Raw genomic sequence first — 115,343 nt, forward strand, 5'->3', positions numbered from 1 at the left:
ACACGCGGGCCGAATCCACCAACAAGAGGAATGTATTTTTCACGCTTAACTTAGCGGCATTGCACCACATCGAACTGTGGGTACCGGATCTCGCGCGCGCTGAGGAGAGCTGGGGCTGGCTGCTCGGCGAACTCGGCTGGCGGGAGTTCCAGCGCTGGCCCGCCGGGGTCAGCTGGAAGCACGGCACGACGTATCTGGTCGTCGAGTGCTCTCCCGCGCTCAGCGGCGAAAAGCACGAGCGGACCAACCCGGGCCTGAACCACCTCGCGCTGCACGTCGAGTCCCCCGATCGGGTGGACGAACTCGCCGCGAAGGCCGTCGAACACGGCTGGTCGCCGATGTTCGCGGAGAAGTATCCGTATGCGGGCGGTGATCACCACTACGCCGCGTACCTCGAAAACACCGATGGCTTCGAGGTCGAGTTGGTCGCACAACAGGGGAGCGACGTCACCCGGCCGGGTTAAGTCTCGCTACACTCGGCCATCATGCGCCTTTTTCGTGGGGGTCGGCGACCCGCCCGTGTCGTGGTGGCCGTCCTCGCGGCCGGCGCGATTCTCGTGGCGTGCAGTGACGGCCACACCCAGTCCCAGGCCGACGGCAAGGGCGGCGGGATCGGCGGGGCCCAGCAGACGCCGGGGGAGAAGCCCCGGCCGATGGACGTCGAACTCGCCACGGCCGATCCGCGCCAGAGCGGCGCCGTGGTCGCCGCGGGCGACCAGGACGCGGTCTACAACTACGGCCCGACCGTGATGCGGGACGGCGGCAAGCTCCGGATGTGGTGGTGCAGCCAGTACGGCAGCGCCCAGCCCGCCGGTGACGACATCCTCTACGCGCAGTCGCCGTCGCTCGACGGCCCGTTCACCGGCCCGTCCGGTGGCGGTCCGGCCGCGGTGTTCTCCGGCGCTCCCGGCGGCTTCGACGGCATGCACACCTGCGATCCGTCGGTGATCAAGGTCGGCTCGACCTACTACATGTATTACACGGGCGCGGCGGGCGATCACGCCCTCGGCAACTCGATCGGCCTCGCCACCAGCGCCGACGGCCTCACCTGGACCCGGGCCGCCGGCGGGCGGCCGATCATCGGGCCGTCGCACGACGTGCACCGCGCCAACGTCTACGGCGCGGGCCAGCCCTCGGCGGTGTACCTCGACGGCTGGTTCTACGTGCTCTTCACCGACACCACGGCCAAGGCCGCCGGCTGGAACGGTGCAGGGCAGTTCCTGTTGCGCGCCAAGGACGCGGCCTTCACCCAGGGCGTGGAGACGCTGGGGGAGCAGGGCTTCGTGGCGAAGCCCAGCACGATCTCGCCGCGCACCCGCTCCCTGGTCGACGGCTTCAGCACCGACCTGATGTGGGTCGGCGCACTCGACGCCTTCGTGATCGCGCACGAGACCGACACCGGCACCACGCTGACCTTCTGGACCAGGGACTTCACCGCGCAGCCGTACCGGCCGGTGATCATCCCCGGCGCCTGGAAGGAGGGCCCCGGCCTGGTCCGGCGGCCCGACGGGCACGCGCCGCTCTCCTCGGGCGACGTCTGCGACCGGGTCCCGTTCGACGTCGTCCGCGCCACGATCGTCGGCGGCGCGGGGGCGCCGACCGACCTCAGGCATTTCGGCCTGGACGTCCGCGGTTCGCGGGCCTGCGACGGCGACGCCCGGATCCGGACCGCGTTCGAAGGGGTCGCGATGCCTTCGCCGCAGCGGACGATCGACCTGGTGGCCGACGGGCGGCTGGTGCGGGTCGACCGGCGCTCGGTGGCGGCCGCGCTCGCGGGCGAGGTGGTGGACCAGCGGCTCAAGGCGGTCGAGAAGTTCCCGCAGGCGGCGCGCCTGAGCGCCGGGGCGAAGATGGTGCGCGCGCCCGGCCGGGGGGTCGCGGTGGTGCTCGACGGCAAGCTGTTCGCCGTGCCCGACGCCGGGGCGGCGGCGCTGAACGATTCGACCGTCGAGGAGATCAGCGATCAGGCCTGGGACGGCTTCCCGGCCGGTTTCTCGCTCGCGGGCTGAGCTTCGGCCTCGTCGTCTTCCTCTTCTTCCGCGGCGGGTTTGCCGATCCGGCCGCCGACGAACAGGCCGAGCCCGGCCGGGATGAGCACCAGCAGGGCCGAGAAGGCGGCGCCGCCGGTGAGCGCGCCGCCGAGTTCGGAGGCGCCGGTCTGGTCGACGAACACCGCGCGGCCGATCACGTACAGCACACCCGAGACCGGGCCGGCGATCAGCGCCGCGATGAACCAGTTCCTGCCGCGTTCGGGTTTGCCCTGCCAGGCGTCCACGGCGCTCCAGCCCGCCGCGGCGCCGACGAGGACGGCGAGGGCGAGCGAGGTGACGAGGGTCTTGTCGGTGGGGTTGAAGACCTCGTACTTGGCCAGCACGGTGACGGCCACGCCGTGCAGCAGCGCCATCACGAGTCCACGAGTCAGCCACGGTGCCATTGGGAGAGTTTAACTCGCCAGTAGCGACCCGCCCGCCCCCACGCATTCAGTCCTCTGAATGCACTGGACCCCTGTCCTCTGCGCGTGAAGCCCCTTCCCTCGGCTCAGCCGCGTGAAGGGGGCCTTCACGCGGCTGCACGCGGGTGGTGATTCCCCGCCCGACCGCGCCGGAAGTCCACCCGGCGCGGAGACGAAACAGGGTGCTGTCGATGAAGGATCTGGGACGTTCAACGTCCCAGATCCTTCATCAACGAGGAGAGAAGTGGAGGGTTCGAGACGTTCACCGTCCCGAACCCTCCGCTCCCGGCCACACCAGTAGGTCAGCGAACACGAGCGCCTAAGAGGCCTTCACGGACCGCCCCGTCCGGCAGCGGGCCGCCAGTACCGCGCCCACCCCCTAAACTCCATCACGTGCGTGAATACTTCTCTCGCCGCCGCGCGGCGCTGCGTTCCCTGCTGGCCGACTCCGGGGTGGACGCGCTGCTGGTCACCGACCTGCTCAACATCAGGTACCTGACCGGCTTCACCGGGTCCAACGCCGCTCTCCTCGTCCACGAGGGCGGCGACGACAAGACGATCTTCTGCACCGACGGCCGCTACACGGTCCAGGCGGCGACAGAGGTTCCTGACCTCGAACGGGTCCTCGACCGGGCGAGCGCGGCGAAGCTCGCCGATCTGGCGGCCGAAAAACACTTCGGCAAGGCCGGGTTCGAGAGCCAGCACGTCAGCGTCGAGCAGCACGAAGACCTCAAGGTGCGCTTCGACCGCGTCGAGCTGGTCAGGACGCCGAGGCTCGTCGAGCAGCTGCGGCTGGTCAAGGACGAGCAGGAGATCGAGGCGCTGCGCCAGGCGTGCGCGGCGGCCGACCGGGCGCTGGAGGACCTGGTCTCCGCCGGCGGGCTGCGGCCGGGCCGCACCGAGCTGGACGTCGCCCGCGACCTGGAGAACCGCATGCTCGGCCACGGGTCGACCGGGCCGTCGTTCGACACGATCGTCGCGGCGGGCGCCAACTCCGCGATCCCGCACCACCGGCCGACCTCGGCCGTGCTCGCGACCGGCGACTTCGTCAAGATCGACTTCGGCGCGACGGTCGACGGCTACCACTCCGACATGACCCGTACCTTCGTGCTCGGCAAGCCCGCGGCGTGGCAGGAGGAGGTCTACGAGCTGGTCCAGCGCGCGCAGGCGGCGGGCTGCGAAGCCGTCCTCCCCGGTGCCAAGGTGTCCGAAGTGGACAAAGCGGCCCGCGGTGTCATCGTCGACGCGGGACGCGGCGACGAGTTCGGTCACGGCCTCGGCCACGGCGTCGGACTGCAGGTGCACGAGGCGCCCAGTCTCGCTACCACGGGCGTCGGTACACTGACCGCCGGTATGGCGGTCACCGTCGAGCCTGGTGTGTATCTGCCCGGCCGCGGTGGCGTGCGCATCGAGGACACGCTGGTCGTGCGGGAAGGTACGCCCGAACTCCTCACACTGAGCACCAAGGAACTCGTGGTCGTCTGACGGCGGCCCGGAAGATCGACACAGGAGACTGCACACTCGTGGCCACCACCAACGACCTGAAGAACGGGCTCGTCCTCAACCTCGACGGCCAGCTGTGGACCGTCACCGCGTTCCAGCACGTCAAGCCGGGCAAGGGCGGCGCGTTCGTCCGCACGACGCTCAAGCACGTGCTGACCGGGAAGGTCGTCGACAAGACCTTCAACGCGGGCACGAAGGTCGATACGGCCACCGTCGACCGCCGGAACATGACCTACCTGTACAAGGAAGGTCAGGACTTCGTGTTCATGGACTCGGAGACCTACGACCAGATCACCGTGCTGGCCGAGACCGTCGGCGACAACGCGAACTACCTGCTCGAGAACACCGAGGTCCAGGTCGCGGTGCACGAGGGCGTGCCGCTGTACATCGAGCTGCCGACCTCGGTCGAGCTGCTCGTCCAGCACACCGACCCCGGCTTGCAGGGCGACCGCTCCACCGGTGGCACCAAGCCCGCCACCCTGGAGACCGGCGCCGAGATCCAGGTGCCGCTGTTCCTCACCACCGGCGAGAAGATCAAGGTCGACACCCGTGACGGCCGCTACCTGGGCCGCGTCTCCAGCTGATGGCCGACTCAGGTAAATCCGGCAAGTCCCCGAACCGCGGCGGGCCGATCAGCCGCCGTCAGGCCCGCAAGCGTGCCGTCGAGATGATGTACGAGGCCGCCCAGCGCGGCGCCGACGCGGTGACGCTGCTGGCGGACCGCGTCGGTTCGGTCGAGGTCGACCCGATCGGGGACTACACGATCTCGCTGGTCGAGGGGGTCACCGGGCGCAAGGCGCAGATCGACGAGCTGCTGTCCGAGCACGCCCAGGGCTGGACGCTGGACCGGATGCCGCCGGTGGATCTCGCGGTGCTGCGGGTCGGCGTCTACGAGCTGCTGTGGGCCGAGGACGTGCCGGACCCGGTCGCCATCGACGAGGCCGTCGGGCTGGCGAAGGAGCTGTCGACCGACGACTCGCCGCGGTTCGTGAACGGCGTGCTCGGCCGGATCGGCACGATCGCCGACAGGCTCAGGGCCGTTCTCTAGAAAGACGTACTACAACGGGCCGTGTCCTCTGCCGAGGGCACGGCCCGTTCTCGTGCTCGGTGGTGCCGTCTGGCGTTTCCGGTCCCCCCGGACCGAAAACGTCGCCATTTTCAGTCCTCTTTGGACGGTCGAGCTTCCGGCGGCAGCACACCCCAGTCGATCAGCTGCTCGGTGAGCTCGCCGGGGGTCATGTCGTAGATGATCGCGAGGGAGCGCAGGTCCTCGGTGCGGATGGAGAGCACCTTGCCGTTGTAGTCGCCTCGCTGGCTCTGGATGGTGGCCGCGTAGCGGGCGAGTGGCCCGACCTTCTCGGCGGGGAGCTGCTGGAGCCGCTCCAGGTTGATGACGATCTTCGTGGCGGGCTCGGCGCCCGACGGCACCCGTCCCTCCGGCAGCAGCTCGACCACCGGCACACCGTAGAAATCGGCGAGTTCGGCGAGCTTCTGCACGGTGACGGCGCGGTCGCCGCGCTCGTACGAACCGACGACGACGGCCTTCCACCGGCCTCCGGACTTCTGCTCGACCCCGTGCAGGGACAGGCCCTGCTGCTGGCGGATCCCGCGGAGCTTGGCCCCGAGCGCCTTGGCGTAATCGCCCATCTGGTGGTTCTCCGTTTCCTCACCCCCAACCGGTCGGGATGACCGGTCCAGGGGACTCCTAGAGTCGAATACTCAGAGTAATGGTTACGCATAGTTGTCACCAGGTCAAGCGGGTGCTTTCGCGAGGTCTTCGTCACCTGGGGCGCGCCACCCGTAAGAATGAGCGCCCGCTCCTGCTAGTGTCGACTCGATTTCCTCGCCACGCAGGAAGTCGACGTCCTTTAAGGACCCGTCCAGAGAGGCGGGGAAGGAGGTCCGCCTTGTCGTCACGTCCACGTGGCGCGGCGGAACCGGCGGGAGAGCGTGAGCTGCTCTCGTCCGGCGATGTCGCGCGCACGATCGCCCGAATGGCCCATCAGGTCATCGAGAAGACCGCTCTCGGTGCCGGGGGCTCGACTCCACCCGTGTTGCTGGGCATCCCCACCCGGGGTACCCCGCTCGCCCTGCGGCTCGCGGACAAGATCGCCGAGTTCTCCGGCATCCGTCCGCCGACAGGCGCGCTGGACATCACGCTCTACCGCGATGATCTCCGCCGCCGCCCGCCCCGCGCGCTCGAGCATTCGCAGCTGCCGCCGACCGGGATCGACGACGCGGTGGTGATCCTGGTCGACGACGTGCTGTTCTCCGGCCGCACCATCCGCGCCGCCCTCGACGCCCTGCGCGATCACGGCCGCCCGCGCGCGGTCCAGCTGGCCGTGCTGGTCGACCGCGGTCACCGCGAACTGCCGATCCGCGCCGACTACGTGGGCAAGAACGTGCCCACCTCGCGCGCCGAAGGGATCGAGGTCCTGTTGTCCGAAGTGGACGGACGGGACACGGTTCTGCTGCGGTCGTTGAACGAGAGCGCTTCACCAGAAGGAGATCGATCGTGAAGCACCTGCTCGCCACCGACGGGCTCGACCCGGCGCTCGCGACAGCCGTGCTGGACACCGCCGAAGAGCTCAAGCACACCCTGCTGGGCCGCGAGGTCCGCAAGCTCCCGACGTTGCGGGGCCGCACCGTCATCACGCTGTTCTACGAGAACTCGACCCGCACCCGCGTCTCGTTCGAGATCGCCGGGAAGTGGATGAGCGCCGACGTGATCAACGTCTCCGCGTCCAGTTCCTCGGTCAACAAGGGCGAATCGCTGCGGGACACCGCGTTGACGCTCGCCGCGGCCGGCGCCGACTGCGTGATCATCCGGCACCCCGCCTCCGGGGCGGCGCAGCGGCTTTCGGGCTGGCTCGCCGAGGCGGGGACGGCGGTCGTCAACGCCGGCGACGGTACGCACGAGCATCCGACCCAGGCGCTGCTCGACGCGGCGACGCTGCGGGAGCGGCTGGGCTCGCTGGAGGGCCGCCGCATCGGGATCGTCGGCGACGTCCTGCACAGCCGGGTCGCGCGGTCGAACATCCACCTGCTGTCGGCGCTGGGCGCCGAGGTGGTGCTCGTCGCGCCGCCGACGCTGCTGCCCGCGGGCGTGGAAAGCCTGCCGGTCACCGTGTCGCACGAACTCGACGCCGAGCTGCCCGCCCTCGACGCGGTCATGATGCTGCGGGTCCAGGCGGAGCGCATGCACGGGGGCTTCTTCCCGAGCGCACGCGAGTACTCGATCGCCTACGGCCTCAACGAACGGCGGATGAAGCTGCTGCCGGAGCACGCCGTCGTCCTGCACCCCGGCCCGATGCTGCGCGGGATGGAGATCGCCTCGGCGGTCGCCGACTCCCCGGCCTCGGCCATCACCGAACAGGTCCGCAACGGCGTCCACGTGCGCATGGCGGTCCTCTACCACCTGCTCGCCAGCGAAGGAGCCACCGCGTGACCACCGTCCTGATCAAGGGCGCCCGACCCTACGGCGAGGGCGATCCGGTCGACGTGCTCGTCGAGGACGGCGTCATCACCGACATCGGTGCCCTCGACGTCCCCGGCGACGACACAGCCGTCGAAGTCATCGACGCGGGCGGCCAGGTGCTCCTCCCCGGGTTCGTCGACCTGCACACCCACCTGCGCGAACCCGGCCGCGAGGACACCGAGACGATCGCCACCGGTTCGGCCGCGGCCGCGCTCGGCGGCTACACCGCGGTGTTCGCCATGGCCAACACCGATCCGGTGGCCGACAACGCGGTGATCGTCGACCACGTGTGGCGGCGCGGCCAGGAGGCCGGGCTCGTCGACGTGCACCCGGTCGGCGCGGTCACCGTGGGGCTCAAGGGCGAGAAGCTCGCCGAACTGGGCACCATGGCGAAATCCGAGGCCCGGGTGAAGGTCTTCTCCGACGACGGCCTCTGCGTCGCGGACCCGCTGCTGATGCGCCGCGCGCTGGAGTACTCGACCTCGCTCGGCGTCGTCATCGCGCAGCACGCCGAGGAGCCCAGGCTGACCGTCGGCGCCCAGGCGCACGAAGGCGAACGCGCCGCGCGCCTCGGCTACACCGGCTGGCCCGCGTCGGCGGAGGAGTCGATCGTCGCCCGTGACTGCCTGCTCGCCGAGCACGCGAACGCGCGGTTGCACGTCTGCCACGTTTCGACCTCGGGCACCGCGGACATCCTGAAGTGGGCCAAGGAGCGCGGCACCCGGGTCTCGGCCGAGGTCACCCCGCACCATCTGCTGCTGACCGACGAGCGGCTGTCGACCTACGACCCGGTCAACAAGGTCAACCCGCCGCTGCGCACCGAGTCCGACGCCGAGAAGCTGCGCGCCGCGCTGGCCGAGGGCGTCATCGACTGCGTCGCCACCGACCACGCGCCGCACGCGGTCCAGGACAAGGACTGCGAGTGGAGTTCCGCCCGGCCCGGGATGCTCGGGCTCCAGACCGCGCTGTCGATCGTGGTCGAGACCATGGTCCGCACCGGCCTGCTGGACTGGCGGGGCGTCGCGCGGGTGATGAGCGAGCGGCCCGCCGAGATCGGGAACCTGTCCGACCACGGCCGTCCGATCGAGGTCGGTGAACCGGCGAACCTGACGCTGGTGGACCCGGACACCGAATGGACCGTGCGCGGAGCCGAGTTCGCGAGCATCGCGGCGAACACCCCGTACGAAGGAATGCGGCTCCCCGGCGTGGTGACGGCGACGTTGCTGCGCGGGCGGATCACCGCACGGGAAGGGAAGATCGCACAATGAGCGACCGGATCCTGCTGACCCTGGCGGTCTTCGCCTTCTTCCTGCTCTGCGTCTTCCTGATGTGGCGCGGCTGGCGGCGCAAGTCGCGGACCCAGAGCGTCCAGGTGCCGCCGTTCGCCGAGATCCCCGCCGACCCCGGTGCGGCGTTGCTCGAATCGACCGGTCTCTACGTCAGCACGACCACCGCCGGGCACTGGCAGGACCGCGTGGTCACGCGCGGCGCGGGGCTGCGCACCGGAGCGGTGTGGCGGTTGCACGAAGACGGTATCGCCATCGAACGCGGCGGCGCCCCGGACTTCTGGATCCCGCGCGCCTCGGTCACCGGCGTCCGCAAGGACAAGGGGATGGCCGGGAAGGTGATGGGCATCGACGCGCTGCTCGTCATCACCTGGCTGGCCGGGGACGTCGAACTGGACACCGGATTCCGCGGCGACGACGTCGACGACTATCCACAGTGGATCGAAGCTTTGCAAGACACCCGCAACGACATCAAGGGAGGTGCCTGATGAGCACCGTGAACGGCACCCGTGCGCCTGCCGCGCTGGTACTCGAAGACGGCCGGATCTTCCGCGGCTCCGCGTACGGCGCCCGTGGCCGCAGCTTGGGCGAGGCGGTGTTCTGCACCGGCATGACCGGCTACCAGGAGACGCTGACCGACCCCTCCTACCACCGCCAGATCGTGGTCCAGACCGCGCCGCAGATCGGCAACACCGGCTGGAACGACGAGGACGACGAGTCCTCGCGCATCTGGGTCTCGGGCTACGTCGTCCGCGACCCGGCGCGCACGCCGTCCAACTGGCGCTCCAAGCGCACGCTGGACGAGGAACTGGAGCGCCAGGGCGTCGTCGGGATCTCCGAAGTGGACACTCGCACGCTGACCCGGCACCTGCGCGAGCAGGGCGCCATGCGGTCCGGCGTCTTCTCGGGTGACGCGCTCGGCACCGACGAGGAGATGCTCGCCGAGGTGAAGGCCAGCCCGCAGATGAAGGGCGCCGACCTCGCCGGCGAGGTCACCACGAAGCAGGCGTACGTGGTCAAGGCGCAGGGGGAGACCCGCTTCCGCGTCGCCGCGCTGGACCTGGGCATCAAGTCCAACACCCCGCGCATGATGGCCGCGCGCGGCATCGAGGTGCACGTGCTGCCCTCGCCGTCCACTGTGGACGAACTGCTCGCTGTCGAGGCCGACGGTGTCTTTCTCTCCAACGGTCCCGGCGACCCGGCGACCACCGCGCACGCGACGGAGCTGACGAAAGCCGTGCTGCAGCGGGAAATCCCGCTGTTCGGCATCTGCTTCGGCAACCAGATCCTCGGCCGCGCGCTGGGCCTGGGCACCTACAAGATGCGCTACGGCCACCGCGGGATCAACATCCCGGTGATCGACGTGGCGACGAAACGGGTCGCGATCACCGCGCAGAACCACGGCTTCGCCCTCGAAGGCGAACCGGGTCAGCGGTTCGAGACGCCGTTCGGCGCCGCGCAGATCTCGCACTACTGCCCGAACGACGACACCGTCGAAGGTGTCCGCGCGTTCGACGTCCCCGCGTTCTCGGTGCAGTACCACCCCGAGGCCGCCGCCGGCCCGCACGACGCGGCCCCCCTGTTCGATGAGTTCGTGAGCTTGATGGAGAAGGCCAAGTAATGCCGAAGAGGACAGACATCCAGCACGTGCTGGTCATCGGCTCCGGGCCGATCGTGATCGGGCAGGCCGCCGAGTTCGACTACTCCGGCACCCAGGCCTGCCGCGTGCTCCGCGAAGAGGGCCTGCGGGTCTCGCTGGTGAACTCGAACCCGGCGACGATCATGACCGACCCCGAGTTCGCCGACGCCACCTACATCGAGCCGGTCACCCCGGAATTCGTCGAGAAGGTCATCGCCGAGGAGCGCCCCGACGCGATCCTCGCGACCCTCGGCGGGCAGACGGCGCTGAACTGCGCCGTCGCCCTGCACGAGCGCGGTGTGCTGGAGAAGTACGGCGTCGAGCTGATCGGCGCCGACGTCGAAGCCATCCAGCGCGGCGAGGACCGGCAGAAGTTCAAGGACATCGTCCGCACGATCGGCGCCGAGGTGCCGCGTTCGCGGGTCTGCCACGACATGGACGAGGTCCGCGCGACCGTCGCCGAGGTCGGTCTCCCGGTGGTCATCCGGCCGTCGTTCACCATGGGCGGGCTCGGCTCGGGCATGGCGCACACCGACGCGGAACTGGAGCGCCTCGCCTCCACCGGGCTCACCGAGTCGCCGGTCACCGAGGTGCTCATCGAGGAGAGCGTCCTCGGCTGGAAGGAGTTCGAACTCGAGCTCATGCGCGACCGGCACGACAACGTGGTGGTCGTCTGCTCGATCGAGAACATCGACGCGATGGGCGTGCACACCGGCGACTCGGTCACCGTCGCGCCCGCGATGACCCTGACCGACCGCGAGTACCAGCACATGCGCGACGTCGGCATCGCGGTGCTGCGTGAGGTCGGCGTCGACACCGGCGGCTGCAACATCCAGTTCGCGATCAACCCGGCCGACGGCCGCATGGTCGTCATCGAGATGAACCCGCGCGTCTCCCGCTCCAGCGCGCTGGCGTCGAAGGCGACCGGGTTCCCGATCGCCAAGATCGCCGCGAAACTCGCCATCGGCTACACGCTCGACGAGATCCGCAACGACATCACCGGCGAGACCCCGGCGGCCTTCGAGCCGACGCTGGACTACGTCGTGGTGAAGGTGCCGCGGTTCGCCTTCGAGAAGTTCCCCGGCGCGGACCCGACGCTGACCACGACGATGAAGAGCGTCGGCGAGGCGATGTCGTTCGGCCGCAGCTTCCCCGAGGCACTCGGCAAGGCACTGCGGTCCATCGACACCAAGGCCACCGGCTTCTGGACCCGCCCCGATCCCGAAGGCGCGACCAAGGAGTCCATTTTGGACGCTTTGCGCACGCCGCACGACGGGCGGATCTACGAGGTCGAGCGGGCGCTGCGGTTCGGCGCCACGGTCGAGGAGATCCACGAAGCCTCGGGCATCGACCCGTGGTTCATCGACCAGATCGCCCTCATCGGCGAGGTCGGCGCCGAGGTCCGCGACGCGCAGGTGCTCGACGAGCCGCTGCTGCGCCGCGCCAAGCGCACCGGGCTCTCCGACCGCCAGATCGCCGCGCTGCGGCCGGAACTGGCCGGGGAGGACGGCGTCCGCGCGCTGCGCCGCCGTCTCGGCGTGCGGCCGGTGTACAAGACCGTCGACACCTGCGCGGCCGAGTTCGCGGCCAAGACGCCGTACCACTACTCGGCCTACGAGACCGACCCCGCCGCGCAGTCGGAGATCACCGCGCAGTCCGACAAGCCGAAGGTGCTCATCCTCGGCTCCGGGCCGAACCGCATCGGGCAGGGCATCGAGTTCGACTACTCGTGCGTGCACGCCGCGATCGCGCTGCGCGAGGCCGGTTTCGAGGCCGTCATGGTCAACTGCAACCCCGAGACCGTCTCCACCGACTACGACACCTCGGACAGGCTCTACTTCGAGCCGCTCTCGTTCGAGGACGTCCTGGAAGTGGTCAACGCCGAGCAGGAGTCGGGCACCGTCGCCGGGGTCATCGTGCAGCTGGGCGGCCAGACCCCGCTCTCGCTCGCGAAGCGCCTCGCCGACGCCGGTGTCCCGGTGATCGGCACCTCCCCGGACGCGATCCACCTCGCCGAGGACCGCGGCGCGTTCGGCGAGGTCCTCACCGACGCCGGGCTGCCCGCGCCGAAGTACGGCACGGCGACCTCGTTCGAGGGCGCGAAGCGGATCGCCGACAAGATCGGCTACCCGGTCCTGGTGCGGCCGTCCTACGTGCTCGGCGGACGCGGCATGGAGATCGTCTACGACGAGGAGTCCCTCGCCGGCTACATCCACCGCGCCACCGAGGTCACCCCCGAGCATCCGGTGCTGGTGGACCGCTTCCTCGACGACGCCATCGAGATCGACGTCGACGCGCTCTTCGACGGCGACGAGCTGTACCTGGGCGGCGTCATGGAGCACATCGAGGAGGCCGGGATCCACTCCGGTGACTCCTCGTGCGCGCTGCCGCCGATCACGCTGGGCCGGACCGACATCGAGACGGTGCGCCGCTCGACCGAGGCCATCGCGCGCGGCGTCGGCGTCCGCGGGCTGCTGAACGTCCAGTACGCGCTCAAGGACGACGTCCTCTACGTCCTGGAGGCCAACCCGCGTGCCTCGCGGACGGTGCCGTTCGTGTCCAAGGCCACCGCGGTGCCGCTGGCGAAGGCCGCGGCGCTGATCATGACCGGCTCGTCGATCAAGGACCTCCGCGAGAGCGGCCTGCTGCCCGCCGAAGGCGACGGGGGCCACATGCCCGCCGATTCGCCGGTCGCGGTCAAGGAGGCGGTCCTGCCGTTCCACCGCTTCCGCACCCCCGAGGGCCACGGAGTCGACTCGCTGCTCGGCCCGGAGATGAAGTCCACCGGCGAGGTCATGGGCGTCGACGTGTCCTTCGGCAAGGCGTTCGCCAAGTCGCAGGCCGGGGCCTACGGTTCGCTGCCGACGTCGGGCAAGGTGTTCGTCTCCGTCGCCAACCGCGACAAGCGTTCGCTGGTGTTCCCGGTGAAGCGGCTGGCGGATCTCGGCTTCGAGATCCTCGCCACCTCCGGTACGGCGGAAGTGTTGCGGCGCAACGGGATCGCCTGCACCGTCGTGCGCAAGCACTACGAAGGTTCGGCCGAAGGGGAGCAGAACGTCGTGGACGTCATCCTCAGCGGCGAGGTGCAGATGGTGATCAACACCCCGTACGGCAACAGCGGTCCGCGCATCGACGGCTACGAGATCCGCACCGCCGCGGTGTCGCGGGACATCCCGTGCATCACCACGGTGCAGGGCGCCGCGGCGGCCGTGCACGGGATAGAGGCCGTCATCAAGGGCGACATCGGCGTGCGGTCGCTGCAGAGCCTGCAGGCGGCGCTGAAGGCCAAGGCATGACCGAACGGTTCGGGGCGAGGCTGGCGCGGGCGGTCGCGGAGAAGGGACCGCTCTGCGCCGGGATCGACCCCCATCCGGGGTTGCTCCGGGCGTGGGGTCTCCCGGCGGACGCGGCGGGCCTGGAGAAGTTCGCTCTCACGGCCGCTGAGGCGATCGCGCCCGAGGTCGCGGTGATCAAGCCCCAGTCGGCCTTTTTCGAGGCCTACGGGCCTCCTGGGGTCGCTGTTCTGGCCAAGACGATGAAGGTGTGCCGGGAAGCGGGCGCGCTCGTCCTGCTGGACGTCAAACGCGGCGACATCGGTTCGACGATGGCGGCGTACACGGCGGCGTTCCTGCCCGCGGGCGCGGAACTCGAGGCGGACGCCATCACGGTGTCGCCGTACCTCGGGTTCGGTTCGCTGGCGCCCGCGATCGACGTCGCGCAGGCACAGGGCAAGGGGTTGATCGTGCTCGCGCGCACCTCGAACCCGGAGGCGCAGGGACTGCAGAACGCCTTGCTGCCCAACGGAAAGACCGTCGCACAGGACATCGTCGACACGGCGGCCGCGTACAACGCGGGCGTCGGTCCGCTGGGTGACATCGGTGTCGTCGTCGGCGCCACCATCGCGCCGGGGGAGCTCGATCTGAGCAACCTGAACGGTCCGATCCTGGCGCCCGGTTTCGGGGCCCAGGGAGCCACCGTGGCCGATCTCCGGGGCCTTTTCGGCCCAGGACTCCCGGGTGTGCTCCCGGCGTCGTCTCGCGACGTCCTCAAGCACGGACCGGACCCCGAGGCGTTGCGTGCGGCCGTTCGGCGGACACGGGATTCCCTCGGTCCCCTGGAAAACGGCCAATAGCAGGCCCGGGAATCGGTCATGACCAGCCACCCCCGCATTGTGGGCCGAGGTAACGGGTGGGTACCGTCGCCACACCCACCCAGATTTGAGAACTACCGGAGGAAAACGTGGCACTTCCCCAGCTGACAGAGGAACAGCGCGCTGCGGCGCTGGAGAAGGCCGCCGCCGCCCGCCGCATCCGTGCTGAGCTGAAGGAGCGGCTGAAGCGGGGCGGTACCACTCTGGTCGACGTGTTGAAGCAGGCCGAGGAGAACGAAGTCCTCGGCAAGATGAAGGTCTCGGCTCTGCTCGAGGCTCTTCCGGGCGTCGGCAAGGTCCGTGCCCAGCAGACCATGGAACGACTGGAGATCGCACCCAGCCGTCGTCTTCGCGGCCTCGGCGACCGGCAGCGCAAGGCGCTGCTGGCCGAATTCAGCGGCGAGTGAGCGGCGACGGTCAGGACCACCCGGTGAACCCGGGCGCTGACCGCGGCGGTGAGCCGGTGGCGGGAGTTTTTTCCCGGCACCGGCTCACGGTCGTATCGGGGCCTTCGGGAGTCGGGAAGTCGAGCGTGGTGGGGGAGCTGCGCAAGCTGGATCCGGAGATCTATTTCAGCGTCTCGGTCACCACCCGGAAGCCGAGGCCGGGTGAGGTCGACGGCGAGCATTACCACTTCATCGACCGAGCCGAGTTCGACCGCATGGTCGCCGACGGCAGGCTGCTGGAGCACGCCGAGTTCACCGGCAACTGCTACGGCACGCCCCGGGAGCCCGTCGAGCGGGCTCTGGCGGGCGGGCGCAACGCGGTTCTGGAGATCGAACTCCAGGGCGCGCGGCAGGTCCGCAAGGCGATGCCGGAGGCCCGGCTGGTGATGCTGATGCCGCCGTCGTGGGACGAACTGGTCGGCAGGCTGACCGGCCGCGGCACCGAGAACCAGGCGGCCGTGCAGGCCAGGCTGGCCGAGGCCGAACGCGAACTGGCCGCCGCCGGCGAGTTCGACGAGCGCGTCGTCAACGCCGACGTGCGGGACGCCGCCGAGCAGTTGCTAAACTTGATAACCGGCGACCAGAACTTTGAAGATTCGGAGCACCACGAGTGACCCAGGCCATCCTGAACGAAGAACTCGAAGGCATCACCAACCCGCCCATCGACGACCTGCTCGAAAAGGTCAGCTCGAAGTACGCGTTGGCGATCTACGCGGCCAAGCGCGCTCGTCAGATCAACGACTACTACGCCCAGCTGGGCGAGGGCCTGCTCGAGTACGTCGGCCCGCTGGTCGAGCCGGGTCCGCGCGAGAAGCCGCTGTCCATCGCCCTGCGCGAGATCCACGGTGGCCTGCTCGAGCACACCGAGGGTGAATAAGCCCCGCGTCGTACTGGGCGTAGGCGGCGGGATCGCCGCTTACAAGGCCTGTGAGGTCCTGCGCGGACTGACCGAATCCGGTCACGACGTCCGCGTGGTCCCCACCGAAGCCGCGCTGAACTTCGTCGGCGCGGCCACCTTCGAGGCATTGTCGGGGAACCCGGTGCACACCGGCGTGTTCACCGAGGTGCCCGAAGTCCAGCACGTCCGCGTCGGCAAGGAAGCCGATCTGGTGATCGTCGTGCCCGCCACGGCGAACCTGCTCGCCAAGGCCGCGCACGGCATCGCGGACGACCTGCTGACGAACACCCTGCTCACCGCCCGGTGCCCGGTCGCCTTCTTCCCGGCGATGCATACCGAGATGTGGGAGCACCCGGCCACCCGTGACAACGTGGCGCTGCTGCGCTCGCGGGGCCTGGTCGTCGCCGAACCCGCCGCGGGCAGGCTCACCGGGGCCGACACCGGCAAGGGGCGCCTGGCCGACCCGGCCGAGATCGTCGACCTCGCCCGGCTCCTGCTCGCCGTGCCGAAGGCCCTCCCGCGCGACCTCGAAGGCGTGCGCGTGGCGATTTCGGCCGGTGGCACCCGTGAACCGCTGGACCCGGTCCGGTACCTGGGGAACCGCTCGTCGGGCAAACAGGGCTACGCGCTGGCCAGGGTCGCCGCCCAGCGCGGTGCCGAGGTCACGCTGGTCGCCGCGCACACCATCGCGCTCCCGGAACCGGCGGGCGCGAAGGTCGTCCACGTGTCCACCGCCGAGGAGATGCGCCGGGCGATGCACGCCGAGGCCGCCTCCGCCGACGTCGTCGTGATGGCCGCCGCCGTCGCCGACTTCCGGCCGTCGAACCGGGCCGAGCACAAGATCAAGAAGTCCGATGACACGCCGGACCCCGTCGTCGAACTGGCGCGCAACGCCGACATCCTGGCCGAACTGGTGCGAAACCGGGCAGAAGGTCAGCTGGTAGTGGGCTTCGCCGCGGAAACAGGAGACGACAAGGGTGGCGTACTCGATCACGCCAGGGTCAAATTGAAGCGCAAGGGTGCTGACTTGCTGGTGGTGAACGCCGTCGGTGAGGGAAAGGCGTTCGGGACCGAGGACAACTCGGGCTGGCTGCTCGGCGCGGACGGGACCGAGATCCCGATCCCGCTCGGCGCGAAGGCCGAACTGGCGTCCACATTGTGGGACGCTGTTGTGACCTTGATGAAGCGTTGACCGCCGCTCGAACGATAGTCAGTACGCTTGAGTTCAAGCTAAGGGGTGCCTAACTTTCTGGGCATCAGACGTCTAGGTGAGGAAGTGACGGCCACCGTGACCGCGTCCACCAGCAGACTGTTCACATCGGAATCGGTGACTGAGGGTCATCCCGACAAGATTTGCGACGCCATCAGCGACTCCATCCTGGACGGCCTGCTGGCCAAGGACCCCCGGAGCCGGGTGGCGGTCGAAACGCTCATCACGACCGGCCAGGTCCACGTCGCGGGTGAAGTGACCACCGAGGCCTACGCGGACATCCCGACCATCGTCCGCGATGTGATCCTGAAGATCGGTTACGACTCTTCGGCCAAGGGCTTCGACGGCAACTCCTGCGGCGTCAACGTCGCGATCGGCTCCCAGTCGCCCGACATCGCGCAGGGTGTCGACACCGCTTACGAGTCCCGCGTCGAGTCCGACGAGGACGAGATCAACCGCCAGGGTGCCGGCGACCAGGGCCTGATGTTCGGCTACGCCTGCTCGGACACCCCCGAGCTGATGCCGCTGCCGATCGCGCTGGCGCACCGGCTCTCGCAGCGGCTGACCCGGGTCCGCAAGGACGGCGTGCTGCCGTACCTGCGCCCGGACGGCAAGACCCAGGTCACCATCGAGTACGCCGGCGACCAGCCGGTGCGGCTCGACACGGTGGTCGTGTCCACCCAGCACGCCGACGGGATCGACCTGGAGCAGATGCTCGGCGTCGATGTCCGCGAGCAGGTCGTCGCCCCGGAGATCGCCGAGCTGGGTCTCGACACCTCCAACGTGCGGCTGCTGGTCAACCCGACCGGCCGCTTCGTCATCGGCGGCCCGATGGGTGACGCGGGCCTGACCGGCCGCAAGATCATCGTCGACACCTACGGCGGCATGGCCCGCCACGGTGGCGGAGCGTTCTCCGGCAAGGACCCGTCCAAGGTCGACCGCTCGGCCGCGTACGCGATGCGCTGGGTGGCGAAGAACGTCATCGCCGCCGGTCTCGCCTCGCGCGCCGAGGTCCAGGTCGCCTACGCGATCGGCAAGGCGGCCCCGGTGGGCCTCTTCGTCGAGACCTTCGGCACCGAGACGGTCGACCCGTCGAAGATCCAGGCCGCCATCACGGAGGTCTTCGACCTGCGTCCGGCCGCGATCATCCGCGACCTCGACCTGCTTCGCCCGATCTACGCGCCGACGGCCGCGTACGGCCACTTCGGCCGTCCTGAGCTGAATCTCCCGTGGGAGAGCACGGCGCGCGCGGCGGATCTGAAGTCGGCCGCGGGCGCCTGATCGCTACCGCCCCGGACCGGACCAAAGGGGGCAAGTAGTCGACTACTTGCGACGTCCCGCACTTCTCATCCTGGTTGGGGCTCGGGGGCTGAAGGGCGCTTTCCCCGCATCGCATGCGGGGAAAGCGCCCTTCGCCGCGTGAGATGAGGGGAAAGGGCCCTTCAGCCTCGGAACCCCAGGATGAAAAAGGCGCCATGAAAGTCCCGTTCGTGTCACGCCGGTGACAGCCCATGGTGAGCGAGTCTGGTAGAGATCACCGGGTGAGCAGCAGTTCCGAACCGACCCCGCTGTGGGAGCTTCCGGAGCCTCCGAAGGCCGAGCCGGCGCGGAAGGCCAAACCGTCACGCGCCAAGACCGCCAGCCGCCGGGGAGCGCAGAACCCGGCGCCCGAGAACCCGGTCGCGCGCATCGTCGTGGACATCCCGCTCACGCATCTCGATCGCACCTTCGACTACCGGATCCCGGAGAAGCTGCACGAGGCCGCCGTCCCCGGCTGCCGGGTGCGCGTCCGGTTCGCGGGCCAGCTCGTCGACGGGTATCTCGTCGAACGTGCCGAAACCACGGAGTTCGCGGGGAAGCTCGCGTATATCGACAGGGTGACGTCCAGCGAGCCGGTGCTGCCCCCGGCGCTGCACGCGCTCTGCCGGTCGGTCGCGGACCGGTACGGCGGCACGCTCAGTGACGTCCTGCGGCTGGCGATCCCGTCCCGGCACGCGAAGGTCGAGGCCGAACCGCCCGCCGAACCCGCGCCGACGCCGGAGCCGCCCGAAACCACGGCCTGGGAGAAGTACCAGAGCGGTCCGGCGTTCCTCGAAGCCGTCGCGGAACGGCGTCCGGCCAACGCCGTCTGGCAAGCCCTGCCGGGTGAGGACTGGCCGCGCCGCCTCGCCGAAGCCGCCGCGGTGGCCGCGGCCGCCGGACGCGGCGTGGTGATGGTCGTCCCCGACCACCGTGATCTCACGCGTCTGCACGACGCGTGCGTTTCCTTGCTGGGGGAGGGCGCGGTGGTCGCGTTGATCGCCGGGCTGGGCCCGGCCGAGCGCTACCGCCGCTGGCTCGCGGTGCTGCGCGGCGCGGTGCGCGTCGTCGTCGGCACGCGCGCGGCGATGTTCGCGCCGGTCGCCGACCCCGGCCTGTTCGTGGTGTGGGACGACGGCGACGATGTCCACCTCGACCAGCACGCGCCGTATCCCCACGTCCGCGACGTGCTGATGGACCGCGCGCACGCCGCGAAGGGGTCGATGCTCGTCGCCGGGTTCGCGCGGACCGCCGAGGCGCAGTTCCTGGTCGAGTCGGGCTGGGCGCAGCCTCTCGTCGCCGCCCGGCCCGAACTGCGGGCCGCCGCGCCGCGCGTCACGCCCGTCGGCGAGGACTTCGACGTCGCGCGGGACGAAGCGGCGAAGGCGGCACGGCTTCCTTCGGTCGCTTTCGAGGCGGCGCGGCAGTCGCTGGCCGGAGGATTCCCCGTCCTGGTCCAGGTTCCGCGTCGCGGATACGTTCCCGGGCTCGCCTGCGGCAACTGCCGGACGTCGGCGCACTGCCGTCGCTGCGCGGGTCCGCTTTCCTTGCCCGGCGGCCTGATCGACGGCGCGCCGAGGCCGCCCGCCTGCCGGTGGTGCGGCGTCCCCGAGACGAACTTCCATTGCGCCGCTTGCGGTTCCGTGCGGCTGCGGGCGGTCGTCGTCGGCTCCAAGCGGACCGCGGAGGAGCTGGGCCGCGCGTTCTCCGGATTCCCGGTGCGGACCTCGGGCGCGTCGGAGGTGTTGGCATCGGTGCCCGGAAAACCGGCGCTGGTGGTGTGCACGCCCGGAGCCGAGCCGATCGCGGAAGGCGGTTACGGCGCCGCCCTGCTGCTGGACGGCTGGGCGCTGCTGGGGCGGCAGGACCTGCGCGCGGGGGAGGAGACCCTGCGCCGCTGGATGGCGGCCGCGGCCCTGGTGCGGCCGGGGACCGAGGGCGGACGCGTGTTCGTCGGCGCGGAAGCGGGCCTTTCGGTCGTCCAGGCCCTGGTGCGGTGGGATCCGGGCTGGCACGCGAGCCAGGAACTCGCCGAACGACGGGAACTCGGCTTCCCGCCCGCGATGCGGATGGCGAGTATCGAGGGCACCCCGGACGCCGTCGCCGGGCTGCTGGACGACCTCGCCCTCCCGGACACCGGCGAGGTACTGGGCCCGGTGCCGCTCGGCGAGGTCGACGAGGACGGCAACGCCGAACGCGAGCGCGCCCTGGTGCGCGTCGCCCGTCCGCAGGGGAAGGCGCTCGCCGCCGCCGTCCACGCGGCCGCGGCCCGGCGGGACGCCCGGAAGGCTTCCGAGCCCATCCGGATCCAGCTCGACCCCCTGGAACTCATCTAGCTCCCCGCCCACTGCCGCATTTCGTCCTCTGAATGCGGTGCTTGCGTGTGCAAGTACCGCATCCAGAGGACGAAATACAGGGGATCAGAGGGTTGTGCCGGGGACCGCGAGGACGTCGGCGCGGGGCGAAGCGCCCGGAGTGGGTGTAGTGGGAGTGGCGGGCGGAGCGGGGGTAGGTGCGGTGCCGCCCAGGGCGGCGGTGAGCAGCGTGACGATCTGCGCCGAGATCGCCGCCCGCCGCGCCTCGAAATCGGCGTCGGTCAGGGCCGCCGGGTCGGCGGGCGTGCCGAGCACCGGCGTGTGCAGGTGCCCGCCCGCGACACCGTCGAGGCCGAGCCCGGTCCGGAGCCGGTTGCTGCGGTACATCGACTCGTTGGACAGGTAGTTACCGCCGCCTCCGGACGCCGCGATCTCACCGGGCTTCGGTGCGTCGGTCCGGCAGACCGCGGTCCCGGTCCCCGGTTTCGTGCTGTCCGGCCAGACACAGAACGCCTGGTTGTACAGCACCTGGTACGCCCCGGCGGGCGCGGCGAGCATCTTTTCGTACGGCAGCGTGGTTTCGATGAACTGGACGGCGGGCTGCGGCCAGCCGCTCGCGGGCGGGACCTGGCCGACGACCGAGGCGTCGAGGTTGTCCGGGAAACCACCCCGCCACGCGCCTGCCCACCGCTCGATGTCGAACCGGCCGGGACGGCCCTGGCTGATCGTCATGATCAGTTCCGGGCGGCGGAAACGGTTCTTCAGCGCCTCGCCGTAGGCCGCCTCGACGATGCCCGCGTCGAAGTAACTCCACACCACCGGGAACGACACGGCCTGCACCAGCGCCGGCCCGGCCGGGGTCTGGATCACCTTGCCGTCGAGGTGCAGCGCGGCCGCGCCGGACGGGTTCGCGATGCGGACGCCCGCGCCGTTGAGCGTGAACGGGTCGAATCCGCTCACCAGCACGCGGCGCAGCGACGGGCCGAGCGGGAAACGGGCGTCGTCGAGGCCGCGGGCGCCGAGGTCGAAGGTCTTCAGCAGGTTCGCCCGGGCGGGCGCCGTCAGCGGGAAGCGCGGTGTCCACTGCCGGAGCGCCTTGCTCATCTGCAAGCGCGCCCAGTACAGCGGGCGGTCGTCGGCCTTGTCGATGCCGCCGAGATCGGGACGACGGCCCTGCGCGCGGTCGACGGCGGTCCGCCAGAGCCCGTCACCGGCGGTCTCAGCGAGCTTCTCGGCGCGCGAAGCGGTCTTCGTGGCGCAGAGACGCGTCGTGAAGTCGGAGACGAGCTTGTCGAATCCGGCGAGCCGGACGAGTTCCGGGCCGACCGCGGGACCGCCCGACGGAAGCGTCGCGGTGAGGCGGTTCTCCTCGACGGTGATCGCGGCCGAGCCGTCGAAGCAGTCGCGGGCGGTCTCGGCTTGCGCGACGCCGGGGACCGCGAGCACGGGAAGGGCGATGAGCAGCGGGAGGAGCGCGCTCCAGCGCCTGCCGGGAGTCTTCATGGCACCGCATTCTTCTCATCCCGGCGGGGCCGCACTACCGACGAACGCAGGTGTGGACGGGTCTTGTCCGGGGTGGACAGGCGGGGCAGACTCGCGCCATGGCCGCGCACAGAAGCATTTTGGGACGCATCACCGCAGTCACCGCCATCGCCGCGCTGGTCGGCGCCGCCGTACCGGGGACCGCTTCGGCCGCTCCACCGACGCCGAAGTCCCCGGTCGCCGTCGGCTATCTGGGCGCCGTGTCGAGCATCGACGCGGACGCGACCGCGATCGGCACGAAGATCCTGCGCGAGGGCGGCAACGCCGTCGACGCGGCCGTCGCGACCGCCGCCGCGCTCGGCGTCACCGATCCGTTCTCCGCCGGATTCGGCGGGGGCGGCTTCTTCGTCTACTACGACGCGCGCACCGGCAAGGTGCACACCCTCGACGGCCGCGAGACCGCGCCGTCGAGCGCGAACGAGAACCTCTTCGTCGAGAACGGCAAGGCGATCCCGTTCGCCGAAGCCGTCACCAGCGGGCTCGGCGTCGGTGTGCCGGGCACGCCCGCCACCTGGCAGGAAGCCCTGCGCAAATGGGGGACCAAGTCGCTGGCGAAGGCGATCAAGCCCGCTGAGGACCTCGCGCGCAACGGCTTCACCGTCGACCAGACCTTCACCACCCAGATCTCCAACAACGCCGCCCGCTTCTCGGCGTTCCCCTCGACCCGGTCGCTGTACCTGCCCGGCGGCGCGCCGCCCGCGGTCGGCACGACGTTCAAGAATCCGGACCTCGCGGGCACGTACGCGCAACTCGCCGCGAAGGGCACCGACGTCCTCTACCGCGGGCCGATCGGCGCGGACGTCGTCAACACGGTGAGGAAGCCGCCGGTCGACCCCGCGTCGGCGCTGAAGGTCCGTCCCGGTGACCTGACCGCGGCGGACCTCGCGAAATACCGTGTCGTCGAGCGGAAGCCGACCAAGACCCGGTACCGGGGCCTCGACGTCTACGGCATGCCCGCGCCGTCGTCCGGTGGGCTGACCGTCGGCGAGGCGCTGAACATCCTCGAGAACACGAAGCTCTCCAAGCTGGAGAAGGCCGACTACCTGCACTACTTCCTGGAGTCGACCAGGCTCGCCTTCGCCGACCGCAACCGGTGGATCGGCGACCCGGCGTTCGTCGACGTCCCGGCGAAGGAACTGATCAGCCAGAAGTTCGCCGACAGCCGCGCGTGCCTGATCGACCCGGCGAAAGCAGGCGTGAGCCCGGTCGCGCCCGCCGACCCGCGGAACCCGGTGCCGTGCGCGGCGGGGACGAACTCCGCGCCGACGCCGTACGAGGGCGAGAACACCACGCACCTCACGGTCGCCGACAAATGGGGCAACGTCGTCGCCTACACGCTGACCATCGAGCAGGAGGGCGGCAGCGGCATCGTCGTCCCGGGCCGGGGGTTCCTGCTCAACAACGAACTGACCGACTTCTCCTTCACCCCGGTGACGCCGGGCGTGCCCGACCCGAACCTGCCCGGCCCGGCCAAGCGGCCGCGTTCGTCGATGGCACCGACCATCGTGCTCGACCACGGCAAGCCGCTGCTCGCCGTCGGTTCGCCCGGTGGCGCGTCGATCATCACCACGGTGCTGCAGATCCTCACCGGCCGTCTCGACCGCGGCCTCCAGCTGGTCGACGCGATCGCGGAACCGCGCGCATCACAGCGGAACTCGGCGGCCGCGCAGGTCGAGCAGGCGTTCCTCGACCAGACCGAGGTGCTCGCGGCACTGAAGGCCAAGGGACAGGGGTTCTCGACGGCGCCCGCGGAGATCGGCGCCGCGACCGGTGTCGAACGGCTGCGGGACGGCCGGTGGCTCGCCGCCGCCGAACCGACCCGGCGGGGTGGCGGCTCGGCGGCCGTCGTGCTGCCCTGGCCGCCTCGCTAGAACGCAATTAGTCGGCTAAATGCGGGGCTCCGACCAGGTCGCGAGGTGCTTAGGTACCCAGTGGACTCTCGCTGCGCACGACAAGACGGACTCCGGGACCATCACCGGCCACGGCGACCGCGCGTGAAGGGTGAGAGACACCGCGACCCGACCTCGCTTCGCAATCAGTCGACTGATTGCGCCGGTCTTCACGAGCCCGGACCCCGCCTGACCTCTCGAAACCGAGGGTCGAAGCACCAGGTCGGGCCGATGCGGAGAGCGAGCGCGCCGGGGGCGTGGGGCCCTTCTAGACTGAGCGGCGATGTTCGCCCAGTCAGAGGTACCCGTCCCCCCGGCGGAGGTGCGTTGATGCGCCTCGTCTTCGCCGGCACCCCCGAACCCGCCGTCCCGTCGTTGCGCGCGCTCCTCGCGTCCGAACGGCATGAGGTCGTCGCCGTCGTGACCCGTCCGGACGCGCAGGCAGGCCGAGGCCGCCGGGTCGTCCGGTCCCCGATCGGCGCGCTGGCCGACGAGCACGGGATCGAGGTGCTGACCCCGCCGAAGGCGAGTGACCCCGCGTTCCTCGCCCGGCTCGCGGAGATCGCCCCCGACGCGTGCCCCGTCGTCGCGTACGGGGCGTTGCTGCCCCAGGCCGCGCTGGACATCCCGAAGCACGGCTGGGTCAACCTGCACTTCTCGCTGCTGCCCGCGTGGCGCGGCGCCGCGCCGGTCCAGGCCGCGATCCGCGCCGGGGACGAGATCACCGGCGCCTCGACGTTCCGGATCGTCAAGGAGCTCGACGCGGGCCCGGTCTACGGCGTGATCACCGAGCAGATCGCGGTCACCGACACCGCCGGGCAACTGCTCGGCAGGCTGGCGGAGTCCGGGGCGAAGCTGCTCGTGTCCACGATGGACGGTATCGCCGACGGCACGCTGCGCGCGGTCGGGCAGACCGGCGACGGCGTGAGCTACGCGCCCAAGGTGACCGTCGAGGACGCGCGGGTGTCGTTCGCCGACCCGGCCACCGCGGTCGACAGGCAGATCCGCGCGGTCAGCCCGGAACCGGGCGCGTGGGCGGAGTTCCGGGGCGAGCGGCTGAAGCTCGGCCCGGTGACGGTCGTCGACGAGCCGGGGCCCCCGCCGGGCGAGCTGGTCGTGGAACGCAAGCGGGTCCTGGTCGGCACGGCGTCGAAACCGGTGCGGCTGGGCGAAGTGCAGGCGCAGGGCAAGAAGCGGATGGCGGCCACCGACTGGGCGCGCGGTACGAGGATCGAACAAGGAGAGCGCCTGCAGTGAACGAGCGTAGGGAACGCCGGCCGTCGAGGCCGGAGCGTGGCCGTCCCGGCCCGCGTAAAGAGGGGCCCAGCCGCCCGCCGCAGGTCGATCCGGCCCGGCAGGTCGCGTTCGACGTCCTGCGCGCGGTACGGGAAAAGGACGCGTACGCGAACTTGGTGCTGCCGGAGCTGCTGCGCAACCGCCGGATCACCGGCCGGGACGCGGCGCTGGCCACCGAACTGACCTACGGGACCTCCCGGGCGATCGGCATGCTGGACGCCGTCATCGGGGCCTGCCTGGTGGACCGGTCGCTGGACAAGGTGGACGCGCTGGTGCTGGACGGGCTGCGGCTCGGCGCGTACCAGCTGCTGCGCACCCGTATCCCCGAGCACGCCGCCGTCGGGTCCACTGTGGACCTCGTCCGCGCGGAAGTCGGTTCCTGGATCGCGGGTTTCGTCAACGCCGTGCTGCGTTCGGTGTCCGAAAAGGACGAACAGACCTGGCTCGACGAACTCGCGCCGGACGAGGCCGTCGACCCGATCGGCGCGTACGCGCTGCGGACGGCGCATCCGCGCTGGGTCGCGCGGTCCTTCGCGGAGGCGCTGGGGGACAAGGGAGCCGAACTGAAGGCGGCCCTGGAGGCCGACGACAAGCGGCCGGACGTGCACCTGGTCGCCCGCCCCGGCGAGATCAGCGCCGACGAGCTGGCCGCCATCACCGGCGGCGACGTCGCCCCGTACTCGCCGTACGGCGTCCGGATGCCCGCGGGCTCCGGCGATCCCGGCGACGTCGAGCCGGTCAAGGAGAAGCTGGCCGCGGTCCAGGACGAGGGCAGCCAGCTGTGCGCGGTCGCCGTCACGAAGGTGCCGCTCACCGGCTCCGACGAACGCTGGCTGGACCTGTGCGCCGGACCGGGCGGCAAAGCCGCGCTGCTGGGCGCGCTCGCGTCGATCAGCGGCGCGACCGTCGACGCCGTCGAGAAGGCACCGCACCGCGCGAAGCTGATCGAGAACGCCGTCCGCGGGCTTCCGGTGACCATCCACGTCGCCGACGGCCGCGAGACCGGCCTCGAACCGGGCTACGACCGCGTCCTGGTCGACGCGCCGTGCAGTGGCCTCGGTTCGCTGCGGCGCCGTCCCGAGTCGCGCTGGCGCCGTCAGCCCAGCGACATCTCGGATCTGACGAAACTGCAGGGCCAGCTGATCACCGCGGCGCTGGACCTGGTCCGGCCCGGCGGCATCGTCACCTACGTCGTCTGCTCGCCGCATCTGGCCGAGACCGAAGGCGTCGTGGGGGAGACGGCGCGCCGCGCCGGCGTCGAGGTCGTCGACGCGCGGGAGTTCTTCCCCGGCGTCCCGCAGCTCGGCGACGGTCCGTACGTGCAGCTGTGGCCGCACCGGCACGGCACCGACGCGATGTTCTGCGCCGTCCTGCGGAAGCCGGATTCCGCAGGGTGAGCAGGGTTCTCGGCCTGGTCGCGAGCTCGTGCGGCGGACTGGACACCCGGTTCGCCGCGCAGCTCGCGCGACCGGCCGCGGACCGCGGCTGGGAGCTCGCGATCACGCTCACCCCGACCGCGGCCCGCTGGCTGGAGGCGACCGGCGGGATCGACGACCTGGAGAAGGTCACCGATCTGCCGGTCCGCAGCACCGGCAGGCTGCCGGGCGAGCCCCGGCCGCATCCGGATCCCACGGTGTTCCTGTTCGCCCCCGCGAGCGCGAACTCCGTGGCGAAACTGGCGCTGGGCATCGCCGACAACCAGGCGCTGACCCTGCTCGGCGACGTCCTCGGCACACCCGGCGTGACGATCGTGCTGGGCTACCAGATCCAGGACACCCGGGTGCACCACCCGGCCTGGCGACGGCATCTCGACACGCTCGCCTCCGCCGGGGTCACCACCGCCCGGCTCACCCCCGAGGCACCGTGGACGTCCGTGCTGGACCTGCTCCCGGCGGTCTAGCGGGCGCAGAACCCCGTGTCCAGTGCCTTGGCGAGATCGTCCGATGCCTTGTCCGGCAACGGGTCCTGGTTGACCACGACGTTCACCCGCCTGCCGTGCGGGACGGCGCCCGACAGGTTCGCGAAACCGACGATGTTCCCGCCGTGTCCCCAGAACCTGCCCCCGCACGACAGCGGGACGGACGCGATGCCGAGCCCGTACTCCGCGCCGGGGATGCCGACGGGCGCCGGGATGGTCCGCTGCATCTCCGCCAGTTGCGCCCGTTTCAGGACCCGGCCGTCGACGAGCGCGCCGAAGAAGCGGTTCAGGTCTTCCCCGGTCGAGACGAGCCCGCCGGAGGCCCCGGCGGCCGACGGGTCGAATTCGGTGAAGTCGGCGAGACCCGTCCCTCGCGGCGTGTACCCCCTGGCGTGCGGGAACGGCAGGCGTTCGTCACCGCGCGAAGGCAGAGCGGTGCCGCGCAAGCCCAGCGGCCGGACGATCCTGCCGTCGATCTCGTCGGCGACGGAGCGGCCGGTGAGCTTCTCGATGAGCATTCCGGCGATGACGTAGTTCGTGTTGGAGTACGACCAGCTCGTACCGGGCGCGAACAGCGGCGGATGCGCGAGACCGATCGCCACCAGCTCTCCGGGCTCCGCACCGCGATGCCGCCATTCGTCGATATCGAGATCGCGCACGTAGTTGTAGAGCCCGCTGGTGTGCTGGAGCAGCTGCCGCACGGTGATCTTCGTGCCGTCATTGCCGTTCCCGCGCACGAGACCGGGCAGATACGACTCGATCGGCGTGTCCAGCCGCACCTTCCCCTCGGCGACCAGCTGCAGCACCACGACGGCGACGAAGGTCTTGGTGACACTGGCCGCCCGGAACTTCGAGCCGTGCGGGAACGGCGTCCCGGTCTCGATGTTCCCGGCGCCTTCGCGCTCCGACCACGTCCGCCCGGAGGCGCTCGTCACGGTCGCCTGCGCGCCGGGGACACCGTCCCGCACCAGCGTTTTCAGCGCCTTGTCGACTTCGTCCCGCGGCTTGGTCACGGCGAGAGCCGGGGTGGCGGTCGTCGCGGCGAGCAGCGCGACCAATGCGCTGACGGCGATGATCTTCTTGCCTGGCAAGGATTTTCGCATGGTCACCAAATTAGGGACGCCGAAGCCGGGTGACCATGGGGCAGCCCCCAACGCCGTACCGGGGGCCTGCCCCACCTTCCCGGCGCCGCCTCAGCGCAGGCTGTGCCCCGGCGAGACGATGCCGGTCTCGTAGGCGAACACCACCGCCTGGCTGCGGTTGGCCGCGCCCAGTTTCCCGAAGATGTTGCCCACATGGGTTTTGACGGTCTCGAGACTGATGACCAGCTCGGCCGCGATGTCCACATTGGACATCCCGGTGGCGATGAGCCGCAGCACCTCGGTCTCCCGTTTCGTCAGCGACGACGGCCGGGGCGCGAGGCCCGATGCCGCCGGGCGCGCGGTGACCATCCGCCGGATCGCGTCGGGGAACAGCAGGGTCTCCCCGGCCGCGATGGTCCGGATGGCGTGCGCGAACTCCTCCTTGCGGGCCCGTTTCAGCAGGAACCCGCTCGCCCCGGCGAGCAGCGCGTCGTAGACGTAGTCGTCGTTGTCGAACGTCGTGATCACGAGGATCTTCGGTGGTTCGGGCACTTCGGCCAGCACCCGCCGGGTCGCCTCGATCCCGTCCACGCCGGGCATGCGGACGTCCATCAGAACCACGTCGGGACGCGTCCGCCGCACCAGGTCCACCACCTCACCGCCGTCGCCCGCCTCGCCGACGACGGTCAGGTCGGGCTGGTTGTCCAGCAGCGAACGGAGACCGGCGCGCAGCAGGGGTTCGTCGTCGACGATCAGTACCCGCAAGGTCATGAGCGTGACCGTAGCGGGATGGTGGTCACCAGCCGCCACAGCGGCTCACCGTCGACGGCCGGGCCCGCGACGAGCTCGCCGCGCAGCGCCTCGACCCGTTCGGTGAGACCGGGCAGCCCGTTGCCACCGCGGCCGGACGCGGCCACGGTCTCCTTGAGCGGGTTCACGATCTCGATCCGCAGCGCGTCGGCGAGCACCGCGACGCGGACGGTCACCGGGCCGGGATGGGCGTGCCGCAACGCGTTCGTCAGTCCTTCTTGGACGATCCGGTACGCCTCCCGGGACAGCGTCGCGGGCAGTTCGGCGGCGGGGCCGGTCAGTTCGTAGTCGATCACCGCGCCGCCGGAACGCGCCCGTTCGGCCAGTGTCGCGGCCTCGACGAGCCGTCGTTCGGGTTCGCGGGACGAGTTGTCTTCGCGCAGCAGGCCGAGGACGTGGTCGAGGTCCTCCAGCGCCATCCTCGACGACTCCTCGATGGTGCCCAGTGCCCGCCGCACGAGCTGCGGTTCGGAATCGACCAGCTCGGCGGCCGCGGCGGCCTGGATGGTCGACGTCGTCAGCGTGTGCCCGATGGAGTCGTGCAGTTCGCGGGCCAGGCGGTTGCGCTGGGCGAAATGGTTCGCCCGGACCTCGGCGGCGGCGACGCGTTCGGCGGCCGACGGCCCCAGCAGCGCGACCGCGCTGTACTGGAAGAGCTTGGTGAAGCCGGCGAGGACATACGCGATCGCGACCAGCGTCAGCAGCGCGATCGGCAGCGTCCACAGCCCGGCCGTCCCGGGTTCGACCGTCACCCGCTCACCGAAGAACTCGATGGGGCTGCCACCGCCTCCCGCCCAGACCAGGGCGAACACGAAGCCGATCATCAGGAAGCCGCCGATGCCGAACAGCACCCAGCTGAGCCCGGTGTGCACGACCAGCCAGGCCGCCGAACGCCGCCGCTCCGCCCAGGCGACCTTCGCGTGCGGCGGAGGCTGGGCGATCCGGGTGCCCAGCATCTGGTTGGCGAACCACACGCCGACCTTCCGCATCGGGCCGGGAAGTCCGGCGAGAGCGACCAGCAGGCCCATCGCGAGGACCCCGTAGAGCAGTCTCAGTGTCACGTCGCCCGGGATGAGGACGGCGGGGATGAGCGCGAACGGGAACGGCAGCGCCGTCATCGCCATACCGAGGAGGCCGAACGGCACGCTGCGGTAACTTCCGATCCGCACCAGGGGCTTGAAAGGGTTGACCATGACCGGAACGCTATTCGGCGGCGGGTGCGCGCACCTCCCACTCCGGGGCCATTTCACGTCATCCTCAAGGCCACCCACACCGGTCACAGCCGGTTAGCGGCCGTTAGCGGCGGCCTCCTACACTCGGGCGCGTGGCTCACCGACCTTTGATCGCACCCAGCATCCTCTCCGCGGACTTCGCCCGGCTCGGCGAAGAGATCCGCGCCGTCGCGGGCGAGGGGGACACCCGCGCGGACTGGGTCCACGTCGACGTCATGGACGCGCACTTCGTGCCGAACCTGACCCTCGGCCTGCCCGTGGTGAAGTCACTGCTCAAGGCCACCGACGTGCCGATCGACTGCCACCTGATGATCGAGAACCCCGACAAATGGGCCATCGGGTACGCCGAGGCCGGTGCCTACAACGTCACCGTGCACGTCGAGGCGGCGCATGACCCTGTCGCGCTGGCGAAGAACCTCCGCGCCGCCGGGGCGAAGGCCGGCCTGTCGATCAAGCCGAACACCCCGCTCGAAGACCACCTCGAGACCCTCAAGCACTACGACACGCTGCTGGTGATGTCGGTCGAGCCCGGCTTCGGCGGCCAGTCGTTCATCGCCGACGTCCTGGAGAAGGTGCGCACCGCGCGGCGCCTGGTCGACACCGGTCACCTCAAGCTCGTCGTCGAGATCGACGGCGGGATCAACGCCGACACGATCGAGCAGGCCGCCGAGGCCGGGGTGGACTGCTTCGTCGCCGGTTCCGCCGTCTACGGCGCCGAAGACCCTGGTAAGGCGGTCGCGGCGCTGCGTGAGCAGGCCGCCCGCGTCCGCGGCTGATTCCCGGGTCCCGGCCCGTGCTCGGGTCAGGAGAAGGAATCGGCACCGGTGGGTGTTGGATGAAGGGAGCATCGTTTCCAGCGACGGTGCGACCAGGAGGAGGGCAGCAGGAGTGTTCACCGGCATTGTCGAGGAACTCGGCGAGGTCACCGCGGTCGAGCAGGTACCGAACGCCGCGCGGCTGACCGTGCGAGGGCCGCTGGTGACCAGCGACGCCGGGCACGGCGACTCCATCGCGGTGAGTGGCGTGTGCCTCACCGTGGTCGCGGTGGCGGGCGGTGAGTTTACCGTCGACGTCGTGCACGAAACCCTGCAGCGCTCCAGCCTCGCGAAGGTGAACGTCGGCGACGTCGTGAACCTGGAACGCGCGACGCCGGCGGGCGGCAGGCTCGGCGGGCACATCATGCAGGGCCACGTGGACGGCACCGGCGTCTACCTCAAGCGGGACGAGCAAGGGCTCACCACCTTCGCCCTCCCGGGGAAACTGTCACGGTACGTGGTCGAAAAGGGGTCGATCGCGGTCGACGGCGTCTCCCTCACGGTCGCCTCGGTGACCGACGAGGAGTTCTCCGTCGCCCTGATCCCGACCACGCTCGAACTGACCACCCTCGGCCGTAATCAGCCGGGTGACCTGGTCAACCTCGAGGTCGACGTGGTCGCCAAGTACGTCGAGAAGCTGGCCATGCCGCACCTGCGCACGCAGGGGGACAATGGTGGCGCGGAGGAGCGGGCGTGACCGAAACGAGTGCGATTCCGGGGTCGGCGGATCTGACCCCCTGTGGAGGCGGGGTGGCTGTGAACGCCGAAGCCATCGAGGCGGCGATCGCCGATATCAAGGCGGGCCGTCCGGTCGTCGTGGTGGACGACGAAGACCGCGAGAACGAGGGCGACCTGATCTTCGCGGCGGAGAAGGCCACGCCGGAACTGATGGCCTTCATGGTGCGCTACACCTCGGGTTACGTCTGCGTGGCGCTGACCGAGGCCGAGGCGGACAGGCTCGATCTGCCCCCGATGTACCACACGAACCAGGACCAGCGCGGCACCGCGTACAGCGTCACGGTCGACGCCGCCGAGGGCATCACCACCGGCATCTCCGCGGCCGACCGGTCGCACACCATCCGGCTGCTCGCCGACCCGGCGTCCAAGGCGTCGGACTTCCGGCGCCCCGGCCACGTGGTCCCGCTGCGCGCGAAGCAGGGCGGCGTCCTGCGGCGGCCAGGGCACACCGAAGCCGCCGTCGACCTGGCCCGGCTCGCCGGGCTCTCGCCGTCCGGCGTGCTCTGCGAGATCGTGTCGCAAAAGGACGAAGGCGACATGGCCCGCCGCGACGAGCTCGAGGTCTTCGCCGCGGACCACGACCTGAAGATGATCACCATCGCCGATCTGATCGCCTACCGGCGCCGGACGGAGAAGCAGGTCGAACGGGTCGCCGAGGCGCGTATCCCGCTGGCGGCCGGCACCTTCCGCGCGGTCGGCTACGACAGCCTGCTCGACGGCATCGAGCACATCGCCTTCGTCTACGGCGAGATCGGCGACGGCGAGGACATCCTGGTCCGCGTGCACTCCGAATGCCTCACCGGCGACGTCTTCGGCTCGCTGCGCTGCGACTGCGGCCCGCAGCTGGAGGCGGCCCTGGAGGCGGTGGCCAAGGAAGGCCGCGGAGTCGTGCTCTACATCCGCGGCCACGAGGGCCGGGGGATCGGGCTGCTGCACAAGCTGCAGGCCTACCAGCTCCAGGACGCCGGTGCGGACACCGTCGACGCGAACCTGCAGCTCGGCGTCCCCGCCGACGCGCGGGACTACGGCACCGGCGCGCAGATCCTGTGCGATCTGGGTGTCAGCTCGATGCGGCTGCTGACGAACAACCCGGCCAAACGCGTCGGGCTGGAGGGCTACGGCCTGCGGGTCAGCGGCCGGGTGTCGCTGCCGATCTCGCCGAACCCGGAGAACCTGCGCTACCTCAAGACCAAGCGGGACCGGATGGGGCACGACCTGTCCCAGCTGGAGCATTTCGACCAGGTCGGCGCCGAGGTCGACCAGGGCAACGGAGGTGGCACGCGGTGAGCGGCGAGGGCCGTCCGGACGTCGAACTCGACCTGTCCGACTGTAAGAACATCCGCCTCGGGATCGTGGCCACGCGCTGGCACACGAAGATCACGAGCGCCCTGCTGGAACGCGCGCTGGAGGCGGCCAAGGCCGCCGACCTGGAGGAAGAGCCGACCGTGGTCCGCGTCGCGGGCGCCGTCGAACTCCCCGTCGCCGCGCAGGCGCTGGCCCGTACGCATGACGCCGTCGTCGCGCTGGGCGTGGTCATCCGGGGTGGGACACCGCATTTCGAATACGTCTGCGACGCGGTCACCGCGGGCCTGACCAGGGTGGCGCTCGACGAGAGCACCCCGGTCGGCAACGGCGTGCTCACCTGCGACACCGAACAGCAGGCCCTCGACCGCTCCGGCCTGCCGGGCTCCGTCGAAGACAAGGGCTACGAAGCGACCGTCGCCGCTCTGGACGCCGCGCACGCGCTGCGCAACCTGCGCCAGCCGTGGACCGAGCGGGGCTTCGTGTGAGCGTCGAGGCGGATGTGATGACAGAGTCCGAGGTCGTGGTGGTGCGGCCCCGTCGTGCCCTGGTGATGTGCTCGGTGCTGGCGGTGATCCTGCTGGCGACGTTCGTGGTCGTCGCGGTGCTGCTGCGCGGCTCGGACACCGGCGTGATCTTCCAGCCGTCCGACCAGGCGGCGATGATCGGCATCGGCATCCTGCTCGCGGCCGGGACGATGCTGTTCGCGACCGCGCGCGTGAAGGCCGACGCCGACGGCATCGAGGTCCGGAACGTGCTGATGACCAAGCGGTTCGCGTGGAGCGAGGTGCTTTCGGTGAGTTTCCCCGACGGCGCCTCGTGGGCGCGGCTGGAACTGCCGGACGACGAGTACTACTCGGTCATGGCCGTGCAGGCCGTCGACCGGGAACGGGCGGTGACCGCGGTGCGGGCGCTGCGGCGGCTGCACAAGGCGGCCTGGAACGGCTGACGGCCTTCCGGTCTCGTGAGTGGTAATGACGGTTCTAACCGTCATTACCACTCACGAGAACGCACGCCTCAAAGCTCCAGGTCCACCACGATCGGCGCGTGGTCCGACGGACCCTTCCCCTTCCGCGCCTCACGGTCCACATAGGAATCGGTCACCGCGGCCGCCACCGTGGCGTCGGCGTACACGAGGTCGATCCGCATTCCCTTGTTGTTCGGGAAGTTCCCGGCCCGGTAGTCCCAGTAGGTGAACGGGTGGTCGTACTTCAGCGGCCGGGGGAACACGTCGGACAGCCCGAGGTCCCGCAGCGCCGCGAGCGCCTTCCGTTCCGGCTCGGTCACGTGCGTCGAACCGGCGAACACGCCGATGTCCCAGACGTCCGCGTCGGTCGGCGCGATGTTGAAGTCGCCGAGGACGGCGAACGGCAGCCCGCGCGCCTGCTCCTCGCGCACCGTGGCCTCCAGCGCCGAGAGCCAGGTCAGTTTGTACTCGTAGTGCGGGTTTTCCAGCTCCCGCCCGTTCGGCACGTACACCGACCACAGGCGCAGCCCGCCGCAGGTGGCGCCGATGGCCCGTGCGTCGGTCTTGTCCTCGAAGGTGGGCTCGCCGGTCAGCCCGCGCGTGACGTCTTCCAGTCCGACGCGGGACAGGATGGCCACGCCGTTCCAGCGCCCGATGCCGTACGCGGCCGTCTCGTAGCCCAGTTCCCGCACGGCGTCGACCGGGAACGCGTCGGTGCCGGATTTGAGTTCCTGCAGGCACAGTACGTCCGGCCGTACCGAGCCGAGCCAGTCCAGCACCCTCGGCAGCCGGGGCCCGATCGAGTTCACGTTCCACGTCGCGATCCGCATGCCCGCGAGCGTCCCACACCGCACCGACACGCTCACGCGAAAGGGCCCCTCCGAGACGGGTCGCGTCTCGGAGGGGCCCCACCGGGGTTGAGGTCAGACCCCGGTGGTCGTGCGGATCCAGGAGCGGGCCGAAGCGACGCTGCCGTAGTTGTTGGTGCCGCGGATGTTCGAGCCGCTCTGGTTCTGGACCGTCGAGGCGACGCCGACCTGGACACCGTTGGAGACCTGGGGGCCGCCCGAGTCGCCCTTCCATGCCGAACCGTCGATGCCGACGCTCTGGATGGCCGGGCCGCCGTAGGCGTCGGTCGAGCTGCCGGTGACGCGGACGTTGGCCACCTTCAGCGCCGAGGCGGGCGGGCCGGTCGGGGTCTCACGGCCCCAGCCGTAGAGCTGGTTCGTGCTGCCGACCGACGGGTTCGAGCTGGCCAGCGCGATCGGCGTGACACCGGCGTCGGCGGCCAGGTGCAGCAGCGAGATGTCGGAGCCGGCGGGCGAGGACACCTTGCGGTCCACGGCGATCTCGCGGCCGCCCTGCAGCTGGTTGCTGCCGACGCGGACCCGCATGCCGGTGCCGTCGGAGTCGAGGCAGTGCTTGGCGGTCAGCACCCAGCGCTGGGCGATGACGCTGCCGGAGCAGTTGAAGCCGTCCCACTGACGGCCCGGGGTGTTGACGTAGACCTGGGCGCCCCAGCTCACGGTGGGGGCGGTGCCGCCGCCCACGATGTTGGGCTGGACCCCGGTCGGGGTGCCCGCGGAGGCGACCGCGCCGGCGGTCATGGTGAGGGCTGCGGCGGCGAGGGTGGCGGCGCCCAGTGTGCGAAGACGGCTCACGGTGCAGGAGTCCTTTCGAGCGTCATGAGGACGAAGAACCGAGTGAAGTGGAACTGGGACGGAAAGTAATCAACTGATTCACCCGCTAGGAACCAACGAAGGTCGGTTACGGCAGAAGACCCGACTTAGGTCGGTATACGTAGTGAAAGACGGACCGGATGGTGGGAATGGCCACTCGAAGGGTTGACTGGACCGCGCGTAAGGACGGGGCCTCGTAAGACTGTCGGTGGTGCCCCATAGGCTTGGCGACGTGGCTGACCCGACCACCTACCGTCCCTCGCCGGGGAGCATCCCGGACGCCCCCGGCGTGTACAAATTCCGTGACGCCACGAAGAGGGTCATCTATGTCGGCAAGGCGAAAAGCCTCCGCAGCAGGCTGAACTCCTACTTCGCCGACATCACCGGCCTGCACCCGCGCACGCGCCAGATGGTGACGACGGCGGCGAGCGTCGAGTGGACCGTGGTGAGCACCGAGGTCGAGGCGCTCCAGCTGGAGTACAACTGGATCAAGGAGTTCGACCCGCGGTTCAACGTCCGCTACCGCGACGACAAGAGCTATCCGGTCCTCGCCGTCACGATGAACGAGGAGTTCCCGCGCCTGCACGTCTACCGCGGCGCGCGCAAGAAGGGCGTCCGGTACTTCGGGCCGTACGCGCACGCTTGGGCGATCCGCGAGACCCTCGATCTGCTGCTCCGGGTCTTCCCGGCGCGCACCTGCTCGGCCGGGGTCTTCAAACGGCACGGCCAGATCGGCAGGCCCTGTCTGCTCGGCTACATCGGCAAATGCTCCGCGCCGTGCGTCGGGAAGGTGTCCGCTGACGAACACCGGGAGATTGTCAGCGACTTCTGTGATTTTCTTGCCGGCCGCACCGACGCGATGATCCGCCGCCTGGAACAGGAAATGGCGGCCGCGTCCGAAGAGCTGGAGTTCGAGCGCGCGGCCCGGCTGCGTGACGACCTCGGCGCGCTGCGGCGGGCGATGGAGAAGCAGGCCGTCGTGCTCGGCGACGGCACGGACGCCGACGTCGTCGCCTTCGCCCACGACGAACTCGAGGCCGCGGTCCAGGTCTTCCACGTGCGCGGCGGCCGTGTCCGCGGCCAGCGTGGCTGGGTGATCGACAAGGCCGAGGAGATGGACGTCAAGGACCTCGTCGACCACTTCCTCACGCAGTTCTACGGCGAACAGGCCGAACGCGCCGACGATCCCGACGGAGGCCCGCCGGTGCCGCGCGAGGTGCTCGTCCCCGAACTCCCCGCCGACGCCGAAGCGCTCGGCGAATGGCTTTCCGGGCTGCGTGGTTCGCGGGTGAGCCTGCGGGTGCCGCAGCGCGGCGACAAACGCGCGCTGGCGGAGACGGTGACCCGCAACGCGGGCGAGGCGTTCACCCAGCACAAACTGCGCCGGGCCGGTGACCTCACCGCGCGGTCGGCCGCGCTCGCGGAACTGCAGGACTACCTGGCGCTGGAGACGGCGCCGCTGCGCATCGAATGCGTCGACATCAGCCATATCCAGGGCAGTGACGTGGTCGCGTCGCTCGTGGTGTTCGAGGACGGCATCCCGCGTAAGTCCGAGTACCGGCGGTTCGCCCTGCGCGAGGCCGCGGAGGAAGGCGACGTCGCGTCGATCGCCGAGGTCGTCCGCCGCCGCTTTTACCGCTACCTCAAGGAGAACGCCGAAGGTGCGGTCGATCCGGACCGGCCGGGCATCGATCCGGAGACCGGCAAACCGCGCAAGTTCGCCTACGCGCCGAACCTGCTCGTCGTCGACGGCGCGGGGCCGCAGGCCACCGCGGCCGCGGACGTCCTTTCCGAACTGGGCGTCACCGACATCGCCGTGATCGGCCTGGCGAAGCGGCTGGAAGAGGTGTGGCTGCCCGGCGACCCCGATCCGGTGATCCTGCCGCGTACCTCCGACGCGCTGTACCTGCTGCAGCGGCTGCGCGACGAGGCACACCGCTTCGCCATCCGGTACCACCGGGAGAAGCGGTCCAAGCGGATGCAGGTGTCCGCATTGGACGGTGTGCCGGGACTGGGGCAGGCTCGTCGTACCGCGCTGATCAAGCATTTCGGCTCGGTGAAGAAACTCCGCGAAGCAAGGATCGAGGAGATCGAGGCGGTGCCCGGCTTCGGCAGGCGCACCGCGGAAGCGGTCGTCGCGGCGCTCGCAGGGGAGCCCGTGACGACGGGGGAGTCCGGTACGACGTGATCGGGGAAAGGACCATCGTGAGTGCGCAAGAAGAAGGCCGCGGTTCCGGCATGGAGGTCGCGGTCGTTTCCGGGCTGTCCGGGGCGGGCCGCAGTACCGCGGCGAAATGCCTGGAGGACCTGGGCTGGTTCGTGGTGGACAACCTGCCGCCCGAGCTGATCGCCACCATGGTCGAACTCGGCGCGCAGGCGCGGGGCGCGATCACCAAGGTGGCCGTCGTGATGGACGTGCGGTCCCGCGCGTTCACCGATGACCTGGCGTCGGTCATCAAGGACCTCGACGCCCGCGGCTACAAGCCCCGCGTGCTGTTCCTGGAGGCCACCGACGCGGTGCTGGTGCGCCGGTTCGAGGCCGTCCGCCGCGGGCACCCGATGCAGGGCGACGGCAGGCTCGCCGACGGCATCACCGCCGAGCGCACGCTGCTGGAGCCGCTGCGGGAAGAGGCCGACCTCGTCCTCGACACGTCGTCGCTTTCGGTGCACGACCTGCGCGCCAAGATCGAGGACGCGTTCGGCTCCGAGGCCAGTACGCAGACCCGCGTCACCGTGCTGTCCTTCGGCTACAAGTACGGCCTGCCGATGGACGCGGACCTGGTGATGGACGTCCGGTTCCTGCCGAACCCCTTCTGGATCCCCGAACTGCGCGACCACACCGGCCTCGAGGGCGAGGTCCGCAACTACGTGCTCAGCCAGGAAGGCGCGGACGAGTTCCTGGACCGCTACCACCAGCTGCTGCGCCTGATCGGCGCGGGCTACAAGCGCGAGGGCAAGCGGTACCTGACGCTGGCCGTCGGCTGCACGGGCGGAAAGCACCGCAGCGTGGCCATTTCCGAGGAACTCGCCCAGCGTCTGTCCAATGAGGACGGTATGGCCGTGAAGGTGGTGCACCGCGACCTTGGCCGCGAGTAGCGCACCGCGCGCGGTGGCACTGGGTGGCGGGCACGGCCTGCACGCCACCCTCACCGCGTTGCGCCGGGTGACCTCGCAGGTCACCGCCGTGGTCACCGTCGCCGACGACGGGGGCTCGTCCGGCAGGCTGCGCCGGGAACTCGGCCTGCTGCCGCCGGGTGACCTGCGGCAGGCCTTCGCCGCGTTCGCCGCCGAAGACGGCGGGACCTTGTGGGCGGAGGTGTTCCAGCACCGCTTCGGTGGTGACGGCGCGCTCGCCGGGCACGCGGTCGGGAACCTGTTGCTGGCCGGGCTGTTCGAGGTGCTCGGCGATCCGGTCGCCGCCCTCGACGAGGCGAGCAGGCTCATGGGCATCTCCGGCCGCGTCCTCCCGATGTCACCCGAACCGCTGGAAATCCAAGGTGAGGTTTCGGGTCTGGACGCGGAGAACCCCGAGGCGCTCAGGCGGATCCGCGGTCAGGTGGCGGTGGCGACCACCCCCGGACAGGTGCACCGGATCAGCCTGCATCCGACCGCGCAGGCCGACCGGCCGCCGCGAGGCTGCACGGAAGCGATCGAAGCGGTGCTCGGCGCGGACGTGGTGTTCCTCGGCCCCGGGTCGTGGTTCACCAGTGTGCTCCCGCATCTGCTGGTGCCGGACCTGCACGACGCGCTGGTCCGGACGAAGGCCACGAAGGTCGTCATCCTCAATCTGATCCCCCAACCGGGGGAGACGGCGGGTTTCTCCCCGGAGAAGCATCTGGACGTACTCTTCGAGCACGCCCCGGAATTGCGGGTGGACGCCGTCATCGCGGACCGGGACTCGGTGCCCTCACCAGCCCGCTTGCGGGACGCGGCCGGAAGACTCGGCGCGCGGGCGTTGCTGGGGGCGGTGGCTGACCCGGTCGTGACGGGGCGGCATGATCCTGATGCGCTCGCGGGCTGTATGCGAGACGCTCTGGAGTCTCACCGGGGGAGGAGCTGAAGGTATGGAGGGGCAGCGATGGCGATGACCGCCGCCGTGAAGGACGAGCTGAGCCGGCTGGAGATCACCAAGATCGGCCCGCGCCGCGCGGAGGTCGCGTCGATGCTGCGATTCGCGGGCGGGCTGCACATCGTGGCCGGCCGCGTCGTGGTGGAGGCCGAACTGGACACCGGTTCGGTGGCGAGGCGGCTGCGCAAGGAGATCCACGAACTGTACGGACACCAGTCCGACGTCCACGTCATCTCCTCCAGCGGGTTGCGCAAGGGGACGCGGTACGTCGTGCGGGTGGTCAAGGACGGCGAGGGCCTCGCCCGGCAGACCGGCCTGATCGATCAGCGTGGCCGCCCGGTGCGCGGGCTGCCCGCCGCCGTCGTGTCCGGTGGCGTCGCCGACGCGGAGGCCGCCTGGCGTGGGGCCTTCCTGGCGCACGGTTCGCTCACCGAACCCGGACGCTCGTCGTCACTCGAAGTCACCTGCCCCGGGCCCGAGGCCGCGCTGGCGCTCGTCGGCGCCGCCCGGCGGATGGGCATCCAGGCCAAATCGCGTGAAGTCCGTGGCGCGGACAGGGTCGTGGTGCGCGACGGCGACGCCATCGGTGCCCTGCTGACCCGGCTCGGCGCGCATACGAGCGTGCTCGCGTGGGAAGAGCGGCGGATGCGCCGCGAGGTGCGCGCCACCGCGAACCGGCTCGCGAACTTCGACGACGCCAACCTGCGGCGTTCGGCCCGCGCGGCTGTCGCGGCGGCGGCCAGGGTCGAGCGGGCACTGGACATCCTGGGCGAGTCCGCCCCGGAGCACCTGCTCGCCGCGGGCAAACTGCGGCTGTCGAACCGGCAGGCCTCCCTTGAGGAACTGGGCCAGCTGTCCGACCCGCAGATGACCAAGGACGCCGTCGCCGGCCGGATCCGCCGCCTGCTGGCGATGGCCGACAAGAAGGCGAAAGAACAGGGCATCCCGGACACCGAATCCGCCGTCACCCCGGACATGCTGGAAGAGGACGAGGCCTGACACCCCGCATTTAGTCCTCTGGATGCTTGTGCCTGCCGCATCCAGAGGACTAAATGCGGTGCGTGCCCCTCACTCTCGGGCGTTCCAGAACGCGATGTCGTCGCGGACGCTCACAACGTCTTCGTCGCCTTCGCCCAGCGTGGCGGTGACAACAGGCAGCAGCTCCTCGAACCGCCTGAGGGCCACGGCGACGTCTCCCGCCTTGGCGGTCCAGGTCGCGTGCCTCGCCTTGCAGCGCAAGGTGATCCGGTGGGTCTCACCGAGCTGCCGGGCTGCCCGGTAGGCCCAGGCCGCCCAGCGTTCCCGGTTCTCGACGGGAAGAGGAGAGGCCCGGCGCTCCAGGGCGTGCAAAGCGTCTTCGTGCAGACCGGCGAGCCAGAAGTACTCCGCTTCGTTTGCCGCGGCGTAACTTTGTTCGAGCGTCGGCTCGTCGTCCCCGGTCACCGGTGCCACCTCCGAGGCCGCCTCCGCCAGCCGCATGCGCAGGCGGGTGGCCACGTCGGGGAAGGTGAGGGACTCCTGGCCCGTCCACAGGACGGTTTCCTCGGCGAGCCCTGCCCGCGCCCGGCTCACGGAGGCGCCGAGTTCGGCGAGGACGTCGCGGACGTGCACCCGCCTGTCCGGGCCCCCGCTCGCCGCGCTCGCCTTGGTGAGGATCGAGATCGGGATGGGGCCGCGTACGGCGGCCAGCTGAAGCAGATCCAGCAGGATCGCCCTGGCGGGCAGCGGTGAAGCCGCCGCGCCGGTGGATTCGTCGGCCTCCGGCCACCGCTCTTCCTGGGTGACGCTGATGAGGGTGACCGTCGAATCGCCGAGCCGGACGACGTCGCGATGGGTCAGGACGGCGTTCAGCACGCGGCGCCCGTTGAGGAAGGTGCCGTTGGCGGAGTCGAGGTCGGTCAGCCACGCTGTGTCGCCGTCCCAGCGGATCTCGCAGTGGAGCCGGGAAACCCGCGAGTCGGTGAGGCGGAGCGCGGCCTTCCGGCTGCGGCCGAGGGTGACGAGCCCGTAGGACAGTTCGTGCTTGACCGGCGGCTGCCCGGGGACGTCGATGATCAGGGTGCCGGGCGTGAGCTTCGGTGACGTGGGCGAACCGTCGCGCGGTTGCCAGTGTTCCCCCCTAGGTTGCGGCTGGGCGAGCACCACCTTGGTCGGATACGGATTTGAACGATCACCCGAAACCCAGGTCTGCCCCGTGGCGTACATGTCGACGGTGACGGCGGCGGCCCTGAGGATGCTCCGTTCACGTGTCGCCAGCACCGTCTTGACCCACTCCAGCGCCGGATCGGCCGACAGGGTCCGGAGAAAGTCGCTCAGCCGGGCGCCGACGTCCGGGTCGAGGTCGTCGAGCCCGTCGACCGCGATCCGCACGTGGCCGTCCGTCCATTGTGGAGCGAGGGTGCGCAGGGGGCCGAGGAGGGCCAGATCGAAAGCGCTTGCGCGGCTGCGCGCGTCGTCGTCGAGCCCGCTCGAAAACCGCTCGCCCGCCTCGCCGAAACCGGGCACGGTGCGCCGCAACTGGCGGGCCAGTTCCCGCGCGAGCTGCTCCGCGGACTGGCCGCGGGTGGCGAACAGTACGGCGTGCAGGAACTCCGGTGGCACGTACGCACCGGCCACCGACGGCCGCGCCAGCGCGGCGAGCATGGTCGACTTCCCGGATCTCTCCGCGCCGGTGATCGCGACCAGGCGGGCCCCGGTGAGCAGGTGCCCGACGGTCTTCCCGAGCCGGGGGTCCGGCTCGTAGTCCTTGGTGAGCCGCTCGATCAGCGGGGCGGCGGGGTTGCCGGCCAGCGGCGAGCGGCGCCACGCGGGCGAGGAATTGAGCGCGATCCAGAGTCCCTGATCGGCCTCGGTCACCTCGCGGGTGCCGTCGAAACCCAGGTGTACCGCGGTCTGCAGGGGGCACAGCCCGGCGATGACCCGTTTGAGATCCGCGCAGCGGACGCGCTCGCCGAGGCTCTCGTGCCCCGACCGCAGCACGGTGACCAGCGAGCGGCTGAAGCAGCCGTTGGCCGCGACGCGGTCGTCGGACGCGGTGAGCAGATCGAACCGTTTCCCCGCCTCGCCGACGATCCGCAGCCAGCGCCTGCCCGCCTGCACCGCCCCGATGCCGGCGTGGCAGGTGTCGAGCAGGATCACCAGCCCGTCCAGCATCGAGTAGCGGCCGAGGAGTTCCTTGATCCGCTGCGCGAAAAGGAACGACTTCCGGCTGTCCACCGGCAGGCTGGTGTCCTTGGTGAGGAAGTAGAAATCGTCGTCGGCGTATTCGCCGTGCCCGACGAGTGAGAGGAAAAGCGTCGCTTCGTCCTCCGAAGCGCGCTCGAACGCCTCGGTCAGCGCGTCGTCGAGTTCGGCCATGGTGGGGTCGACGAGCAGTCCGCGGCCGTCCGCGAGAGCGGGGACGCAGCCGCCGATCCCGGGATCGAGCAAAGCCGAAGAGAGCTGCCTGCCCGCGTCCGGGAGGAAGGACAGCAGATTGAGCGCCTCACACTGCGACGCGACGACCAGCGACCTTCGCTCTCCCACGGAGATCACTTTGTCCCATCGGAGGGTCACCGGCAAGGGCATCCGCGATACTGTGCGCCATGGCCCGGATCGTTCTGGTGCACGGCATCGCCCAGGAACAGAAGTCCGCGGACACCCTCGAGGCGGAATGGCTGCCGAGCCTGGCGGGCGGGGTCCGCCTCGCCGGTGACGCCGCGCTGGCCGACACCCTGTGGCGCGACGCCAGGCCCGGCTCCGCGCGGATGGCCTTCTACGGTGACCTTTTCCTGAAGGACGGCCAGCAGGGCGGTGCGGACGAACTCACCGAAGACGAATGGGCGCTCGCCGGGGCACTGGCCGCGGAATGGCTCCGGAACGCGGCGATTTCGGCGTCCCGCGAGACGGACCGGAACCGGGCCCGGACCGAACTGGCTCTGCTCACCGGGGCACAGGGGGAAGAACAGGGCGTGCGGGCCGCCGTCCGTCCGGTGCTGAACGCGCTCGTGCGGCTGAAGCCCTTCGCGAGGCTCGGCGTGGCGTTCGCCGAACGCGTGGTGGTCAAGGCCCTCAAACAAGTGACGTTGTACCTCACCGACGAGACGATCCGGAACCGCGTCCAGGACCGCGTCGCCGAACACCTCGGCTCGGAAACCGAAGTCATCATCGGGCATTCGCTCGGTTCCGTCGTCGCCTATGAAGCCGCGCATCTGCACGGCCGCCCGTTGCCGCTGCTGCTCACCCTCGGTTCGCCGCTCGGCCTGCGCACGGTGGTCTACGAGCGGACCCGCCCGCAGCCGCCGTCCGTCCCGCCCGGCGTCGCGCGCTGGGTGAACCTCGCCGACCGCGACGACCTCGTCGCCGCACGCCCGGATCTCACGCCGTTGTTCCCGGGCGCGGACGGCGTGCTCGACAGCGGTTACACGGTCGACAACGGGGCGAAACCGCACGAGGCGGAGTTCTATCTCGCCAAGCGCCGCACCGGCGAGGTCGTCTCGGCCGCGCTGTCCGGCCGTTAACCTGCGGCGGGCAGGCGTAACGCGGCGGTTTCCGCGGCGACGACGGAAGGAAACAGCGTCCCTCGAAGCTCACTCCCGAGGTGATCTTCGAGCGAAGGGGACGGACATGCGGGTATCGGCGGAGGTCGGCACATGGCTCACCCGGCGCAGCAGCCGGGCGGGCGACTGGTGGCCGGCGGAACTGGTCGCCGCCAAACGCGGGACACGGGTTTCGGTGGTGATCCCGGCCCGCGACGAGGAGGAGACCGTCGGCGCGATCGTCGGCACCATCCGGCGAGAACTCGTCGAGCGGTTTCCCCTGGTGGACGAGATCCTGGTGGTGGACAGCCAGTCCACCGACGCCACCGCCGAGGTCGCGCGGGCGTCCGGGGCGGACGTCGTCGCGCAGGACGCGGTGTTCCCGGAGCTGGGAAGCCTGACAGGCAAAGGGGAAGCGCTCTGGAAGGGCGTCGCCGAAACCACCGGCGACCTCATCGTCTTCGTCGACGGCGATCTCCGCGACTTCAGCGCCGACTACGTGACCGGCCTGCTGGGGCCGCTGCTGACCGACCCGGCGATCGCCTACGTCAAGGGTTTCTACCACCGCCCGCTCGTCGGGCAGACGGGCACCGAACCCGACGGCGGTGGCCGGGTCACCGAACTCGTCGCCCGCCCGCTGCTCAACATGTACTGGCCGGAACTCGCCGGTTTCGTCCAGCCGCTCGCCGGTGAGTACGCCGGGCGGCGGGAGGTGCTCGAAGGCATCCCGTTCGTCACCCACTACGGCGTCGAAGTCGGCCATCTGATCGACCTGCTCGAACTGCACGGGCTCGACGCGCTCGCCCAGGTGGACCTCGGCCACCGGACCCACCGTCATCAGGGCACGCAGGCACTCGGCCGGATGGCCGCGCAGATCATGCTGACGCTGATGGACCGGCTGGAACGCGGTGGCCGGGTGATCTCCGCGGCGCCGCCGTCCACGTCGCTCGCGCAGTTCAGGCGCGGGGCCGGGGCTGGGATCGATCGGGAGCTGGTGCTCACCGACGTGGCGTTCACGCAGCGGCCGCCGCTGGAGAGCCTCTCGCCGGAGATCCGGCCGGAGAACTCATCCGCGCTGCGCAGGACCGCTTAGGCTCATCTCCTTCGCGGGCCGCCAGCCCGGCGGGCCGAACACGTATCCGAGCCTGTCCCGCCACGAAGCGGCCGCGCGGACGTCGCGCAGGATCGAGCCGTACTCGTGGAAGCCGACCTTGAGCAGGTTGTAGGACCCGACGTTCTTGGTCAGCCCGTAGGTCGGCCGTTTGCCCTCGGGCACGAAGCTGCCGAACATCCGGTCCCAGATGATCAGGATGCCGCCGTAGTTCGCGTCCAGGTACTCCTGGTCGCTGCCGTGGTGCACCCGATGGTGTGAAGGTGTGTTGAACACGTACTCGAACCAGCGTGGCAGCTTCCGGATCTTCTCGGTGTGCACGAAGAACTGGTAGACGAGGTCGATCGACAGGCCGGTGAGGATCATCCACGGCGGGATACCGGCGAAGGCCAGGATCGACCAGAACGGCAGCTGGAAATAGGGGGTCCATTTCTGCCGCAGCGCGGTGGAGAAGTTGTAGTGCTCACTCGAATGGTGCACCTGGTGACCCGCCCACATGAGCCGGACGCGATGACTGGCCCGGTGGTAGGCGTAGAAGACGAGTTCCTGGCCGAGCAGCATCAGCACCCAGGTCCACCAGTCGGCCGGGCTGAACTTCACCGGCGCCAGTTCGTAGAGCGCGGCGAACACGAACAGCATGGCGATGCGGAAGACGCCGTTGATCACGACCGCCACCGCGCCCATCGCCATGCTGGTCCGGGTGTCCTTGACGCTGTAGCCGATGACGTTGTCGTCGTGCCCCAGTACGTGCAGCGCGAGGATCTCGATCGCGACGAACAGCAAGAACACCGGGGTCGCCATCAGCACCGGGTCACTCAGATGGGCAAGGAAATCCGCCACCGCACCGCTCCCTTGTCTCGCCGTCGAGATCTGACCTTAAGGTAACTTACCCTAGGGTCATTTACCTCAGGGTAAGATAACCGCCGTGACAGAAGCAAGGGCCGTCGGCACGAAGGGCGTGCCCCGTGAAGAGCGGGAAACCCAGATCGTGCGCGCCGGTACGGAGGAGTTCGGCAGGAACGGGTACGCCGGGGCGTCGATGGTGGAGATCGCCCGCCGGGTCGGTGTCACGAAACCCTTGCTGTACCAGTACTTCGGCTCGAAGGACGGGCTCTACCTCGCGTGCCTGCACCGAGCGGGGGACAGGCTGACCGAAGGCGTCGCCGAGACGATGGCGCAGGAGAGCGAACCGCCGGAGCGGATGCCGCTGGCGGTGCTTTCGGCCATTTTCGAGACTTTCGACCACGATCGCTACGCGTGGAAGCTGCTCCGCGATCCGACAGTGCCCTCGACCGGCGAGATCGCCGGCGTCGCCGTCGACTACCGCTTCCGGCTCGACGGCTTCGCGCTGATCGGCGCCGCCCAGCTGATGCGCTCACGCGGCCTCGACGACGAACGTGACATCGAGGCGATCGCCCAGGTGTGGACCGGCGTGGTCGATTCGCTGATCAGCTGGTGGATCGACCAGCCCGATCAGGACGCCGCGGCGATGACCGAACGGTGCGCGCGGATCATGCGGAACCTGTTCGGTTGGTGAGTGCGGCCGCCGCGGCCTCGCCGTCGACGAAGGCGAGCGGCGGACGCTCGTCCAGCGGGAACCAGGCGTACTCGGAGTTCTCTTCCGACAGCACGATTTCCGCGTCCGGCGGGAGCGCGCAGGTGAAGGCGAACGCGATCGTCGTCAGGCCGGTGTCGCCGTAGACCGAGGAGTACGACCCGGTGAACCGGAGGTCCCGGAGTTCGCAACCGATCTCTTCGAGACCCTCGCGGACGAGGTTCTCTTCGGCGGTCTCGGCGCCGGAGAGGAAGCCGCCGACGGTGTCCCAGCAGCCCTTCCTGGGCTCATGCGCCCGGCGCAGCAACAGGATCCGGTCACCGTCGAGGACGAGACCGACCGTGGTCGGCAGCGGGTTGTCGTATTTGGTGAAGTCGCAGGCCGGGCATTCGACATGGGTGTCTTCGCCGTGCCCGGCGAGTCGTGTCCGGTCGCCGCAGCGAGGGCAGAACGTCCAGTCCTTCACCGGCCGAAGCCTAGCGGCCGGGCGCTGAACCCTCGTGAGTGGTAATGACGGTTCTAACCCTCATTACCACTCACGACCCCAGGATCACGCCGCTGTGAAGGCAGGGCGAGTCCCATGACTGTCCGCAAGGGATGGTTACCAACGGCTCTTTGTCCGATTGATGCCTACCTGTACGGTCCTGAAGGGGGTCGTGAGTGGTAAAGAGCGTTATTGAGGGGTAAGGCAAAGCTGTCGTGCCCCGGCGAGCGTCCGGACTGGCTGGCGGAAGCCGGGCCGCGGGCTCCGAGAGACACTCTTCTGAAGACAAGTGTCCGGCTTGGGTCGTTTGTGCGGTTTCGCGGGGTGGTCGTGAGTGGCAAGGAGCGTTAGAACGCTCTTTGCCACTCACGACCCCGTTCAGGAACGTGCCTTTAGGCATCAAACGGACGCCGAGTCGCCGAAAACTGTCCTTTGTGGACAGGACCCCGGTCTCGTGAGGGAGACCCACGCAGGTCGCCAAGTAGTGAAGGCCTCCTTTGCTACCTTGAGGGTAGGCAAGGGGACCTTCACGGCATCGAGTCGATCACGCCCCGTTTGCCTTACCTCTCAATAACCCTCATTGCCACTCACGACCCCAGGACCACGCCGCTGTGAAAGCAGGGCGTCCTGGAGGGGTCGTGAGTGGTAAAGAGCGTTATCGGCGAGTAAGGCAACCTTGGCGTGTTGCGTGCGCTATCTGCTCGTGCCGCGGTCTGATGTCTCCAATGTGGCATTGGGGGCGCTCAGCGTCTCCAATGCCACATTGGAGACATGTCCGGCTCCCGGAGTCTTCACCGAGGTGATCGGCAACAGCGGCTTCGGGAGAACGCGGAGTCGGGGGTGTCGGTCACGACAACTTTGCCTTACCCCTCAATAGAACGCTACTTATCACTCACGACGCCTTACCACGCCGCGAAGCACCCCCGCGCCGAAGCGCCAGGACCACGAAAACGCCACCCTGCCGGGAAAACCCGGACAGGGTGGCGTCCGTCCAGTTCACACTGGAAACGGCTGGGGTGCCCGGCGCCGCTCCGGACACCCCAACCGTGCTCAGGTCGCGGCTTTGGAGTTGCCGCGCAGTTTGACGTTGCCGGTCGAGGCGTTCTTGATCGCCGTCTCGATCTGCGCCATCGTCGAGGACGACGTCAGGCCCGGCACCGTCGCGGTGTTCAGCGCGTAGAGCGTGAACGTGTACGGATGGGTGGATCCGCCGGGGCAGGGGCCGAAGTACTTCTGCGCGTTCGCCCCGCTGCCCATGGCCTTCTGCTTGGCGCCGTTCTGGTTCGGCACGGTGTACCCCGCGCCCAGTCCTTCCGGCAGTGACGTCGCGGACGCCGGGATGTCCCAGATCGCCCAGTGCAGTTTGTTGCCGCTGTTGGCCACGTCGGCGAAGACGATCGCGTACCCCTTGGCGGCCGTGGTCCCGGCGCCCCAGGTCAGCGGCGGGGAGGTGTCCTGGCCCGCGGTGCCGTCACCGGCGCAGGTGTACTTGTCCGGAATGGACGCGTTGTCGGCGAACGCGGAGCTGGTCAGCTTGAACGCCCCCGGCTGGCTGCCGCCCGGGAACTTCAGGCGCACCACCACGTTGTCGATCGTGGTCGGCGTCCCACCGTTCTTGTCCGCGTTGGTCGAGGTGACCCACAGGCCGCCGTCCGGGGTCTTGGTGACCGAGCGGAGCCTGCCCCAGCGACCGGAGAACAGCGACTGCACCGAGCCGACGCCGGTCCCCGCCGCGTTGATCTGCGTGGCGAACAGCTGCTGGCTGGTGACGGCCGCGACGTAGATCCAGTCGTTGACGATCTCGATCCCGCTCGGCCCGCCGGAGCTGGTCGACCAGGTCTTCTTCGGTGCGATCGTGCCGCCGCAGCTGCCCGTGGTGCCTTCGCACTGGGGCCAGCCGAAGTTGCCGCCCTTCTGGATCAGGTTGAGCTCGTCCTGGGTGCCGTCACCGAATTCCGACGCCCACAGCTGGCCGCGGGAGTCCCACGCGAGACCCTGCGGATTGCGGTGTCCGTAGCTCCAGACGTACCGGGCGTTCCCGCCGGTGGAGAAGAACGGGTTGTCGCCGGGTGCCGACCCGTCGGCGTTGAGCCGCAGGATCTTCCCGTTGAGGGAACCCTTGTTCTGCGGGGTCTCCTTGTTCTGCCCGTCGCCGACGGTGGCGTACAGCTTGCCGTCCGGACCGAAACGCAGCCTTCCGCCGTTGTGGTAACGGTTCTTGGCGATCCCGGTGAGGACCGGCGTCGACGTCGAGGACAGCGTTCCGTTGTCGTAGGTCATCTTCACGATCCGGTTGTCGCCGGACGCCGTGTGGTACAGGTAGATCGCGTGATCGGTGGCGTAGTTCGGCGAGATCGCGATACCGAGCAGGCCGCCTTCGCCCGAGGTGCCGACCGCGCCGGGAACCTTGCCCACCGTGGTCTTCTGGCCCGACGGGGTGATCCGCAGGATCTCGAAGCGGTCGCGTTCGGTCGCCAGCGCCGTGCCGTCCGGCAGGAAGTCGACGGACCAGGCGAGGTCGACCTTGGCGATGTCCTTGTCGTACTCGGGGATCCCGCCGCCCGCGGCGCCGCTCGTCTTGGCGGTGAGCGCGTTGCTCGCCGCGGAGGTGTTCCCGTCCAGGTCCCGTGCCTTCACCGTGAACGTGTACGACGTGTTCGCCGTCAGCCCGGTGATGGTGGCTTCGAGCGAAGGCGTCGTCGCGACCTTCGTGGTGCCCTGATAGACGTCGTAGCCCGCGACGGTGCCGCTGTCATCGGTGGAAGCGTTCCACGCCAAGGAGACGCTGTTCGCGGTCACCGACGTCGAGCGCAGGTTCCCCGGCACGGTCGGTGGCGTGGTGTCCCCGCTGGGCGGCGTCGTGAACTGGACGACATTGCTTTGCTGCGAAGGGTTCCCGGCCGCGTCGAAGGCGCCGACCGAGATGTCGTAGGCGGTGTTCGGCGTCAGGTTGTCGACGGTCGCTGTGAGTGTGGTCCCGTCGACGGTCTTCAGGATGTTGCCGCCGCGCATGACCTCGTACCGGACCACGCCGACGTTGTCGGTCGCGGCTTCCCAGGTGAAGGTGGCGGAACGGGCCTTGACGTCCTTGACGGCCAGGTTCTTCGGCGGCGTCGGCGCTTCGGCGTCGGTCGTTCCACTCGCGGTGAGCTTGTCCGCGTTGGGGCCGCCGTTCGCGGTCGTCGCGGTGGTGCGGATCTTGTTGGCCCCCGCGGCCAGCGCGACGTCCTTCGTCACGGTCTTCCACGTCGTCCACGCGCCGGTGCCGGGGAAGGACAGCGTCCCGGCGGCGGTGCCGTTGACACTCAGCGAGACCGGCCTGTCGGTCGTGGTTCCGTTGGCATAGCGGAAGGTCAGTGTCTGGGTACCGGCCTGCGCCGCGTTCACGGTGTACTCGACGTAGCTGCCCACGACGTTGTCGAAGTTGACGAACCCGGTGCCGGAATAGCCCGCGTGGTTCGATTCGACGGCGCCCTGGGAGATCGTCGCCAGCTCGGACTCATGGTCTGTCGGTGCCGCGCCGGCGGGGAAGGCCGGCAGGACGGCGAGGGTCATCGCCGTTGCGGCGGCACACGTGAGAAGCGCGCGCCACGGTGGTCGGGGTGCCACTGGAGCCTCCATGCGTGAAGTGGGGTCGGGAGGTACAACGGCGGACCGGGCGAGCCCGGCGGGGAAGCGGAGTTTTAGTTAGGAAACTTTCCTATCTATGGTTCAGATCACACACCAGCTCGTGCTTTGTGTCAATAGCCCACCACCATCAACACGGAGCGTCACGCCAGAACGCATTTAGTCCTCTGGATGCGGTACTTGCACGCGCAAGCACCGCATCCAGAGGACTAAATGCGTTCTGGAAGAAGGAGGGGGGATCAGCCGGCGATGTCGGCCCGCGCGATCACCTTCGTGATCCTCGCGCGCACCAAGGACTCCTCGGGGACGGCGTTGCGCTTGCCGTAGGCCTCGGCCTTGTCCTCACCCATGTACCGGCCACCGAGCCTGGTCGCCCATTCGAGCATCTCGTCGTAGTCGTGGTGCAGTACCGCTTCGGCGGTGAACTGCACGTACGAGAACGGCGGCTTCTGGTCGTCGACGGCCAGCGAGATCCGGCCGTCGCGGCGGATCGCCTTGCCCTTGAGCGTGTCCGTCCCGGTGGTGAAGATCAGCTCGTCGCCGTCGGGGCCCTCGTTCAGCAGGAACCACACCGGCGTCACGATCGGCGCGCCGTTGGCCCGGACCAGGCCGAGCATGCCCGTACGGGTGCCCTCACTCGCGAACCGCCACCATTCGTCCCGACTCATTTCATGCATGGACCAGACGCTACCGCCGACAGCGGCGCCGGGCAGGCAGGTCACCCGTGCGGGGTTCAGGGGGTGACGACTAGCCTGGCCTGCTGTGCGAGACGACGAGCTGACCGGGATGGGGCTGGCCGACGAGGGGCTGACCCGCCGCCTCAAGGCGCTGGCCTGCACTGCGCCCTTGCACGACCTCGACGCGCGCAAGGCGAAGCTGGACTGGGCGGACGCCACGATCTACCAGATGGCCGAGATCGCGTTGCACACGATCGACCAGGTCACCGTGTCGATGGATTTCGACACCGGCGCGGACCACGAACAGGTGATCGTGCGGCTGCTGCCGTTCGTCGCCCTCCAGGCGCCCGGCCGGACCCCGGACGAGCACGCGAAGGTCGCCCGGTGGGTCCTCGACAACCTGATCAACGTCGGCACCACCGACCGCGGGTTCCGCCGCGTCTACGGTTCCATCGGCCCCGGCGGCGGCTACCAGCGGCGCCAGTTCGACTTCAAGCTGCTCGTCGAGCTGGCCGCGCCCGACGGCGAGGTCTACCTGCGCGCCACCGACGAGGCGATCAACGTCCTCGTCGGCGCACTGGACACCGACGTCGAATCCGCGCAGATCGCGGCCGAGGTCAAACTGGAGAACCTGATCAACCGCGGCCGCCTCGCCGACGCGAAGCTCGCCGCCGAACAGGCGCGCTACCGCACCGTCCAGTACGGCGAGACACTGCGCGCCAAACTCGACGCCACCCGGCGCGACGTCCGCGCGGTCGACTGGGAACGTGAGGTCCCGGACCTGCTGGACCAGGCGCTGTCCCATATCGAGTCCCGCTTCCGCGCCGAGAACGCGATCCTCAAGAACATCACCGCGTCCCGTGACGAGACCGAGGACCTCGACCGCAAACGCCGCGCCGCCGAACTCGTCGACATCGTCAGCGACTGCATCCGCCGCCATACCCGGCTCCAGTCCCGGCTGGCCGACGCCGGGGCGGTGTTCCGCGCCGAACAGGACCGCCAGCAGTTCTCCGGGCCGCCGCAGCGCGCGACGATCGACCTGTTCGGCCAGCTCCTGATGCCGACGCTGGGCCTGCCGATCGCCGACGCCGCCGCGCCTGCCGAGTCGTTCTTCCACGCCGGTGCCGGGATCTCCCCGCCGACCGTGCCGTCGCTGTCCTCGCTGGTGTCGCTGCTGCTCCGGCCCGCCCCGGAACGCGACCAGCTCGTCGGCGAGATCCCCGAGCCGGAGCTGATGCCCGCCGAGGTCACCGACAAGTTCGGGGACGAGCAGTGGCGGCTCGCCGACGACCTCCTCGATCTGCCGGAGGTGCCGCGACGGCTGTCCGGGCTGCTCGAAGAGGCCCGCCGGATCGACCCGGGGCTGCCCGCCCTGGTCGCGTTGCGGGCGGTGCACGCCTACAGTCCCGAGGTCGGCGCGGCGCTCCGGCTGGGGGAGCGTCAGGTGCTGCTGGCGGTGGACGACGGCACGCTGCTCGAAGACCCCGAGTTCGGCGGAGCGGATCTGCTGCTTTCGTCGGCGCGGGTCGACCGTGAAGACCAAGAAGAGGAGGAGGTCGCGTGACGACATCAGGGGACGTCGAATCCGCGGCCCGGCTCGTCTCGTTCGGCATGCGCCCGAAGCAGCTGCCGTCGCGGGACGTCGTCTACGGCGATCTCGTCCGGCGCTACGGCGAGGACAGCGCGTTCAAGCAGCTCACGCACGCGGTCGCGGCCGGGCTCGGGCTGATGGTGCTGGAGGTCAACCTCCAGGCCGGCGCCGTGCTCGCGGCGACCGACGAGTCCGTCTTCGAGATCAAGATGGACAGCTACGCGCGGCAGAGCAAGATCCGTGAGCGCCGCGAGACCGAGAAGGTCCTGCACGGGCTCGTCCACCTGGCCACCGCCGCGCTCGGCTACCCGCGCCCCGACGACCTCGCCAACGACACCTACATCGGCCGCGTCAGCGTCGAGCAGGTGGACGCGATGGTGCGGGAAGCCTGCCGGATCCTCGACGAACGCGCGGCCGAGGCCGAGACGAACAACGATCCGCTGGCCGACGCGCCCGAACTGGAACAGGCTTGGCGCGCCTACGCCCGGCGTCCCGCTGCGGCGGCGACCAAGGACGGAAGGCTGGCTTCGGACACCACCCGTGGCATGGTCGCGCGTGCGCTGCGGTTCCTCGCGGATCAGGGTTTCCTGGTCCAGGTCAGCGGGGAACAGGGCGGGACCTACCGGACCACGCCGCGCTACCAGGTGCAGGTGCGCGAACTCGCCGCCGACGCGGCCTTCGACGATCTGCTCGCGCTGAACGTGGTCTCGGTCGCCAACGGCGGCGGGACGCTGCGCGCGGCCGCGTCGGACACGCTCTAGAGGGGAAGAGATGTACGAGCTTTCGCGGGTTCGCCTGCATTCGGTGGGTCCGGCGGGTGCCCGCTACCAGGACGTCGTGCTGGACTTCAGCGGTGTCGGCGCGGCCATCACCGCGCCCAAGCAGGACGCGCTGTTCAGCGCCGGGATCCACCTGGCGGGCGAGGGGCCGCCGCGGCGCCCGTCCCCGGCGAGCGTGCTGTTCCTGGAGAACGGCGGCGGCAAATCCGTGCTGATCAAGCTGATCTTCTCGGTCATGCTGCCCGGCCGCCGTCAGGTCGTCGGCACGACGAACACCAAGGTGCTGGAGAAGTTCGTCGCCGCCAAGGACGTCTCGCACGTGGTGCTGGAGTGGCTGCAGGTCGAGACCGGCCACCGGGTGATCACCGGCAAGGTGTCGGAATGGCGCGGGCACGTGGTGTCGGCGGATTCGGAGAACCTGGTCGATTCCTGGTACTGCTTCCGCCCGACGCCTTCGCTCGACCTGGACTCGCTGCCGCTGACGTCGGACGGCAGGCTGCTGACGATGTCGGGCTTCCACGACCAGCTCGACAAGGTGCACGGCGGGGAGCCGGAGCTGGAGCTGTTCTGGACCCGGCGCCACCATGAGTGGACATCCCGGCTGGACGGCCTCGGTCTCGACACCGAGCTGTTCCGGTACCAGCGCGCGATGAACGCCGGTGAGGGCGAGGCGGCGGACGCCTTCGCGTTCAGCACCGACGAGGCGTTCGTCGAGTTTTTGCTGCGCGCGGTGCTGTCGGAGGACGAACCGAAGGACCTCGCCGAGGTCGTCGCGACCTACGCGCACAACCTCGCCCAGCGCGGGGATCTGCTGTCGGAGCGGGATTTCGTCGCGGGAGCGCTCGATCTGCTGACGCCGCTGGCGGAGGAGGAAGGCGTCGCCGCCGCGTCGCGGAAGCTCGCCGACGCCGCCCGCGCCGAGATGCGGACTCTCGCCGGTCAGGTCGCCGCTCGCGACAAGCTGGAGAACGAGCGGCTGAGCGGCCTCGAACAGCACGTCGACGAGGTGAAGTCGGCGGAGAAGCTGGCCGAGGGCGACCACCGCCGTCTCGCCGCCGGGGTCACCGAACTCCGCCGCCTGGTCGGGAAACTGCGGCTCGACGAGGCGCAGGAGAGCAAGAAGCGGATCGACGGCGAACTCGCCGAGGCCAAGACCGCCGCCGAAGCCTGGCGTGAGTGCTCCACCGTCCTCAACCACCTCAACGCCGCCCGCAAGGCCCGCGATTTCCGTGAACTGGTGGGGAATCGCGAGCAGAAGGCCCAGCCTGCGCTGCAGGCGCGCAACACCGCCGCGGCCGCGCTCGCCCGGGGTCTGCTGGCACTGGCCAAGAACGCGACCGATCAGGCGTCGAAGGCCGAAGCCCACGCCGGCGCCCTGCGTGCCGAAGCGGAGAAGGCCCAGGCGGAACGCGACGAATCGGCGAACCTCGCGGCCTCACGCCGGGCGGAGGCTCGCGGGCTGGGCGCGCGGATCGCCGAAATCCGGGAGGAGATCGCGGAAACCGTCCGGTCCGGCGCGCTCAAGGCCGGGGCCGACGTCGCCGACGCGGCGCGCGCGGCCAGGACCGAGGCCGAGACGACCGCCGCGGAACTGGTCCGCCGCGAACAGGAACTCGAACGCGTCGCGGAGGATCTGCGTGCCGCGCAGGCGACCGTCAACGACGCGCACCGGCTCGCCGGGTCCACAAAGGACCGCTTGGAGCGCGCGGCCGAGGAGCTGGACCGGGCCAACCGGCGCACCGACGCGCTCGCCGTCGAACCCCGGCTGTCCGAACTCCTCGGCACGGACGACGTCGCGCTGGAGACGGATCTGCCGGTGCTGCTGGAACGTCTTCGCGAGGCGGGGGCGACCGCGGAGAAGGAACAGACGGCGTTGCGGATGGAGGAGTCCGTCGACGAGCGAGCCCTGAACGCGCTCGGCTCCGGTGGTCTCCTGCCCGCCACCGAAGAGGTCCAGTCCGCTTTGGACGCGCTGGAAGCCGCGGGGATGAACGCGTGGTCCGGCTGGCGCTACCTGTCCACTTTGGACAAGAAGCGGCGGGCGGCCGTGCTGGCCCGCGCGCCCCAGCTGGTCTCGGGGATCCTGCTCAACGAACCGGAGCAGGTCCGGCTCGCCGAGAAGGTGCTGGCGGAGCGGCGCTTGCTGCCCACCACGATCATCCCGGTGGCCACCACCGAGGCCACCACGACCGACCGCCTGCCCGAGGAGGCGGGTATCGCCTTCCTCGTCCCGCCCAACCCGGCGATGTACGACGAGGAAGCCGCCGACGCCGAGCGCGAGGCCATCGCGCTTCGGCACGCCGAACGGCAGCGCCGGCTGGAAGCATTGACGACTTCGCTGGCTGACGACAGTGCGCTGTCGTGGAAACTCAAGACCTGGCGGGAGGACTACCCGCCCGGCAGCATCGCGACGCTGGCCGAGCAGCTGCAGAGCGCGCGCACCGCCCACGAGACCGCGCAGACCGCGTTGGACCAGGCGGAGAAGGAATTCCAGCGCCTTGGCGAGAAGGCGGCCGGGCTGAGGGAGCGGATTCCCGAACTGCGCACGGCTTCGGCCGAGGCGGGGGAGCGGGCTCGCGGACTGGAGGCGCTCGCCACCCGGGCCGCGAAGATTCCCGAGTGGACGGACGACGTCGAACGCGCCACCGAGACAGCCGAGCGGGCCGAGTCGACGGCGTCGGAAGCCGCGGTGAAGGCTTCCCGGCTGCGCGAGCAGGCCGGTGAGGAACAGCGCACCGCCGACGGGCACCGCCGGACGGCGACGACGGCGAAGTCGGAGCTGGCCGAAGTCCCGGGTTCGAGCGACGTCACCGAAAACGACCCCACGCCCGCCGAACCGGTGGACGCGTTGCGGCGCACCTTCGCGTCGGCGTCCGAGGCGTATTCGAAGGTCGAGGTCGGCAGCGATCTGCGCGCCGAACTCGAGCAGGCGGAAAGCGTCGAGGCGTCCGCGCGGGCGGCCGTCGAGGCGCTGGACGACGCGGTCCGCGAGCGGGCCCTGACATTGCTGGAGACGCCGGACGGTTCCGACGCTTCGGCGCGGGCGGCCGCGCAGGCGCGGGCGAACCGGGCCGTCGCGGTGCTGGAGGAGGAACGCACCGAGATCGTCGGGCTCGTGGCGACCCGCAAGGCGGAACTGAGTCAGCTTCCGGAACAGCCGTCGGCACTCGCGCTCGACGCCAGGCCGAAGGACATCGAGCACGGCCTGGAGCTGATCGACGAAGCGAGTCTCGAGGTTTCGGCGGCCGCCCGGAAATGGGAGGAACTGCAGGAGCGCCGCGCCGCGGCCGAAGCGACGTTGGAGTCCGCGAAGACGTCCGCGTCCGGATTCGGCCTTCTGGCCGAGTCGATGGCGCATCTGCTGTCCAAAGAGGACGAAGCGGTGGCCTTCGATGGCGACGTCGAATCCGCGCGCGCCAAGCATTCCCGGCTCAACACCGCGCTCACCGAGGCGCAGGACGCGGCTGACGCCGGTGATCGCCGGGTGCGGGCCGCGGCCGATCAGCTGGCGCAGTACGCCACCGACAAACGCTTCGAGAAGCTCAGCACCCCCGTGCGGCAGCAGGTGATCTCGGTCCGCCGCGACCAGCTGCCCGCGCACGCCGCCGAATGGGCCGAGGCACTGCGCCCGCGGTTGCGCACGCTCACCGACGATCTCGCGCAGATCGACCGGCACCGCGGCGGCATCATCACCCGCCTGCAGGGCATGGTCGACGGTGCCCTGCGCACTCTCCGCGCGGCACAACGGGTTTCGCGGCTGCCGGACGGTCTCGGCGACTGGTCGGGCCAGGAGTTCCTGCGGATCCGCTTCACCGAACTCGAAGAGAACGTGCTCGCCGAGAAACTGGGCGAGGTCGTCGACGAGGCCGCGGTGGGGAAGACCTCCGACGGCCGGGACGTCAAACGAGACGGGCTTTCGCTCGTGCTGCGCGGCGTACAGGCCGCCGCGCCCAAGGGTTTCCGCGTCGACATGCTGAAACCGGACTCCGTGCTGAGGACCGAACGCCAGCGCGTTTCGGAGATCCGCGACGTGTTCTCCGGCGGCCAGCAGCTGACCGCCGCGATCATCCTGTACTGCACGCTCGCCGCGCTCCGCGCCAACAACCGCGGAAAGGCGCGCAACCGGCACTCCGGCGTGCTGTTCCTCGACAACCCGATCGGCCGCGCGTCGGCCGGGTACCTGCTGGAACTGCAGCGGGCGGTGGCCGAGGCGCTGGGCGTCCAGCTGATCTACACGACCGGCTTGTTCGACGCGGGCGCGCTGAGCGAGTTCCCGCTGATCGTCCGGCTGCGCAACGACGCGGACCTCCGGGCCGGGCGCAAATACCTGTCCGTCGACGCGACGATCCGGAACGCGACCGACGAACTCGGGGAGCCGGACGGCGTCGCGCGGCTTTCGGCGACGCGGCTGTTCACGCGGCCCTCGGACGAACCGGAGCCGGAGGAGGAGACCGCCTAGGTGGCACACGGTGGCACTTTGGGGCACGGGAGCGCTATAGTGCGCTAATGAGCGTTCAACACGAGATCTCCCAGCGTGATCTCCGGAACCGTTCCGGCGAGATCATGGACGCGGTCGAGCACGGTGAAACCTTCACCGTGACCCGTAGCGGTTCGCCCATCGCCCAGCTGGTTCCGTTGTGTCGACGGCACGCCGTTTCCCGTGACCAGTTCGCCACTGGCTCGGCCAACGCTCCGCTCATCGACCCGGACAGGTTCCGCGCGGACCTCGACGACGCTTTCGAAGGGGAGGCGGAAGATCCCTATGGCCGCTGAGGTCCACGGCCTGCTCGACACGAACATCCTGATCCTCCGGCGGACGATCGACCACGCCCAGCTGCCGGATCTGATGTCGATCAGCACGATCACGCTCGCCGAACTGTCGGCGGGGCCGCACTATGCCACCGATCCGGCCGAGCGAGCCCGGCGTACGGATCTGCTGCAGCGCGTGGAATCCGAGTTCGACCCGCTGCCTTTCGGCACCGAGGCGGCGCGGATCTTCGGCCGGGTTTCGGCTTCCGTGCTCGCGATGGGCAGGACACCACGGCGGCGCGTGGCCGACCTGATGATCGCCAGTGTGGCCATCGCGCACCGGATGCCGCTGTACACCACCAACCCGCAGGATTTCGAAGGCCTGAAAGAACTTCTCGACGTCGTCCCGGTCACCCGGCCGGGGAGCTGACTCAGACTGGTGGCGCGCTGGGAACTCCTGGTCGTTCGGCGAGCCGCGCTCAATCCTTGCGGCCGGTGAAGGCGAGAGACGTCCCGAGCCCGATCATCACCAGCCCGCTCGTGCCGCCGACGAGCCGCAGCCGTCGCGGCGACCGCGCGAACCAGGCCCGGGCCGTCCCGGCGGCGAGCGCCCACAGGGTGTCGGAAACGAGGGCGATCAGCGGCAGGCAGATCCCCAGCACCAGCATCTGAGCGGGTACCGACCCGGCCGAGGCGTCCACGAACTGCGGCAGGATCGCGGCCAGGAACACGATCGACTTGGGGTTCGCGAAGCCGACGACGAGGCCGTCGCGCATGACCGTGAGCGTCCGGCCGGGGGAGGCTTCGACATCGGCCGTGAAGGCCTCGGTGAGCTTGCGGCGGTGCCGGATGGCCTGCACGCCCAGGTAGACCAGGTACAGCGCGCCCGCCAGCTTGATCGCGGTGAACACGGCCGCGGAGCTGGTGACCACGGCGCCGAGGCCGAACGCGACGGCCAGGACCTGGAGGTACACGCCGATCGCGTTCCCGGCGACGGTGAGCAGCGCGTCGCGCCTGCCGACGGTCAGCGCGCGGCTGATGGTGAACAGCACGCTCGGCCCCGGCACGACGATCATGAGGAAGGTGAGCGCGGCGAAGGCCGCGAACTGCCCGGCGGTGACCATCCCCCGAGGCTAGAGCTTCGGGTGGGCGGCGCGCAGCCGGTTTCCGGGCTCCGGGTTTGTCGGGGGCCGGTGGTAGGAACGATCCGTGACCCCGAAGATCGGCATCCAGCAGCGCCGCGCCCGGCTCGCCGTGCGCCACCGCCTCACCACGCCCGCCCCGTCCGTGCTCGCCGCGGCGGACGCGGTCGTGGCGCTGCACGCCACGGACCCGGCCACGGTCCACCTCTCGGCGTGGGCGCGCGTCAAGGGCGATGGCGTCGCGGAACTGGAGAACGCGCTCTACGAGGAGCGCACGCTGGTGCGCATGCTCGGCATGCGCCGCACGGTCTTCGTCCTCGGGCACGAGAACGCGGCCCTCGTCCAGGCCGCGTGTTCGGCCGACATCGCCAAGAAGCAGCGGCGCCTGCTCGAACAGCACCTCGGCACGCAGGGGCATCCGGGGAACGTCCCCGATCCGGAACGCTGGCTGGCCGAGGTCGAGGACGCGACCGAGCGCGCGTTGAAGGTCCGTGGTTCCGCGACGGCGCAACAGCTGGCCGAGGACGAGCCGCGGCTGAAGCAGCAGCTCATGATGGCCAGGGGAAAGCCGTACGAGGCGATCGCCAACGTCACCAGCCGGGTCCTGTTCCAGCTCGCGGTCGACGGCCGCATCGTGCGCGGGCGCCCGCGCGGCAGCTGGATCAGCAGCCAGTACTACTGGGCCACGATGGCGGACTGGCTTCCCCAGGGCATGGCCGCGTGGGACGCCGACGAGGCCAGGGCCGAACTCGCCCGAAGATGGCTCTACGCCTACGGTCCCGCCCCGATCGCGGATCTGCGGTGGTGGACGGGCTGGACGGCGGGGCAGACCAAGAAGGCGCTCGCGGCCGTTCAGCCGATCGAGGTCGACCTCGACGGCGTCCCCGGAGTCGTGCTCGCCGACGATCTGGAGCCGGTCGCGGAGCCGGAGCCCTGGGTAGCGCTGCTCCCGTCCCTCGACCCGACGTCGATGGGCTGGATCGAGCGCGACTGGTATCTCGGCCCGCACCGGGCGCCGCTGTTCGACGGCACCGGCAACATCGGTCCCACCGTCTGGGCCGACGGCCGGATCGTGGGCGGCTGGGCGCAGCGCCCCGGCGGCGAAGTCGTCCACCACTTCCTGGAGGACGTCGGCGCGGAGGTCGAACGGGCCGTCGAGGCGGAGGCGGACCACCTGGCCGAGTGGCTCGGAGAGGTGCGAGTCACGCCACGGATGCGCACGCCGCTGGAGCGACGGCTAGCACAACAAAGCTGAGAGTTTTCCGCAGAGTTCCTGGTGGCGATGGTCTTAATCGATTCTTGACCTGACCCACCGAGTGGTGGAAGTCTCGTCAGGGCAAAGAGGGCCGCCCGAGCGCGCACGCTAGGGTTGCGCCCGAGTAACGGACGTCTTTCCGGGGCGTTCCCGGACGAGTCTCAAGGGAGTGGCAGCAGTGACGGTTCGCGTAGGTGTCAACGGCTTCGGCCGCATCGGCCGCAACTTCTTCCGGGCCGTGCAGGCCGCCGGTCACGACATCGAGGTGGTCGCGTTCAACGACCTCGGCGACGTCGCCACGATGGCCCACCTGCTCAAGTACGACTCCATCCTCGGCCGTTTCCCGGGCGAGGTCAGCGTCAGCGACGAGGGCATCGTCGTCGACGGCAAGACCATCAAGGCGCTCGCCGAGCGCGACCCGGCCAACCTGCCCTGGGGCGACCTGGGCGTGGACGTCGTCGTCGAGTCGACCGGCTTCTTCACCAGCGGTGACGCCGCCAAGGCGCACATCGCCGGTGGCGCCAAGAAGGTCATCATCTCCGCGCCCGCCAAGGGCGAGGACCTGACCGTGGTGCTGGGCGTCAACGACGACAAGTACGACGGCTCGCAGACCATCATCTCGAACGCCTCCTGCACCACCAACTGCCTCGGCCCGCTGGCCAAGGTCCTCAACGACGCGTTCGGCATCGAGCAGGGCCTGATGACCACGATCCACGCGTACACGCAGGACCAGAACCTGCAGGACGCCCCGCACAAGGACCTGCGCCGCGCCCGTGCCGCCGCGCTGAGCATGGTCCCGACCTCGACCGGTGCCGCCAAGGCCATCGGCCTGGTCCTGCCGGAGCTCAACGGCAAGCTCGACGGTTTCGCGGTCCGCGTCCCGGTCCCGACCGGTTCGGCCACCGACCTCACCGTCACGCTGACCAAGAGCGCGACGCTCGAGGAGATCAACGCCGCGTACAAGGCCGCCGCCGAGGGCCCCCTGGCCGGCATCCTGCGCTACAGCGAGGACCCGATCGTTTCGGCCGACATCGTCACCGACCCGGCGTCCTGCATCTACGACGCGCCGCTGACGAAGGTCATCGGCAACCAGGTCAAGGTCATCGGCTGGTACGACAACGAGTGGGGCTACTCCAACCGCCTCGCCGACCTCGTCAAGCTCGTCGGCACCAAGCTTTCCTGACCCATGGCGCTGAAGAACCTCGAAGACCTGCTGAGCGAGGACGTCTCGGGCCGGTTCGTACTCGTGCGATCCGACCTGAACGTCCCGCTCGACGGGGAGACCATCACCGACGACGGCCGCGTCCGCGCGGCCCTGCCGACCCTCAAGCGCCTCGCCGAGGCGGGCGCGAAGGTGGTCGTCACGGCGCACCTCGGCCGTCCCAAGGGCGAGCCGGACCCGAAGTTCTCGCTCGCGCCCGTCGCCGCGAAGCTCACCGAGCTGCTCGGCGTCGACGTCCCGCTGGCCGGTGACCTGGTCGGCGAGTCCGCCAAGGCCACCGTCGCCGGTCTGACCGACGGTCAGGTGGCCCTGCTGGAGAACGTGCGCTTCGACGCGCGCGAGACCAGCAAGGTCGAGGCGGAGCGCCAGGAACTGGCCGCCGAGCTGGCCGCGCTCGTCCCGGGCGGGGCCTTCGTCTCCGACGGCTTCGGTGTCGTGCACCGCAAGCAGGCCTCGGTCTATGAGATCGCCCGGACGCTTCCGGCCTACGCCGGCGGTCTGGTGCTGGCCGAGGTCGATGTCCTCAAGAAGCTCACCGAGGACCTTGCGCGGCCGTACGTCGTCGTGCTCGGCGGCGCGAAGGTGTCGGACAAGCTGGGCGTGATCGCCAACCTGCTGACCAAGGTCGACAGGCTGCTCATCGGTGGCGGCATGGCGTACACCTTCCTCAAGGCCCAGGGCCACGAGGTCGGGAACTCGCTGTTGCAGGAGGACCAGCTGGAGCAGGTCCGCGGTTTCCTCGCCGAGGCGGAGAAACGTGGCGTCGAGCTGATCCTGCCGGTGGACGTCCTCGCCGCGACGGGCTTCGCGGCCGACGCGGAGTTCGACGTCGTCGACGCGAAGGCCATCCCGGCCGACCGCATGGGTCTCGACATCGGCCCCAAGTCGCGCGAGCTGTTCGCGGGCAAGCTGGCCGACGCGGCGACAGTGTTCTGGAACGGCCCGATGGGCGTGTTCGAGTTCGAGTCCTTCGCCGGCGGCACCCGTGCCGTGGCCGAGGCGCTGGTCGAGAGCGACGCCTTCACCGTGGTCGGCGGTGGCGACTCCGCCGCGGCCGTGCGGCAGCTGGGCCTGCCCGAGGACGGTTTCTCGCACATCTCGACCGGCGGCGGCGCGTCGCTGGAGTACCTGGAGGGCAAGGAACTGCCCGGAGTCGCTGTGCTGGGAGAGAACGACTAGTGGCGCGCAAACCGCTCATCGCCGGCAACTGGAAGATGAACCAGAACCACCTCGAAGCCATCGCGCTGGTTCAGAAGATCGCCTTCGCCCTGCCGGAGAAGTACTACGCGAAGGTCGACGTCGCGGTCCTGCCGCCGTTCACCGACATCCGCAGCGTCCAGACGCTGACCGACGGCGACAAGCTGTCGCTCACCTACGGCGCCCAGGACCTGTCGCCGCACGACTCCGGTGCCTACACCGGTGACGTGTCGGGCCCGATGCTGGCGAAGCTGGGCTGCAGCTTCGTGACCGTGGGGCACTCGGAGCGGCGCGAGTACCACGGCGAGACCGACGAACTGGTCAACAAGAAGGTCAAGGCCGCGCTCAAGCACGGCATCAAGCCGATCCTGTGCGTGGGGGAGAAGCTCGAGGTCCGCGAGGCGGGCGAGCACATCGCCCACACCACGGCCCAGCTGGTCGAGGGCCTGAAGGGGCTCAAGGCGGAGCAGGTCAAGGACGTCGTCGTCGCCTACGAGCCGGTCTGGGCGATCGGGACCGGCAAGGTCGCGACCCCGTCGGACGCCGAGGAGGTGTGCGGAGCCATCCGCGCCACCCTCGCCGAGAAATACGGTGCCGAGGTCGCGTCCTCGGTGCGCGTGCTCTACGGCGGCTCGGCGAAGGCCAACAACATCAGTGACCTCGTCGCCTGCGAGAACATCGATGGTGCTCTCGTCGGTGGTGCCAGCCTGGATGGTGAGGAGTTCACCAAACTCTGCGCACTCGCCGCGGGCGGGCCCCTGCCCTGATCGGGGCACCAACCGGGTAACCTGTGTATCCGGTCCGTCACACAGCAGTGGACGAGTCCAGGAGTACGGTGTGTTCTGGTGGTCAAGAGCCACCCGCGGCACACCGTTTTCCTGCATTCTCCAAGAGCGCAGAGGATGACATGAAGCTGTTCCTGCAAATCCTGTTGATCGCCTCCAGCTTTTTCCTGATTGTGGCCGTGTTGCTGCACCGGGGCCGGGGTGGCGGTCTGTCTTCGCTGTTCGGTGGCGGTATGCAGTCGAGCCTTTCGGGTTCGAGCGTGGCCGAGAAGAACCTCGACCGGATCACGCTGCTTCTTGGCGCGGTGTGGCTGATCAGCATCATCGGCCTCGGGCTCCTGCTCAAGGTCTGATCGATCCAGGTGTTTCGGCGTGCCTATGGGGGGCGCGCCGCCGATCCCTATAGGTGTGAGGATTCATGGTTGGCGGTAACGCGATTCGGGGCACCCGTGTGGGTGCCGGTCCTTCGGGCGAATCGGAACGGGGTGAGTCGGCGCCGCGGCGCCGCATTTCCTATTGGTGTGCCAACGGGCACGAGGCGCAGCCCTCGTTCTCGATGGACGCCGAGATTCCCGACGAGTGGGACTGCCCGCGCTGCGGGCTCCCCGGTGGGCAGGACGAGCAGAACCCGCCTGCCGCGCCGCGGACCGAGCCTTACAAGACCCACCTGGCTTACGTGAAGGAACGGCGTTCCGACGCCGACGGCGAGGCCATCCTCGCCGAGGCGCTGGAGCGGTTGCGCCAGCGCCGCGAGATCTGAGGAATCGCGTTCAGGCCTCGTGAGTGGTAATGACGGTTAGAACCGTCATTACCACTCACGAGGCATAGGCGCTCACCGGTCGAGCGGGTACCGGGCACGCACCCGGAACCCGCCGTCCTCGGTGTCGGCGGTCTCGAAGCTCCCACCCAGCAATCGAGCGCGTTCGGCCAGCCCGGTCAGCCCGTGCCCTCCTGAGGGAAGGGCCGCACCGGGTGTCCGGGCGCGCTCATTGCGTATCTCGACCTTGAGTGAGCCGTGCTCGCCCTGGATCCGGATCGTCGCGGTGGCGCCCGGTGCGTGCTTGTGCACGTTGGTCAGGCATTCCTGCACGGTGCGGTAGGCGGCGGCGGAAACCTGGCTGGGCAGCAGTTCGGGGATCCGCTCGACGGTGAGGTGCACGGGGACGTCCGAGCCCCGGATCAGCCGGTCGAGTTCGTTGATCCCCGGCCGCGGCCCGTCGTCCTCGGAACCCGAGCGCAGCACGCTGACGAGTGAACGCAGTTCTTCCAGCGTCTTGGTGCTCAGTTTGCGGATGACCTGCGCGGTTTCGAGCGAACGGGCGTCGGTGGTCTGCGCCTGCAGCGCGCCCGCCTGCATCGCGATCAGCGTGATCTGGTGCGAAACGACGTCGTGCATCTCCCGCGCCAGCCTGGCGCGCTCTTCCGCGCGGACGGCGTCGGCGTGGAAGCGGCGCTCACGGTCGCGGCTGGCGGCGAGTTCGGAGAGTTTCTGCGAGATCTCGGTCCGCGCCCCGATGAGCAGGCCGATGGCCACCGGCATCCCGGCGACGATGACGCCGTAGATCCCGTCCAGGACGTGTTCACGCCAGCTGAGTTCGACGAAGTCCGGCAACGGCCACTGGACGAACCGGCAGGTGAAGATGAGCGCGAACCCGGTCCAGGTCTGCCAGTGCATCTGCTTGCGGGTGGCGAGGAAGCCGAGCGCGATCATCGCGGCCAGCTGGGACCAGCCGGCGAGGAAGCCGGGGACGGTGGCGATCACCGCGAGGAACGGCAGCTTGCGACGGAAGGCCAGGCCGAGGCACGCGGCGCCGGAAAGGTAGATCGAGTACGGCTGGGCCTTCTCGGGGATCACCAGCCAGACGTCGAGCGCGGCCAGGAAGATCGCGAGTGTGTCGACGCCCAGCGCGACCAGCGCCGGACGTTTGATCTTGGCGAACGACATGACCCCGGCGGCACGGCGCATCCGGTCGGCGGCATCCTGCCCGGAGCCGCCCACCGAGATACCTGGCATCGAGAGACCCTCTGTGCTCATCGCTGGCGACCTCACTCGTCTTGTGGACTTGGATGGTGAGACGTGTTCTTCGCCCGATCGGGACGCGCAGGAACGAACAAATGTGCGGATGCTAACGGCAGGGTGTAGTGAGGCGGTAAGTTTCCCCCAGTCGGGCTAGCGACTGTCTGGTCACTGTCCGTTCTGCGGACAAGTGCATGAACGTTCGGTCGGTCAAGGCGCGGACCGGACCACCCGGGCTCGGTGGTCCGTTGATCGTTCCGACGCGCGAACAAGCCCTCTCTGATGCGAATGTCGGTAAGAGTTGATCTACATCACGTTTCGTGGTCGCGCGGTGACCCTGCCGCGCGAAAGTCCGTGAAGGCCTCCTTCACTACCCTTAGCGTAGTGAAGGAGGCCTTCACGGACTATGGCCCACGCGGGTGCCTCCCCTTGTCTCAAAGCGCGTGAAGGCCCCCTTCCCTCGGCTGAACCGAGGGAAGGGGGCCTTCACGCGCGATGAGGGTCAGGCCGTAGGAGGCTGATAGACCTTCGTGAGCTTCGACGCGGCACCCCGGTCCAGCAGCCAGAGCGTGCGACGTCCGCCGCGTGCTCCCGCCACCGGGATCTGGACCTCGCCCGCACCGGCCAGTGCCAGCGCGACGGCGTCCGCCTTGGCTTCGCCGCCGGTGACCAGCCAGACGTCCCGCGCGCGACGGATCGCGGGCAGGGCCAGCGAGATCCGGGTCGGCGGCGGCTTCGGGCAGTTGCGCACCGCGACGACCGAACGCTCCTTCTCGTACACCGCCGGGCTCTCGGGGAAGATCGAGGCGGTATGCCCCTCCCCGCCGAGGCCGAGCAGCATGATGTCGAACGCCGGGACGTCGCCGTGGTCCTCGGGACGGGCGTTGGCCGCCAGGACCTCCGCGTAAGCGGCGGCCGCGGCGTCGACGTCGTCGCCGAACTCGCCGTCCGAGGGTGCCATGGCGTGCACCCGCTTCGGGTCGAGCGGAACGTGGTCGAGCAGGGCCTCGCGGGCCTGCTTCTCGTTGCGCTCGTCGGAGTCCGCCGGGACGAAACGCTCGTCGCCCCAGTAGAGGTCGAGACGCGACCAGTCGATGGCGTCCCGGGCACTGGAGTCGCGCAGTTCCTTCAGGATCGCGATCCCGGTGCCACCCCCGGTGAGCACCACCGAAGCCGAGCCCTTGGCCGCCTGGACGTCCACGATCCGGGTGACCAGCCTGGCCGCCGCGGCGGCGGCCAGGAGGTCCGGGTTCCTGTAGACGACTACCTCGGTCTTGCTCATGAGTCGCTCTTCTTCGCGGCGACCGTGGCCTTCTTCTTGGCGGCCGCCGGAGCCTTCTTCGCCGGAGCGGCCTTCGAGGCCGTACCGGAGGAGATCTTCGTGAGCCCGTTCAGCGAAGCCTCGTAGACCTCGTCCGGGTCGAGCCGCCGAAGCTCCTCGATCAGGCAGTCCTTGTTGTCCCGCCGCTGCAGGGCGATCCGCCGCGTCGGCTGGCCGGGCTGGGTCAGCGTGCCGACCCGTCCGTCCGGCCGGTGCAGCTCCACCGGGCCGGAACGCCGGTCCAGCGTCACCGAGATGATGCCCGCGGCGCCGGTGCTCTTGACCCGCTTCACCGGCACCTTGAGGTACTCCGCCAGCCAGCCCGCGAGCAGTTCGGTCGACGGCGAGTCGGCCTCACCGGTCACGGTCGCCCCGGTGACCTTCTCATGCGGCGGAAGGTCCAAGGCGGACACGAGCTGTGCGCGCCAGCTGGTCAGCCGGGTCCACGCCAGGTCGGTGTCACCCTCCACATAGGACTTCGCCCGGGTGGTGAGTGCCCTTATGGGCGCCTTTTCCGCCGCGGAGTCGGTGATCCGGCGCTGGGCCAGCTCACCGAGCGGGTCCTTGGCAGGCGCCTTCGGGCCGGTGCCCGGCCACCAGGTGACGATGGGCGCGTCCGGCAGCAGCAACGGCACGACCGCGCTCTGCCCCTGAGCGGCCAGCGGGCCGTAGAGCCGCAGGACGATGACCTCGCTCGCGCCGGCGTCGCCGCCGACCCGGATCTGGCCGTCGATCCGCGGTGCCGCGGTCCGCGCGCCCTTGGCCACCACGATCACCCGCGAGGGGTGCTCCCGGCTGGCTTCGTTGGCGGCTTCGATCGCCTCTTCGAGCTTGTCGTCGTCGTCGGCCACGATGACGAGCGTCAGCACCCGGCCGAGCGCCACCTGCCCGCCCTGTTCGCGGATCTCGACGAGTTTCTTGTTCAGCTGCGACGTCGTGGTCGACGGCAGGTCGATGATCACGGACGCCTCCAGTTCCGGCCGGTACGCTCCAGCATTTCGTCCGCGGACGGCGGGCCCCACGAACCCGGCGGGTACTGCTCGGGCGCGCCCTTCTTGGCCCAGGTGTCGAGGATCGGGTCCAGGATCTCCCAGGACAGCTCGACCTCCTCGTTCACCGGGAACAGCGACGGCTCACCGAGCAGCACGTCCAGGATCAGCCGCTCGTAGGCCTCGGGCGAGGACTCGGTGAACGCGTGCCCGTAGCCGAAGTCCATGGTGACGTCGCGGACCTCCATCGTGGTCCCCGGCACCTTCGACCCGAACCGCAGCGTGATGCCCTCGTCGGGCTGCACCCGGATCACCAGCGCGTTCTGGCCCAGTTCCTCGGTCGAGGTCGAGTCGAACGGCAGATGCGGTGCCCGCTTGAACACCACGGCGATCTCGGTGACCCGGCGGCCCAGCCGCTTGCCTGTCCGCAGGTAGAACGGCACGCCCGCCCAGCGGCGGTTCTGCACCTCCAGGGTCACCGCGGCGTAGGTCTCGGTCGTCGAGTCCTTCGCGAAGCCCCCTTCCTGCAACAGACCAGGCACCTTCATGCCGCCCTGCCAGCCGCCCGCGTACTGTCCGCGCGCGGTCGTCTCTTCGAACGGCCCCAGCGGTTTCGTCGCCGAAAGCACCTTGACCTTCTCGGCTCGCAGCGCGCGCGGCGCGAACGAGACCGGCTCCTCCATCGCGGTCAGCGCGAGGAGCTGCAACAGGTGGTTCTGGATGACGTCGCGTGCGGCGCCGATGCCGTCGTAGTAGCCCGCGCGGCCGCCGAGGCCGATGTCCTCGGCCATGGTGATCTGCACGTGGTCGACGTAGTTGGCGTTCCAGATCGGCTCGAACAGCTGGTTCGCGAACCGCAGCGCCAGCAGGTTCTGCACCGTCTCCTTGCCGAGGTAGTGGTCGATGCGGAACACCGACTCCTCGGGGAAGACGTCGTTCACGATCTCGTTGAGCTCCTTGGCGCTCTTGAGGTCGCGGCCGAACGGCTTCTCGATGACGACGCGGCGCCAGGTCTCCTCGCTCGCGTCGGCGAGGCCGGAGCGGGCGAGCTGCTTGGTCACCACGGGGAACGCGCTCGGCGGGATCGACAGGTAGAACGCGGTGTTGCCCCCGGTGCCGCGTTCGGCGTCGAGGTCCTTGACCGTCTGTGCCAGCCTGTCGAAAGCGTCATCGTCGTCGAAGGTGCCCTGGACGAAACGGATGCCTTCGGCGAGCCGGTTCCACACCGACTCCTTGAACGGCGTCCGCGCGTGCTCCTTGACCGAGTCGTGCACGAGCTCGCCGAAGTCCTGGTGCTCCCAGTCCCGGCGGGCGAAGCCCACCAGGGAGAACCCGGCGGGCAGCAGCCCGCGGTGGGCGAGGTCGTAGATCGCCGGCATCAGCTTCTTGCGGGCGAGGTCTCCGGTGACGCCGAAGATCACCAGGCTGGACGGCCCGGCGATCCGCGGCAGCCGCTTGTCGCGCGGATCGCGCAGCGGGTTGTTCCAGGCTCGGGTCACTCGCCTGCCTCCTGTACCGCGCGGACCAGTTCGGCCAGGCCGGCGGCCCGGTCGGTGAGGTGCAGGCGCAGCACCGGACGACCGTGCTCCGCGAGCACCTGGCCGTCACCGAGTGCCTGCGCGTGCTGGAGCACGCCGAGCGTGTACGGCCGGTCCGGCACGTCCAGATCCTGCTCGACGGCGCCGGTGATCTGCAGGAAGACCCCGTTCTGGTGGCCGCCCTTGTGATACTGCCCGGTGGAGTGCAGGAACCGCGGCCCCCACCCGAAGGTGGTCTGGCGGCCCGTGCGCTTGGCGATCTCGCCGCGCAGGATCGCCGTCGACGCGTCGTCGAGCCGGTCGAGGTAGGCCTGCACCGCGATGTAGCCGGTTTCGGGGGCGGAGTCGAAGAAAGCCCGCAGGATGTCCGCGAGCTTTCCCTCGGTGGCCACTCCCGCCGAACCGAACACCTGGACCGCGCCGTCCACAGTGGACGGCTCTTCGCCGCCCTTGAGCGCGTCCGGGTTGTCGAGCAGCGACCGCGCGGCCTTCTTGGCGGCCTCGACGTCGGGCTGGTCGAACGGGTTGATCCCGAGCAGCCTGCCGACGAGCGCGGTGGCGAACTCCCACAGCAGCATCTGGGCGCCGAGCGGGCCGGTGACCGAGATCTTCGCCGCGCCTTCGGCCGGTCCGACCGCCACCGGGGTGGCGTCGGCCTTCGCGTCGGCGAACCCGGGGGAGTCGGGGCCCTCGACGGCGACCGGCAGGAGACCGGTGCCCTGCTTGCCGGTGGACTCGGCGATCAGCTGCTCCGCCCAGTCGGCGAAGCCCTTGATGCCCGACCCGGTGTCCGCGATGACGACCTTCTCCGCGCCGTCCTCGTGCGCCGCGGCCCACGCCGCGGCCAGCTGTACCGCCGGGTTGTCGGTCGAATCGGCCGCCAGCGCCTCGGCGACCGAAGCGGCCTGGTCGAGCAGGCGGGCGATGTCCGCGCCGGCGAGTCCGGCGGGGACGAGGCCGAACGCGGTCAGCGCCGAGTAGCGGCCGCCGACGTTCGGGTCGGCGAGGAAGACCTTGCGGTAACCCTCCTTTTCGGACAGTTCCGCGAACGGGGAGCCGGGGTCGGTGACGACCACGATCCGCCGCGCCGCGTCGATGCCCGCGTCGGCGAAGGCCTTCGCGAAGATCCGCCGGTGGCTGTCGGTTTCGACGGTGCCGCCGGATTTGGAGGAGACCACGATGACCGTGCGCTCCAGGTCACCGGCGAGTGCGTCGGCGACCTGGCCCGGGTCGGTGGTGTCGAGGACGGTCAGCGCGACCCCTTCGGTCGCGGCGATCACCTCGGGTGCCAGCGACGAACCGCCCATGCCGGCGAGGACGACGCGGTCGACACCCTCCGAGCGCAGGTCGGTCCGCAGTGCCTCGATCTCGCCGATCAACGGCCGCGAGGACTTGTGCAGCGTCGTCCACGAGAGACGGATCGACGCTTCGGACTCGGCTTCGGGACCCCACAGTGTGGCGTCCTGGGACGCCAGTTTCGATGCGACCTGGTCGGCGACAAGCCGCTCCGCGAACGGAGCGGCTTTGCCGGCCAGGGCGGCGTCGGCGATTGCGACGCCGGTCGTTTCCCCTGCCATGGTCCAGATCAGTCCTTTGCCTTAGCCAGCTGTCCGTTGACGGTCTCGAGAAGCTCGGTCCACGACTTCTCGAACTTCTCGACGCCTTCGTCCTCCAGGACCTTGAAGACGTCGTCGATGTCGATGCCGACCACACGCAGCTTGTCGAAGACGATCTGCGCGTCGGGGCCCTTGCCGGTCACGGTGTCACCAGTGATCTCGGCGTGGTCGCCCGCGGCGTCGAGGGTCTTCTCCGGCATCGTGTTGACCGTGTCCTTGACGACGAGCTGGTCCACGTAACGGGTGTCGGAGTACTGCGGATCCTTCACGCCGGTGGAGGCCCACAGCGGACGCTGCGCGTTCGCGCCGGCGTCGGCGAGCGCCTTCCAGCGGTCCGAGGAGAACAGCTCCTCGAACGCCGCGTACGCGAGCCGCGCGTTGGCGATGGCGGCTTCACCGCGCAGCGCCGTGGCCGCCTCGGTGCCGATGGCGTCGAGCCGCTTGTCGATCTCGGTGTCCACACGGGACACGAAGAACGACGCGACCGAGTGGATGCCCTTGAGGTCGTGGCCGTTGGCCTTGGCCTGCTCCAGCCCGGCGAAGTACGCCTCGATGACCGCCTTGTAGCGCTCGACCGAGAAGATCAGCGTCACGTTCACGCTGATGCCTTCGGCCAGCGTCTTGGTGATCGCCGGGAGACCCTCTTCGGTGGCCGGGATCTTGATCAGCACGTTCGGCCGGTCGACGGTCTTCCACAGGTCCTGTGCCTCGGCCACCGTCTTGTCGGAGTCCTTGGCCAGCCGCGGGTCCACCTCGATGGACACCCGGCCGTCGACCCCGTTCGTGGCGTTGTAGACGTCGCGGAACAGGTCCGCGGCGTTGCGCACGTCGGTGGTGGTCAGCTCGCGGATGGTGGCCTCGACGTCGGCGCCGCGCGCGGCCAGTTCGCGAGTCTGCTCGTCGTACGCCTCGCCCTTGGACATCGCGTTGGCGAAGATCGTCGGGTTGGTCGTGACGCCGACGACGTGCTTGTCGCGGATCAGGCCGGCGAGGTTGCCGGTGTTCAGGCGCTCACGGGACAGGTCGTCGAGCCAGATCGATACCCCGGCCTCGGACAGCTGAGCGAGCTTGTCGTTGCTCATGTGCTGCGTCATCCCCTTCAGTTCTTGGTGTTGGCGATCGAGCGACGGGCGGCGTCGACGACGGCTTCCGCGGTGAAACCGAACTCGCGGAACAGCGTGGCGGCGTCGGCCGAAGCACCGAAGTGCTCGATCGAGACGTTCTCCCCGGCGTCACCGGTGAAGCGGTGCCACGACTGGGCGATCCCCGCTTCCACCGAGACACGCGCCTTGACCGACGGCGGGAGGACGGAGTCCTTGTAGGACTGCTCCTGCGCGTCGAACCACTCGACACACGGCATCGAGACGACGCTCGCCGGGATGCCGTCGGCTTCCAGGGTCTTGCGGGCCTCGACGGCCAGCTGGACCTCGGAACCGGTCGCGATCAGCACGACCTCGGGGCTGCCGTTGGACGCCTCGGCGAGGACGTAACCGCCCCGCTTGACGCCCTCGGCGCTGGTGCCCTCCAGCACCGGCACGTTCTGCCGGGTCAGCGCGAGGCCCGACGGGTGGTGGACGTCCTCCAGGACGGCCTTCCACGCGTACGCGGTCTCGTTGGCGTCCGCCGGGCGGACGACGTTGAGACCGGGGATGGCGCGCAGGGCGGAGAGCTGCTCGATCGGCTGGTGGGTGGGGCCGTCCTCGCCCAGGCCGATCGAGTCGTGCGTCCACACGTAGGTGACCGGCGCCTTCATCAGCGCGGCCAGCCGCACGGGCGGGCGCATGTAGTCGGAGAAGATCAGGAACGTCGCGCCGTAGGGGCGGGTGCCGCCGTGCAGCGCGATGCCGTTGAGGATCGAGCCCATCGCGTGCTCGCGGATGCCGAAGTGCAGCGTCCGGCCGTACGGGCTGGTCTTCCACATCTCGGTGGAAGCCTTCTCCGGGCCGAACGAGTCGGCCCCCTTCATCGTGGTGTTGTTGCTCTCCGCGAGGTCCGCGGAACCGCCCCACAGCTCGGGAAGCGGCTCGGCGAGCGCGTTGAGCACCTCACCGGAGGCCTTGCGGGTCGCGATGCCCTTGGCGTCCGGCTCCCACTTCGGCAGGTTGTCGGCGAAGCCCTCGGGCAGCGTACGGGTCGACATCCGGTCCGCGAGCTTCTTGCGCTCCGGGTTGGCGGCGCCCCACGCCTCGAACTTCTCCTGCCATTCGGCACGCGCGGTCTTGCCGCGGTCGACGGCCTGGCGGGTGTGGGCGATGACCTCGTCGTCGACCTGGAAGCTCCGCTCCGGGTCGAAACCGAGGATCTCCTTGACCGCGGCGACCTCTTCGGCGCCGAGCGCGGCGCCGTGGGCCTTGCCGGTGCCCATCTTCTTCGGCGCCGGGTAGCCGATGACGGTCTTCAGCGCGATGAACGACGGGCGCCCGGTCTCGGCCTTGGCGGCCTTGATGGCCTCTTCGATCGCGACGACGTTCTCGCCACCCTCGACGACCTGGGTGTGCCACCCGTAGGCCTCGTAGCGCTTCACGACGTCCTCGGACAGCGCGATCTTGGTGTCGTCCTCGATGGAGATCTCGTTGTCGTCCCAGAAGACGATCAGGTTGCCCAGCTCCTGGCGACCGGCGATCGACGAGGCCTCGGCGGTGACGCCTTCCTCGATGTCACCGTCGGAGGCGACGACGTAGACGTAGTGGTCGAAGATGCTCTCGCCGTGCGGAGCGTCCGGGTCCAGCAGGCCACGCTCGCGGCGGGCCGCCATCGCCATGCCGACCGCGTTGGCCAGACCCTGGCCGAGCGGGCCGGTGGTGGTCTCGACGCCCTTGGTGTGGCGGTACTCCGGGTGACCCGGGGTCTTCGAGTCCCACTTGCGGAGCTGCTTCAGGTCTTCCAGCTCCAGGCCGAACCCGGCGAGGTACAGCTGGATGTAGAGGGTGAGGCTCGAGTGGCCGGCGGAGAGGACGAAGCGGTCACGAGCGGGCCACTCGGGGTCCGCCGGGTCGTGGCGCAGCGTCCGCTGGAACAGCGTGTAAGCGAGCGGCGCCAGGCTCATCGCGGTGCCGGGGTGGCCACTGCCGCAGTTCTCGACCGCGTCCGCGGCGAGCACCCGGACGGTGTCGACGGCCCGCGTGTCGAGGTCGGTCCAGTCGGCGGGCACGTTGCGCTCCAGGAGTGGGTTCTTCTCGCTGGTAGAGGCGGTTTCGGACACTGAACTCGAACTCCCCGTCATCAGGTTGTGGCTTCTCTTCCCTCGTGGATGACCCACGTGTACCGCTACTAATCTCAATCGATCCGGAAGGGACGATATTCCTGCTCCGGACCGTTCGCAGAAGCACGCCGCGAGCTACCCCGGCCAGCCTAATGGTTCGGCCGGTGAAGGACCCGCGATCACCCTCTGGAAACAGCACGTCTAACATCGAGGGAGGGTTCAGAACGCGGGGATCCGGGGCCGCCACATCACCCGGAAGCCTGGCGGGACCCGGCCCGAAAACTGACGCAGGGAGTGAAATGTCGTTGGTGAACGCTGCGCACGGACGCAGTGACAGCACCAGCGCCGTACATCCGACCGGTGAACGACCGCACGGTGGCCGGCGAACAATCCGCCAGGTCGTCGGCGCGTACGCCGCCCTCGCGAAGCCCAGGGTGATCGAGCTCCTCCTCGTCACCACGATCCCCGCGATGTTCCTGGCAGGCCGGGAGATCCCGTCGCCGTGGCTGGTGCTCGCGACGCTCGTGGGCGGCACCATGGCCGCCGGAAGCGCCAACGCCTTGAACTGCGTCATCGACGCGGACATCGACAAGGTGATGAACCGCACGAAGCGCCGTCCGCTGGTGAAGGAATCGGTGCCCCGGCGCGGCGCGCTGATCTTCGGCCTCGCACTCGGTGTCCTGTCGGCCGTCGTGCTCTATTTCACGGTGAATCTGCTCTCGGCGATCCTCGCCGTCGCGACGATCCTGTTCTACATCTTCGTCTACACGCTGGTGCTGAAGCGGCGTACGTCACAGAACGTGGTCTGGGGCGGCGCGGCGGGCTGCATGCCGGTCGTCATCGGCTGGGCCGCCGTCACCGGCACCGTCGAGTGGCCCGCGTTCGTGATGTTCGGCGTCATCTTCTTCTGGACCCCGCCGCACACCTGGGCGCTGGGCATGAAGTACCGCGACGACTACGAGCGCGCCGGCGTGCCGATGCTGCCGGTGGTCGCCACCCCGCAGCACGTCGCGCGGCAGATCGTCATCTACTCGTGGGTGATGGTCGCCTGGACGCTGCTGCTGGTCCCGGTGACGAGCTGGATCTACACCACGTTCGCGATCCTGGCGGGCGGCTGGTTCCTCTTCTACGCGCACAGCCTGAACGCGGCGGTGCGGCGGGGCGAGGAGACCAAGCCGATGTCGCTGTTCCACCGGTCGAACACGTACCTGATGATCGTGTTCGTCGCGCTGGCCGTCGACTCGGCCATCGGCCTGCCCGTCCTCGGCCTGCCCTTCTGATCTTGTAGCGCGCGAAGGCCCCCTTCCCTCGGCTGAGCCGAAGGAAGGGGGCCTTCACGCGCGGGCGGGAATGAGAAGATGGCGGGCACCGTTGTACTTCGTTCGGCCCCTGTCCCTCTCTCGAAAGCAGGCAGCTTTTGTCCGTGTCCCCGGACCGGGAACTCGATGCGACGGACACCGACGTCGCACTCGAACAGGAGTACGTCACCACCCTGTACCGCAAGCTCGACGCCGAGCGGGTCGACGCGCAGCGCAGGCTCGACCGGACCCTGCGCCAGACCGGCGGCACCCCGCAGGCCCGCACCGAACGCGACGTCGCCACGACGCTGTACACCGACAGGCTGGCCCAGCTCGGTTCCGTCGAGCAGGGCCTGTGCTTCGGCCGTCTCGACTTCGTCCCCGGGCACGCGGAGGAGACCACCTACATCGGGCGGCTCGGCCTGTTCGACGAGGACGACGACTACCGCCCGCTGCTCGTCGACTGGCGCGCGCCGGTCGCGCGTCCGTTCTACCTCGCCACCGCCGCGTCACCCGAAGGTGTCCGCCGACGACGGCACATCCGGTCGCTGAGCCGGAAGGTCGTCGGCGTCGACGACGAGATCCTCGATCTCTCCGCCGCCGACCAGGGCCAGGACCTCGGCCTCGCGGGGGAGGCGGCGCTGCTGGCCGCGCTCGAACGCCGTCGCACCGGTGAGATGAGCGACATCGTCGCCACCATCCAGGCCGAGCAGGACCGCATCATCCGCGCGTCGCCGAACGGCGTCCTGGTGGTCCAGGGCGGTCCGGGCACCGGCAAGACGGCGGTCGCGCTGCACCGCGCGGCGTACCTGCTCTACACGCACCGGCAGCAGCTCACCACCCGCGGCGTGCTCGTCGTCGGGCCGAACAGCACGTTCCTCCGCTACATCGGGCAGGTCCTGCCGTCGCTGGGCGAGACCGGGGTGCTGCTGGCCACGATCGGGCAGCTGTACCCGGGCCTGGACGCCGCCGGCCCGGTCACCCGCGAGGCCGCCGAGATCAAGGGCCGCGCGGTGATGGCCGACGTCCTCGCCAACGCCGTCCGCGATCGCCAGCGCGTGCCGGAACCGGTGCTGGAGATCGAATTCGAGCGCGAGATCCTCATGCTCGACCGCAAGACCTGCACCGAGGCACGGACGCGCGCCCGCCGCTCCCGCCGTCCGCACAACCTCGCCCGGCGGATCTTCGTCTCCGACGTCCTCGACGCGCTCACCCGGCAGGCCGCCCGCAAACTGGGGGAGGACCTGCTCGACGCGCGCGACGTCCAGGACATCCGCGCCGAGGTCGCCGCCGACAAGAACGTGGCCGCGGCCCTTGACGGACTGTGGCCGACGCTCACCCCCGAAGTCGTGCTCGACGAACTGTTCGCCGACCCTGAACGGTTGCGCGGTGCGGCCGGGAAAGCCTTGTCGGCCAACGAACGTGAGCATCTCTACAGCCCTACGGACGCGGCGTGGAGTCCGGCGGACGTCCCGCTCCTCGACGAACTCGCCGAATTGCTGGGCGAGGACGACACCGACGCCCGTGCCGAACGCGCCCGCCGTGAGCGGGAAGACCGCGCGTACGCGGAAGGCGTGCTCGACATCCTCGAACAGGACGAGGAGATCATCGACGAGGAACTGCTGCGGGTGAGCGACGTCCTCGACGCCGAACTGTTCGCCGAACGCCAGCAGCGCCGCGGCGAGATGACCGCGGCGCAGCGGGCCGCCCAGGACCGGACCTGGACCTTCGGACATGTGATCGTCGACGAGGCGCAAGAACTGACCGCGATGGACTGGCGGCTGCTGATGCGCCGGTCGCCGAACCGGTCGATGACGCTCGTCGGCGACGTCGCCCAGACCGGGGCGGCCGGGGGAGCCCGGTCCTGGGCCGAGGTGCTGTCGCCCTATGTCGCCGACCGCTGGCGGCTGGAAGAGCTGACCGTGAACTACCGGACCCCGGCGGAGATCATGACCGTCGCGTCCCGGGTGCTCGCCGAGGTGGATCCGACCCTCGAAGCGCCGGTTTCGGTGCGGGAAACCGGTTTCCAGCCTTGGCTGCGTTCCGTGGCGCCCGCGGATCTGGGCGCCGAGCTGCCGGGGCTCGTCGAGGCCGAACTGTCCGCTGTGGACGGTGGGACGGTCGCCGTGCTGTGCCCGGCTTCGCGGATCGCCGCTGTTTCGGAGACGCTCGGTGAGGCGGGGGACCGCGTGTCGGTCATGGCGGTGGACCGGGCGAAGGGCCTGGAGTTCGACTCCGTCGTGCTGGTCGCGCCCGACGAGGTCGTCACCGAGTCGCCGCGCGGGCTCAACGACCTTTATGTGGCCCTGACCAGGGCGACCCGTCGGATGGGCGTAGTGCAGACCGGTGAGGCTGTTCCGGCGCTGGAAGGTCTTGGCTAAGGTCGGCCGCATGCGCACATTCGGCAAGATCGTGGTCATCGGCGCGGGCGTCCTCGCCCTGGCGGCCTGTGGCGAGAAGCAGAACACCGCGGCCCCGGCCCAGTCTTCCGGCGCGGCCCCCGCGTCGGCTTCGTCGTCGGCCGCGGCCGCCCCGAAGGGCAAGGAGTGCACCGCGGACGACGTCAAGACCACCGGGAAGTTCGGGGAGGCGCCGACCATCACGATCCCGGACGACTGCGACCCGCCGAAGAAGCTCATCACCAAGGACCTCGAACCCGGCACCGGCGAGGGCGCCAAATCCGGCGCGAACCTGAAGATGAACTACTCGCTGGTCACCTGGTCCAACAAGAAGAAGCTGGACAGCTCGTTCGACCGCGGCGAGCCGTTCGACCTGACGCTGGGCGCGGGCATGGTCATCCAGGGCTGGGACCAGGGGCTGGAAGGGATCAAGCAGGGCGCGCGGCGGCTGCTGATCATCCCGCCGGACCTCGGCTACGGGCAGGGCGGCCGCGGCATCGCGCCGAACGAGACCCTCGTCTTCGTCACCGACGCGGTGAGCGTCCCCACCGACAAGGGCTGACAGCTGCCACCCCGTCTCGTGAGTGGTAATGACGGTTAGAACCGTCATTACCACTCACGAGTCAGCGGGCGTGCTCCCAGGTGAGCAGGGTGCGCTCCAGCCCCTTCTCGACCTTGGTCTCCGGTGGAACGTCGGCCGGGGCGTAGCCGACGCGGCGGGCGACGGCCTCGCTGGCCGCGTTCTGCGCGTCGATCTTCAGCCGCAGCGGCCCGAGACCGAGTTCCAGCGCGTACGCGGTGAGCACCCGGAGGGACCGTGCCGCCAGATCCTGCCCTCGGTGGGCCGGTCCGACCGCGTAGCCGAGTTCGGCGTGTCCCTCTTCGTTCAGGAACAGCACCACCTCGCCGAGCGGCTCACCGCCGTCGGTCGTGATGGCGAGCCGTCGCCCCGAGCCCTCCGCCCGGCGGGTGACGGCTTTCTCGTAGTGCGCCTTCGCCGCGACCTCGTCGAAGGGCGAAGGCAACGGCGTGAACTTCGCGACGGCCGGATTGTCGAACAGCCCGGGCATGAACGCGATGTCGTCTTCGACCCAGTCCCGCAGGACGAGCCCTTCGCCTTCGAGCCGGACCTCCTCCGGCGAGAACACCGTCACGGGATCAGCAGGAGCTTGCCGGTGGTACGGCGGCCCTGGAGGTCTTCGTGCGCCTGGCGGGCATCGGCGAGCGGGTAGCGGCCGCCGATCCGGATGTTCAGCGAACCGTCCTGGACGGCGGCGAACAGTTCGTTCACCCGCCACTCCAGTTCCTCGCGGGTGAGCACGTAGTGCGCGGAGGTCGGGCGGGTGAGGTACACCGACCCGCTGCGGTTGAGCAGCTGCGGGTCGATCGGCGGCACCGGGCCGCTGGCCGCGCCGTAGAGGGCGAGCAGGCCGCGGATCTTCAGGCTCGCCAGGCTGCCGTCCACAGTGGACTTGCCGACGCCGTCGTAGACCACCGCGACACCCTTGCCATCGGTGAGGTCGCGGACCGCCTTGGCGAAATCCACCTGGTCGTAGCGGATGACGTCGTCCGCGCCCGCCGCCTTGGCGAGTTCGGCCTTCTCGTCGGTGGAGACGGTGCCGATCACCCGTGCGCCGCGCGCCTTGGCCAGCTGGACCAGCAGCAGGCCCATCCCGCCCGCGGCGGCGTGGATGAGGACGTCGTCACCGGCCTTGACCTCGTACGTCGAGGCGATCAGCGCGTGCGCGGTGACACCCTGGAGCATCGTCGCGGCGGCCGTCTCCTCGGTCACGCCGTCCGGGATCTTCACCGCGATCGAGGCGGGGAGCAGACGGCGCTGGGCGTAGCTGCCCAGTGAGCCCTGCCAGGCGACCCGGTCGCCGACGGCGAAACCGGTCACGTCCTCGCCGACCGCGGCCACCGTGCCGGCGCCCTCCATACCCAGGATGAACGGCGTGTCGACCGGGTAGATGCCTTCGCGGTGGTAGGTGTCGATGTAGTTGACACCCGCCGCGGCGACGTCCACGAGCAGTTCCCCGGCACCGGGTTCACCGACCTCGACTTGCGCCAGCTCAAGGACTTCGGGACCGCCGGTGCGCCGGATCTGTACTGCCGTGGGCATACATCCTCCTCGTTCAAGGTCATTCCGACCGGGGACAACTATGGCCGACGCCACGCTTATTCCGCGTCCCGGGCATTTCCTGGTTAAGCTCGGCCCGTGGCTGAGACCGAAGAGAAGACCGAGACCGCCGCCCCCACGTCGCGCCAGGTCGCGGCCGCCCGCGACTTCGTCAAGCGGCACGGGAAGCCGTCGCGTGCGGTGGTGGAGAACATCGGCCGGATCGGCGCCCGGGTCGTGCTCGTGGGCGCCGACGGCGCGCTCGGCGACGTGGTCGTCGCCTCCACGGAGGCCGGTGACGCGCTGGTCGAGGCCGTCGAGGACCTCGAACCCGCCGAGTGGGACAGCGAGACCGTGAAGGCGACCAAGATCGGTGCCGAGCACCGCCGCCGGATGGCGGGGAAGTGAGCGGTTCCGCGATCCTCGTCTCCTGCTCCGCGCTGCCGGAAGGCGACGGAGACGAGCACGCCGTTCCCGAGGCGCTGGCCGACCTCGGCTTCAAGAGCCGTTGGGCCGCGTGGGACGACACGACCGTCGACTTCGGTGCGGCGGACATCGTCGTCTTGCGTGCCACCTGGGACTACGCCGAGCGCCGTGACGAGTTCCTGTCCTGGGCCGAATCGGTGCCCGCACTGGCCAACGCGGCCGAAGTCGTGCGCTGGAACATCGACAAGTCCTATCTGGCCGAACTCGGCGGCGCCGGTGTCGCGGTCGTACCCACGACCGTGATCGCCCCGGGTGACGACGCCCCACGCTGGCCCAAGGGCGAGTTCGTGCTGAAGCCCGCGATCGGTGCCGGGTCCCGTGGGGTCGGGAGGTTCGCGTCCGGCGACGCCGCCGCCCCGCATCTGGCGAGCCTCCACGCCGAGGGGCACACCGCGCTGCTGCAGCCGTATCAGTCCACTGTGGACACCGACGGCGAACTCGCGCTGGTGTTCTTCGGCGGGGTGTACTCGCACGCGTTCTCGAAGGCCGCGATGCTGGGCAGGGAACTCGACGAATCCGGTCTGTACGTCACGGAAAAGCTCGCGCCCGCGCAGCCCGCCGCGAAATTCCGCGCGCTGGCCGAGGACGTCTTGGACGCCACGGCGGCCCTGCTTGGCATCCTGCGCGCGGAACTGCTCTACGCCCGCGTCGACCTCGTCACCGGGCCGGACGGCAGGCCGCTGCTGCTGGAACTGGAGCTCGTCGAGCCTTCGCTGGGCTTCCGGCAGACCGACGACGCGGCCGCCTGGCGGTTCGCTTCCGCCGTCCGGCAGCAACTCGCCTGACCCCTCCCGCGTTGCTATGAAAGGACCTTTCCTTGCAAAATTTGCAAGGAAAGGTCCTTTCATAGCGTCCGTGCGCCCAGGACAGCTGTCGCATTCAGAGGACGAAACGCGCGAGAGAGGCTAGGCGTCAGGCGGGTTTCACGCGTTTGGCGGCCAAGCGCTCCGGCTTCGGCCACCGCACGTCCCGCGCCCAGCCGAGCTTCTCGAACAACCAGATCAGCCGTGCCGACACGTCGACCTGCCCGCGCAGGACGCCGTGCCGCGCGCAGGTCGGGTCGGCGTGGTGGGAGTTGTGCCACGACTCGCCCATGGACAGGATCGCCAGCGGCCAGAAGTTCGCCGCCTTGTCACGGCTGGCGAACGGCCGCTCGCCGATCAGGTGGCAGATCGAGTTCACCGACCAGCTGACGTGGTGCAGGAAGGCGATCCGGACCAGGCCGGCCCAGAAGAACCCGGTCACCACACCCCACCAGGACCAGCTGATCAGTCCGCCGAGGACCGCGGGCAGCGCCAGGCTGAGCGTGATCCACAGCCAGAAGTAGCGGTTCACCAGGCGAAGATCCTTGTCGGCCACCAGATCCGGCGCGAAACGCTCGTAGTTGGTCACCTCGCGGCTGAACATCCAGCCCATATGCGCGTGCCAGAACCCGCGCAGCAGCGCCGTGGGCGAGGTCCCGAACAGCCAGGGGGAGTGCGGGTCGCCTTCGCGGTCGGCGAAGGCGTGGTGACGACGGTGGCTGGCCACCCAGAAGATGACCGACCCCTGCACCGCGAAGCCCCCGGCGATGGCCAGCGCGATCCGCAGCGGCCGTCCGGCCTTGAACGCGCCATGGGTGAAGTAGCGGTGGTAGCCGACGGTCACCCCGAGCGTCCCGACGGTGTAGAACACGGCCGCCAGCACGAGATCGACCCAGGTCATGCCCCAGCCCCACACGATCGGCACGGCGGCGAGCAGTGCGACGAACGGGACCAGCAGGAAGGTCTTGAGGATCAACATCTCCCCGGAGCCCCGGCGATGGGAGATCAGGGGTTTGGCTTGACTGGCCGGTGCGTCCGGCTCGGTGCTGGCGGTCATACGACACCTCGTGCCTCGACTCGGTGGTGAACCCCCGTGCGGGGCACCGAAACGCAGCGTAAGGGCAGTGTCTGGCGAGCACGCCGCCCGGGGGTTACGTCCGGTTTGCCAGGGGGTCAGTTCGAAGTGGCGAGTTCCCGGTCAGCGGCGGGGGAAACCGGCGCCGGACCACGATCGCGTGATCCGCACCACAGTGCCGCGGTCGAGATGATCACCAGCGCGGAGCCGAGGACGTGGAAGGAGACCAGCGCCTCCGGCACGCCCAGGGCGTACTGCACCGAGCCCAGGACGCCCTGCGCCAGCGCGACCACCCACACGACGGTGTAGCGCCGCCACAGTCCCTTCGGCGTGCTGCCGCGCATCAGCTGGAGGCCGAAGACGGCGAGCACGATCAGGTAGACCACCAGCAGACCGCCGTGGATCTGGGTGAGCGTCTCGATCGGCGCCTGGAGCCGGTGGGTGCCGGGGTCGCCGCCGTGCGGGCCGGCGCCGGTCACGGTGGTGCCCGCCACGAGGACGGCCCACATCGACGCGGCGAGCACGATCAGGGTCTTGCGGCCCGCGTCCGGGATGAGCCGGCGGGCGGGCTCGTCACCTTCGGAGAACGCGCGCAGCAACAGGACCGCGAGCCAGACCAGGGGAGTGGAGGCCAGGAAGTGCAGCGCGACGGTCCACCATTCGAGTTTCGCGAGCACGGTGATCCCGCCGACGACGGCCTGCAGCAGCACGCCCGCCGGCATCGTCCAGGCCAGCTTCACCAGACGACGGCGGCTCGGGTGCTCGATCTGCACCCGCCACGCGGTGATCACGCACAGCGCGGCGACGGCGATGACGACACCGGTCAGCATCCGGTTGCTGAACTCGATCCACTGGTTGAGCGCGTCGAACTCGGGATGCGCCTCGGGGACGATGCTGCCTTCGACGCACTGGGGCCAGGTGGGGCAGCCGAGCCCCGAACCGGTGACCCGGACGACCGAGCCGGTGACGCCGATTCCGGCCTGGGCGATCACCGCCGCCATCGCGACCGCTCGCTGAACCGCGAACGAGGGATACGGCAGACGCGCTACAAGGCTCTGGAACGGCACCGCTCGATGCTAGAACGCCGTCGCTGAGAGCGTTCCACCGGCCGCACCGGCCTGTGTCGGCCGCCTCAGGTGAGCTTCGTGGTCTTGCTGGCCAGCGCGCCCGCGACGACACCCCAGCCGATGAGGACGGCGAACGGGCCCCAGCCGAACGACCCGTCCAGCAGGACCGAGCGGAGCCCTTCGGCGAGCGCGCCGGAGGGCAGCAGCTCGACGAACGTCGCCAGTCCCGACGGCATCGTCGACGGTGCCAGCAGGATGCCGCCCGCGAGCAGCAGCACGAACCAGACGATGTTCGCCAGCGCCAGCACGGCCTCCGCGCGCAGCGCCCCGCCGAGCAGCAGCCCCAGGGCGCCGAACGCGAACGTGCCGGCGATCAGGAACGGGATCGCGCCCAGGAGTCCGCCGAGTGACGGGGACCAGCCCAGCAGCGCGGCCACGACGCCGAGGATCACCGCCTGCAGCGCGACCACGACCAGCGCGGCGGCCACCCGGCCGGCGATCAGCAGCCAGCGGGGCAGGGCGGTGGCGGAAAGCCGTTTGAGGACGCCGTAACGGCGGTCGAAACCGAGTGCGATGGCCTGTCCGGTGAACGCGGACGACATCACCGCCAGCGCGAGGATCCTCGGCGTTATCCAGTCCACTTTGGACGACGAGCCGAGCTGTGCCGACGGCAGGATGTCCAGCAGCGACAGGCCGATCAGCAGCGCGAGCGGGATGAGCAGGGTCAGCAGGATCTGCTCGCCGTGGCGCAGGGTCAGGCTCGCCTCGACCTTCGCGTGCGTGCGCAGCATCTTGCCGAGCGAACCGCGACCGGGGGCCGGGGTGAAAGTGCCCGCGGCGAAGCGCGGCGTGGGCGATGTGGGCAGCGTGGTCATGCGCGCAGTTCCCGTCCGGTCAGCTCCAGGAAGACCTCTTCCAGCGTGCGCCTGCCGACCTGCAGTTCCTCGGGCATGACGCCCTGCTGCGCGCACCAGGCCGTCACCGTGGACACCACCTGCGGGTCGATCGCGCCTTCGACGAGATAGGTCCCCGGCGCGGACTCGTGCACGAGGTGGCCTTCGGGCAGAGCCGCGGTCAGCAGTGCGGTGTCGAGCCGCGTGCGGGCCTTGAACCGCAGCTGCGCGGCCTCACCCGCGTCGACGGTCAGCGCGCGCGGCGAGCCTTCGACGACGACCTTGCCGTGATCCACGATCACCACGGTGTCGGCCAGCGTCTCGGCCTCCTCCATCAGATGCGTGGTGAGCAGCACGCTGACCCCGTCTGCGCGCAGTGCTTCGAGCAGATCCCAGACCAGGCGGCGGGCCTGCGGGTCCATCCCGGCCGTCGGCTCGTCGAGGAAGAGCAGTTCCGGGCGCCCGACGAGCGCGCAGGCGAGCGAGAGCCGCTGCTGCTGCCCACCGGAAAGCCGTTTGAACGGTGTCTTCCGCGCTCCCGCGAGACCGAGGACGTCCAGCAGCCACGCCGGATCCAGCGGGTTCGCGGCGCACGCGGCGACCAGTCCGAGCATCTCGTCGGCGCGGACGCCGGGATAGGCGCCGCCGCCCTGCGGCATCACGCCGATCCGCGGCCGCAGCGCGGATCCGTCGTGCGAAGGATCTAATCCCAGCACGCGGACTTCGCCGTCGTCAGGCCGCAGGAAGCCTTCGCAGATCTCGACGGTGGTGGTCTTGCCGGCCCCGTTCGGGCCGAGCAGAGCGAGCAGTGCGCCACGTTCCATCCGCAGGTCGAGTCCATCGACCGCGGTGGTGGATCCGTAGCGTTTCACCAGCCCGGTGATCTCGACGGCGGGGGCGTTCACGACAGGTCACGATACGGCCTCACGCCGGGACCGAATGCTCCGGGGACGGTCTGGACAGCAGCAGCGGCGAGAGACGGTGGACGATGAACAGTCCCAGTAGCGTGACGGCCCCGGCGGCGGCCCAGGCGAACGGCAGGACGTAACCGCGGCCGTCGAAGGTGCTGCCCGTGGTGGGCAGCAGGAACGGCAGGACGGCGGTGACGATCGTCGCGGCGATGCGGAAGCGCGAGGTGCCCGCCGCGGCGGCGAGCGGGATGATCGCCCACAGCAGATACCAGGGCTGCAGCGCCACGTGCAGCACCATCACCGCGCCCAGCGAGACGCCGAGGCCGATGATCGGCCGGTAGCGCCATTTGAAGCTGTCCCAGAGGAACTTGACCGTCACCGCGCCCGCGACGAGATAGCCGAGCGTGCCGAGGATCGGCACCATCGCGTTGGTGTGGTTGCCGAGGCCGAGCGCGATGCCGAGGACGCCGCCGAGCGCGGCGAGTTCCGACGTCGGCGAGATCCACGAGCGGACCAGTCCCGGCGTGCCGAGCGCGCCGACCCAGCCGAAGCCCAGGCCGGTGCCGTAACAGACGGCCACCAGGACCACGCCGAACAGCAGGGCCATCGGGATCGCGGCGGTGAGGAGGTCCTTGATCCGGCCGTGCCAGCGTCTGGCCACCATGACGGTGAGGAACGGCAACGCCAGGATCGCGTTCAGCTTCACCGCGACGCCGAGGGTGATGATCACCACGCCGAGCCCGATGAACAGTATTTCGCCCTTCGCCAGCGACGGGACGGCGTCGTGCTTGTACCGCACCGGCATCCGCTGGATGCCGATCTCCAGCCCGGCCACCATGAGCCCGATCGCCAGCGCGTCGTTGTGGGCGCCCGCGACGAAGTGGAAGATCAGCAGCGGGTTCGCCGCGCCGAGCCACAGCGCGGTGGCGGGCTGCACGCCGAACCGCCGGGCCAGTCTGGGCAGCGCCCAGATGATCAGGATGACGCCGATCAGCGCCAGACCGCGCTGCAGCAGCACCCCGGTGACGATGTTCCCGCTGCTCAGCGGGGCGAGCCAGCCGCCGAGGCGGAGCAGCAGCGGACCGTAGGGCGCCGGGGTCTCGCGCCACATGTTGGAGACACCCGAGGTCAGCGGGTCGGAGACGCCGAGCGCCTCGGCCGGGCCGAGGGAGTACGGGTCCATCCCGCGCGCCACGATCTCGCTCTGCGCGAGGTAGCTGTAGACGTCGCGGGAGAACAGCGGGGGGATGACCAGCAGCGGCGCGCACCAGAGCGCGATGGTGCGGGCGAGCTGGCCCTGGGTGGCGAGGCGGCGGCGCGCGGGCTGGGCGAACCGGCCGAGCATCAGCCAGCTCAGCACGATGATCGCCATCCCGGCGAGGCCCATCGCGAGCGAGACGGTGGGAATACGGGTGAACAGCCGCAGGACCGGGATCTCCTGGACCGGGTTGATCACCGGCGCGGCACCGGCGCCGAGTGAGCCGAGGGCGAGGAACAGGGAACCGACCGCGCCGAACCGGCGGACCACGTTCAGTCCGCGCGTTTCCTTGTCATCGAGGGGCTCGGGCTCGTGCGGACGCGCCGGGGACAGTGTCGCCACCGATCCCGCGGCCGGATCTTCCTCCGGCCTTGCCCCGTCCGTGTCCCGTCGCGCCGGGTGCTCGCCCACTGCCACGCACGAAGGGTAGCGATCGCGGGAACAGACTGAGCGGGTACGTGGTTACCGAGGGCTGAAAGCGTCCTTCACCGCATGCGACGCGGTGAAGGACGCTTTCGTCTCATCGCATGCGGGGAAAGCGTCCTTCGGCTCCGACGTGACGCGCGCCACTCCGTGAGGCACCCCTCTTTGCCGTCTCCCCGGAAATACGTCACACTTGTGTTGTGAAAAAGACGGGGACGCGGAACGAGGCCGGTGGCGACATGCCCCGCGCCGAGGTCCAGCCTGTCCCCGCGCAGGTCGGCCCCGAGGGCCGGACCAGGCACGAAGTGGCCCGCTTGCTGCTGGAACAGGGTCCGATGACCGCGGTCGTGGTCGCCGAGCAGCTGGGGATCAGCGCCGCCGCCGTCCGCCGCCATCTCGACGCGCTCCTGGCCGACGGCGAGGCCGAGACCCGCGACGCGCCCCGTCGCGGCCCGCGCGGACGAGGCCGTCCCGCCAAGAACTTCCTGCTCACCGAAGCGGGCCGGGCCCGGTTCGGGCACGCCTACGACGACCTCGCGTCCTCGGCCATCCGGTTCCTCGCCGAGCACGCCGGAGAAGACGCCGTGAAGGCGTTCGCCGAGGCCCGTGTCGCCTCGCTCGTCGGCCCGCACCGGGACGCGATCACCAGGCACGCGGACCCGGCTCTCCGTGCCGAGGCCCTCGCCGCCGCCCTGACCAGGGAGGGCTACGCTGCGTCGACCCGTCAGGTCGGGGCGGGAGAACAGCTCTGCCAGCACCATTGCCCGGTCGCCCACGTCGCCGCCGCGTTCCCCCAGTTGTGTGAAGCCGAAACCGAGGCATTCGCGCAGCTGCTGGGTACACACGTGCAGCGGCTCGCGACCATCGCACGCGGTGACAACGCGTGCACCACACACGTACCCGTCGCTTCGGCGGGTCACCCGGCCACACCCGGGCCGGGAAGCACGGCGCCCTCTCCAGGGCGCACAGCACGGATCCCGAATGGAGGGAAACCCGCATGACTGCCGCTGCCGAGCAGCGCACTCCCACCACCGCGCCCATGAGCCAGGAAGAGACCATCGAGTCCCTTGGCAAGTACGCGTTCGGCTGGGCGGACTCCGACGAGGCGGGCTCTAGCGCCCGTCGCGGACTGAACGAGGACGTCGTCACCGACATCTCCTCGAAGAAGTCCGAGCCGGAGTGGATGCGCGAAGCGCGACTGAAGGCGCTCAAGCTCTTCGACTTGAAGCCGATGCCCAACTGGGGTGCGGACCTCTCCGGGATCGACTTCGACAACATCAAGTACTTCGTGCGGTCCACGGAGAAGCAGGCCACCTCCTGGGAGGACCTGCCCGAGGACATCAAGAACACGTACGACCGCCTCGGCATCCCCGAGGCGGAGAAGCAGCGCCTCGTCGCCGGTGTCGCCGCGCAGTACGAGTCCGAGGTCGTCTACCACCAGATCCGTGAGGATCTGGAGGCGCAGGGCGTCCTGTTCCTGGACACCGACACCGCGCTCAAGGAGCACCCGGAGATCTTCAAGGAGTACTTCGGCTCCGTGATCCCGGCCGGGGACAACAAGTTCTCCGCGCTGAACACCGCGGTGTGGTCCGGCGGCTCGTTCATCTACGTGCCCAAGGGCGTCAAGGTGGACATCCCGCTGCAGGCGTACTTCCGCATCAACACCGAGAACATGGGTCAGTTCGAGCGGACCCTGATCATCGTCGACGAAGACGCCTACGTGCACTACGTCGAGGGTTGCACCGCGCCGATCTACCAGTCCGACTCGCTGCACTCGGCGGTCGTGGAGATCATCGTGAAGAAGGGCGCCCGCTGCCGTTACACGACCATCCAGAACTGGTCGAACAACGTCTACAACCTGGTCACCAAGCGCGCCAAGTGCGAAGAGGGCGCGACCATGGAGTGGATCGACGGCAACATCGGTTCCAAGGTCACGATGAAGTACCCGTCCGTCTTCCTGATGGGCGAGCACGCCAAGGGCGAGGTCCTCTCGGTCGCGTTCGCGGGCGAAGGCCAGCACCAGGACGCCGGCGCGAAGATGGAGCACCTGGCGCCGCACACCTCCTCGACCATCGTGTCGAAGTCGGTGGCGCGCGGCGGTGGCCGCACCTCCTACCGAGGCCTGGTCAAGGTCGCGAAGCGGGCGCACCACTCGCGGTCCAGCGTGGTCTGTGACGCGCTGCTGGTGGACACGATCTCGCGGTCGGACACGTATCCGTACGTCGACATCCGCAACGACGAGGTCTCCATGGGCCACGAGGCGACCGTCTCGAAGGTCAGCGAAGACCAGATGTTCTACCTCATGTCGCGCGGTCTCGACGAGGCCGAGGCCATGGCGATGATCGTGCGCGGGTTCGTCGAGCCCATCGCGCGTGAGCTGCCGATGGAGTACGCGCTCGAGCTGAACCGCCTGATCGAGCTTCAGATGGAAGGGTCCGTCGGCTAGTCATGTCGGTTACCGAGAACAACGTTTCCGAAGCGATGCGCGAGGGCGTGGTCATTCCGGCCACGTCCCGCGCGGAGCGCTTCACCTCCTACGACGTCGAGGCCTTCGAGGTCCCCGGCGGCCGTGAGGAGAACTGGCGTTTCACTCCGATGAAGCGGCTGCGCGGCCTGCACGACGGGTCCGCCGCCGCCTCGGGTTCGGCCACCGTGGACGCCGACGCCGCCCCTGAACTGAAGATCGAGCAGGTCGGCCGGGACGACGAGCGCCTCGGCGCCGCGGGTGTCCCGAGCGACCGGATCGCCGCGCAGGCCTACTCCTCGTTCACCGAGGCCACCGTCATCACGGTGCCCAAGGAGACGAAGACGTCGAAGCCGTCGACGGTGAAGATCACCGGTCCCGGCGAGGGCAAGGTGGCCTACGGGCACGTGCAGGTGCGCGCCGAGCAGTTCTCCGAGGCCGTGATCGTCCTCGACCACGTCGGCTCGGGCACCTACGCCGACAACGTCGAGTTCGTCATCGGCGATTCGGCGAACGTGACCGTGGTCAGCGTCCAGGACTGGGCCGACGACGCGGTGCACGTCTCCGAGCAGCACCTCAAGCTCGGCCGCGACGCCAGCCTCAAGCACATCGTCATCACCCTGGGCGGTGACCTCGTCCGCGTCTCCCCGACGGCGACCTTCGCCGACAAGGGCGGCGACGTCGAGATGCTCGGCCTGTACTTCGCGGACGAGGGACAGCACCAGGAGCACCGTCTCTTCGTCGACCACGCGGTGCCGAACTGCAAGTCGCGGGTGATGTACAAGGGCGCGCTGCAGGGCGACGGCGCGCACACCGTGTGGGTCGGCGACGTGCTGATCCGGGCGGCCGCCGAGGCCACCGACACCTACGAGCTCAACCGCAACCTGGTGCTGACGCCGGGCGCGCGGGCGGACTCGATCCCGAACCTGGAGATCGAGACCGGCGAGATCGAAGGCGCCGGCCACGCGAGCGCGACGGGAAGGTTCGACGACGAGCAGTTGTTCTACCTTCAGTCGCGCGGAATCGGCGAAGACGCCGCGCGTCGCCTGGTCGTACGCGGGTTCTTCCACGAGATCCTGGTCAAGATCGGCGTTCCCGAGGTGCGCGAGCGTCTCGAGGCCGCGATCGAAGCCGAACTCGAAGCCGTGGGCGTCTAAGCCCTCGTCCGTCCACATCAGACTTTAGGAAAGAAATGCCTACGCTGGAAATCAAGGATCTGCACGCCTCGGTCACGACCGAGGAGGGCCCCAAGGAGATCCTCAAGGGCGTCAACCTGACCATCAAGTCGGGCGAGACCCACGCGATCATGGGCCCCAACGGTTCGGGCAAGTCCACGCTGTCCTACGCCATCGCCGGTCACCCCAAGTACGAAGTCACCTCCGGGCAGGTCCTGCTCGACGGTGAGGACGTGCTCGAGATGAGCGTCGACGAGCGCGCCCGCGCGGGCCTGTTCCTCGCCATGCAGTACCCGGTCGAGGTTCCGGGCGTGTCCATGTCCAACTTCCTCCGCACCGCGGCCACCGCGGTCCGTGGCGAGGCCCCCAAGCTGCGCCACTGGGTCAAGGAGGTCAAGGAGGAGATGGGCAAGCTGGAGATCTCGTCCGAGTTCGCCGAGCGTTCGGTGAACGAGGGCTTCTCCGGTGGTGAGAAGAAGCGTCACGAGATCCTGCAGCTGGCGCTGCTCAAGCCGAAGATCGCCATCCTCGACGAGACCGACTCCGGCCTCGATGTCGACGCGCTGCGCGTCGTGTCCGAGGGTGTCAACGAGTTCAAGGCCACCAACGACGCCGGGGTCATGCTGATCACGCACTACACGCGGATCCTGCGGCACATCACGCCCGACTTCGTGCACGTCTTCGCCGGCGGCAAGATCGTCGCGTCCGGAGGCCGTGAACTCGCGGACGAGCTGGAGGAGAACGGGTACGTCAAGTACGCGGGCTCCACCGAGACCGCCGCCGTCTGATCACTGAACTTCACGACTACACCGAGAGGAGTTGGCCCGATGACCACCACCACGGCTAACTCTGCTGTACCGCTGGACGTAGCGGCCATCAGGGCCGACTTCCCGATCCTGACCCGCACGGTGCGGGACGGGAAACCCTTGGTGTATCTGGATTCCGGTGCGACGTCCCAGAAACCGGCGCAGGTGCTCGAAGCCGAGCGCCGGTTCCTGGAGACCTCGAACGCCGCGGTGCACCGCGGCGCGCACCAGCTCGCCGAGGAGGCGACCGACGCCTACGAATCCGCCCGCGTGCGGATCGCGGAGTTCGTCGGCGCCTCGCCGCACGAGCTGGTGTTCACCAAGAACGCCACCGAGGGCATCAACCTCGTCGCCTACGCGATGAGCAACGCCGCCACGGCCGGTCCCGGGGCCGAGCGGTTCAAGATCGGCCCGGGTGACGAGATCGTCATCACCGAGATGGAGCACCACGCGAACCTGGTGCCGTGGCAGCAACTCTGCCAGCGCACCGGCGCGACGCTGAAGTGGTTCTCCGTCACCCCCGACGGCCGCCTCGACCTGTCCAATGTGGACGAGCTGATCACCGAGCGGACCAAGGTGCTCGCGTTCACGCACCAGTCCAACGTGCTCGGCACGATCAACCCGGTCAAGCTCCTGACGGAGAAGGCGCACAAGGTCGGCGCGCTGGTCGTGCTGGACGCCTGCCAGTCGGTGCCGCACTTCCCGGTCGATCTGCACGACCTGGACGTCGACTTCGCCGCTTTCGCCGGGCACAAGATGGTCGGCCCGTACGGCATCGGTGTCCTTTACGGCCGCCGTGAGCTGCTCGAAGCGATGCCGCCGTTCCTGACCGGCGGTTCGATGATCGAGCTGGTCCGCATGGAGCAGACCACCTTCGCCGCGCCGCCGCAGCGGTTCGAGGCGGGTACCCCGATGACGTCGCAGGCCGTAGGCCTCGGCGCGGCCGCCGACTACCTGTCGGCGATCGGCATGGACCGGGTCGCCGCGCACGAGCACCTCCTCACCGAGGCGGCGCTGGCCGGGCTCGGGGAGATCCCCGGTGTCCGGATCATCGGCCCCACCGACATGGCCGACCGCGGTGGGCTGGTGTCCTTCGTCATCGACGGCGTGCACCCGCACGACTCGGGCCAGGTGCTGGACAGCCTCGGTATCGCCGTCCGCGTCGGGCACCACTGCGCGTGGCCGCTGCACCGGGCCTGCTCGGTCCCGGCGACCGTGCGCGCGTCGTTCTACGTCTACAACACGATGTCCGAAGTGGACGCGCTGGTGAACGGTGTGCGCGAGGCGCAGAAGTTCTTCGGGGTGGCCTGATGAACCTCGAAAGCATGTACCAGGAGATCATCCTGGACCACTACAAGAACCCGCACGGCCGCGGTCTGCGCGAGCCGTTCGACGCCGAATCGTTCCAGGTCAACCCGACCTGCGGCGACGAGGTGACGCTGCGGGTGAAGGTCGACGGCGGGAAGGTCGCCGACGTCTCCTACGAGGGCCAGGGCTGTTCGATCAGCCAGGCGTCCACGTCGGTCTTGACGGATCTCGTCGTCGGGCACACCGTGGAGGAGGCGTTCACCACCATGGACGCCTTCGTCGAGCTGATGCAGGGCAAGGGTCAGATCGAGCCGGACGAGGAAGTGCTGGAGGACGGCATCGCCTTCGCCGGCGTTGCCAAGTACCCGGCCCGCGTGAAATGCGCCCTGCTCGGATGGATGGCGTTCAAGGACGCCGTCGCCCGCACGACCAACGGAGTTGAGACGGCATGACCGAACAGCAGACCGAAACCCGCGAGGGGCGCACAGCCGCCGACCTCGACGCCGAGACCACCGCCGCCCCCGACGCCGCCGACCTGGCGAAGGTGGAGGACCTCGAAGAGGCGATGCGCGACGTCGTCGACCCGGAGCTGGGCATCAACGTCGTCGACCTCGGCCTGGTCTACGACATCCGCGTCGAGGCGGACAACACCGCCACCATCGACATGACGCTGACGTCCGCGGCCTGCCCGCTGACCGACGTCATCGAGGACCAGACCGGCGCCGCGCTCGTCGGCGGGGGAACCGGGCTGGTCAAGGACTTCCGGATCAACTGGGTCTGGATGCCGCCGTGGGGTCCGGAGAAGATCACAGAGGACGGCCGCGAACAGCTGCGGGCCCTCGGCTTCACCGTCTGACCCTCACTTTTGCGCGCTTCGGGAGTTTTGTATAACGCCCTATACTGTGGCTGAAGGGGCCTTTCCTCGCATCAGATGCGGCGAAGGGCGCTTTCCTCGCATGAGATGCGGGGAAAGCGCCCTTCAGCCCCTCCAAGGCGCGCGATCCCCGTCGTTAAGCTCCGAGGGTGATCTTCAGGTCCATCGCGCTGTTCGCGCTCGCCGCCTTGCTGGAGATCGGCGGCGCGTGGCTGATCTGGCAAGGCGTCCGGGAGCACCGCGGCTACCTGTGGATCGGGGCGGGCGTCGTCGCGCTGGGCCTCTACGGCTTCGTCGCGACACTGCAGCCCGACGCGAACTTCGGCCGCATCCTCGCCGCGTACGGGGGAGTGTTCGTCGCGGGCTCGCTCGCGTGGGGGATGGTCGCCGACGGCTACCGGCCGGACCGCTACGACGTCCTCGGCGCGCTGATCTGCCTGGTGGGCGTCGGGGTCGTCATGTACGCGCCCCGGGGTTGAGCGTTCGCCGGAAAGTGTCGGCCGACGGCGCTATCGTGCGCTGTGACCGAAACGGACTTCCCCGCTCCGCCCGCCGACAGATCCGGGCCGAAGCGAAGATTCTCCCCGCTCCTGCTCGTGATGATCCTGGTGGCGATCGTCGGCGTGGGCACCGGGGGATACGGTTTCTGGACCCTGATGGGTTACCGGATGATGAACTTCGCCGATGGCGCGATGGCTTCCACGGTCCCGCGCGGTTCGGTCGTGCTCTACCGCTGGGCCGACGTGCCGGAGATCCCGCGTGGCGCGGTGGTCCTGATGGATCTGAGCGCCTACCCGGGGACGTCGGCCCAAGCGGGGCTGGCCATCCAGCGGGTGATCGGCGTCGGCGGCGATCGGGTCGTCTGCTGCTCGGCCGACAACCTGATCACCGTCAACGGGAAGCCGGTCAAAGAGCCGTACGCCGATGACGACAACGGGTACGGCCGCAAGGAGTACCGGTCGTTCGACGTCCAGGTTCCCCCGGGATCGGTGTACCTGGCCGGCGATCAGCGGAACAATTCCGCCGACTCGCGGCTGTTCGCGGACATGCCGGGCCAGGGCGCCGTTCCCCTGTCGAAGGTACGCGGGATCGTCGTCGGCCTGGGGAGCATCCTCAGCGCGGAACCCTTCCCGCAGACCACCGCGTTCGTCGAGGCCGGGCTTCCCGGCGATCCCGTGTCCGACACCGGGTTCCGTACCTCGCGATACCTCATGTTCGCCGGAATCGGCCTCGTCGTGCTCGGTGTCATCGGGGCGATCGTGAGCGTTGTCCGGTCCGCCGGAAAACGACGAAGAGCAGCCGCAGTCCCACCAGGGCACTGATCACCAGCAGGTTGTAGCCGAACATCTGGTGCAGGGTGACGCCGGGCAGCATCTCCGGGCCGGTCGTACTGCTCAGCAGCAGCACGGCCATCAGCCCGGTGGCCGCGCCGACGAAGGCCAGCAGGAGTTCGTGCACCAGTCCGGTGACCACGTCGCGGTCGCGTTCGTCGGAGAACAGCCGGACGTTGACCGAAAGCCTGCCCTGTTCCAGCGCCTCGCCGATCCGGTCGACCCGGCGGGGCAGGCGGCGCAGCACCGGCAGGAGCGCCAGCAGCTCGTGGGTGGCGGTGGAGCGCAGCGATTCCGGGCGCAATCCGGCACCCACCTGCTCGGCGGCGTAGGCGCGGGATTCGACGACGATGTTGAATCCCGGCGCCAGCGCGGCCAGCGTTCCCTCCAAAGTGGCCAGTGCGCGGAACACCGCGGCGATCGGCGGCGGCACGCTGAGCCGGAAGTCGGCGATGACCCGGAACAGGTCGGTGAACATGTCCAGATCCGGGGCCTGTCCGTGGTTGAAGTGCTTGGCCACCAAGGCGCCCAGCGCCCGCTCCAGCCGCCGCTCCTCGATCTCGTCCGGCCGGTCGACGATCTCCAGCAGGCCGTCGCGCAACGCGGCCGGGTCGCCGCGGTCGAGGGCGAGGAGCAGGTTCCGCAGCCCGCCGCGCAGCCCGGAGTCGAGCCGTCCGACGGAGCCGAAGTCGAGCAGGCCCAGCCTGCCGTCGGTGAGCAGCAGGACGTTGCCGGGATGCGGATCGGCGTGGAAGACGCCACTGCCCATCACCTGTCCGAGCACACAGCGCAGCATCGACCGCGCGAGCTTGGCCCGTTCCGCGGCCGGGACCTGCTCCCGGGCGGAGGCGAGCGGCTTGCCGTCGAGGCGCCGCATCACCAGCACGCGCTCGGTGGACAGTTCTTTGTGGACGGACGGCAGAGCGACCTCGTCGCCGGCGTAGGCCGCGGCCACCGCTTCGATGTTCCTGGCCTCGGTGCGGAAATCGAGTTCCTCGACCAGCGCGTCGGCGAAGCCTTCGGCGAGGTCGACGACGCCGAGGGAACGGGCCCAGCCCGCACGCCGGTCCAGTGCGGCCGCCACACGGCGGACGATGTCGAGGTCCCGCTCGACGAGCGACTGCACTCCGGGCCGCTGCACCTTGACGACCACTTCCCGCCCATCGCGCAGCTTCGCCCGGTAGACCTGCGCGATCGACGCGGCCGCGATCGGCTCCGGATCGAACTCGGCGAAGATCTCTTCCGGGTTCCCGCCCAGTTCTTCCCGCAGCACCGTCGCGACCTCGTCGGCGTCGGCGAAGGCCACCTGGTCCTGGAGTTTGCCGAGTTCGTCGATGAACACCGGCGGCAGCAGATCCGACCGCGTGGAGAGCAGCTGGCCGAGTTTCACGAACGTCACGCCGCCCTCCTCCAGCGCGCGTCGCAGCGATCGCGCCAGTTTGGCGTGCCGGACCTGGGCGAGGCCGGGTTCGCGACGGCCGGTGAGGTAACGGCCGAGGCCGTGCTTGACCGCGATCCGGGTGATCTGCGAGTAGCGCCGCGTCCGGGCCGCGCGACGGCGCAGCGAGCGGATCCTGCCGATCACCCCTGGTCCGGAACCCGACGGCAGGACGAACTCCGCGACGAACAGGAAGATCAGGGTCGCCAGGAAGGCGCCGCCCGCCACCGGGATGACCAGTCCGGCGAAGGCGCCCCCTGCGTACATCGGCCGGGGGAACGCGCTGAGGATGCCACCCGCGACGAGCCAGCCGAAACCGGCGGCGCACAACGCGCGGAGCACGCCGATCCGCACACCGAGCACGCGGCGGGCGGCGACCACGAGCGGCCACAGCATGAGCGCGTAGGCGGGCAGGCTGAGCAGGCCGAGCAGCAGGTTCATGCCGACGAGGACATCACGCGCGGCCCGCGCGGGATTCCCGCTCCGGCGGGACGGAACTCACCCTTGAGAGGGAACGGAGCCCGAAGTTGTAGGTCGCCCTCGCCTCCGTGGGCGCGAACAGGAGGCCGAGGACGGCCATGGCGGCCGCCGCGAGGAATCCGGCGCGGAGATCGATGAGGTCGCCGAGGAAACCGATCAGCGGCGCCCCGGCGGCCTGTCCGAGCGCCAGCAGCAGGAAGGCCACGCCGACGCCGAACGCGGGCGAGCCCGGATAGGCCCTGGTACCCCACAGGATCAGCACCCCGGTCAGTCCGATGTAGACGGCCCCGAAGAGCGCCGCCGCGATGATCAGCGCCGGGAGGGACCGGGTGGCGAGGGCGAAGAGCGCCGTGGCGGCGGCGAACAGGATCATCCCCGCCGACCAGGCCCGGCGCAGCCCCGCCCGGGAGGTCAGCTCGGCGGTGAACGCGCCGGCCAGGCCGACGGCGCCGAGGACGATCCACACCACGGTCGACTCGGTCTCGCCGAGTCCGCCGACGCTCACGGCGATGTCGCGGCCGAACGTCCAGACGGCCGCGCTGGCCAGGCCCAGTGTCGCGGCGGCGGGCAGCAGCCGCCTGGTGGACGGCGGGAACAGCGGCACCGGCAGCCCGTGCTCGCGGCGCTCCCTGACCGGCGGCACGACGCGGGCGATCCACGCGGTCACCAGCGCGGAGGCCGCGGCGAAGGCCCACCAAGCCAGCCGCCAGTCGCCGACGGCGAGCAGCGAGACCGGTCCGGAGACGAGCACGCCGAGTCCGGTTCCGGCGTTCACCACGGCCTGGGCCCGGTCGCGGCGGTTCGCGCGGACGACACGTGAGACCGCGTCGGCGAGCGAAGGGGAGGCCAGGCCGGTGCTGGCTCCGGCGAGGACGACGCCCACGGCGAGGACGGCGGCGTTCGGGGCGGCCGCGATCAGGGCGGTCCCCGCGGTCGCGGTCGTCCCGGCGGCGAGGGCGCCCGCCCGCGCGCCCCAGCGGGCCGTGACGGCGGTCGAGGCGATCACGGCGAGGCAGTACGCGACGTAACTGCCCGACGCGATGGTGCCGAGCGTGCCCCCGTCGAGGCCGAACTCCGCCCGGAGGGCCGGCGCGAAGAGGCCGTACGCGTACCTCGCGAGTCCGTATGAGACCGCGATCAGCGACAACCCCGCCGCGGTGAGGGTCAGCTCGCGTTTGTACGAAGAAACCATCAGTTCTCCTCCAGATGTATACCGATCGGTATACCTGTGGAGTGTTCCCGCATTTCACGCTCGGGTCAACCGATCGGTATAGTCGAGGCATGCTGACCCCCGCCGGCGAGCGTGTCCTGAGTGCCGCGAGCAAGCTCTTCTATCGGGAGGGCCTGAACGCGGTGGGCGTCGCGGCCGTGGCCGAGGCCGCCGGTGTCACGAAGAAGACGTTGTACGCGTGCTTCGGATCGAAGACGGAGCTCACGGTCGCTTATCTGCGGCGGCGCCATGACGTCTGGTGGGCGTATCTCGAAGAGCGGCTGGCCGAAGCCTCCCCGCCTCGCGCGCTCGTGGTCTTCGACGCCTACATCGACCATCCCGGGCTCGGCAGCGATCGGGGCTGCGCGTTCCTGAACGCGGCCGCCGAACTGACCCCCGGGCATCCCGGGCTCGACGTGATCCGGCGGCACAAGGCCGCGGTGCGGGCGAAGTTCGCCGAGCTCCTCCGCGAGGACGCGCCGCGCGCCGCCGATCCGGAGCGGCTCGCGGAGCAGCTCTTCCTCCTGCTGGAGGGCGCCGTGGCGCATACCGGCATCGACGGCGACGCGCACCGGGTCGCCCTGGCGCGGGAGATCGCGGAGACCCTCGTGAGTGGTAATGACGGTTAGAACCGTCTTTACCACTCACGAGGGAAAACGCATGCGAGTCTTCGGCCCGCTCACGGATCGGGCGACCTACCGCCGGTGGGTGTACTTCATCCTCGGCGGTGCCCTGAGCGTGCCGTATCTGCTCTTCGCCGCCGTCATCGTGCCCTCGCTGCTGCCACTCGCCACGACGATGGAGTACGGGGTGATCATCGGGCTGGTCGTGGTGGCCCTCGTGATGATCGCGTCGTCGTTCCTCCCCGCCGTCCGGGTGCTGGAGGGCGCGGCCGTGCGGGAACTGCTGGACGACCCGGTGCCGGGAGCGACCTTCGGGCCGGCGGGAAGCTGGCCGGTCCGGCTGCGGTCGAGCGCGATGTTCCTGCTGCACGTCGGGACCGGCTGCGTGGTCAGCCTGATCAGCCTGGTCGTCCCGGTGGTCTTCGGGTTCGCGGTCGCGGCGCCGTTCACCGGCCGGATCGCCCTGTCCACCGAGAACCCGATCCTGGTGCCCGAAGGCTGGGCGAGCGCGTGGATCCCGGCGGTGCTTTTGCTCGGTCTCGTGGCGCTGGCGTACGGCGTCTGGATGGCCGGTGCGGTGCTGACCCGCTGTGCCCGGAGCCTGCTGGGCGTCTCGGCCGCCGAACGGATCGCCGAACTGGAGAAGCGCACCGAACAGCTCGCCGAACGCAACCGGCTGGCGCGGGAGCTGCACGACTCGGTCGGGCACGCGCTCAGCGTCGTGACCATCCAGGCCGGGGCCGCGCGCCGGACCCTGCGTGCCGATCCCGACTTCACCGAGCAGGCGCTCACCGCGATCGAGGACTCCGCCCGCGCCGCGCTCGACGATCTCGACCACGTTCTCGGGTTGCTGCGGGAGGAGACGTCGTCGAGGACGCCGCAGTCCGGACTGGGAGAGCTGCCGTCGCTGATCGAGGCGACCCGGCTGGCGGGCGCGGAGGTGTCGGCCGAGGTCCGCGGCGAACCGTCGGCTGTGCCGCCGGTCGTCTCCCGCGAGGCCTACCGCATCCTGCAGGAATGCCTGACGAACGCGTTGCGGCACGCCGGTAAGGTTCCGGTGACGGTGCTCGTCGACGTCGGGCCGGAGCTGGTGCGGCTGCGGGTGTCCAACCCGCTCGGTGCCGCAGCGCCGTCACGGGACGGGGGCGGCCGGGGGCTGCGGGGGATGGCGGAACGGGTGGACGTGCTGGGCGGCACGATCACGGCGGGCCGCGCGGACGGACTGTGGAAGGTCGAGGTGGCGGTGCCATGGGGGAACCGGCGATGAGCATCGGCGTGCTGCTGGTCGACGACGAACAGCTCATCCGCGCCGGGCTGCGGGCGATCGTCGCCGCCGAACCGGATCTGGAGGTCGTGGGCGAGGCGGCCGACGGCGCGGAGGTGCCGGGCCTGGTCTCGCGGTTCCGCCCCGACGTCGTCCTGATGGACGTCCGGATGCCGTCGATCGACGGAATACAGGCGACCGCCCATCTGATGTCCACTCTGGACAATCCGCCGAAGGTGATCGTGGTGACCACCTTCGAAAACGATGACTACGTCTACGACGCCCTGCTCGCGGGCGCGAGCGGGTTCCTGCTGAAGCGGACCCGGCCCGAGGAGATCGTCGCGGCGATCCGGACCGTCGCAGCGGGGGAGTCCCTGCTGTTCCCGGCCGCGATCCGGCGGCTGGCCGCGCTGCAGGCGAAACGGGGCCCGCAGGACGGTCTCGCCGGCGCCGGGCTCACCGAACGCGAACGCGAGGTGCTGCGGCTGATGGCGGGTGGACTGTCCAATGTGGAGATCGCCGGGGAGCTGTATCTCGGCGTGCAGACGGTGAAGACGCATGTCGGGAACATTCTCGCGAAACTCGGCGCGAGGGACCGGACACAGGCGGTCATCAAGGCCTACGACACCGGATTCGTCACCCCGGCCGGCTGAACGCGGTAGGGTTCCGAAGTGGATACCAACGTCAATCGTCGTCGCCTGCTGGGGCTGGGCACGGTCGCCGCCGCGGGCGCTGTGCTCGGGACGACGCAAGTCGCTCACGCCGTCGAAGAGTCCGAAGCGGACACTGCCGCCCCCGACGCCTCGGCCGCCGCCCGCCGGATTTCCGAGGCCTACACAAGGGAAACCGCCAAAGCGGGCGGAACCTGGTCGTCGTACGTCAGTGTCGCGGACGCCGCCGGGAACCTGGTGCCCGCCGTCGCCGAGCGGGCCGACGAGGTCGTCGAGGCCTACAGCGTCAACAAGATCGCCGTCGCCTCCGCGGTGCTCGACAAGATCGATCGCGGCCTGCTCACTTTGGACCAGCGCGTCGAGGTCACGGCCGACATCGTCATCAAGGACACCGACGGCATCTTCGGACTCGACGGCGCGTACCCGAGTTCGGTGACCCTCGGGCACGCGATGGCCGCGCTGCTCACGCTTTCCGACAACACCGCCGTGCGCCTGTGCGGGCTGGTCTGCTCGGCCGCGGAGGTCAACGAGATCCTGCGCGGCAAGGGATTCGTGCACACCCAGGTCGTCCCGGTGGCGAACCCGAACCGCTTCTTCCTCGGCAAGACCACCCCGGCCGAGACGCACACGCTGCTCCGGAAACTGGTCGGCGGGACGCTGCTCTCGGCGAAGTCCACCGAGTACCTGCTGACCATCTTGCGTTCGCTCAGCGCCTTCACCGACGGTGTTCGGCTCAACCTGACGTCGGCGGAGAGGCTGCGGGTCGCCACGAAGGCGGGCTGGTTCAAGGACGGGCGCAACGAGGCCGGGGTGATGTTCAGCGCGGACGGCAAGCCGATCCTCACCTACGCGCTGTTCGCCTCCGGCGAGTTCGCGGGCGACCCGGCGGTGAACAAGGACGACTACGCCGCGACGCATCCGGCGCTGAAGGCGCGGGCGAAGCTCGGGAAGACGATGTTCCGCTCGGTCGAAAAGCTGACCGCGGTCACGGCCCGTACCTACGCGACCGCTCCGTACCGGGCCTCCAACGGCGGCTGAAGGACGCTTTCGTCGCATAGGACGCGGCGATGGGCGCTTTCGTCGCATGTAATGCGGGGAAAGCGCCCTTCAGCTACTCCAGGAGGGCGAGGATCAGCGAGGCCATCGCGGCCGGATCGCCGTTTTCCGGGGTCAGCACCAGATCCGGTGACTCCGGCCGTTCATAGGGGGCGTCCACCCCGGTGAACCCGCTGATCTCGCCCGCCCTCGCCTTCGCGTACATCCCCTTGGGGTCGCGGTCTTCGCAGACCTCGAGGGGAGTGTCGACGAAGACTTCGAGGAACGGCAGCCCGGCCGCCTCGTGGGCGGCACGGGCGAGTTCGCGATCGGCCTGGTACGGGCTGATCAGCGAGACCACCGACACCACCCCGGCGTCGGCGAACAGTTTCGCGACTTCCGCGACGCGCCGGACGTTCTCGGCGCGGTCCGCCGGGCTGAAACCGAGGTTTCCGTTCAGCCCGTGCCGGAGATTGTCGCCGTCCAGCAGATACGCGGGCCTGCCGGAGGCGACCAGCCGCCGCTCCAGTTCCACGGCCACGCTCGACTTCCCGGACGCGGAAAGCCCGGTGAGCCAGACGGTGAGCCCGCGTGTCGCGCGTTCCGCCCTGGTGACCGCGGCGGTGTGCCAGACGACGTTCGACGCCGTCACACTCGGACCGGTGATCATGCCGGCCGCGACCGTCGCCCCGGACTGCTCGTCCACGAGCAGGAAACCACCGGTGGACCGGTTACGGCGGTAGGAATCGAACAGCAGCGGCCGCCGTGCGCGCAGCCTGATCCGGCCGATCTCGTTGAGGGACAGCGCTTTCGCGGTCTCGTCGCGGTGCAGGGTGGTGACGTCGAGCCGGTAGTCGAGATCGCGGATCTCGGCCTTGGTTTCGCTGGTGGTGTGCCGCACGAGGTAGGTCGCCCCGGCTTTCAAGGTGTTCTTCTCGGCGAACCAGCACACCATCGCGTCGACGTCCCGGCCGGTGTGCGGACGGTTGCCGGGGCGGCAGATCAGGTCGCCGCGGCCGAGATCGAGGTCGTCGGCGAGTTCGATCGTGACGGCCTGCGAAGCGAAGGCTTCGGTGATCGTGGTGCCACCCGGGCCCCAGATCGCGCGTACCGTCGTGGTGAACCCGGACGGCAGCACGGTGACCTCGTCGCCGGGTTTGAACACGCCGCCCGCGACGGTGCCCGCGTAACCGCGGAAATCGCGGCTGTGCTCCCGGATCACGTACTGCACCGGGAACCGCGCGTCGACGAGATTGCGATCCGAGGCCACATGCACCTGTTCGAGATGATGCAGCAGGGAAGTCCCTTCGTACCAAGGCATACTGGCGCCGCGGTGGACGACGTTGTCGCCGTGCAGGGCCGACATCGGGACGAAGGTGAGGTCGTGCACCTGGAGCTTCATGGCGAAGCGGCGGAAGTCCTCGCGGATCTCCTCGAAGCGTTCCTGCGACCAGTCGACGAGGTCCATCTTGTTGACGCACAGCACCAGGTGCGGGATTCCGAGCAGTGAGGCCAGGAACGCGTGCCGCCGCGACTGTTCGAGCACGCCTTTGCGGGCGTCGATCAGGATCAGCGCGAGATCCGCGGTGGACGCCCCGGTGACCATGTTCCGGGTGTACTGCACGTGTCCCGGTGTGTCGGCGATGATGAACTTCCGCTGGGGCGTGGCGAAATACCGGTGGGCGACGTCGATCGTGATGCCCTGCTCCCGTTCCGCGCGCAGGCCGTCGGTCAGCAGCGCGAGATTCGGGTACACCTCGCCGCGGGCGCGGCTGGTGCGTTCGATGGCTTCGAGCTGGTCGGTGAGCACCGTCTTCGCGTCGAAGAGCAGCCGTCCGATCAGGGTGGACTTCCCGTCGTCGACACTGCCCGCGGTGGCGATCCGGACAAGCTGCGAAGCGCCCATCAGAAGTAGCCTTCCTTCTTCCGGTCTTCCATGCCCGCCTCCGAGATCCGGTCGTCGGCGCGGGTGGCACCGCGTTCGGTGAGCCGGGTGGTGGCGACTTCGGCGACCACCTCACCCGGCGACGAGGCCGTCGACTCGACGCAGCCGGTGCAGGTCGCGTCGCCGACGGTGCGGAAGCGAACCGTTGCCTCGTAAGGGGTTTCGTCCTCGCCGAGGGTGAGGAACCGGGTGTGGGCGAGCAGCATCCCGTCCCGCTGGATCACCGGCCGCCGATGCGAGTAGTAGATCGACGGCAGATCGATCCCCTCGGCCTCGATGTACTGCCAGATGTCGAGTTCGGTCCAGTTCGACAGCGGGAAGACGCGGATGTGCTCGCCCTTGCGGTGCCTGCCGTTGTAGAGATCCCAGAGTTCGGGGCGCTGATTGCGTGGATCCCATTGGCCGAACTCGTCGCGGAAACTGAACACTCGTTCCTTCGCGCGCGCCTTTTCTTCGTCGCGCCGCGCGCCACCGAAGACCGCGTCGAAAGCGTGCTCGCGGATCGCCCGCAGCAGGGCGGCGGTCTGGAGCCGGTTCCGGCCTGCTTTGGGATCTTCGACGACACGGCCCGCGTCGATGTCATCCTGGACGCTGGTGACGACGAGGCGGAGGCCGTAGGTCTCGACGGTGCGGTCCCGGAACTCGAGGACCTCGTCGAAGTTGTGCCCGGTGTCGACGTGCATCACCGGGAACGGCGGCGGTGACGGCCAGAACGCCTTGGTCGCGACGTGGAGCATCACCATCGAGTCCTTGCCGCCGGAGAACAGCAGTACCGGCCGTTCGAACGTCGCCGCGACCTCGCGGAAGATGTGCACGGCTTCGGCTTCGAGTGCTTCGAGATGGGTGAGCTCGTATGCCGGGGACACCATCGGGACCTCCGTGGTTGGAGATCAGAAAAGTAGAACAAGTTCTTGTGCTTGGTCAAGGGGAGGAGGACGCTGTCGGCATGGACCTGGTCGCACTCGAAGAGATCCGACGCCTCAAAGCCCGCTACCTCCGGTGCCTCGACCTGAAGCTGTGGGACGAGATGGGCGAGACCCTGACCACCGACGCGCACGCGCGTTACGGCACGCCGTCGTACGGCAAGCCTCTGGACTTCGAGGGTCGCGACGCGATCATCGAGTTCATGCGCAATGCCGTCGGGCCCGGTGTCACGACGGTGCACTTCGCCGGCCAGCCGGAGATCGACATCGACGGCGACACCGCGCGGGGCAGCTGGCTCATGCGGGACAAGGTGATCGTGCCCGAACACCGGGTGGTGATCGAGGGCGCGGCGTTCTACGAGGACACCTACCGGCGTGTGGACGGCGCCTGGCTGGTCGCCTCGACCCAGTACGACCGGCTGTACGAGTCGATGATGTCGATGGACGACCTGCCGAGCTTCAAGCTCACCGCCAACCGGTGGTCCTCCTGACCCGCTCCGTTCTATGCATTTCGTCCTCTGGATGCGGTCCTTGCGCGTGCAACCACCGCATCCAGAGGACTAAACGCGGGGGCGGCGGCCGCCGGATTCGGCGGTGACGGCGTCGGCGGCGGCGACCAGGGCGGCACCCCGCCGGGCGATCTCCGCACCGGTGATCGGCTCGCCGACCGACAGCGTGAGCACCAGTTCCTGCCGTCCGGCGGCGTCGAACGTCGGCGCGGCGAGCAGGCTCACCGCGTGCTTGCGGCGCGGTTCCAGATCGGCGCCGAGGTAGACGCGCTCACCGAGACTCGAGACGAGTTCTCCCACCAATCCCCGCACTTCCGGCGGCAGCTCCTCCGCGCCGACGCCGGCCATCAGCGAGTAGAGCCGTCGCCCGGCCGAGGTCAGGCTTTCCACCAGATATCCGTGTTCGCGGCATTCGGCGACGACGCGGCGCAGGTGGGCTTCGTCCAGCCGCACCGGCACGGCCGGGGGTTTGGCGAGCCACGCGTCGAACGCCGCGTCGGAGTCCCACAGCACGTACATCAGGCCGACCGGTGGCGCGAACGGGTAGGTCTCGCCGAGTTTGACCCGTCCGGGCCCGGCGCTCTGCAGCATCAGGATCCGGTCGCCCGCCACGGCCGACGCGGTGCACGTGGCGTTGTAGCGCTCGCTCAGTTCCCGCAGCTGCCGCAGCGCGACCTCGCTCGCGCCGAAGCCCTCGCCCGCGACGCGGCCCGCGGCGATCATCGCCGGTCCGAGCCGGTAGGTGACCGGGCCCGGGTCCCGGACCAGGTAGCCGCCCGCGGCCAGTTCGGTCACGATGCCGAGGCAGGTCGGCTTGGCCAGGTCCAGTTCGCGCGCGAGTTCCGACAGTCCGAAACGCCGGCCGGGATGCGCGGCGAAGAAGTCGAGCAGCCGCACGACCCGCTCGGTGGGCGGAGAGCGCCGAGTCACGGTCATTGACCCATCCTTAGAACGCGTTCTAGTCTGATCGCGGGTAGAACGTACCAAGTCGGTACGTATTTGTACCAGTATGAGGAGTCGCCGGTGCTCACTCAACCGTTCGCCGACGCGATCGTCGAAGCCGAGAAGGTCATCGCCGAGGCGCCGCACATCCGCACCGAACAGGATCTGGTCGAGGGGTACGACTACCTCGCCGGCAGTATCCGCGCCTCACTGCAGATGGCGTGGGCCTACGAACGGGACTATCCGTACTTCACCCAGTCCACCGGCCCGTACACGAAGATGGGCCTGGACAACCCGGACACGCTGTACTTCAACGCGAACATCCGCGAGGACCGCGAGTACGTCGTCACCGGGACGCGGGGGAGCACGGCCGACGTCAGTTTCCAGGTCCTCAACGGTGACTACTCACCCGTCGAGGTGCCGGACAGCCTCGCCGCCTTCGACGACCGCGAGATCGAGATCGCCGAGGACGGTTCGTTCGAACTCCGCTTCGGACCGGCGAAACCCGATCCCGGCCCCAACTATTTCGTCCTCGGCCCCGGCTCGTCGATGCTCGTGGTGCGCGAGGTCTACAGCGACTGGGCCACCGAACGCCGCGGCACCATCCAGATCCAGTGCGCCGACACCGCGGGCGGCGCCCCCGCGCCACTCACGCGCGACGTGCTGGCCAAACGCTACGGCGTCACCGGCAAGATCCTGCTGAGCAGGCTGCGCACCTTCCTCGCCTTCCCGAAGTGGTTCTACCTGAACCTGCCGGTGAACACGATGACCGAACCGCGGCCGACTCCGGGCGGCCTGACCACGCAGTACTCCTCGGCCGGGCACTACGAACTCGGTGACGAGGAGGTCATGATCGTCACGGTGCCGCGGTCGGACGCGCCGTACCAGGGCATCCAGCTCGGCAGCATCTGGTACCTCTCGCTGGACTACATCAATCACCAGACCAGCCTCACCGCCGACCAGGCGCGGGTCGACCCGGACGGCAAGATCCGGTTCGTGATCAGCGAACGCGATCCCGGCCTCGCCAACTGGCTCGAACGCACCGGGCACGATCGCGGATACGTCCAGATCCGGTGGCAGCGCCTTTCCCGCGCGCTGGACGCCGCCGACGGTCCCGAGGTCGAGGTCGTCAAGTTCGGTGAACTCGCCGACAGGCTGCCGTTCCACGACGAGGCATGCGTGAGCCCGCAGGAGTGGGCGGAGCGGATCGCCGCCCGTCAGACCGCCGTCGCGGCGAGGATGCTGGGATGACGGATCTCTTGCGGGACAAGGTGGTCGTGGTCTCCGGGATCGGCCCGGGACTCGGCCGGTCCATCGCCACCCGCTGTGCCGCGGCGGGCGCCGACGTCGTCCTCGCCGCCCGCACCGAAACGCGGCTCGCCGAGGTCGCCAAGGAGATCGACGCACTCGGCCGCCGCGCGGTCACCGTGCCCACCGACATCACCGACGACACCGCGGCCGCGAACCTCGCCGAGACCGCGTTGAAGGCGTTCGGCCGGGTGGACGCCTTGGTGAACAACGCCTTCGCCATCCCGCCGATCATGGATCTGGCCGACGTCGACCTCGACGCCGTCCGTGCGGGCTTCGAGACCAACGTGCTCGCCGCGCTCCGGCTCACGCGGCTGTTCACGCCGTCGCTCGAAGAGAGCGGCGGTTCGGTCGTGATGATCAATTCGGCCGTGCTGCGGCATTCGCGGCGGACGTTCGGCGCGTACAAGATGGCGAAGGCGAGCCTGCTCGCGCTCGCGCAGAGCCTCGCCTCGGAACTCGGTCCGCGCGGGATCCGGGTCAATTCCGTGGCGCCCGGGTACATCTGGGCGGATTCGCTCAAGTGGTATTTCGCCTACCTGGCCAAGGAACGCGGCGTCCCGCCGGAGCAGGTGTACGCCGAGACGGCGGAGACGATCGACCTGCGCCGCCTGCCGGAACCGGACGAGATCGCCGACACCGTCGTGTTCCTGGTCTCGTCGCTGGCCCGGTGCGTCACCGGGCAGTGCCTCGACGTCAATGCCGGTGAGTATCACCACTGAAGGGGAGAACATGTTGCCAGGGCGGGAAAACGTCGGCACCGTGGAGGATCTGCACGCGTCGGCGGCGAAACTCACCGGGTTGGACGACTTCGGCGGCGAAGACCATCTGGAAGGGCTCCGCGTACTGCTGGATTCATACGCCGCGGAGGCGGGATTGACCCCGTACGGCAACAAGATCCATCGCGCGTTCCTGCGCGGCGCCCTGGTGGCGAGATCGTTGAGCGAAGTCTCCTGGAAGCAGAACCCCGAGTACGCCGAGGTCCCCATCGAGCGGCCGATCTTCGTCACCGGACTGCCGCGCACCGGGACCACGGCGCTGCACCGGATGCTCACCGAGGATCCGGCGCACCAGGGACTGGAGGTCTGGCTGACGGAGGTGCCGCAGCCGCGGCCGCCGCGCGAGACGTGGGCGGGGAACCCGGTCTTCCAAGGAATCCAGGCGGGCTACGAGAAACACCACGTCGAACACCCCGAATTCATGGGCCTGCACCACATGTCCGCGGATCAGGTCGAGGAATGCTGGCAGCTGCTGAGGCAGTCGCTGAAATCGGTGTCCTACGAATGCCTCGCGCACGTGCCGACGTACTCGCGCTGGCTGGACGGGCAGAGCTGGACCGACGCTTACCGCAGGCACCGCCGCAACCTGCAGCTGATCGGGCTGCCCGACGCCGGACGCCGCTGGGTGCTCAAGAACCCGAGCCATCTGTTCGCGCTCGACGCGCTGCTGGAGGTGTACCCGGACGCGCTGATCGTGCAGACCCACCGCGCGCCGAGCACGATCATCGCGTCGGTCTGCAGCCTGAACGAGCAGGCTTCCGAAGGCTGGTCCGACGTCTTCCGGGGCGAGGTGATCGGGCGGAGTCAGCTGGATCTGTGGGCGCGGGGCGCGGAAAGGGCGCTCGAAGCGCGGAAAAGGCACGACCCTGCCCGGTTCTGCGATGTCCGGTACGAGGATTTCGTCGCCGATCCGATCGGGACGGTCGCCGGTGTCTACCGGCATTTCGGGCTGTCGTTGTCCGACGGGGCGCGGGACGCGATGACCGCTTTGCATGCCGAAAGCCGCTCTGGGGCGAGGAAACCCCGGCACCGGTACGACCTCGCGGACTTCGGCCTCACCGAAGGCGAGGTCGACGAGCGCTTCTCCGCCTATCTGGCCGCCTACGACCTCTGAACCTCCCGCGTTTCGTCCTCTGGATGCGGTACTTGCACGCGCAACTACCGCATCCAGAGGACGAAACGCATGGGGTCAGAAGCCGGCGGCGGCGCGCTGGGCGGGCAGGCGCCGGGTGGTGATCCCGCGCAGCACCTCGACGCGGTCCGAACCCGGCCGCCCGAGCACCCAGCTGGACCCCGGCACCTCCTTGGCGCGCTTCTTCAACGGCGCCAACAGCCGGGAAGCGTCCTTATAGGACCGGATCGCGCCGTTGCCGCACACCAGGGTCGCGAGCGACACCGTCACCGGCATCCCGTCGGCCGACCACGGGGTGTCCAGCAGCGCGGCGGCGACCGTGCCGATCTCGTCGACGTCGCACGCGATCAGGAAATCGTCCCCGCCGACGTGGCTGACGCGCATCCGCCGCAGCCGGGACTCCAGATCGGTGAGCGTCCGGCCGAGGGTGCGGATCAGGTCGTCGCCCGCGGCGAACCCGGCGGTGTCGTTCACCGTCTTGAACGAGTCGACGTCCAGCCAGGCCGCGACGAACGGTTCCCGCGCGTTGATCCGGCGGTCGACGTCCCTGGCGACGGCGTCGCTGCCGGGCAGCCGCGTCAGCGGGCTCAGCGACACGGCTTCCTCGACCTTCGCCTCCGCCACCCCGCGGACGACCTCGGTCACCAGCACCACGCCGAGGCAGCGGCCGCGATCGTCGACCACCACGACGTCGTCACCGGTGCGGCCCCAGTCCGCGTCGGTGACCAGTTCCAGGAATTCGAGCGCGCTGGCGTCCACGTGGATGGTGTGCGGGGCGTCGGCGAGCCGCGAGGCGGGACGCTTGGCGTGCAGGGCGTGGCCGTACATCCCGGTGACCGACACCAGGAACCGCGTCCGGTCGACCGACCACTGTGGCCGGTGCCGGTCGTCGATGCCGACGACGCCGCTGGGCCCGTCGGCCGCGGCCAGCACCTCGCGGACGTCGTCGCAGGTGGCGTCCTCCGGCAGCGTGGTCGCGGGCCGCAGGAAGTCGCCGACGCGGCGGGCGCGGGCGGTCCCGGGGATGAACGGGCCCGGCGCGTCCGGGGCGGGCAGCGGCGCGTGGTTGCCGTCCGGCGGGGCGAGCAGGTTGCCCTGCGCGATCCGCACGCCGAGCCGCCGCGCGGACTCCAGCTGCTCGGTGGTTTCGAGGCCGGTCGCGACCAGCCGGTTGTCGGTGCGTGACGCGAAATGCAGCACCGCCTCGACCACCGCGACGGCGGCCGGATCGTGCGGCAGGCCGCGCAGCACGCTGCGGTCCAGTTTCACCAGGTCGATCGGCGCGGAGGCGAGCAGCGTGAGCGGGAGGTCGCCGCGGCCGAGGCCGTCGAGCGCGAGCCGGAAGCCGAGGTCGGTGAGCCGCCGCATCCCGGTGAGCAGCTGGTCGGCGGGGACCTGGGAGAACGGCGGCCCGATCTCCAGCACGACGTCCCTGGTCCGGCGGCCCGCGAGGCCGAGTGCGTCGGTGAGCGGGTCGAACTCCGGCGGCGGCGCGGCCACGGTCCTGGCGGACAGGTTCAGGTGCAGGGGGAGGGTGTTCTGCGGATCTTTCTGCTGGCGCACGGCTTCGGCGGCCAGGCCGATGTCGACCTCGGCCAGCTTGCCGCTGCGCCGCGCGTCGGCGAGCAGTTCGTGCGCGGTGCCGCGTCCCGGCCGCGCCAGTGCTTCGAACGCGACGACGCCACCGGTGTGCAGGCTGTACAACGGCTGGTAAGCGAAGCGGACCGCGATCTGCAACGTCACAATCGCATGTTCGCTGGTGACGGTCCGAAACGAAACACGTGTCGACTGATGTTCATCGGGAAGGCACCGGGGTTACCCGGAACGGAGCAATCCGCGGGGCCCATGCCACCCGATCAGGTGTTTTCTCACCGGCCAAGGCGCCATCCGGAAAAGTACCGTCATCGCTTCGGTGGTACGTGGCAGGTCTTCGCGACCCGATGTGAACGCTCGTTGCAGCTCGGCAGGGAGTGAGAAGAACAGCTCGAAGAACGCCGGGACCAGCTCCGGCGGCATCCCGCAGAGGGCGCGCAGCCCATGCCGCCGCAGGCCGTGGACGGCGCGGGCCGAGGACGGCCAGAGCGCGCGGTGCGCGGCAGCCGCGGCCTCGGCGGGACCTCGCTCCCAGGTACGGGCGACCGCGTCGGCGACAGGCTCCGCCAGCCGCACCGACGTCGCCACGCTGTACCCCGTCGCCGGATGCGTCAGCCCGGCGGCGGCACCGAACGGCACCGTCCGCCCGCGCCGGGGCACCGGCACGTCGAGCACGATCCGGACGCGTTCCTCGCGACCATGGGGAGTCAGCCCGGCGGCCGCCAGCCGGGCGCGCAGCCGGGCCGCCAGCAGCCCCAGCGGCAGGCCGGGCCTGCGGGCCAGCGACGTCTCCTCGACCAGGACCGTGCCGTCGCCGAGCGGCAGCACGTACAGGAACCCGGACTCGGCCGACCGCCAGTCCATGAACACCGCGGTGTCCGGGCTGTCCACCAGCCGCAGCGCGTCCTCGGCGGGGAGGACGGCGCCGAAGGCCGTCTGCTCGTACCGGTCGCCCCGGAGCCGGGCGCCGGAGGCGTCGAAGTACAGGCCGGCCGCGAGGACCCGGCCGTCCTCCAGCCGCACCGAGGAGCCCTGCCGGCCGTGGTCCACACCGGACACCGTTCCCCGGACGACGTCGTAGCCGCCGGTCAGCCACGTACGCAGGCCGGCGTTGTCCAGCACGAGGTACTGGCGTTCGAGGACGTGCGGCCCGGTGCCGAAGGCGAGCGTGGTCGAAGGCGCGCAGGCGACGACGCTCTCGGGCAGTGATGGCAGTTCGTCGGCCCACAGCCCGTAGGTCGCCCGCCAGCGCCTCTCCGGCGCGGGGTCGATCAGGACCGTCGCCAGGCCACGTCGCGCGCAGGCACGCGCCAGCGCGCGCCCCGCCGGGCCGCCGCCCGCGATCACCACGTCCGCCACCTGGGCAGTGTCCCAAAGCGCGCTTTCGGATTTCCGTCCGCAGGTAACTCATCATGCCGCCGCGACGGATACGGTGTGACGCATGGAACAGACGGATCCACGGACGTGGCGGCGCGAACCGGAGAGCGCGAGCGCCGGGTTCAGCGATCTCGCCACGAGCCCGTTCCGGATCGACAGGGACCGCATCGCGGCGTCGCCGTTCTTCGCGCGGCTCGGCGGGGTGACCCAGGTGGTCAGCGCCGGGGGCGCCGGGCTGCTGCACAACCGGCTCACGCACAGCCTCAAGGTCGCTCAGGTCGCCCGCGCGATCGCCGAACGGATCAACTCCACCAGCGACTCCGCCGAACTCGCCGCGAAACTGGGCGGCTGCGACCCGGACGTCGCCGAGGCCGCCGCGCTCGCGCACGATCTGGGGCATCCGCCGTTCGGTCACCTCGGCGAGCAGACCCTGGACCGCATCGCCCGGCACCGGTTCGGCCTCGCCGACGGCTTCGAGGGCAACGCGCAGTCGTTCCGGATCATCACCACGACCGACGTGCGGGGCCCGTCCGCCTCCGGGCTCGACCTCACCACGGCCGTGCGCGCCGCGGTGCTGAAGTACCCGTGGGCCCGGCTGCACGTGCCCGACCCGCATCCGACGTCGATGGCCGTCCAGCCGCGCGGCGCCGCCGAACCGGCCGACGCCCCCGGCACCGGCGCGAGCAAGTTCTCCGCCTACAGCACCGAACTCGACGACTTCGTCCAGGCGCGGGCGCCGTTCGAGGGCCGGATCGAACCCTGGCAGCAGACCGTCGAAGCGTCCGTGATGGACACCGCCGACGACATCGCCTACGCCATCCACGATCTCCAGGACTTTCACCGGATCGGGGTCCTGCAGCACGCGCCGGTCGCCGCCGAGTTCACCGGCTGGGTCGATCACGCGCTGGACCTGGCCGCCCTGGACGACGCGACCCTGACCGCCGAACGGCGGCTGCCCGGCCGTTCGCTGGAGCGGCTGCGCCGCCGGATGCACGCCAAGGACGGCTGGATCGTCGACGACGACGCCTTCACCAGCGCCGTCGCCCGTGTCCGCGCCGAACTCGTCGACGGCCTGCTGGCCACCGGTTTCGACGGGTCCATCGAGGCGGAGCAGGCCACCGCCGCCTTCTCGGCGAAATGGACCGCGCGGCTCGTCGACGGCGTCCAGGTGGTGGCCTCGCCCTCGACCCGGACGGGGCATCTCACGCTGCGGCCCGCGCAGTGGCACGAGGTCCAGGTGCTGAAGTTCGTGCACCGCCGGTTCGTCCTGCTGCGCCCCGAACTGGCGCTGCACCAACGCGGACAGGCGAGCCTGGTGACCACGCTGGTCGACGCGCTCGACGCGTGGCTGCTCGACCGCGACGAGTTCTACCGGCTGCCGCGGCGGCTGCACGATCTGATGGAACTGGCGCAGTCGGAGTTCTCCGCGCTCGCGCGGACGTCACCGGAACTGCTCATCGGGGCGACCGGGGAACCGGTCACCGGTGCGGACGCCGTACGCGGGCTGGCGCGCGGGCGCGCGGTTGTCGACTTCGTGGCGTCGCTGACCGACAAGCAGGCGGTGACGCTTCTGGACGGGCTGTCCGGTCGTGCTTCGCAGCCTTGGTCGGACTCCTTCGTACTTTGAGCGTTAGGCCTCGTGAGTGGTAATGACGGTTCTAACCGTTACTGCCACTCACGAGAATTACGCTGAACGGCCTACGAGCTGCGGCCATGAACGGAAATTCTCTTTCCGAAGTCACTCGAACGGCTCCTGCCGCCGGTGCACGCCCGGTACTTAGCTTGATCCAGCCGGTGATCGCCGGCGTCGGTCAGCGTGAGTCGGGGCACGCGCCTAGGAATCGGAGGCGCACGTGCGTCCAACCCGTTCTAACAGGAGAAGAAGAACGATCCTGACCGCGGGCACCGCGGCCCTCGTCACCGCGCTCGGCCTGGTCGGCCCGCCCGTCGCGGCGGCCGAGCCCGGCCAGACCCCGGACGCGTTCTCGGAGAACACCGTCCGGCAGATCGAGGCCCTGCAGTCGGTCAAGAAGAG

Annotated in this window: 103 protein-coding genes and 1 pseudogene (1 of these 104 running past the window's edge); 69 read left to right on the top strand and 35 right to left on the bottom strand. The window is 69.7% G+C overall.

Going from position 1 to position 115,343, the window contains the following annotated elements; translation table 11 throughout:
• Positions 1-62: 62 nt before the first annotated feature.
• Positions 63-464: pseudogene (locus L324_RS38645) on the top strand (VOC family protein); the annotation flags it as partial.
• Positions 465-524: 60 nt separating this feature from the next.
• Complete coding sequence (locus tag L324_RS38650; protein ID WP_037320831.1) at positions 525-2,009, top strand: glycoside hydrolase family protein; 1,485 nt, start codon at positions 525-527, stop codon at positions 2,007-2,009.
• Here the strand turns inward: L324_RS38650 and L324_RS38655 are convergent.
• Positions 1,964-2,404 (bottom strand): B-4DMT family transporter, encoded by a 441-nt coding sequence (locus L324_RS38655; protein WP_037320833.1) that lies wholly within the window; start codon positions 2,402-2,404, stop codon positions 1,964-1,966. The two genes, L324_RS38650 and L324_RS38655, sit on opposite strands and share 46 nt — an antisense overlap.
• Positions 2,405-2,845: 441 nt before the next feature.
• Between L324_RS38655 and L324_RS38660 the strand changes: the two genes are divergently transcribed.
• From L324_RS38660 to nusB, 3 genes are read left to right on the top strand one after another with little or no spacing between them, the layout of a single operon-like run.
• Positions 2,846-3,937: a M24 family metallopeptidase gene (locus tag L324_RS38660; protein WP_037320835.1), complete on the top strand. Its 1,092-nt coding sequence runs from the start codon at positions 2,846-2,848 to the stop codon at positions 3,935-3,937.
• Between the two features lie 38 nt (positions 3,938-3,975).
• Positions 3,976-4,539, top strand: a complete 564-nt coding sequence (gene efp / locus L324_RS38665) for an elongation factor P (protein ID WP_037320836.1) — start codon at positions 3,976-3,978, stop codon at positions 4,537-4,539.
• The gene (gene nusB / locus L324_RS38670; RefSeq protein ID WP_037320839.1) at positions 4,539-5,003 is read left to right on the top strand and encodes a transcription antitermination factor NusB; all 465 of its coding nucleotides are present in this window, start codon (positions 4,539-4,541) and stop codon (positions 5,001-5,003) included. The genes efp and nusB overlap by 1 nt, the downstream gene beginning before the upstream one ends.
• A 110-nt stretch (positions 5,004-5,113) precedes the next feature.
• Here the strand turns inward: nusB and bldD are convergent, their stop codons facing one another.
• On the bottom strand, positions 5,114-5,602 hold the full coding sequence (gene bldD, locus L324_RS38675; protein ID WP_003096372.1) for a transcriptional regulator BldD: 489 nt from the start codon (positions 5,600-5,602) through the stop codon (positions 5,114-5,116).
• 260 nt (positions 5,603-5,862) lie between these two features.
• On the opposite strand from bldD, the gene pyrR reads away from it, so the two are divergent.
• From pyrR to L324_RS38740, 13 genes are all read left to right on the top strand, one after another.
• A complete protein-coding gene (gene pyrR / locus L324_RS38680; RefSeq protein ID WP_037320844.1) occupies positions 5,863-6,474 on the top strand; it encodes a bifunctional pyr operon transcriptional regulator/uracil phosphoribosyltransferase PyrR in 612 nt (203 codons plus the stop codon).
• Positions 6,471-7,403: an aspartate carbamoyltransferase catalytic subunit gene (locus L324_RS38685; RefSeq protein WP_037320846.1), complete on the top strand. Its 933-nt coding sequence runs from the start codon at positions 6,471-6,473 to the stop codon at positions 7,401-7,403. The genes pyrR and L324_RS38685 overlap by 4 nt, the downstream gene beginning before the upstream one ends.
• Positions 7,400-8,701 carry a dihydroorotase gene (locus L324_RS38690; protein ID WP_037320848.1) on the top strand — a complete coding sequence of 434 codons (1,302 nt, stop codon included), beginning with the start codon at positions 7,400-7,402 and terminating at the stop codon, positions 8,699-8,701. The genes L324_RS38685 and L324_RS38690 overlap by 4 nt, the downstream gene beginning before the upstream one ends.
• Positions 8,698-9,207 carry a PH-like domain-containing protein gene (locus L324_RS38695; RefSeq protein ID WP_037320850.1) on the top strand — a complete coding sequence of 170 codons (510 nt, stop codon included), beginning with the start codon at positions 8,698-8,700 and terminating at the stop codon, positions 9,205-9,207. The genes L324_RS38690 and L324_RS38695 overlap by 4 nt, the downstream gene beginning before the upstream one ends.
• A complete protein-coding gene (carA, locus tag L324_RS38700) occupies positions 9,207-10,340 on the top strand; it encodes a glutamine-hydrolyzing carbamoyl-phosphate synthase small subunit (RefSeq protein ID WP_037320852.1) in 1,134 nt (377 codons plus the stop codon). Before L324_RS38695 ends, carA begins: the two co-directional genes overlap by 1 nt.
• Positions 10,340-13,654, top strand: coding sequence for a carbamoyl-phosphate synthase large subunit (gene carB / locus L324_RS38705; RefSeq protein WP_037320854.1), 3,315 nt, complete (start codon positions 10,340-10,342; stop codon positions 13,652-13,654). Before carA ends, carB begins: the two co-directional genes overlap by 1 nt.
• The gene (pyrF, locus tag L324_RS38710; protein WP_037320856.1) at positions 13,651-14,490 is read left to right on the top strand and encodes an orotidine-5'-phosphate decarboxylase; all 840 of its coding nucleotides are present in this window, start codon (positions 13,651-13,653) and stop codon (positions 14,488-14,490) included. The genes carB and pyrF overlap by 4 nt, the downstream gene beginning before the upstream one ends.
• Positions 14,491-14,597: 107 nt before the next feature.
• Positions 14,598-14,915: an integration host factor, actinobacterial type gene (mihF, locus tag L324_RS38715; protein ID WP_003096398.1), complete on the top strand. Its 318-nt coding sequence runs from the start codon at positions 14,598-14,600 to the stop codon at positions 14,913-14,915.
• Positions 14,912-15,568: a guanylate kinase gene (gene gmk / locus L324_RS38720; RefSeq protein WP_051174370.1), complete on the top strand. Its 657-nt coding sequence runs from the start codon at positions 14,912-14,914 to the stop codon at positions 15,566-15,568. The genes mihF and gmk overlap by 4 nt, the downstream gene beginning before the upstream one ends.
• The gene (gene rpoZ, locus L324_RS38725; RefSeq protein WP_037320858.1) at positions 15,565-15,831 is read left to right on the top strand and encodes a DNA-directed RNA polymerase subunit omega; all 267 of its coding nucleotides are present in this window, start codon (positions 15,565-15,567) and stop codon (positions 15,829-15,831) included. The genes gmk and rpoZ overlap by 4 nt, the downstream gene beginning before the upstream one ends.
• Entirely contained in the window at positions 15,824-17,044 is a 1,221-nt protein-coding gene (coaBC, locus tag L324_RS38730) for a bifunctional phosphopantothenoylcysteine decarboxylase/phosphopantothenate--cysteine ligase CoaBC (protein ID WP_037320860.1), read from the top strand. Before rpoZ ends, coaBC begins: the two co-directional genes overlap by 8 nt.
• A 96-nt stretch (positions 17,045-17,140) precedes the next feature.
• Positions 17,141-18,343 (top strand): methionine adenosyltransferase, encoded by a 1,203-nt coding sequence (gene metK / locus L324_RS38735; protein ID WP_037321159.1) that lies wholly within the window; start codon positions 17,141-17,143, stop codon positions 18,341-18,343.
• 230 nt (positions 18,344-18,573) lie between these two features.
• The gene (locus tag L324_RS38740; RefSeq protein WP_152547131.1) at positions 18,574-20,697 is read left to right on the top strand and encodes a primosomal protein N'; all 2,124 of its coding nucleotides are present in this window, start codon (positions 18,574-18,576) and stop codon (positions 20,695-20,697) included.
• 84 nt (positions 20,698-20,781) lie between these two features.
• Here the strand turns inward: L324_RS38740 and L324_RS38745 are convergent, their stop codons facing one another.
• Positions 20,782-22,179, bottom strand: coding sequence for a pyroglutamyl-peptidase I (locus L324_RS38745; RefSeq protein WP_037320865.1), 1,398 nt, complete (start codon positions 22,177-22,179; stop codon positions 20,782-20,784).
• 98 nt (positions 22,180-22,277) lie between these two features.
• On the opposite strand from L324_RS38745, the gene ggt reads away from it, so the two are divergent.
• The 4 genes from ggt (at position 22,278) to L324_RS38765 (ending at position 27,303) form a co-directional block, all read left to right on the top strand.
• Positions 22,278-24,089, top strand: a complete 1,812-nt coding sequence (gene ggt / locus L324_RS38750) for a gamma-glutamyltransferase (protein WP_037320867.1) — start codon at positions 22,278-22,280, stop codon at positions 24,087-24,089.
• Between the two features lie 348 nt (positions 24,090-24,437).
• Entirely contained in the window at positions 24,438-25,364 is a 927-nt protein-coding gene (gene fmt / locus L324_RS38755) for a methionyl-tRNA formyltransferase (protein WP_037320869.1), read from the top strand.
• A complete protein-coding gene (locus tag L324_RS38760; protein WP_081736609.1) occupies positions 25,361-26,800 on the top strand; it encodes an RsmB/NOP family class I SAM-dependent RNA methyltransferase in 1,440 nt (479 codons plus the stop codon). The genes fmt and L324_RS38760 overlap by 4 nt, the downstream gene beginning before the upstream one ends.
• The gene (locus tag L324_RS38765) at positions 26,797-27,303 is read left to right on the top strand and encodes a flavoprotein (RefSeq protein ID WP_037320871.1); all 507 of its coding nucleotides are present in this window, start codon (positions 26,797-26,799) and stop codon (positions 27,301-27,303) included. Before L324_RS38760 ends, L324_RS38765 begins: the two co-directional genes overlap by 4 nt.
• Here L324_RS38765 and L324_RS38770 read toward each other — a convergent pair.
• The 3 genes from L324_RS38770 to L324_RS38780 form a co-directional block, all read right to left on the bottom strand.
• Positions 27,300-28,424 carry a serine hydrolase domain-containing protein gene (locus tag L324_RS38770; RefSeq protein ID WP_037320873.1) on the bottom strand — a complete coding sequence of 375 codons (1,125 nt, stop codon included), beginning with the start codon at positions 28,422-28,424 and terminating at the stop codon, positions 27,300-27,302. The genes L324_RS38765 and L324_RS38770 overlap by 4 nt on opposite strands.
• Positions 28,425-28,514: 90 nt before the next feature.
• Entirely contained in the window at positions 28,515-29,174 is a 660-nt protein-coding gene (locus L324_RS38775; RefSeq protein ID WP_037320875.1) for a response regulator transcription factor, read from the bottom strand.
• Positions 29,171-30,406, bottom strand: a complete 1,236-nt coding sequence (locus tag L324_RS38780; protein ID WP_037320877.1) for a sensor histidine kinase — start codon at positions 30,404-30,406, stop codon at positions 29,171-29,173. The genes L324_RS38775 and L324_RS38780 overlap by 4 nt, the downstream gene beginning before the upstream one ends.
• A 146-nt stretch (positions 30,407-30,552) precedes the next feature.
• Between L324_RS38780 and rpe the strand changes: the two genes are divergently transcribed.
• The 5 genes from rpe (at position 30,553) to L324_RS38805 (ending at position 34,249) form a co-directional block, all read left to right on the top strand.
• Positions 30,553-31,221, top strand: coding sequence for a ribulose-phosphate 3-epimerase (gene rpe / locus L324_RS38785; RefSeq protein WP_037320880.1), 669 nt, complete (start codon positions 30,553-30,555; stop codon positions 31,219-31,221).
• A gap of 112 nt (positions 31,222-31,333) precedes the next feature.
• Positions 31,334-31,957: a riboflavin synthase gene (locus L324_RS38790; RefSeq protein WP_037320883.1), complete on the top strand. Its 624-nt coding sequence runs from the start codon at positions 31,334-31,336 to the stop codon at positions 31,955-31,957.
• Positions 31,958-32,010: 53 nt separating this feature from the next.
• The gene (locus tag L324_RS38795; RefSeq protein ID WP_173426455.1) at positions 32,011-33,285 is read left to right on the top strand and encodes a bifunctional 3,4-dihydroxy-2-butanone-4-phosphate synthase/GTP cyclohydrolase II; all 1,275 of its coding nucleotides are present in this window, start codon (positions 32,011-32,013) and stop codon (positions 33,283-33,285) included.
• Positions 33,282-33,788 (top strand): 6,7-dimethyl-8-ribityllumazine synthase, encoded by a 507-nt coding sequence (gene ribH / locus L324_RS38800; RefSeq protein ID WP_034311710.1) that lies wholly within the window; start codon positions 33,282-33,284, stop codon positions 33,786-33,788. Before L324_RS38795 ends, ribH begins: the two co-directional genes overlap by 4 nt.
• Before the next feature lie 17 nt (positions 33,789-33,805).
• Positions 33,806-34,249: a PH domain-containing protein gene (locus tag L324_RS38805; RefSeq protein ID WP_037321162.1), complete on the top strand. Its 444-nt coding sequence runs from the start codon at positions 33,806-33,808 to the stop codon at positions 34,247-34,249.
• A 68-nt stretch (positions 34,250-34,317) separates the two neighbouring features.
• Here the strand turns inward: L324_RS38805 and L324_RS38810 are convergent, their stop codons facing one another.
• On the bottom strand, positions 34,318-35,097 hold the full coding sequence (locus tag L324_RS38810; protein ID WP_037320889.1) for an exodeoxyribonuclease III: 780 nt from the start codon (positions 35,095-35,097) through the stop codon (positions 34,318-34,320).
• A gap of 93 nt (positions 35,098-35,190) precedes the next feature.
• A complete protein-coding gene (locus tag L324_RS38815) occupies positions 35,191-35,928 on the bottom strand; it encodes a S1 family peptidase (protein WP_037320891.1) in 738 nt (245 codons plus the stop codon).
• A gap of 250 nt (positions 35,929-36,178) precedes the next feature.
• Here L324_RS38815 and uvrC point away from each other — a divergent pair, with 250 nt between their 5' ends.
• Genes uvrC through whiA form a run of 4 tightly spaced genes read left to right on the top strand, consistent with a single transcriptional unit; the run spans position 36,179 to position 41,014 of the window.
• Positions 36,179-38,134, top strand: coding sequence for an excinuclease ABC subunit UvrC (gene uvrC, locus L324_RS38820; protein WP_081736610.1), 1,956 nt, complete (start codon positions 36,179-36,181; stop codon positions 38,132-38,134).
• 50 nt (positions 38,135-38,184) lie between these two features.
• Complete coding sequence (gene rapZ / locus L324_RS38825; RefSeq protein WP_034311885.1) at positions 38,185-39,042, top strand: RNase adapter RapZ; 858 nt, start codon at positions 38,185-38,187, stop codon at positions 39,040-39,042.
• Positions 39,029-40,006: a gluconeogenesis factor YvcK family protein gene (locus tag L324_RS38830; RefSeq protein WP_037320895.1), complete on the top strand. Its 978-nt coding sequence runs from the start codon at positions 39,029-39,031 to the stop codon at positions 40,004-40,006. The genes rapZ and L324_RS38830 overlap by 14 nt, the downstream gene beginning before the upstream one ends.
• A gap of 18 nt (positions 40,007-40,024) precedes the next feature.
• Positions 40,025-41,014, top strand: coding sequence for a DNA-binding protein WhiA (gene whiA, locus L324_RS38835; RefSeq protein ID WP_005152315.1), 990 nt, complete (start codon positions 40,025-40,027; stop codon positions 41,012-41,014).
• A 69-nt stretch (positions 41,015-41,083) separates the two neighbouring features.
• Here the strand turns inward: whiA and L324_RS38840 are convergent, their stop codons facing one another.
• Positions 41,084-43,540: an FHA domain-containing protein gene (locus L324_RS38840; protein ID WP_235783774.1), complete on the bottom strand. Its 2,457-nt coding sequence runs from the start codon at positions 43,538-43,540 to the stop codon at positions 41,084-41,086.
• 59 nt (positions 43,541-43,599) lie between these two features.
• On the opposite strand from L324_RS38840, the gene L324_RS38845 reads away from it, so the two are divergent.
• Both L324_RS38845 and L324_RS38850 read left to right on the top strand, forming a co-directional pair.
• Entirely contained in the window at positions 43,600-44,514 is a 915-nt protein-coding gene (locus tag L324_RS38845) for an alpha/beta hydrolase family protein (RefSeq protein ID WP_037320898.1), read from the top strand.
• Positions 44,515-44,620: 106 nt separating this feature from the next.
• A complete protein-coding gene (locus L324_RS38850; protein ID WP_037320901.1) occupies positions 44,621-45,625 on the top strand; it encodes a glucosyl-3-phosphoglycerate synthase in 1,005 nt (334 codons plus the stop codon).
• Here the strand turns inward: L324_RS38850 and L324_RS38855 are convergent.
• Positions 45,599-46,483 carry a sterol desaturase family protein gene (locus L324_RS38855; protein WP_037320903.1) on the bottom strand — a complete coding sequence of 295 codons (885 nt, stop codon included), beginning with the start codon at positions 46,481-46,483 and terminating at the stop codon, positions 45,599-45,601. The genes L324_RS38850 and L324_RS38855 overlap by 27 nt on opposite strands.
• A gap of 85 nt (positions 46,484-46,568) precedes the next feature.
• Here L324_RS38855 and L324_RS38860 point away from each other — a divergent pair, with 85 nt between their 5' ends.
• Positions 46,569-47,180, top strand: a complete 612-nt coding sequence (locus L324_RS38860) for a TetR/AcrR family transcriptional regulator (protein ID WP_235783775.1) — start codon at positions 46,569-46,571, stop codon at positions 47,178-47,180.
• Here L324_RS38860 and L324_RS38865 read toward each other — a convergent pair.
• From L324_RS38865 to L324_RS38875, 3 genes are all read right to left on the bottom strand, one after another.
• Entirely contained in the window at positions 47,155-47,664 is a 510-nt protein-coding gene (locus tag L324_RS38865; RefSeq protein WP_037320908.1) for an NUDIX domain-containing protein, read from the bottom strand. The genes L324_RS38860 and L324_RS38865 overlap by 26 nt on opposite strands.
• A gap of 1,068 nt (positions 47,665-48,732) precedes the next feature.
• Positions 48,733-51,237, bottom strand: coding sequence for a PQQ-dependent sugar dehydrogenase (locus tag L324_RS38870; RefSeq protein WP_152547134.1), 2,505 nt, complete (start codon positions 51,235-51,237; stop codon positions 48,733-48,735).
• A gap of 311 nt (positions 51,238-51,548) precedes the next feature.
• Entirely contained in the window at positions 51,549-51,986 is a 438-nt protein-coding gene (locus L324_RS38875) for a PPOX class F420-dependent oxidoreductase (protein WP_037321166.1), read from the bottom strand.
• Positions 51,987-52,095: 109 nt separating this feature from the next.
• On the opposite strand from L324_RS38875, the gene L324_RS38880 reads away from it, so the two are divergent.
• The 5 genes from L324_RS38880 to L324_RS38900 are packed head-to-tail and all read left to right on the top strand — an operon-like array spanning position 52,096 to position 59,535.
• The gene (locus L324_RS38880; RefSeq protein WP_037321168.1) at positions 52,096-53,550 is read left to right on the top strand and encodes a hypothetical protein; all 1,455 of its coding nucleotides are present in this window, start codon (positions 52,096-52,098) and stop codon (positions 53,548-53,550) included.
• 47 nt (positions 53,551-53,597) lie between these two features.
• A complete protein-coding gene (locus tag L324_RS38885) occupies positions 53,598-54,338 on the top strand; it encodes a hypothetical protein (RefSeq protein ID WP_051174380.1) in 741 nt (246 codons plus the stop codon).
• Positions 54,339-54,348: 10 nt separating this feature from the next.
• A complete protein-coding gene (locus L324_RS38890; RefSeq protein ID WP_037320916.1) occupies positions 54,349-58,815 on the top strand; it encodes a coiled-coil domain-containing protein in 4,467 nt (1,488 codons plus the stop codon).
• Between the two features lie 47 nt (positions 58,816-58,862).
• Positions 58,863-59,129, top strand: a complete 267-nt coding sequence (locus L324_RS38895) for a type II toxin-antitoxin system Phd/YefM family antitoxin (protein ID WP_037320919.1) — start codon at positions 58,863-58,865, stop codon at positions 59,127-59,129.
• Positions 59,119-59,535, top strand: a complete 417-nt coding sequence (locus L324_RS38900) for a type II toxin-antitoxin system VapC family toxin (RefSeq protein ID WP_037320921.1) — start codon at positions 59,119-59,121, stop codon at positions 59,533-59,535. The genes L324_RS38895 and L324_RS38900 overlap by 11 nt, the downstream gene beginning before the upstream one ends.
• 49 nt (positions 59,536-59,584) lie before the next feature.
• On the opposite strand, the gene L324_RS38905 is transcribed toward L324_RS38900, so the two are convergent.
• Entirely contained in the window at positions 59,585-60,229 is a 645-nt protein-coding gene (locus L324_RS38905; protein ID WP_037320922.1) for a LysE family translocator, read from the bottom strand.
• Between the two features lie 85 nt (positions 60,230-60,314).
• Between L324_RS38905 and L324_RS38910 the strand changes: the two genes are divergently transcribed.
• The 6 genes from L324_RS38910 to L324_RS38935 all read left to right on the top strand — a co-directional run bounded on the left by L324_RS38910 (position 60,315) and on the right by L324_RS38935 (position 65,466).
• A complete protein-coding gene (locus L324_RS38910) occupies positions 60,315-61,502 on the top strand; it encodes a winged helix DNA-binding domain-containing protein (protein WP_037320926.1) in 1,188 nt (395 codons plus the stop codon).
• Between the two features lie 178 nt (positions 61,503-61,680).
• Positions 61,681-62,685: a type I glyceraldehyde-3-phosphate dehydrogenase gene (gap, locus tag L324_RS38915; protein ID WP_037320928.1), complete on the top strand. Its 1,005-nt coding sequence runs from the start codon at positions 61,681-61,683 to the stop codon at positions 62,683-62,685.
• Between the two features lie 9 nt (positions 62,686-62,694).
• Entirely contained in the window at positions 62,695-63,903 is a 1,209-nt protein-coding gene (locus L324_RS38920) for a phosphoglycerate kinase (protein ID WP_328286165.1), read from the top strand.
• Complete coding sequence (tpiA, locus tag L324_RS38925) at positions 63,903-64,688, top strand: triose-phosphate isomerase (RefSeq protein ID WP_037320932.1); 786 nt, start codon at positions 63,903-63,905, stop codon at positions 64,686-64,688. Before L324_RS38920 ends, tpiA begins: the two co-directional genes overlap by 1 nt.
• A 140-nt stretch (positions 64,689-64,828) precedes the next feature.
• A complete protein-coding gene (secG, locus tag L324_RS38930) occupies positions 64,829-65,059 on the top strand; it encodes a preprotein translocase subunit SecG (protein WP_037320935.1) in 231 nt (76 codons plus the stop codon).
• Positions 65,060-65,124: 65 nt separating this feature from the next.
• A complete protein-coding gene (locus L324_RS38935) occupies positions 65,125-65,466 on the top strand; it encodes an RNA polymerase-binding protein RbpA (protein WP_037320937.1) in 342 nt (113 codons plus the stop codon).
• Between the two features lie 72 nt (positions 65,467-65,538).
• Here L324_RS38935 and L324_RS38940 read toward each other — a convergent pair whose 3' ends face one another.
• The 7 genes from L324_RS38940 to tkt all read right to left on the bottom strand — a co-directional run bounded on the left by L324_RS38940 (position 65,539) and on the right by tkt (position 75,389).
• Entirely contained in the window at positions 65,539-66,741 is a 1,203-nt protein-coding gene (locus tag L324_RS38940) for a sensor histidine kinase (RefSeq protein WP_162835894.1), read from the bottom strand.
• A gap of 484 nt (positions 66,742-67,225) precedes the next feature.
• The gene (gene pgl, locus L324_RS38945) at positions 67,226-68,005 is read right to left on the bottom strand and encodes a 6-phosphogluconolactonase (RefSeq protein WP_037320939.1); all 780 of its coding nucleotides are present in this window, start codon (positions 68,003-68,005) and stop codon (positions 67,226-67,228) included.
• Positions 68,002-69,006 (bottom strand): glucose-6-phosphate dehydrogenase assembly protein OpcA, encoded by a 1,005-nt coding sequence (gene opcA / locus L324_RS38950; protein WP_037320941.1) that lies wholly within the window; start codon positions 69,004-69,006, stop codon positions 68,002-68,004. The genes pgl and opcA overlap by 4 nt, the downstream gene beginning before the upstream one ends.
• Entirely contained in the window at positions 69,003-70,532 is a 1,530-nt protein-coding gene (gene zwf / locus L324_RS38955; RefSeq protein WP_037320943.1) for a glucose-6-phosphate dehydrogenase, read from the bottom strand. Before zwf ends, opcA begins: the two co-directional genes overlap by 4 nt.
• Positions 70,529-72,148, bottom strand: a complete 1,620-nt coding sequence (locus L324_RS38960; RefSeq protein ID WP_037320946.1) for a phosphoglucose isomerase-related protein — start codon at positions 72,146-72,148, stop codon at positions 70,529-70,531. The genes zwf and L324_RS38960 overlap by 4 nt, the downstream gene beginning before the upstream one ends.
• An 8-nt stretch (positions 72,149-72,156) precedes the next feature.
• Positions 72,157-73,269 (bottom strand): transaldolase, encoded by a 1,113-nt coding sequence (gene tal / locus L324_RS38965; RefSeq protein WP_037321172.1) that lies wholly within the window; start codon positions 73,267-73,269, stop codon positions 72,157-72,159.
• Between the two features lie 17 nt (positions 73,270-73,286).
• Positions 73,287-75,389, bottom strand: a complete 2,103-nt coding sequence (gene tkt, locus L324_RS38970) for a transketolase (protein WP_037320949.1) — start codon at positions 75,387-75,389, stop codon at positions 73,287-73,289.
• A 299-nt stretch (positions 75,390-75,688) separates the two neighbouring features.
• Between tkt and L324_RS38975 the strand changes: the two genes are divergently transcribed.
• The 3 genes from L324_RS38975 (at position 75,689) to L324_RS38985 (ending at position 79,648) form a co-directional block, all read left to right on the top strand.
• Positions 75,689-76,669 (top strand): heme o synthase, encoded by a 981-nt coding sequence (locus L324_RS38975; protein WP_037320952.1) that lies wholly within the window; start codon positions 75,689-75,691, stop codon positions 76,667-76,669.
• A gap of 143 nt (positions 76,670-76,812) precedes the next feature.
• A complete protein-coding gene (locus L324_RS38980; protein ID WP_037321175.1) occupies positions 76,813-79,068 on the top strand; it encodes a HelD family protein in 2,256 nt (751 codons plus the stop codon).
• Positions 79,069-79,078: 10 nt separating this feature from the next.
• Positions 79,079-79,648, top strand: a complete 570-nt coding sequence (locus L324_RS38985) for an FKBP-type peptidyl-prolyl cis-trans isomerase (protein WP_037320955.1) — start codon at positions 79,079-79,081, stop codon at positions 79,646-79,648.
• Positions 79,649-79,709: 61 nt separating this feature from the next.
• Here the strand turns inward: L324_RS38985 and L324_RS38990 are convergent, their stop codons facing one another.
• Positions 79,710-80,240, bottom strand: coding sequence for a GNAT family N-acetyltransferase (locus L324_RS38990; RefSeq protein ID WP_037320958.1), 531 nt, complete (start codon positions 80,238-80,240; stop codon positions 79,710-79,712).
• Positions 80,237-81,208 carry a quinone oxidoreductase family protein gene (locus L324_RS38995; protein WP_037320961.1) on the bottom strand — a complete coding sequence of 324 codons (972 nt, stop codon included), beginning with the start codon at positions 81,206-81,208 and terminating at the stop codon, positions 80,237-80,239. Before L324_RS38995 ends, L324_RS38990 begins: the two co-directional genes overlap by 4 nt.
• A 96-nt stretch (positions 81,209-81,304) precedes the next feature.
• Between L324_RS38995 and L324_RS39000 the strand changes: the two genes are divergently transcribed.
• Both L324_RS39000 and L324_RS39005 read left to right on the top strand, forming a co-directional pair.
• Positions 81,305-81,613, top strand: coding sequence for a hypothetical protein (locus L324_RS39000; protein ID WP_005152245.1), 309 nt, complete (start codon positions 81,305-81,307; stop codon positions 81,611-81,613).
• On the top strand, positions 81,610-82,476 hold the full coding sequence (locus tag L324_RS39005; protein ID WP_037320964.1) for an ATP-grasp domain-containing protein: 867 nt from the start codon (positions 81,610-81,612) through the stop codon (positions 82,474-82,476). The genes L324_RS39000 and L324_RS39005 overlap by 4 nt, the downstream gene beginning before the upstream one ends.
• Before the next feature lie 127 nt (positions 82,477-82,603).
• Here the strand turns inward: L324_RS39005 and L324_RS39010 are convergent, their stop codons facing one another.
• The 5 genes from L324_RS39010 to mptB all read right to left on the bottom strand — a co-directional run bounded on the left by L324_RS39010 (position 82,604) and on the right by mptB (position 88,040).
• Positions 82,604-83,551, bottom strand: a complete 948-nt coding sequence (locus L324_RS39010; RefSeq protein ID WP_037320968.1) for an acyl-CoA desaturase — start codon at positions 83,549-83,551, stop codon at positions 82,604-82,606.
• 116 nt (positions 83,552-83,667) lie between these two features.
• Positions 83,668-84,636 (bottom strand): COX15/CtaA family protein, encoded by a 969-nt coding sequence (locus tag L324_RS39015; RefSeq protein WP_037320971.1) that lies wholly within the window; start codon positions 84,634-84,636, stop codon positions 83,668-83,670.
• Between the two features lie 65 nt (positions 84,637-84,701).
• On the bottom strand, positions 84,702-85,511 hold the full coding sequence (locus L324_RS39020; protein WP_037320975.1) for an ABC transporter permease: 810 nt from the start codon (positions 85,509-85,511) through the stop codon (positions 84,702-84,704).
• Positions 85,508-86,434 carry an ABC transporter ATP-binding protein gene (locus L324_RS39025; RefSeq protein WP_037320978.1) on the bottom strand — a complete coding sequence of 309 codons (927 nt, stop codon included), beginning with the start codon at positions 86,432-86,434 and terminating at the stop codon, positions 85,508-85,510. Before L324_RS39025 ends, L324_RS39020 begins: the two co-directional genes overlap by 4 nt.
• 19 nt (positions 86,435-86,453) lie before the next feature.
• On the bottom strand, positions 86,454-88,040 hold the full coding sequence (gene mptB / locus L324_RS39030) for a polyprenol phosphomannose-dependent alpha 1,6 mannosyltransferase MptB (RefSeq protein WP_037320980.1): 1,587 nt from the start codon (positions 88,038-88,040) through the stop codon (positions 86,454-86,456).
• 281 nt (positions 88,041-88,321) lie between these two features.
• Here mptB and L324_RS39035 point away from each other — a divergent pair, with 281 nt between their 5' ends.
• The 9 genes from L324_RS39035 (at position 88,322) to lepB (ending at position 96,070) form a co-directional block, all read left to right on the top strand.
• Complete coding sequence (locus L324_RS39035) at positions 88,322-89,122, top strand: helix-turn-helix transcriptional regulator (protein WP_438938482.1); 801 nt, start codon at positions 88,322-88,324, stop codon at positions 89,120-89,122.
• 38 nt (positions 89,123-89,160) lie between these two features.
• Complete coding sequence (gene sufB, locus L324_RS39040; protein ID WP_425319901.1) at positions 89,161-90,567, top strand: Fe-S cluster assembly protein SufB; 1,407 nt, start codon at positions 89,161-89,163, stop codon at positions 90,565-90,567.
• Between the two features lie 2 nt (positions 90,568-90,569).
• A complete protein-coding gene (gene sufD / locus L324_RS39045) occupies positions 90,570-91,742 on the top strand; it encodes a Fe-S cluster assembly protein SufD (RefSeq protein ID WP_037320985.1) in 1,173 nt (390 codons plus the stop codon).
• 35 nt (positions 91,743-91,777) lie between these two features.
• Positions 91,778-92,548 carry a Fe-S cluster assembly ATPase SufC gene (gene sufC / locus L324_RS39050; RefSeq protein ID WP_037320988.1) on the top strand — a complete coding sequence of 257 codons (771 nt, stop codon included), beginning with the start codon at positions 91,778-91,780 and terminating at the stop codon, positions 92,546-92,548.
• A 39-nt stretch (positions 92,549-92,587) separates the two neighbouring features.
• Positions 92,588-93,877 (top strand): cysteine desulfurase, encoded by a 1,290-nt coding sequence (locus L324_RS39055; protein ID WP_037320990.1) that lies wholly within the window; start codon positions 92,588-92,590, stop codon positions 93,875-93,877.
• Positions 93,877-94,326 (top strand): Fe-S cluster assembly sulfur transfer protein SufU, encoded by a 450-nt coding sequence (gene sufU / locus L324_RS39060; RefSeq protein ID WP_037320992.1) that lies wholly within the window; start codon positions 93,877-93,879, stop codon positions 94,324-94,326. Before L324_RS39055 ends, sufU begins: the two co-directional genes overlap by 1 nt.
• A complete protein-coding gene (locus L324_RS39065; protein ID WP_037320995.1) occupies positions 94,323-94,730 on the top strand; it encodes a metal-sulfur cluster assembly factor in 408 nt (135 codons plus the stop codon). The genes sufU and L324_RS39065 overlap by 4 nt, the downstream gene beginning before the upstream one ends.
• Positions 94,731-94,897: 167 nt before the next feature.
• Positions 94,898-95,227 carry a YnfA family protein gene (locus L324_RS39070; protein WP_037320998.1) on the top strand — a complete coding sequence of 110 codons (330 nt, stop codon included), beginning with the start codon at positions 94,898-94,900 and terminating at the stop codon, positions 95,225-95,227.
• Positions 95,228-95,269: 42 nt separating this feature from the next.
• The gene (gene lepB, locus L324_RS41120; RefSeq protein WP_051174373.1) at positions 95,270-96,070 is read left to right on the top strand and encodes a signal peptidase I; all 801 of its coding nucleotides are present in this window, start codon (positions 95,270-95,272) and stop codon (positions 96,068-96,070) included.
• Here the strand turns inward: lepB and L324_RS39080 are convergent.
• Positions 95,994-97,958, bottom strand: a complete 1,965-nt coding sequence (locus tag L324_RS39080; RefSeq protein WP_037321000.1) for an ABC1 kinase family protein — start codon at positions 97,956-97,958, stop codon at positions 95,994-95,996. The two genes, lepB and L324_RS39080, sit on opposite strands and share 77 nt — an antisense overlap.
• Positions 97,959-97,971: 13 nt before the next feature.
• Positions 97,972-99,189: an MFS transporter gene (locus tag L324_RS39085; protein ID WP_037321002.1), complete on the bottom strand. Its 1,218-nt coding sequence runs from the start codon at positions 99,187-99,189 to the stop codon at positions 97,972-97,974.
• Positions 99,190-99,278: 89 nt separating this feature from the next.
• Here L324_RS39085 and L324_RS39090 point away from each other — a divergent pair, with 89 nt between their 5' ends.
• From L324_RS39090 to L324_RS39105, 4 genes are read left to right on the top strand one after another with little or no spacing between them, the layout of a single operon-like run.
• A complete protein-coding gene (locus L324_RS39090; RefSeq protein ID WP_037321005.1) occupies positions 99,279-99,836 on the top strand; it encodes a TetR/AcrR family transcriptional regulator in 558 nt (185 codons plus the stop codon).
• Between the two features lie 31 nt (positions 99,837-99,867).
• Positions 99,868-101,097: a sensor histidine kinase gene (locus L324_RS39095; protein WP_037321008.1), complete on the top strand. Its 1,230-nt coding sequence runs from the start codon at positions 99,868-99,870 to the stop codon at positions 101,095-101,097.
• On the top strand, positions 101,079-101,747 hold the full coding sequence (locus L324_RS39100) for a response regulator (RefSeq protein ID WP_081736612.1): 669 nt from the start codon (positions 101,079-101,081) through the stop codon (positions 101,745-101,747). The genes L324_RS39095 and L324_RS39100 overlap by 19 nt, the downstream gene beginning before the upstream one ends.
• Before the next feature lie 18 nt (positions 101,748-101,765).
• Entirely contained in the window at positions 101,766-102,803 is a 1,038-nt protein-coding gene (locus L324_RS39105) for a serine hydrolase (protein ID WP_152547132.1), read from the top strand.
• Positions 102,804-102,876: 73 nt separating this feature from the next.
• Here the strand turns inward: L324_RS39105 and cysC are convergent, their stop codons facing one another.
• Both cysC and cysD read right to left on the bottom strand, forming a co-directional pair.
• Positions 102,877-104,706, bottom strand: coding sequence for an adenylyl-sulfate kinase (cysC, locus tag L324_RS39110; protein ID WP_037321011.1), 1,830 nt, complete (start codon positions 104,704-104,706; stop codon positions 102,877-102,879).
• Positions 104,706-105,614 carry a sulfate adenylyltransferase subunit CysD gene (cysD, locus tag L324_RS39115; RefSeq protein ID WP_037321014.1) on the bottom strand — a complete coding sequence of 303 codons (909 nt, stop codon included), beginning with the start codon at positions 105,612-105,614 and terminating at the stop codon, positions 104,706-104,708. Before cysD ends, cysC begins: the two co-directional genes overlap by 1 nt.
• 77 nt (positions 105,615-105,691) lie before the next feature.
• Here cysD and L324_RS39120 point away from each other — a divergent pair, with 77 nt between their 5' ends.
• Positions 105,692-106,159 carry a nuclear transport factor 2 family protein gene (locus L324_RS39120; protein ID WP_037321018.1) on the top strand — a complete coding sequence of 156 codons (468 nt, stop codon included), beginning with the start codon at positions 105,692-105,694 and terminating at the stop codon, positions 106,157-106,159.
• Between the two features lie 69 nt (positions 106,160-106,228).
• Here the strand turns inward: L324_RS39120 and L324_RS39125 are convergent, their stop codons facing one another.
• Positions 106,229-107,113, bottom strand: coding sequence for a helix-turn-helix domain-containing protein (locus L324_RS39125; protein ID WP_037321023.1), 885 nt, complete (start codon positions 107,111-107,113; stop codon positions 106,229-106,231).
• Positions 107,114-107,200: 87 nt separating this feature from the next.
• On the opposite strand from L324_RS39125, the gene L324_RS39130 reads away from it, so the two are divergent.
• Genes L324_RS39130 through L324_RS39140 form a run of 3 tightly spaced genes read left to right on the top strand, consistent with a single transcriptional unit; the run spans position 107,201 to position 110,320 of the window.
• Complete coding sequence (locus L324_RS39130) at positions 107,201-108,370, top strand: DUF1214 domain-containing protein (protein ID WP_037321028.1); 1,170 nt, start codon at positions 107,201-107,203, stop codon at positions 108,368-108,370.
• Positions 108,367-109,149 (top strand): SDR family oxidoreductase, encoded by a 783-nt coding sequence (locus L324_RS39135; protein WP_037321033.1) that lies wholly within the window; start codon positions 108,367-108,369, stop codon positions 109,147-109,149. The genes L324_RS39130 and L324_RS39135 overlap by 4 nt, the downstream gene beginning before the upstream one ends.
• A 10-nt stretch (positions 109,150-109,159) precedes the next feature.
• Positions 109,160-110,320, top strand: coding sequence for a sulfotransferase family protein (locus tag L324_RS39140; RefSeq protein ID WP_037321039.1), 1,161 nt, complete (start codon positions 109,160-109,162; stop codon positions 110,318-110,320).
• A 75-nt stretch (positions 110,321-110,395) separates the two neighbouring features.
• On the opposite strand, the gene L324_RS39145 is transcribed toward L324_RS39140, so the two are convergent.
• Together L324_RS39145 and L324_RS39150 are read right to left on the bottom strand one after the other, a co-directional pair.
• Complete coding sequence (locus tag L324_RS39145; protein ID WP_037321045.1) at positions 110,396-112,081, bottom strand: GGDEF domain-containing protein; 1,686 nt, start codon at positions 112,079-112,081, stop codon at positions 110,396-110,398.
• Positions 112,082-112,153: 72 nt separating this feature from the next.
• Positions 112,154-113,290 carry a lycopene cyclase family protein gene (locus L324_RS39150; protein WP_037321049.1) on the bottom strand — a complete coding sequence of 379 codons (1,137 nt, stop codon included), beginning with the start codon at positions 113,288-113,290 and terminating at the stop codon, positions 112,154-112,156.
• 82 nt (positions 113,291-113,372) lie between these two features.
• Here L324_RS39150 and L324_RS39155 point away from each other — a divergent pair, with 82 nt between their 5' ends.
• Together L324_RS39155 and L324_RS39160 are read left to right on the top strand one after the other, a co-directional pair.
• Entirely contained in the window at positions 113,373-114,935 is a 1,563-nt protein-coding gene (locus L324_RS39155; RefSeq protein ID WP_037321053.1) for a deoxyguanosinetriphosphate triphosphohydrolase family protein, read from the top strand.
• Between the two features lie 262 nt (positions 114,936-115,197).
• On the top strand, positions 115,198-115,343 hold the beginning of the coding sequence (locus L324_RS39160) for a S8 family serine peptidase (protein WP_037321186.1). The gene runs 2,737 nt beyond the window's last position; 146 of the gene's 2,883 nt are visible here — the first part of the coding sequence; its start codon is at positions 115,198-115,200; its stop codon lies off the right edge, out of view.

This window comes from Amycolatopsis orientalis DSM 40040 = KCTC 9412, from assembly GCF_000478275.1.
Classification (GTDB): Bacteria; Actinomycetota; Actinomycetes; order Mycobacteriales; family Pseudonocardiaceae; genus Amycolatopsis; species Amycolatopsis orientalis.

Bases quoted from the DNA above. Each gene is read 5' to 3' on its own strand.
- L324_RS38740 (WP_152547131.1), top strand. From the start codon at position 18,574: ATGGTGAGCGAGTCTGGTAGAGATCACCGGGTGAGCAGCAGTTCCGAA.
- L324_RS38975 (WP_037320952.1), top strand. From the start codon at position 75,689: ATGTCGTTGGTGAACGCTGCGCACGGACGCAGTGACAGCACCAGCGCC.
- L324_RS39135 (WP_037321033.1), top strand. From the start codon at position 108,367: ATGACGGATCTCTTGCGGGACAAGGTGGTCGTGGTCTCCGGGATCGGC.
- L324_RS39080 (WP_037321000.1), bottom strand. From the start codon at position 97,958: ATGAACCTGCTGCTCGGCCTGCTCAGCCTGCCCGCCTACGCGCTCATG.
- L324_RS39120 (WP_037321018.1), top strand. From the start codon at position 105,692: ATGGACCTGGTCGCACTCGAAGAGATCCGACGCCTCAAAGCCCGCTAC.
- L324_RS38995 (WP_037320961.1), bottom strand. From the start codon at position 81,208: ATGCCCACGGCAGTACAGATCCGGCGCACCGGCGGTCCCGAAGTCCTT.
- L324_RS38940 (WP_162835894.1), bottom strand. From the start codon at position 66,741: ATGAGCACAGAGGGTCTCTCGATGCCAGGTATCTCGGTGGGCGGCTCC.
- L324_RS38745 (WP_037320865.1), bottom strand. From the start codon at position 22,179: ATGAAGACTCCCGGCAGGCGCTGGAGCGCGCTCCTCCCGCTGCTCATC.
- bldD (WP_003096372.1), bottom strand. From the start codon at position 5,602: ATGGGCGATTACGCCAAGGCGCTCGGGGCCAAGCTCCGCGGGATCCGC.
- L324_RS39065 (WP_037320995.1), top strand. From the start codon at position 94,323: ATGACCGAACAGCAGACCGAAACCCGCGAGGGGCGCACAGCCGCCGAC.
- L324_RS39020 (WP_037320975.1), bottom strand. From the start codon at position 85,511: ATGACCACGCTGCCCACATCGCCCACGCCGCGCTTCGCCGCGGGCACT.
- L324_RS38810 (WP_037320889.1), bottom strand. From the start codon at position 35,097: ATGCGGATCGCGACGTGGAACGTGAACTCGATCGGGCCCCGGCTGCCG.
- ggt (WP_037320867.1), top strand. From the start codon at position 22,278: ATGGCCGCGCACAGAAGCATTTTGGGACGCATCACCGCAGTCACCGCC.
- L324_RS39155 (WP_037321053.1), top strand. From the start codon at position 113,373: ATGGAACAGACGGATCCACGGACGTGGCGGCGCGAACCGGAGAGCGCG.
- L324_RS39095 (WP_037321008.1), top strand. From the start codon at position 99,868: ATGCGAGTCTTCGGCCCGCTCACGGATCGGGCGACCTACCGCCGGTGG.
- pyrF (WP_037320856.1), top strand. From the start codon at position 13,651: ATGACCGAACGGTTCGGGGCGAGGCTGGCGCGGGCGGTCGCGGAGAAG.
- nusB (WP_037320839.1), top strand. From the start codon at position 4,539: ATGGCCGACTCAGGTAAATCCGGCAAGTCCCCGAACCGCGGCGGGCCG.
- L324_RS38695 (WP_037320850.1), top strand. From the start codon at position 8,698: ATGAGCGACCGGATCCTGCTGACCCTGGCGGTCTTCGCCTTCTTCCTG.
- L324_RS38655 (WP_037320833.1), bottom strand. From the start codon at position 2,404: ATGGCGCTGCTGCACGGCGTGGCCGTCACCGTGCTGGCCAAGTACGAG.
- secG (WP_037320935.1), top strand. From the start codon at position 64,829: ATGAAGCTGTTCCTGCAAATCCTGTTGATCGCCTCCAGCTTTTTCCTG.
- fmt (WP_037320869.1), top strand. From the start codon at position 24,438: ATGCGCCTCGTCTTCGCCGGCACCCCCGAACCCGCCGTCCCGTCGTTG.
- tal (WP_037321172.1), bottom strand. From the start codon at position 73,269: ATGAGCAACGACAAGCTCGCTCAGCTGTCCGAGGCCGGGGTATCGATC.
- sufC (WP_037320988.1), top strand. From the start codon at position 91,778: ATGCCTACGCTGGAAATCAAGGATCTGCACGCCTCGGTCACGACCGAG.
- L324_RS38775 (WP_037320875.1), bottom strand. From the start codon at position 29,174: ATGACCTTGCGGGTACTGATCGTCGACGACGAACCCCTGCTGCGCGCC.
- L324_RS38770 (WP_037320873.1), bottom strand. From the start codon at position 28,424: ATGCGAAAATCCTTGCCAGGCAAGAAGATCATCGCCGTCAGCGCATTG.
- L324_RS38805 (WP_037321162.1), top strand. From the start codon at position 33,806: ATGACAGAGTCCGAGGTCGTGGTGGTGCGGCCCCGTCGTGCCCTGGTG.
- L324_RS38935 (WP_037320937.1), top strand. From the start codon at position 65,125: ATGGTTGGCGGTAACGCGATTCGGGGCACCCGTGTGGGTGCCGGTCCT.
- pgl (WP_037320939.1), bottom strand. From the start codon at position 68,005: ATGAGCAAGACCGAGGTAGTCGTCTACAGGAACCCGGACCTCCTGGCC.
- L324_RS38845 (WP_037320898.1), top strand. From the start codon at position 43,600: ATGGCCCGGATCGTTCTGGTGCACGGCATCGCCCAGGAACAGAAGTCC.
- L324_RS38895 (WP_037320919.1), top strand. From the start codon at position 58,863: ATGAGCGTTCAACACGAGATCTCCCAGCGTGATCTCCGGAACCGTTCC.
- whiA (WP_005152315.1), top strand. From the start codon at position 40,025: ATGGCGATGACCGCCGCCGTGAAGGACGAGCTGAGCCGGCTGGAGATC.
- L324_RS38890 (WP_037320916.1), top strand. From the start codon at position 54,349: ATGTACGAGCTTTCGCGGGTTCGCCTGCATTCGGTGGGTCCGGCGGGT.
- L324_RS38875 (WP_037321166.1), bottom strand. From the start codon at position 51,986: ATGCATGAAATGAGTCGGGACGAATGGTGGCGGTTCGCGAGTGAGGGC.
- L324_RS38985 (WP_037320955.1), top strand. From the start codon at position 79,079: ATGCGCACATTCGGCAAGATCGTGGTCATCGGCGCGGGCGTCCTCGCC.
- L324_RS38870 (WP_152547134.1), bottom strand. From the start codon at position 51,237: ATGACCCTCGCCGTCCTGCCGGCCTTCCCCGCCGGCGCGGCACCGACA.
- L324_RS38885 (WP_051174380.1), top strand. From the start codon at position 53,598: ATGCGCCCGAAGCAGCTGCCGTCGCGGGACGTCGTCTACGGCGATCTC.
- cysD (WP_037321014.1), bottom strand. From the start codon at position 105,614: ATGGTGTCCCCGGCATACGAGCTCACCCATCTCGAAGCACTCGAAGCC.
- L324_RS39085 (WP_037321002.1), bottom strand. From the start codon at position 99,189: ATGGTTTCTTCGTACAAACGCGAGCTGACCCTCACCGCGGCGGGGTTG.
- L324_RS38960 (WP_037320946.1), bottom strand. From the start codon at position 72,148: ATGGCAGGGGAAACGACCGGCGTCGCAATCGCCGACGCCGCCCTGGCC.
- L324_RS39125 (WP_037321023.1), bottom strand. From the start codon at position 107,113: ATGACCGTGACTCGGCGCTCTCCGCCCACCGAGCGGGTCGTGCGGCTG.
- L324_RS39140 (WP_037321039.1), top strand. From the start codon at position 109,160: ATGTTGCCAGGGCGGGAAAACGTCGGCACCGTGGAGGATCTGCACGCG.
- rapZ (WP_034311885.1), top strand. From the start codon at position 38,185: ATGGAGGTCGCGGTCGTTTCCGGGCTGTCCGGGGCGGGCCGCAGTACC.
- L324_RS39010 (WP_037320968.1), bottom strand. From the start codon at position 83,551: ATGACCGCCAGCACCGAGCCGGACGCACCGGCCAGTCAAGCCAAACCC.
- cysC (WP_037321011.1), bottom strand. From the start codon at position 104,706: ATGGGCGCTTCGCAGCTTGTCCGGATCGCCACCGCGGGCAGTGTCGAC.
- L324_RS38780 (WP_037320877.1), bottom strand. From the start codon at position 30,406: ATGGTCAACCCTTTCAAGCCCCTGGTGCGGATCGGAAGTTACCGCAGC.
- L324_RS39090 (WP_037321005.1), top strand. From the start codon at position 99,279: ATGCTGACCCCCGCCGGCGAGCGTGTCCTGAGTGCCGCGAGCAAGCTC.
- L324_RS38900 (WP_037320921.1), top strand. From the start codon at position 59,119: ATGGCCGCTGAGGTCCACGGCCTGCTCGACACGAACATCCTGATCCTC.
- L324_RS38905 (WP_037320922.1), bottom strand. From the start codon at position 60,229: ATGGTCACCGCCGGGCAGTTCGCGGCCTTCGCCGCGCTCACCTTCCTC.
- carA (WP_037320852.1), top strand. From the start codon at position 9,207: ATGAGCACCGTGAACGGCACCCGTGCGCCTGCCGCGCTGGTACTCGAA.
- sufB (WP_425319901.1), top strand. From the start codon at position 89,161: ATGAGCCAGGAAGAGACCATCGAGTCCCTTGGCAAGTACGCGTTCGGC.
- sufD (WP_037320985.1), top strand. From the start codon at position 90,570: ATGTCGGTTACCGAGAACAACGTTTCCGAAGCGATGCGCGAGGGCGTG.
- L324_RS38850 (WP_037320901.1), top strand. From the start codon at position 44,621: ATGCGGGTATCGGCGGAGGTCGGCACATGGCTCACCCGGCGCAGCAGC.
- L324_RS39100 (WP_081736612.1), top strand. From the start codon at position 101,079: ATGGGGGAACCGGCGATGAGCATCGGCGTGCTGCTGGTCGACGACGAA.
- L324_RS38880 (WP_037321168.1), top strand. From the start codon at position 52,096: ATGGGGCTGGCCGACGAGGGGCTGACCCGCCGCCTCAAGGCGCTGGCC.
- sufU (WP_037320992.1), top strand. From the start codon at position 93,877: ATGAACCTCGAAAGCATGTACCAGGAGATCATCCTGGACCACTACAAG.
- L324_RS39055 (WP_037320990.1), top strand. From the start codon at position 92,588: ATGACCACCACCACGGCTAACTCTGCTGTACCGCTGGACGTAGCGGCC.
- carB (WP_037320854.1), top strand. From the start codon at position 10,340: ATGCCGAAGAGGACAGACATCCAGCACGTGCTGGTCATCGGCTCCGGG.